Source organism: Aeromonas sp. 601039 (assembly GCF_049174415.1).
Taxonomy (GTDB): domain Bacteria; phylum Pseudomonadota; class Gammaproteobacteria; order Enterobacterales; family Aeromonadaceae; genus Aeromonas; species Aeromonas veronii_A.
The window spans coordinates 1-115,343 of sequence record NZ_JAAKTL010000001.1; the positions used below are offsets into that span (position 1 = coordinate 1).

Annotated in this window: 102 protein-coding genes, 2 tRNA genes and 1 riboswitch (1 of these 105 running past the window's edge); of the genes, 52 read left to right on the top strand and 52 right to left on the bottom strand. The window is 58.7% G+C overall.

Annotation, left to right across the window (positions count from 1 at the left end; genetic code table 11):
- Nucleotides 1-131: 131 nt before the first annotated feature.
- Nucleotides 132-1,820: an FAD-dependent oxidoreductase gene (locus G5195_RS00005; protein ID WP_319889993.1), complete on the bottom strand. Its 1,689-nt coding sequence runs from the start codon at nucleotides 1,818-1,820 to the stop codon at nucleotides 132-134.
- A gap of 135 nt (nucleotides 1,821-1,955) precedes the next feature.
- On the opposite strand from G5195_RS00005, the gene G5195_RS00010 reads away from it, so the two are divergent.
- The 3 genes from G5195_RS00010 to G5195_RS00020 all read left to right on the top strand — a co-directional run bounded on the left by G5195_RS00010 (nucleotide 1,956) and on the right by G5195_RS00020 (nucleotide 6,484).
- On the top strand, nucleotides 1,956-4,892 hold the full coding sequence (locus G5195_RS00010; RefSeq protein ID WP_421235696.1) for an EAL domain-containing protein: 2,937 nt from the start codon (nucleotides 1,956-1,958) through the stop codon (nucleotides 4,890-4,892).
- A gap of 65 nt (nucleotides 4,893-4,957) precedes the next feature.
- Entirely contained in the window at nucleotides 4,958-5,755 is a 798-nt protein-coding gene (pflA, locus tag G5195_RS00015) for a pyruvate formate lyase 1-activating protein (protein WP_421235697.1), read from the top strand.
- Between the two features lie 87 nt (nucleotides 5,756-5,842).
- A complete protein-coding gene (locus tag G5195_RS00020) occupies nucleotides 5,843-6,484 on the top strand; it encodes an energy-coupling factor ABC transporter permease (RefSeq protein ID WP_257699128.1) in 642 nt (213 codons plus the stop codon).
- Between the two features lie 84 nt (nucleotides 6,485-6,568).
- Here the strand turns inward: G5195_RS00020 and G5195_RS00025 are convergent, their stop codons facing one another.
- Together G5195_RS00025 and ycfP are read right to left on the bottom strand one after the other, a co-directional pair.
- Nucleotides 6,569-7,861, bottom strand: a complete 1,293-nt coding sequence (locus G5195_RS00025; RefSeq protein WP_421173037.1) for an NAD(P)/FAD-dependent oxidoreductase — start codon at nucleotides 7,859-7,861, stop codon at nucleotides 6,569-6,571.
- Between the two features lie 74 nt (nucleotides 7,862-7,935).
- On the bottom strand, nucleotides 7,936-8,475 hold the full coding sequence (gene ycfP, locus G5195_RS00030; RefSeq protein ID WP_323970148.1) for an alpha/beta hydrolase YcfP: 540 nt from the start codon (nucleotides 8,473-8,475) through the stop codon (nucleotides 7,936-7,938).
- A 505-nt stretch (nucleotides 8,476-8,980) separates the two neighbouring features.
- On the opposite strand from ycfP, the gene G5195_RS00035 reads away from it, so the two are divergent.
- On the top strand, nucleotides 8,981-10,387 hold the full coding sequence (locus tag G5195_RS00035; RefSeq protein ID WP_069527695.1) for a nucleobase:cation symporter-2 family protein: 1,407 nt from the start codon (nucleotides 8,981-8,983) through the stop codon (nucleotides 10,385-10,387).
- A 63-nt stretch (nucleotides 10,388-10,450) separates the two neighbouring features.
- On the opposite strand, the gene G5195_RS00040 is transcribed toward G5195_RS00035, so the two are convergent.
- From G5195_RS00040 to G5195_RS00050, 3 genes are all read right to left on the bottom strand, one after another.
- A complete protein-coding gene (locus G5195_RS00040; protein ID WP_266133818.1) occupies nucleotides 10,451-12,247 on the bottom strand; it encodes a M3 family oligoendopeptidase in 1,797 nt (598 codons plus the stop codon).
- Nucleotides 12,248-12,370: 123 nt separating this feature from the next.
- Nucleotides 12,371-13,291 carry a DUF808 domain-containing protein gene (locus G5195_RS00045; protein ID WP_257696067.1) on the bottom strand — a complete coding sequence of 307 codons (921 nt, stop codon included), beginning with the start codon at nucleotides 13,289-13,291 and terminating at the stop codon, nucleotides 12,371-12,373.
- Between the two features lies 1 nt (nucleotide 13,292).
- Nucleotides 13,293-13,433 carry a hypothetical protein gene (locus G5195_RS00050; protein ID WP_021231002.1) on the bottom strand — a complete coding sequence of 47 codons (141 nt, stop codon included), beginning with the start codon at nucleotides 13,431-13,433 and terminating at the stop codon, nucleotides 13,293-13,295.
- Between the two features lie 251 nt (nucleotides 13,434-13,684).
- Here G5195_RS00050 and G5195_RS00055 point away from each other — a divergent pair, with 251 nt between their 5' ends.
- Nucleotides 13,685-14,287 carry a DUF924 family protein gene (locus tag G5195_RS00055; RefSeq protein ID WP_266133817.1) on the top strand — a complete coding sequence of 201 codons (603 nt, stop codon included), beginning with the start codon at nucleotides 13,685-13,687 and terminating at the stop codon, nucleotides 14,285-14,287.
- 67 nt (nucleotides 14,288-14,354) lie between these two features.
- Here the strand turns inward: G5195_RS00055 and G5195_RS00060 are convergent, their stop codons facing one another.
- The 5 genes from G5195_RS00060 to G5195_RS00080 form a co-directional block, all read right to left on the bottom strand.
- Nucleotides 14,355-15,974 carry a methyl-accepting chemotaxis protein gene (locus tag G5195_RS00060; RefSeq protein WP_421235698.1) on the bottom strand — a complete coding sequence of 540 codons (1,620 nt, stop codon included), beginning with the start codon at nucleotides 15,972-15,974 and terminating at the stop codon, nucleotides 14,355-14,357.
- A gap of 104 nt (nucleotides 15,975-16,078) precedes the next feature.
- Nucleotides 16,079-17,338, bottom strand: a complete 1,260-nt coding sequence (locus G5195_RS00065) for a dicarboxylate/amino acid:cation symporter (RefSeq protein ID WP_005334018.1) — start codon at nucleotides 17,336-17,338, stop codon at nucleotides 16,079-16,081.
- A 204-nt stretch (nucleotides 17,339-17,542) separates the two neighbouring features.
- A complete protein-coding gene (locus G5195_RS00070; protein WP_120413965.1) occupies nucleotides 17,543-17,974 on the bottom strand; it encodes a CC0125/CC1285 family lipoprotein in 432 nt (143 codons plus the stop codon).
- Between the two features lie 216 nt (nucleotides 17,975-18,190).
- Nucleotides 18,191-18,267 (bottom strand) — tRNA-Pro (locus G5195_RS00075).
- A 112-nt stretch (nucleotides 18,268-18,379) separates the two neighbouring features.
- Complete coding sequence (locus tag G5195_RS00080) at nucleotides 18,380-19,723, bottom strand: dihydroorotase (RefSeq protein WP_421221499.1); 1,344 nt, start codon at nucleotides 19,721-19,723, stop codon at nucleotides 18,380-18,382.
- An 80-nt stretch (nucleotides 19,724-19,803) separates the two neighbouring features.
- Between G5195_RS00080 and G5195_RS00085 the strand changes: the two genes are divergently transcribed.
- Nucleotides 19,804-20,679, top strand: coding sequence for a 6-pyruvoyl trahydropterin synthase family protein (locus tag G5195_RS00085; protein ID WP_421235699.1), 876 nt, complete (start codon nucleotides 19,804-19,806; stop codon nucleotides 20,677-20,679).
- Nucleotides 20,680-20,748: 69 nt separating this feature from the next.
- On the opposite strand, the gene G5195_RS00090 is transcribed toward G5195_RS00085, so the two are convergent.
- On the bottom strand, nucleotides 20,749-22,761 hold the full coding sequence (locus G5195_RS00090) for a methyl-accepting chemotaxis protein (protein ID WP_421235700.1): 2,013 nt from the start codon (nucleotides 22,759-22,761) through the stop codon (nucleotides 20,749-20,751).
- Nucleotides 22,762-23,010: 249 nt separating this feature from the next.
- Between G5195_RS00090 and hinT the strand changes: the two genes are divergently transcribed.
- From hinT to tyrA, 12 genes are all read left to right on the top strand, one after another.
- Nucleotides 23,011-23,361 carry a purine nucleoside phosphoramidase gene (gene hinT / locus G5195_RS00095; protein ID WP_167558071.1) on the top strand — a complete coding sequence of 117 codons (351 nt, stop codon included), beginning with the start codon at nucleotides 23,011-23,013 and terminating at the stop codon, nucleotides 23,359-23,361.
- Nucleotides 23,361-24,797 carry a COG3014 family protein gene (locus tag G5195_RS00100; protein WP_421235701.1) on the top strand — a complete coding sequence of 479 codons (1,437 nt, stop codon included), beginning with the start codon at nucleotides 23,361-23,363 and terminating at the stop codon, nucleotides 24,795-24,797. Before hinT ends, G5195_RS00100 begins: the two co-directional genes overlap by 1 nt.
- 83 nt (nucleotides 24,798-24,880) lie before the next feature.
- Nucleotides 24,881-25,279: a YcfL family protein gene (locus tag G5195_RS00105; RefSeq protein WP_179903610.1), complete on the top strand. Its 399-nt coding sequence runs from the start codon at nucleotides 24,881-24,883 to the stop codon at nucleotides 25,277-25,279.
- Entirely contained in the window at nucleotides 25,279-25,875 is a 597-nt protein-coding gene (lpoB, locus tag G5195_RS00110) for a penicillin-binding protein activator LpoB (RefSeq protein ID WP_005302153.1), read from the top strand. Before G5195_RS00105 ends, lpoB begins: the two co-directional genes overlap by 1 nt.
- Nucleotides 25,865-26,710 (top strand): phosphotransferase, encoded by an 846-nt coding sequence (locus G5195_RS00115; protein ID WP_421221497.1) that lies wholly within the window; start codon nucleotides 25,865-25,867, stop codon nucleotides 26,708-26,710. Before lpoB ends, G5195_RS00115 begins: the two co-directional genes overlap by 11 nt.
- Nucleotides 26,711-26,713: 3 nt before the next feature.
- A complete protein-coding gene (locus tag G5195_RS00120) occupies nucleotides 26,714-27,571 on the top strand; it encodes a DUF6279 family lipoprotein (protein WP_005353080.1) in 858 nt (285 codons plus the stop codon).
- A 95-nt stretch (nucleotides 27,572-27,666) separates the two neighbouring features.
- Complete coding sequence (locus tag G5195_RS00125; RefSeq protein WP_005334044.1) at nucleotides 27,667-28,101, top strand: hypothetical protein; 435 nt, start codon at nucleotides 27,667-27,669, stop codon at nucleotides 28,099-28,101.
- A gap of 158 nt (nucleotides 28,102-28,259) precedes the next feature.
- Nucleotides 28,260-30,062: a protein translocase subunit SecD gene (secD, locus tag G5195_RS00130; protein WP_421221496.1), complete on the top strand. Its 1,803-nt coding sequence runs from the start codon at nucleotides 28,260-28,262 to the stop codon at nucleotides 30,060-30,062.
- A gap of 150 nt (nucleotides 30,063-30,212) precedes the next feature.
- Complete coding sequence (secF, locus tag G5195_RS00135) at nucleotides 30,213-31,130, top strand: protein translocase subunit SecF (RefSeq protein ID WP_421221495.1); 918 nt, start codon at nucleotides 30,213-30,215, stop codon at nucleotides 31,128-31,130.
- A gap of 289 nt (nucleotides 31,131-31,419) precedes the next feature.
- Entirely contained in the window at nucleotides 31,420-32,736 is a 1,317-nt protein-coding gene (gene glgC, locus G5195_RS00140; RefSeq protein WP_216954048.1) for a glucose-1-phosphate adenylyltransferase, read from the top strand.
- Nucleotides 32,737-33,082: 346 nt separating this feature from the next.
- On the top strand, nucleotides 33,083-34,156 hold the full coding sequence (locus tag G5195_RS00145; RefSeq protein ID WP_021231016.1) for a 3-deoxy-7-phosphoheptulonate synthase: 1,074 nt from the start codon (nucleotides 33,083-33,085) through the stop codon (nucleotides 34,154-34,156).
- Nucleotides 34,157-34,287: 131 nt separating this feature from the next.
- Nucleotides 34,288-35,415, top strand: a complete 1,128-nt coding sequence (tyrA, locus tag G5195_RS00150) for a bifunctional chorismate mutase/prephenate dehydrogenase (protein WP_421173161.1) — start codon at nucleotides 34,288-34,290, stop codon at nucleotides 35,413-35,415.
- Between the two features lie 536 nt (nucleotides 35,416-35,951).
- Here tyrA and G5195_RS00155 read toward each other — a convergent pair.
- Nucleotides 35,952-37,001, bottom strand: coding sequence for a porin (locus G5195_RS00155; RefSeq protein WP_088869706.1), 1,050 nt, complete (start codon nucleotides 36,999-37,001; stop codon nucleotides 35,952-35,954).
- A 394-nt stretch (nucleotides 37,002-37,395) separates the two neighbouring features.
- Between G5195_RS00155 and dinG the strand changes: the two genes are divergently transcribed.
- The 3 genes from dinG (at nucleotide 37,396) to G5195_RS00170 (ending at nucleotide 41,266) form a co-directional block, all read left to right on the top strand.
- The gene (gene dinG / locus G5195_RS00160; RefSeq protein WP_421221494.1) at nucleotides 37,396-39,468 is read left to right on the top strand and encodes an ATP-dependent DNA helicase DinG; all 2,073 of its coding nucleotides are present in this window, start codon (nucleotides 37,396-37,398) and stop codon (nucleotides 39,466-39,468) included.
- 142 nt (nucleotides 39,469-39,610) lie between these two features.
- Nucleotides 39,611-40,270 (top strand): DUF2057 domain-containing protein, encoded by a 660-nt coding sequence (locus G5195_RS00165; protein ID WP_216954052.1) that lies wholly within the window; start codon nucleotides 39,611-39,613, stop codon nucleotides 40,268-40,270.
- A gap of 99 nt (nucleotides 40,271-40,369) precedes the next feature.
- Nucleotides 40,370-41,266, top strand: coding sequence for a histone deacetylase (locus tag G5195_RS00170; protein WP_227340820.1), 897 nt, complete (start codon nucleotides 40,370-40,372; stop codon nucleotides 41,264-41,266).
- Nucleotides 41,267-41,425: 159 nt separating this feature from the next.
- Here the strand turns inward: G5195_RS00170 and ylqF are convergent, their stop codons facing one another.
- Nucleotides 41,426-42,376 carry a ribosome biogenesis GTPase YlqF gene (gene ylqF, locus G5195_RS00175; RefSeq protein ID WP_005334061.1) on the bottom strand — a complete coding sequence of 317 codons (951 nt, stop codon included), beginning with the start codon at nucleotides 42,374-42,376 and terminating at the stop codon, nucleotides 41,426-41,428.
- Between the two features lie 323 nt (nucleotides 42,377-42,699).
- On the opposite strand from ylqF, the gene G5195_RS00180 reads away from it, so the two are divergent.
- The 8 genes from G5195_RS00180 to G5195_RS00215 all read left to right on the top strand — a co-directional run bounded on the left by G5195_RS00180 (nucleotide 42,700) and on the right by G5195_RS00215 (nucleotide 51,382).
- Nucleotides 42,700-44,097, top strand: a complete 1,398-nt coding sequence (locus G5195_RS00180; protein WP_005334065.1) for an alkaline phosphatase — start codon at nucleotides 42,700-42,702, stop codon at nucleotides 44,095-44,097.
- Between the two features lie 11 nt (nucleotides 44,098-44,108).
- Nucleotides 44,109-45,500, top strand: coding sequence for an alkaline phosphatase (locus G5195_RS00185; protein ID WP_127006774.1), 1,392 nt, complete (start codon nucleotides 44,109-44,111; stop codon nucleotides 45,498-45,500).
- 72 nt (nucleotides 45,501-45,572) lie between these two features.
- Complete coding sequence (locus tag G5195_RS00190; protein ID WP_107685200.1) at nucleotides 45,573-46,259, top strand: hypothetical protein; 687 nt, start codon at nucleotides 45,573-45,575, stop codon at nucleotides 46,257-46,259.
- 82 nt (nucleotides 46,260-46,341) lie between these two features.
- Complete coding sequence (locus G5195_RS00195; RefSeq protein WP_158111102.1) at nucleotides 46,342-47,079, top strand: substrate-binding periplasmic protein; 738 nt, start codon at nucleotides 46,342-46,344, stop codon at nucleotides 47,077-47,079.
- A 245-nt stretch (nucleotides 47,080-47,324) separates the two neighbouring features.
- On the top strand, nucleotides 47,325-47,720 hold the full coding sequence (gene rnk / locus G5195_RS00200; protein ID WP_005334070.1) for a nucleoside diphosphate kinase regulator: 396 nt from the start codon (nucleotides 47,325-47,327) through the stop codon (nucleotides 47,718-47,720).
- 192 nt (nucleotides 47,721-47,912) lie between these two features.
- A complete protein-coding gene (uhpA, locus tag G5195_RS00205; RefSeq protein ID WP_421221492.1) occupies nucleotides 47,913-48,503 on the top strand; it encodes a transcriptional regulator UhpA in 591 nt (196 codons plus the stop codon).
- Nucleotides 48,500-50,020 (top strand): signal transduction histidine-protein kinase/phosphatase UhpB, encoded by a 1,521-nt coding sequence (gene uhpB, locus G5195_RS00210; RefSeq protein ID WP_421235702.1) that lies wholly within the window; start codon nucleotides 48,500-48,502, stop codon nucleotides 50,018-50,020. Before uhpA ends, uhpB begins: the two co-directional genes overlap by 4 nt.
- A gap of 27 nt (nucleotides 50,021-50,047) precedes the next feature.
- Nucleotides 50,048-51,382, top strand: coding sequence for an MFS transporter (locus G5195_RS00215; RefSeq protein ID WP_421235703.1), 1,335 nt, complete (start codon nucleotides 50,048-50,050; stop codon nucleotides 51,380-51,382).
- A gap of 86 nt (nucleotides 51,383-51,468) precedes the next feature.
- On the opposite strand, the gene G5195_RS00220 is transcribed toward G5195_RS00215, so the two are convergent.
- The gene (locus G5195_RS00220; protein WP_421235704.1) at nucleotides 51,469-52,602 is read right to left on the bottom strand and encodes a GGDEF domain-containing protein; all 1,134 of its coding nucleotides are present in this window, start codon (nucleotides 52,600-52,602) and stop codon (nucleotides 51,469-51,471) included.
- Nucleotides 52,603-53,122: 520 nt separating this feature from the next.
- Here G5195_RS00220 and G5195_RS00225 point away from each other — a divergent pair.
- The 5 genes from G5195_RS00225 to G5195_RS00245 all read left to right on the top strand — a co-directional run bounded on the left by G5195_RS00225 (nucleotide 53,123) and on the right by G5195_RS00245 (nucleotide 55,921).
- Complete coding sequence (locus G5195_RS00225) at nucleotides 53,123-53,923, top strand: transporter substrate-binding domain-containing protein (protein WP_005334079.1); 801 nt, start codon at nucleotides 53,123-53,125, stop codon at nucleotides 53,921-53,923.
- Nucleotides 53,924-54,022: 99 nt separating this feature from the next.
- Complete coding sequence (locus tag G5195_RS00230; protein ID WP_019445267.1) at nucleotides 54,023-54,982, top strand: amino acid ABC transporter permease; 960 nt, start codon at nucleotides 54,023-54,025, stop codon at nucleotides 54,980-54,982.
- Nucleotides 54,966-55,088 carry a hypothetical protein gene (locus tag G5195_RS00235; RefSeq protein ID WP_265328643.1) on the top strand — a complete coding sequence of 41 codons (123 nt, stop codon included), beginning with the start codon at nucleotides 54,966-54,968 and terminating at the stop codon, nucleotides 55,086-55,088. Before G5195_RS00230 ends, G5195_RS00235 begins: the two co-directional genes overlap by 17 nt.
- Entirely contained in the window at nucleotides 55,072-55,194 is a 123-nt protein-coding gene (locus G5195_RS00240) for a hypothetical protein (RefSeq protein ID WP_421235705.1), read from the top strand. The genes G5195_RS00235 and G5195_RS00240 overlap by 17 nt, the downstream gene beginning before the upstream one ends.
- On the top strand, nucleotides 55,178-55,921 hold the full coding sequence (locus G5195_RS00245) for an amino acid ABC transporter ATP-binding protein (RefSeq protein WP_120414562.1): 744 nt from the start codon (nucleotides 55,178-55,180) through the stop codon (nucleotides 55,919-55,921). The genes G5195_RS00240 and G5195_RS00245 overlap by 17 nt, the downstream gene beginning before the upstream one ends.
- A gap of 107 nt (nucleotides 55,922-56,028) precedes the next feature.
- Here the strand turns inward: G5195_RS00245 and G5195_RS00250 are convergent, their stop codons facing one another.
- Nucleotides 56,029-56,820 (bottom strand): substrate-binding periplasmic protein, encoded by a 792-nt coding sequence (locus tag G5195_RS00250; protein ID WP_266133802.1) that lies wholly within the window; start codon nucleotides 56,818-56,820, stop codon nucleotides 56,029-56,031.
- A 168-nt stretch (nucleotides 56,821-56,988) separates the two neighbouring features.
- Here G5195_RS00250 and G5195_RS00255 point away from each other — a divergent pair, with 168 nt between their 5' ends.
- On the top strand, nucleotides 56,989-57,828 hold the full coding sequence (locus tag G5195_RS00255) for a sterol desaturase family protein (protein WP_266133801.1): 840 nt from the start codon (nucleotides 56,989-56,991) through the stop codon (nucleotides 57,826-57,828).
- Between the two features lie 109 nt (nucleotides 57,829-57,937).
- Here the strand turns inward: G5195_RS00255 and G5195_RS00260 are convergent, their stop codons facing one another.
- From G5195_RS00260 to tadA, 9 genes are all read right to left on the bottom strand, one after another.
- A complete protein-coding gene (locus G5195_RS00260) occupies nucleotides 57,938-59,353 on the bottom strand; it encodes a basic amino acid/polyamine antiporter (RefSeq protein WP_421235706.1) in 1,416 nt (471 codons plus the stop codon).
- A 9-nt stretch (nucleotides 59,354-59,362) separates the two neighbouring features.
- Nucleotides 59,363-60,265, bottom strand: coding sequence for a homocysteine S-methyltransferase family protein (locus G5195_RS00265; RefSeq protein WP_421235707.1), 903 nt, complete (start codon nucleotides 60,263-60,265; stop codon nucleotides 59,363-59,365).
- 293 nt (nucleotides 60,266-60,558) lie between these two features.
- Complete coding sequence (locus G5195_RS00270) at nucleotides 60,559-61,101, bottom strand: hypothetical protein (RefSeq protein ID WP_041202118.1); 543 nt, start codon at nucleotides 61,099-61,101, stop codon at nucleotides 60,559-60,561.
- Between the two features lie 19 nt (nucleotides 61,102-61,120).
- Entirely contained in the window at nucleotides 61,121-62,440 is a 1,320-nt protein-coding gene (locus tag G5195_RS00275) for a hemolysin family protein (protein WP_005334094.1), read from the bottom strand.
- 190 nt (nucleotides 62,441-62,630) lie between these two features.
- Nucleotides 62,631-63,341, bottom strand: a complete 711-nt coding sequence (phoU, locus tag G5195_RS00280; RefSeq protein WP_005334097.1) for a phosphate signaling complex protein PhoU — start codon at nucleotides 63,339-63,341, stop codon at nucleotides 62,631-62,633.
- Between the two features lie 108 nt (nucleotides 63,342-63,449).
- Entirely contained in the window at nucleotides 63,450-64,268 is an 819-nt protein-coding gene (gene pstB, locus G5195_RS00285) for a phosphate ABC transporter ATP-binding protein PstB (protein WP_216954080.1), read from the bottom strand.
- A gap of 110 nt (nucleotides 64,269-64,378) precedes the next feature.
- A complete protein-coding gene (pstA, locus tag G5195_RS00290) occupies nucleotides 64,379-66,028 on the bottom strand; it encodes a phosphate ABC transporter permease PstA (protein WP_042012620.1) in 1,650 nt (549 codons plus the stop codon).
- 32 nt (nucleotides 66,029-66,060) lie between these two features.
- A complete protein-coding gene (locus G5195_RS00295; RefSeq protein WP_227340827.1) occupies nucleotides 66,061-68,298 on the bottom strand; it encodes an ABC transporter permease subunit in 2,238 nt (745 codons plus the stop codon).
- Nucleotides 68,299-68,502: 204 nt separating this feature from the next.
- Complete coding sequence (gene tadA, locus G5195_RS00300) at nucleotides 68,503-69,054, bottom strand: tRNA adenosine(34) deaminase TadA (protein ID WP_266133794.1); 552 nt, start codon at nucleotides 69,052-69,054, stop codon at nucleotides 68,503-68,505.
- A 256-nt stretch (nucleotides 69,055-69,310) separates the two neighbouring features.
- Between tadA and G5195_RS00305 the strand changes: the two genes are divergently transcribed.
- The 4 genes from G5195_RS00305 to aceA all read left to right on the top strand — a co-directional run bounded on the left by G5195_RS00305 (nucleotide 69,311) and on the right by aceA (nucleotide 73,432).
- Nucleotides 69,311-69,387 (top strand) — tRNA-Pro (locus G5195_RS00305).
- 222 nt (nucleotides 69,388-69,609) lie between these two features.
- Nucleotides 69,610-69,750 (top strand): hypothetical protein, encoded by a 141-nt coding sequence (locus tag G5195_RS00310; protein ID WP_421204665.1) that lies wholly within the window; start codon nucleotides 69,610-69,612, stop codon nucleotides 69,748-69,750.
- A gap of 687 nt (nucleotides 69,751-70,437) precedes the next feature.
- Complete coding sequence (gene aceB, locus G5195_RS00315; protein ID WP_421221486.1) at nucleotides 70,438-72,045, top strand: malate synthase A; 1,608 nt, start codon at nucleotides 70,438-70,440, stop codon at nucleotides 72,043-72,045.
- Nucleotides 72,046-72,118: 73 nt separating this feature from the next.
- Nucleotides 72,119-73,432, top strand: a complete 1,314-nt coding sequence (gene aceA, locus G5195_RS00320; protein WP_005344572.1) for an isocitrate lyase — start codon at nucleotides 72,119-72,121, stop codon at nucleotides 73,430-73,432.
- A gap of 106 nt (nucleotides 73,433-73,538) precedes the next feature.
- Here the strand turns inward: aceA and hda are convergent, their stop codons facing one another.
- The 3 genes from hda to upp all read right to left on the bottom strand — a co-directional run bounded on the left by hda (nucleotide 73,539) and on the right by upp (nucleotide 76,139).
- Nucleotides 73,539-74,240, bottom strand: a complete 702-nt coding sequence (gene hda / locus G5195_RS00325) for a DnaA inactivator Hda (protein ID WP_013723920.1) — start codon at nucleotides 74,238-74,240, stop codon at nucleotides 73,539-73,541.
- A 102-nt stretch (nucleotides 74,241-74,342) separates the two neighbouring features.
- A complete protein-coding gene (locus G5195_RS00330) occupies nucleotides 74,343-75,362 on the bottom strand; it encodes a DUF2066 domain-containing protein (protein WP_058056056.1) in 1,020 nt (339 codons plus the stop codon).
- 150 nt (nucleotides 75,363-75,512) lie between these two features.
- The gene (upp, locus tag G5195_RS00335; protein WP_005334115.1) at nucleotides 75,513-76,139 is read right to left on the bottom strand and encodes a uracil phosphoribosyltransferase; all 627 of its coding nucleotides are present in this window, start codon (nucleotides 76,137-76,139) and stop codon (nucleotides 75,513-75,515) included.
- A gap of 176 nt (nucleotides 76,140-76,315) precedes the next feature.
- Between upp and purM the strand changes: the two genes are divergently transcribed.
- The gene (gene purM, locus G5195_RS00340; protein WP_021231046.1) at nucleotides 76,316-77,353 is read left to right on the top strand and encodes a phosphoribosylformylglycinamidine cyclo-ligase; all 1,038 of its coding nucleotides are present in this window, start codon (nucleotides 76,316-76,318) and stop codon (nucleotides 77,351-77,353) included.
- Nucleotides 77,350-77,988, top strand: a complete 639-nt coding sequence (gene purN, locus G5195_RS00345; RefSeq protein WP_421221485.1) for a phosphoribosylglycinamide formyltransferase — start codon at nucleotides 77,350-77,352, stop codon at nucleotides 77,986-77,988. The genes purM and purN overlap by 4 nt, the downstream gene beginning before the upstream one ends.
- A gap of 238 nt (nucleotides 77,989-78,226) precedes the next feature.
- Here purN and G5195_RS00350 read toward each other — a convergent pair whose 3' ends face one another.
- The 5 genes from G5195_RS00350 to G5195_RS00370 all read right to left on the bottom strand — a co-directional run bounded on the left by G5195_RS00350 (nucleotide 78,227) and on the right by G5195_RS00370 (nucleotide 84,259).
- The gene (locus tag G5195_RS00350; protein ID WP_216954095.1) at nucleotides 78,227-78,988 is read right to left on the bottom strand and encodes a Nif3-like dinuclear metal center hexameric protein; all 762 of its coding nucleotides are present in this window, start codon (nucleotides 78,986-78,988) and stop codon (nucleotides 78,227-78,229) included.
- A gap of 141 nt (nucleotides 78,989-79,129) precedes the next feature.
- Nucleotides 79,130-80,473 carry a sigma-54-dependent transcriptional regulator gene (locus G5195_RS00355; protein WP_108614389.1) on the bottom strand — a complete coding sequence of 448 codons (1,344 nt, stop codon included), beginning with the start codon at nucleotides 80,471-80,473 and terminating at the stop codon, nucleotides 79,130-79,132.
- A 76-nt stretch (nucleotides 80,474-80,549) separates the two neighbouring features.
- Nucleotides 80,550-81,584 carry a sensor histidine kinase gene (locus tag G5195_RS00360; protein WP_216954098.1) on the bottom strand — a complete coding sequence of 345 codons (1,035 nt, stop codon included), beginning with the start codon at nucleotides 81,582-81,584 and terminating at the stop codon, nucleotides 80,550-80,552.
- 106 nt (nucleotides 81,585-81,690) lie between these two features.
- Nucleotides 81,691-83,112: a sigma-54 dependent transcriptional regulator gene (locus G5195_RS00365; protein WP_216954401.1), complete on the bottom strand. Its 1,422-nt coding sequence runs from the start codon at nucleotides 83,110-83,112 to the stop codon at nucleotides 81,691-81,693.
- A 268-nt stretch (nucleotides 83,113-83,380) separates the two neighbouring features.
- Nucleotides 83,381-84,259 carry a DUF2726 domain-containing protein gene (locus tag G5195_RS00370; protein WP_270904533.1) on the bottom strand — a complete coding sequence of 293 codons (879 nt, stop codon included), beginning with the start codon at nucleotides 84,257-84,259 and terminating at the stop codon, nucleotides 83,381-83,383.
- Nucleotides 84,260-84,458: 199 nt separating this feature from the next.
- On the opposite strand from G5195_RS00370, the gene G5195_RS00375 reads away from it, so the two are divergent.
- The 3 genes from G5195_RS00375 to ppx all read left to right on the top strand — a co-directional run bounded on the left by G5195_RS00375 (nucleotide 84,459) and on the right by ppx (nucleotide 88,598).
- The gene (locus tag G5195_RS00375; RefSeq protein WP_005350673.1) at nucleotides 84,459-84,974 is read left to right on the top strand and encodes a glycine cleavage system protein R; all 516 of its coding nucleotides are present in this window, start codon (nucleotides 84,459-84,461) and stop codon (nucleotides 84,972-84,974) included.
- Nucleotides 84,975-85,048: 74 nt separating this feature from the next.
- On the top strand, nucleotides 85,049-87,118 hold the full coding sequence (gene ppk1 / locus G5195_RS00380; RefSeq protein ID WP_421221484.1) for a polyphosphate kinase 1: 2,070 nt from the start codon (nucleotides 85,049-85,051) through the stop codon (nucleotides 87,116-87,118).
- On the top strand, nucleotides 87,108-88,598 hold the full coding sequence (gene ppx / locus G5195_RS00385) for an exopolyphosphatase (RefSeq protein ID WP_139444045.1): 1,491 nt from the start codon (nucleotides 87,108-87,110) through the stop codon (nucleotides 88,596-88,598). Before ppk1 ends, ppx begins: the two co-directional genes overlap by 11 nt.
- A gap of 60 nt (nucleotides 88,599-88,658) precedes the next feature.
- Here the strand turns inward: ppx and mgtE are convergent, their stop codons facing one another.
- From mgtE to G5195_RS00455, 14 genes are all read right to left on the bottom strand, one after another.
- A complete protein-coding gene (mgtE, locus tag G5195_RS00390) occupies nucleotides 88,659-90,002 on the bottom strand; it encodes a magnesium transporter (RefSeq protein WP_421204981.1) in 1,344 nt (447 codons plus the stop codon).
- 120 nt (nucleotides 90,003-90,122) lie between these two features.
- Nucleotides 90,123-90,292, bottom strand: a riboswitch (M-box (ykoK) riboswitch).
- A 176-nt stretch (nucleotides 90,293-90,468) separates the two neighbouring features.
- On the bottom strand, nucleotides 90,469-91,677 hold the full coding sequence (gene flgL, locus G5195_RS00395) for a flagellar hook-associated protein FlgL (protein WP_216954104.1): 1,209 nt from the start codon (nucleotides 91,675-91,677) through the stop codon (nucleotides 90,469-90,471).
- A 4-nt stretch (nucleotides 91,678-91,681) separates the two neighbouring features.
- Complete coding sequence (locus tag G5195_RS00400) at nucleotides 91,682-93,685, bottom strand: FlgK family flagellar hook-associated protein (protein WP_216954106.1); 2,004 nt, start codon at nucleotides 93,683-93,685, stop codon at nucleotides 91,682-91,684.
- A 3-nt stretch (nucleotides 93,686-93,688) separates the two neighbouring features.
- Nucleotides 93,689-94,762 carry a flagellar assembly peptidoglycan hydrolase FlgJ gene (gene flgJ / locus G5195_RS00405; protein ID WP_421235708.1) on the bottom strand — a complete coding sequence of 358 codons (1,074 nt, stop codon included), beginning with the start codon at nucleotides 94,760-94,762 and terminating at the stop codon, nucleotides 93,689-93,691.
- A 43-nt stretch (nucleotides 94,763-94,805) separates the two neighbouring features.
- Nucleotides 94,806-95,903: a flagellar basal body P-ring protein FlgI gene (locus G5195_RS00410; RefSeq protein WP_216954108.1), complete on the bottom strand. Its 1,098-nt coding sequence runs from the start codon at nucleotides 95,901-95,903 to the stop codon at nucleotides 94,806-94,808.
- Between the two features lie 8 nt (nucleotides 95,904-95,911).
- Nucleotides 95,912-96,583 (bottom strand): flagellar basal body L-ring protein FlgH, encoded by a 672-nt coding sequence (gene flgH / locus G5195_RS00415; protein ID WP_216954403.1) that lies wholly within the window; start codon nucleotides 96,581-96,583, stop codon nucleotides 95,912-95,914.
- A 14-nt stretch (nucleotides 96,584-96,597) separates the two neighbouring features.
- A complete protein-coding gene (flgG, locus tag G5195_RS00420; RefSeq protein ID WP_216954109.1) occupies nucleotides 96,598-97,386 on the bottom strand; it encodes a flagellar basal-body rod protein FlgG in 789 nt (262 codons plus the stop codon).
- 14 nt (nucleotides 97,387-97,400) lie between these two features.
- Nucleotides 97,401-98,147 carry a flagellar basal-body rod protein FlgF gene (gene flgF / locus G5195_RS00425; protein ID WP_005344530.1) on the bottom strand — a complete coding sequence of 249 codons (747 nt, stop codon included), beginning with the start codon at nucleotides 98,145-98,147 and terminating at the stop codon, nucleotides 97,401-97,403.
- 137 nt (nucleotides 98,148-98,284) lie between these two features.
- On the bottom strand, nucleotides 98,285-99,643 hold the full coding sequence (flgE, locus tag G5195_RS00430; RefSeq protein ID WP_227340839.1) for a flagellar hook protein FlgE: 1,359 nt from the start codon (nucleotides 99,641-99,643) through the stop codon (nucleotides 98,285-98,287).
- A 10-nt stretch (nucleotides 99,644-99,653) separates the two neighbouring features.
- Nucleotides 99,654-100,394: a flagellar hook assembly protein FlgD gene (locus G5195_RS00435; protein ID WP_216954111.1), complete on the bottom strand. Its 741-nt coding sequence runs from the start codon at nucleotides 100,392-100,394 to the stop codon at nucleotides 99,654-99,656.
- Nucleotides 100,395-100,409: 15 nt separating this feature from the next.
- The gene (flgC, locus tag G5195_RS00440) at nucleotides 100,410-100,829 is read right to left on the bottom strand and encodes a flagellar basal body rod protein FlgC (protein WP_005344527.1); all 420 of its coding nucleotides are present in this window, start codon (nucleotides 100,827-100,829) and stop codon (nucleotides 100,410-100,412) included.
- The gene (flgB, locus tag G5195_RS00445) at nucleotides 100,829-101,227 is read right to left on the bottom strand and encodes a flagellar basal body rod protein FlgB (protein WP_005344526.1); all 399 of its coding nucleotides are present in this window, start codon (nucleotides 101,225-101,227) and stop codon (nucleotides 100,829-100,831) included. The genes flgC and flgB overlap by 1 nt, the downstream gene beginning before the upstream one ends.
- 261 nt (nucleotides 101,228-101,488) lie before the next feature.
- Nucleotides 101,489-102,313 carry a CheR family methyltransferase gene (locus G5195_RS00450; protein ID WP_005344525.1) on the bottom strand — a complete coding sequence of 275 codons (825 nt, stop codon included), beginning with the start codon at nucleotides 102,311-102,313 and terminating at the stop codon, nucleotides 101,489-101,491.
- A 19-nt stretch (nucleotides 102,314-102,332) separates the two neighbouring features.
- Nucleotides 102,333-103,244 (bottom strand): chemotaxis protein CheV, encoded by a 912-nt coding sequence (locus tag G5195_RS00455; RefSeq protein WP_005344523.1) that lies wholly within the window; start codon nucleotides 103,242-103,244, stop codon nucleotides 102,333-102,335.
- Nucleotides 103,245-103,388: 144 nt separating this feature from the next.
- On the opposite strand from G5195_RS00455, the gene flgA reads away from it, so the two are divergent.
- From flgA to G5195_RS00470, 3 genes are all read left to right on the top strand, one after another.
- Complete coding sequence (gene flgA / locus G5195_RS00460; RefSeq protein WP_216954405.1) at nucleotides 103,389-104,072, top strand: flagellar basal body P-ring formation chaperone FlgA; 684 nt, start codon at nucleotides 103,389-103,391, stop codon at nucleotides 104,070-104,072.
- A 91-nt stretch (nucleotides 104,073-104,163) separates the two neighbouring features.
- On the top strand, nucleotides 104,164-104,484 hold the full coding sequence (flgM, locus tag G5195_RS00465) for a flagellar biosynthesis anti-sigma factor FlgM (RefSeq protein WP_005344518.1): 321 nt from the start codon (nucleotides 104,164-104,166) through the stop codon (nucleotides 104,482-104,484).
- Nucleotides 104,481-104,897 carry a flagella synthesis protein FlgN gene (locus G5195_RS00470; protein WP_040066163.1) on the top strand — a complete coding sequence of 139 codons (417 nt, stop codon included), beginning with the start codon at nucleotides 104,481-104,483 and terminating at the stop codon, nucleotides 104,895-104,897. Before flgM ends, G5195_RS00470 begins: the two co-directional genes overlap by 4 nt.
- Nucleotides 104,898-104,933: 36 nt before the next feature.
- On the opposite strand, the gene yfcE is transcribed toward G5195_RS00470, so the two are convergent.
- Nucleotides 104,934-105,476 carry a phosphodiesterase gene (yfcE, locus tag G5195_RS00475; RefSeq protein ID WP_421221482.1) on the bottom strand — a complete coding sequence of 181 codons (543 nt, stop codon included), beginning with the start codon at nucleotides 105,474-105,476 and terminating at the stop codon, nucleotides 104,934-104,936.
- Between the two features lie 10 nt (nucleotides 105,477-105,486).
- Entirely contained in the window at nucleotides 105,487-107,124 is a 1,638-nt protein-coding gene (locus G5195_RS00480) for a peptide ABC transporter substrate-binding protein (RefSeq protein ID WP_421235709.1), read from the bottom strand.
- A gap of 157 nt (nucleotides 107,125-107,281) precedes the next feature.
- Here G5195_RS00480 and G5195_RS00485 point away from each other — a divergent pair, with 157 nt between their 5' ends.
- Nucleotides 107,282-108,181, top strand: a complete 900-nt coding sequence (locus G5195_RS00485) for a DMT family transporter (RefSeq protein WP_421235710.1) — start codon at nucleotides 107,282-107,284, stop codon at nucleotides 108,179-108,181.
- Between the two features lie 19 nt (nucleotides 108,182-108,200).
- On the opposite strand, the gene rsuA is transcribed toward G5195_RS00485, so the two are convergent.
- Nucleotides 108,201-108,893, bottom strand: a complete 693-nt coding sequence (gene rsuA, locus G5195_RS00490; protein WP_421208144.1) for a 16S rRNA pseudouridine(516) synthase RsuA — start codon at nucleotides 108,891-108,893, stop codon at nucleotides 108,201-108,203.
- Between the two features lie 168 nt (nucleotides 108,894-109,061).
- On the opposite strand from rsuA, the gene G5195_RS00495 reads away from it, so the two are divergent.
- The gene (locus G5195_RS00495) at nucleotides 109,062-110,261 is read left to right on the top strand and encodes an HD-GYP domain-containing protein (RefSeq protein WP_421235711.1); all 1,200 of its coding nucleotides are present in this window, start codon (nucleotides 109,062-109,064) and stop codon (nucleotides 110,259-110,261) included.
- 8 nt (nucleotides 110,262-110,269) lie between these two features.
- Here the strand turns inward: G5195_RS00495 and G5195_RS00500 are convergent, their stop codons facing one another.
- Both G5195_RS00500 and fsa read right to left on the bottom strand, forming a co-directional pair.
- Nucleotides 110,270-110,449, bottom strand: a complete 180-nt coding sequence (locus G5195_RS00500) for a hypothetical protein (RefSeq protein WP_421235712.1) — start codon at nucleotides 110,447-110,449, stop codon at nucleotides 110,270-110,272.
- A 125-nt stretch (nucleotides 110,450-110,574) separates the two neighbouring features.
- Nucleotides 110,575-111,228, bottom strand: a complete 654-nt coding sequence (gene fsa, locus G5195_RS00505) for a fructose-6-phosphate aldolase (protein ID WP_227340846.1) — start codon at nucleotides 111,226-111,228, stop codon at nucleotides 110,575-110,577.
- A gap of 128 nt (nucleotides 111,229-111,356) precedes the next feature.
- On the opposite strand from fsa, the gene G5195_RS00510 reads away from it, so the two are divergent.
- The 3 genes from G5195_RS00510 to G5195_RS00520 all read left to right on the top strand — a co-directional run.
- The gene (locus G5195_RS00510) at nucleotides 111,357-112,253 is read left to right on the top strand and encodes a glycyl-radical enzyme activating protein (protein ID WP_216954122.1); all 897 of its coding nucleotides are present in this window, start codon (nucleotides 111,357-111,359) and stop codon (nucleotides 112,251-112,253) included.
- 4 nt (nucleotides 112,254-112,257) lie between these two features.
- The gene (locus tag G5195_RS00515) at nucleotides 112,258-114,690 is read left to right on the top strand and encodes a formate C-acetyltransferase/glycerol dehydratase family glycyl radical enzyme (RefSeq protein ID WP_421235713.1); all 2,433 of its coding nucleotides are present in this window, start codon (nucleotides 112,258-112,260) and stop codon (nucleotides 114,688-114,690) included.
- 94 nt (nucleotides 114,691-114,784) lie between these two features.
- Nucleotides 114,785-115,343: the 5' portion of a DNA-binding transcriptional regulator YciT gene (locus G5195_RS00520; RefSeq protein ID WP_216954124.1), read on the top strand. It continues 188 nt past the right edge of the window; 559 of the gene's 747 nt are visible here — the first part of the coding sequence; it begins with the start codon at nucleotides 114,785-114,787; its stop codon lies off the right edge, out of view.

A 115,343-nucleotide genomic window follows, 5' to 3' on the forward strand; every position in this document is an offset into this window, starting at 1 on the left:
CTTGTCATTGAACACCTCAGGTCATGGTGGCGACTGTACCACCTAAAATGGTGTCCGGGATGATTAGACCACTACACCCCTCATCTTGCACGCACAAGGGAGAGGGGCAAACAGGCACAGAAATAAAACGGTTACTCGGCGGTGGCCATCTGCCAGGTTTTGAAGCCGCCGGAGAGATTCTTCACTTTAAAGCCGTGCTGACTCAGCAAGCGGCAGGCGACATGGCCGCGCAGCCCGACCTGACAGCTGATCAGCAGCTCTTTCTCTTTGGGCAACTCATGGAGGCGACCACGCAACTCGTCAAGGGGGATATGCAGCGCCCCCGGAATGCGGCCCAGCTTGTCGAGCTCCGGGCCATTGCGCACATCCACCACCAGCTGATGGGGGTTACGAGCCTGCACCTCGGCCACGTGGCAGAGCAGGGTGTCCCCCTTCAGGTGGTTGCTTGCCACAAAGCCCGCCATGTTGATCACATCCTTGGCCGACCCGAACGGCGGCGCATAGGTGAGCTCCAGATCCTGCAGGTCAAACACGGTGAGACCGGCGCGCTGGGCCACTGCCAGCACATCGATGCGCTTGTCGATGCCATCCTTGCCGATGGCCTGGGCGCCATAAATCTTGCCATCCGGGGCAAACAGCAGCTTGAGGCTGACCGGATGTGCGCCCGGGTAGTAACCGGCGTGGCTGCCCGGATGGACATAGACCTTCTCGAACGGCAATCCCAGTTGCACCAGTCGCTTCTCGTTGAGGCCAGTGCTGGCCACCGCCAGATCGAACAGCTTGCAGATGGCGGTCCCTTGCGTCTTCTTGTAGGTTTCGCTTCGGCCCAGCATATTGTCGGCGGCGATGCGCCCCTGCCGGTTGGCCGGGCCCGCCAGCGGGATCAGCACAGATTCGCCGGTGACGAAATCTATCTCTTCCACCGCATCCCCCACCGCATAGATAAAGGGATCCGAGGTGCGCATCCCGGCATCCACCTTGATGCCGCCCCGTGGGCCCAGCTCCAGCCCCGCCTTGGCGGCGAGCAGGGTTTCCGGCTTGACGCCGATGGCGAGGATCAGCAGGCCGGTATCAAGATGGGAACCGTCATTGAGGGTCAGGCGCAGGCCACCGCTTTTGGCGGTCGGTACGGCGGAGGTCTTCTCGGCAGGCAGATCCAGACTCTCGATGGCGGTGAGGCCGGTGCGCAGGCGCAGGTCGATCCCCTCTTCCCGGATACGGGCATGGAGCATGTTGGCCATCTCCTTGTCCACCGGCGCCATCACCTGATCGGCCAGCTCCAGCAGGGTGACATCCAGCTTGCGCTGATGCAGCGCCTCCATCATCTCCAGCCCGATAAAGCCGCCGCCCACCACAGTGACGTGGCGCGGCTGATCGTGATGCAGGGCCGCCAGAATGCGATCCATGTCCGGGATGTTGCGCAGGGTATAGACATGGGGGCTGTCGATACCGGGGAAGGGAGGACGGATCGGCGCCGCCCCCGGGCTCAGCAGCAGCACATCGTAATGCTCGCGCTGCTCTTCACCGGTTTGCAGGTTGCGCACCAGCAAGGTCTTGCCTGCCCTGTCTATCTCGATCACATCGTGAAAAACTCGCACATCGACGTTGAAACGGCGCTTGAAACTCTGGGGAGTCTGTAGCAGCAAGGCATCCCGGTCGGGGATATCGCCCCCGATGTGATAAGGCAGACCGCAGTTGGCGAAGCTGACAAACTCACCCCGCTCGAACATCACGATCTCTGCCTCTTCACTCAAACGACGAGCACGAGCCGCCGCCGATGCGCCCCCCGCGACACCACCGATAATCAGGATCCGTTTCATCTGCAAGACTCCTCATACATGATAATGGGCAATAAATTAGACTTTTCTAATTTAGAATTCAATGAAATTTTGTTTCACACCATTTTGCAGTATTCTTGCAACCCCGACGGTTGCTTAACAGGATGTTGTTTGTTCATGTCGTCTACCGCACTCAGTCATCTTCCTCCTGCCCTCCAGACGCCGCTCTTTTTCCGTCTGGACCTGCGCAGTCAACGGCTGGTCGCCCTGACCGACGTGATGCAAACCCCGCTCTACTGGCTCGACGAGCCGCGTGCTCCCTGGCCTGCCCAGCTGCCCGATGCCCTGCGCCTGCCCATCGAACAACTGCTGGCCAACGGCCATGGCGGCAAGATCACCGTGCGCTTTGCCAGCCAGCTCTGGCACATCGCCCTCGCTCACGAGCAGGATGGCTTCTGGCTCATCTGTCTGCAGAACCTTCGTCAGGAGCCCATCGCCGATCTGGCATTGCAGCTGCCGCGCCTCAGCCAGATGGCGAGCCAGCAACAGTATGCGCCCCTACTCGAGGCCCTTAAAGAGAGTTTGGGGGCCGATCGGCTCATCCTCTGGCACTATCAGGCCAACGGCGATCTCGGCAGCGAGCAACTCACCCCGGTGTTCACCCTGGGGGTCGAAGCGCTCTACCCCATTCGTGGTGACAGCCGCTATATCCGCGCCCTGCGTACCCGCAAAGCGTTGAGTTTCTCGGAGGCCGCCCACCAGCCGATGCTGAGCAATCACCTCTATCTGACCAGTGCCGGTGTGCGCTCACGCCTTGATGGTGCCCTGCTGGAGCAGGACAAGCTGTTCGGGGTGCTGAGTCTGGAGTATCTCGATCCCACCCCGCTTAGCGAGGAGATGTTGCAACTGGTGCGCAGCAGCGCCCAGCTGCTCGGCCACTGGCAACCGCAACCGGAAGAGCACCGCGCCGAGCTGGCCCTCCCGCCCGAACTGCACCAGCAGACCGGCATCGACTACTGCAAGACGCTGGTAAGCTGGGCCATGAGCGCCAGCGGTGCCCGGGTGGGCTGGATCGGCGAGTTCCAACCCCGCGGTCAGGATCTCTGGATCATCCCCCGCTGCGTCATCAACGAGGAGATCTGCTCCACCCTCAAGCCCATCCAGCTCGACCCCGGCCCCGCTCAGGAGCTGTTCCAGCATGGTCAGGCCATCTATGTGGAAGATCTGCCCGTGCGCTATCCCAAGGCGACCCGGCTGCTGGCCCTCAACGCCAGCGCCTACATCGGCATTCCACTCCATGGCCAGAGCGGCGCCCCCATTGGCCAGATCACCCTGCTGCTCGATACCCCCCTCGAGGAACCCGAACAGCTTCTGGATCTATTGAGCAGCCAGCACGAGCGGGCCGCCATCGAGCTCAAGCGCCTCGCCACCGACGATGCCCTGCGGCTGGCTGAGGTAGCCTTTAATACCCACGATGGGCTGATCGTGATGGATCACAACGGCATCATCCTCAAGGTCAACCACTCCTTCAGCCGGATCACCGGATTTGGCGAGGTAGAGGTGATCGGTCACTCCATTCGCAAGCTGCGCCCCACCTACTACGGGGATCATCTCAAGGAAGATGTCAGCCGCACCGTCAACGAGCAGGAGTTCTGGCTCGGGGAAGAGCGCTGCCTGCACAAGGATGGTCACCTCTTTCCGGTGCGCTTGATGGTGAACGGCGTCAAGGATGAGCAGGGGGAGCTCAGCCACTTTATCTGCAGCTTCTACGACATCACCCAGGAACAAGAGGCAGCCAGACATATCGAGCAGCTCGCCTACTACGACGATCTCTGCGGTCTGCACAACCGCCGCAGCCTCAACCATATTTTGCAGCAGACCCTGAGCGCCCCCAACGGCCAGTGGGGCGCCCTGCTGCTGGTGGATCTCGACAACTTCAAGTCGATCAACGACTCCCTCGGTCACGCCTGCGGCGATCTGCTGCTGCAGGCCGTGGTGCAGCGTTTCAGGGAGCTGCCCCAGGACAATCTGGTGCAGGCGCGCATCTCGGGGGATGAGTTTGCCCTGCTCTTTACCCAGCTCGGACAAGGCGAGGTCACCGCCAAAATTCTGGCAGAGCACTTCGCCCGCGAGCTGATGGGGCTGTTTCGCACCCCGTTCGACATCGGTGATCACAAACTGCACTGCAGCGCCTCGGTGGGGATCAGCCTCTTCTCCGGCAACGAGACGGATCATCTGGTCCTGATGCAACAGGCCGACACCGCGACCCACATGGCCAAGCGCGCCGGTCAGGGCCACTACGTCTTCTTTACCGAGGCGATGGCCCAGCACGAGAAAAATCGGCTGACCCTCACCAATGAGCTGCGCGATGCCCTGCGTCATCACGAGCTGCAGCTCCACTATCAACCGCAATACCGGGTCGACAATGGCTCGCTGTCGGGTATCGAGGCGCTGCTGCGCTGGCAGCGCAGCGACGGCACCATGGTGCCACCCGGGGAGTTTATCCCCATCGCCGAAGAGACCAGCCTGATCCTCGAAATCGGTTACTGGGTGATGAAGACCGCCTGCGCCCAATACAGCTTCTGGCTCAACCGTGGCCTGCAGATCCCCCATCTGTCGGTCAACGTCAGTGCCCGCCAGTTCCACACCCAGGGCTTCGTACAACAGGTGGAGTACATCTTGCGCGACACCGGTGTGCCCCCTTCCCGCCTGCTGCTGGAGGTGACCGAATCGGTAGTCTTGGAGAATCGGCAGGAGAGTATCGCCAGAATGCGCCAGCTCAAGGAGCTCGGCATCCTCATCTCCATCGACGACTTCGGCACAGGCTACTCGTCGCTGGCCTATCTGCGGGATCTGCCCGCCGATGAGGTAAAGCTGGACAGAAGCTTCATTCAGACCCTGGTACACAGCGAACAGGACAGAGCCATCGTCAAGGCGATACTCGATCTGGCCCAGGTCTTTCGTTTTACCGTCACCGCCGAAGGGGTGGAAGAGGAGGCGCAGCTGGCCATCCTCAAAGCGCTGGGATGCCAGCATTATCAAGGGTTTCTCACCAGTCGGCCGCTCACCGTCAAGGGGCTGGAGCAGCTGCTTGGCAGCCGGGTGCCGGACTAAAGGTGTAGGATCAATAGGGGTTTATGTAATAAAATAACGGCCTGCTCGAATCGTTGGAGTTGTTTATGTCTGTCATTAATCGGATCCCTGCCGTTGAAATCAGCCAGCCAGCCGGAGCTCACGGCACCGTTGGCCGGATCCATTCCGTCGAAACCTGCGGCACTGTCGATGGCCCGGGAATACGCTTTATCGTATTCATGCAAGGCTGCCTGATGCGCTGCAAGTACTGCCACAACCGCGATACCTGGGATACCGAAGGTGGCCGCGAAGTGACCGTACCGGAGTTGATGAGTGACATCACCAGCTATCGCCACTTCATGAATGCCTCCGGCGGTGGCGTGACAGCGTCCGGCGGTGAAGCCATGCTGCAACCGGCTTTCATTACCGAACTTTTTACCGCCTGCAAAGAGAAAGGGATCCACACCTGTCTCGACACCAACGGCTTCGTCCGTCATCTCGACGAACAGGTGGACAAGCTGCTCGACCAGACCGATCTGGTGCTGCTCGACATCAAACAGATCAATGACGAGAAACACATTCCGCTGACTCACGTCAGCAACAGATACACCCTGGAGTTTGCCCGCTATCTGGCGGCCAAAGGCAAGACCATGTGGATCCGCTACGTGGTGGTACCGACCTGGAGCGATGACGACGAGAGCGCCGAAGGGCTGGGCCAGTTCATCGCCGAGCTGGGCGAGAGCGTGGAGAAGGTGGAGCTGCTCCCCTACCATGAGCTGGGCAAACACAAGTGGGACGTGCTGGGCGATACGTACGAGCTGAGCGGGATCAAGCCCCCCAGCAAGGAGACCATGGAACGGGTCAAGGGCATCCTCGGCAAGTACCACAACAACGTCAAATATTGATGGTAAAAGCAGGCTGACTCGTCAGCCTGCTCTGCTATGGGCGGTCGGGAAGACCGCCCGGACTCTACTGCATAAATGGACTACAAGATGAGTGAAGGACAACTCGCCGCCCTCCTGATCTGGCTGGTACTGCTGGCCTTCAGCCTGCGCCGCTCCCTGTGGCAAACCCTCTATGACAACCCCCTCTATCAGCACCTGCTGCTGGGGAGTGCCATCGCGCTGGTGCCGCTCTGGTATCTAAGGGCCGGTCTGCATGAGGGGCTGGAGGTCCATTTTCTCGGGCTCACCTCCCTCACCCTGCTGCTTGGCTGGCGACTGGCGTTGCTCGCCCCCTGCCTGACCCTGCTGGTGCTCGGTTACTTCGGTGTCACCAATCTGGCCGATTTTGGCTGGCAGGCACTGGTTGGCATCGCCCTGCCGGTAGCCACCAGCTGGCTGCTGTTTCTGGCCAGCTGGGCCTGGCTGCCGCGCCATCTCTTTGTCTATATCTTCGTGGCCGCCTTTCTCGGCGGCGCCATCACCATCTCGGTCAAGGTGGCCGCCAGTGCGTTGCTGATGGGGCTGAGTGACAGCTACCCCTGGCACACCATCACGGCGGATTACCTCTCCATCTGGCCACTGCTGTTGTTCCCCGAAGCCCTGCTCAACGGCATGGCGATGACGGTGCTGGCCATCTACCGCCCTCACTGGGTCAATACCTTCTTCGACCGTACCTATCTGGGCAAGTAACGCTCTCTTTCCTGATCTGCGCCCATAAAAAAGGAGAGGCCATCGCCTCTCCTTTTGGTATTCCGAATTCTGTCAAACCTTGGCTTAGTGCAGCTTCAGGGTCGGACGCAGCACACGGTTGATGCGACCCACCAGCATGATGAGGCCGGTCTTGACATAGCCGTGCAGGGCGATCTGGTGCATCCGGTAGAGGGAGATGTAGACCAGACGGGCAATGTAGCCCTCGACCATCATGGATCCACGCATCAGGTTGCCCATCAGGCTGCCCACGGTGGAGAAGCGGCTGAGGGAGACCAGCGAACCGTGGTCGTGGTAGAGGTAGGGCTTCATCTCGCCGCCGTTCATCTTGGCCAGAATGTTCTTGAACGCCTGGCTGGCCATCTGGTGGGCAGACTGGGCGCGCGGCGGCACAAACTTGCCATCCGGCTGCGGGCAGGCAGCGCAGTCACCGATAACGAAGATGCTCTCGTCACGGGTAGTCTGCAGGGTCTCTTTCACCACCAGCTGGTTGATGCGGTTCGTCTCAAGGCCAGCGATATCCTTCATGAAGTCAGGTGCCTTGATACCGGCCGCCCACACCATCAGATCCGCTTCAATCAGCTCGCCATCCTTGGTGTGCAGACCGTCGCTGGTCGCCTCGGTGATCATGGTGGCGGTACGCACGTCCACACCCAGCTTGACCAGCTCCTGATGGGCGGCGCCGCTGATGCGCTCCGGCAGAGCCGGCAGAATGCGCGGGCCCGCTTCCACCAGGGTCACCTTCAGGCTGTCGGTGGTGAGGTTCTTGAAGCCGTAGGCGTAGAGCTGCTCGACCGCATTGTAGAGCTCGGCAGAGAGCTCGACGCCGGTTGCGCCGCCGCCGACGATGGCAATCTTCACCTTGTCGCCCGGCTTATATTCGGTGGCGAACTGCAGGAAGCGGTTCATCATGCTGTTGTGGAAACGGTGCGCCTGGGAGGGGCTATCGAGGAAAATACAGTGATCCTTGATGCCCTTGGTGTTGAAGTCGTTGGAGACAGAACCGATGGCCATCACCAGATAGTCGTAGGGCAGTTCGCGCTCGTTGACCACGATGTCGCCATTGTCGTCGTGGATCGGGGCCAGCACGATGCGTTTATCGTCACGCTTGATGTCGGTCAGGGTGCCGAGCTGGAAGTCGAAACCGTGGTTCTTGGCGTGAGACTGGTAGCTCAGGGCATCGATGCCCGCGTCCATGGAGCCGGTGGCCACTTCGTGCAGCAGGGGTTTCCACAGGTGGGTGCGGTTGCGATCGACCAGAGTGATCTTGGCCTTGTTCTTCTTGCCAAGCTTGCGACCCAGACTGGTGGCCAGCTCCAGGCCACCGGCGCCGCCGCCTACAACGACAATATTCATCATGATGATTTTCCTCGGTTCCTCAAAACGAAAGGGAGCCATTGGCTCCCTAAAACGAAATCGGTCGACGTGATGGATCAGGCTTCTTTGAAGGCCTTCATCCGCTGCAGATGATGCGAGATATTTTTGAACTTATGAGTCTCGCGCTCATCCCACACGATGTCGTAATAGTTCTTCAATTCACGTTCAGTGTCCCGATTATCGCGCACTTCATCCTGAACGGAAAGGATACACAGGCAGTTTCCTGAATTTTTCTTACGAAATTCAGTTACACACTTGGTGCCAATATCGTCATATTCTTCCGGCCGGTCGATCTTGTCCTGCATGTTCTCTTCCGGATGGAGGTTGGGGTTGAAGATCACCTGGCGAATGCCGCACAGAAAGCCGATCCGCTCGCTCCAGTAGCCACCAAGACCCACGCCGCAGATCAGCGGTTTGGGATCGGTACTCATATCGAGCTGTTTTTTCACTTCCTTGAGCAGATGGCTCATATCATGACGGGGGTGAACCGTGCTGTAGTGCACGAAACGCACATCATCATCAATAAACTGCAACTGCAGCACTTTCTCGTGATTGCCTGGGCTGGTGGCATCAAAGCCATGCAGATAGATGATCATGGATAAGACCTCAGGATCTGTGTCGGTTTTATCGAAACTACCCCAGCGGCGGCCATGCGCGCCACCAAAACATCCAACTTTCTTGCTTTGGATCACGCCCCCGCCCCCGATTGCGCCCAGCAGCCCGCGAGCGCCGTCACATGAAGACGGGCGCATTGCGAGCAACGTTATGGTGCCCGGCTATCAAAGTGAGATCGCCAGACCAATAATGATAAACCCCTTACCAATCTGAGATGCCCTCACCTCCTTCCCCTGCCAGCAGCCGGACACTTATCTGGCCGGTATGTGACTCATTTCGCAAAAACAAGGCGTTATCGCCAAACGTTTTCTCTCGTGAGTGGCGTTGTGCATGTTTTGTGCACTGCCCCGTGCTGCACCGGATCCCTCTCACTACTGCCGAGGGATCTGGCTCCTCTGTCAATACACGAGATCAATGACCGGGAAAGCTGCGGCTTTCACTATCTTGCCTGCAGCAGTTGCGCGGGCTTCAAGGAGTGATCTGTTCATGAACGAGACCAATCCCCCCTCCCCCCGACCGGGTGCGCGCAAGCGCCCGGTGGATGAAGTGGAGCGCATGCTCCCCATGGGCCAACTCTTTACCCTCGGCCTGCAACATGTGCTGGTGATGTACGCCGGCGCCGTGGCGGTGCCGCTGGTGATTGGCGGCAGTCTGGGGCTGCCCAAGGATCAAATCTCCTACCTTATCAGTTCGGATCTCTTCTGCTGCGGCATCGTCACCCTGCTGCAATGTGTCGGGATTGGCCGCTTTGCCGGGATCCGGCTGCCGGTCATCATGTCGGTCACCTTTGCCGCCGTGATGCCGATGCTGGCCATCGGAGCCAACCCGGATCTGGGGCTGACGGGCATCTTCGGCGCCACCATTGCAGCCGGTATCATCTCGACCCTGCTGGTGCCGCTGATAGGTAGGTTGATGCCGCTCTTCCCCACCGTAGTGACCGGAGTGGTTATCACCTCCATCGGGATCAGCATTATGCAGGTGGGGATCGACTGGATGGCGGGGGGCAAGGGTAATCCGGAATATGGCAGCCTGCGCTATATCGGCACCAGCTTCCTGGTGCTCGTCTTTATCCTGTTGGTGACCCGCTTCACCAAGGGCTTTTTCAGCAATATCTCGGTGCTGCTCGGGATCATCTTCGGTTTCGTGGTGGCCATCGCCATGGGCGAAGTGAGCCTCGATGGCCTCGGCGAGGCAGCCTGGTTTGCCCCCATAGTGCCCTTCGCCTTCGGCTGGCCCACCTTCGATCCCATCTCCATCGCCACCCTGACGGTGATCATGCTCATCACCTTTATCGAATCCATGGGGATGTTTCTGGCCCTTGGCGACATCGTCGGCCATCCGGCCAGGCGCGGTGATATCGTGCGCGGGCTGCGGGTGGATGGCATCGGCACCATTATTGGTGGGATATTCAACAGCTTCCCCCACACCTCCTTCTCCCAGAATATCGGTCTGGTGAGCGTGACCGGAGTATCGAGTCGCTGGGTCTGTGTGATGTCGGGGGGGATACTGCTCGCCTTTGGCCTCATCCCCAAGATGTCGGTGCTAGTCGCCTCCATCCCGCCCTTCGTACTGGGGGGCGCCGGTATCGTCATGTTCGGTATGGTGCTGGCAACCGGGATCCGCATCCTGGCGCGCACCGATTACAACAGCAACCGCCACAACCTCTATATCGTCGCCATCAGTCTCGGAATTGGCATGATCCCGACGGTCTCCGGGAATTTTTTCCAGCAGCTTCCGGCGCAGCTACAACCGCTTTTTCATAGCGGTATCCTGCTGGCCACCATCAGTTCGGTGCTGCTCAACCTCTTCTTCAACGGCTATCAGCCGGATCTGACTCACCAGACCCGCCCCCTGTTCGTTGGCCCCATCAAACCGCAACAAAAGCAGGCATAACAAACAGGCCTCCGGACAGCGAGACTGTCCGGAGGCCTGTTGTTCATATCACCGCAGACCCAATCAGGCAGGCAACTGCGCGAAGCGCTCAACCGCATGCGCTACCTGTGCCAGACTCCCCTGCCAGAAGGCGGCCTCACGGATATCCTGCCCCAAATGCTTGGCTACCAGATCTTCGGCGCTCATCCGGCCGGTATCGCGCAACAAGGCGCGATAGGCTTCGGCAATGCCCTCTTCCCCCGCCGCCTTGCGGCTCATCAACTGCTGATAGACCCCGAGGCTGAACAGATAACCGAACAGATAGGGATAGTTGTAAAAGCCCAGCCCGGCGATGGAGAAGTGCGCCTTGGCCGCCCAGAACATGGGGTGATAGCGGGTCAGGCTCCCCTCATACCAGCGTCCCCACGCCTCGTCGGTCAACGCTTTGAGTCGCTCTGCGGATACATAACCCTGCGCCCGCTCGGCCACCAAGGCCTGCTCGAAATCGAAGCGAGCCGGGATATTGACCAGGAAGGTGGCCGCACCGTCGGCTTCGGCCCAGGCGATCGCCAACTGCTCTTCGGGACTTTCTGCCTGCTCGAACAGGGCGCTGCGCACCAGAGTCTCGGCAAAGATGGAGGCCGTTTCGGCCAGCGTCATGGGATAGCTGCGCTGGCTCATCGGCAGATCGCGAATGACCCAGTTGTGCCAAGCGTGGCCCAGCTCATGGGCCAGAGTGATGACGTTATCCATGGTGCCGGCATAGGTGACGAAGACCCGCGGTTCGACCGGTTCTGCAAACTTGGTGCAGTAGGCGCCGGTGCGGCGATTTGGCGTGGGCGCCGCATCAATCCACCCCTTCTCGGCCATCATGCGGGCAAACGCCCCCATCTCGGGATCGAAACGGCTAAAGGCATCGGCAATCAACTCGATCGCCTCATCAAAAGGAATGTCGCGGCTGCTGGAAGCAGGCGGCGGCGCAAAGAGATCCTCCGGCCCCAGATCGTCGAGACCAAGGCGCTCGGCCATCAGCTCTAGGGCGCGCTGGCCCAACCCACGGGCTCGCCAGGTTTCGCTCATCAGGGCATCGAGGGTGGCACGCTCGATATGGCTCTGGTGGCAGGAGAGATCCAGCGCATCGAGCAACCGGGTGTTGCCACGCTGGCGGGCCAGCTCCAGCCGCCAGCCGTTGAGGGCATTGAGGATGGCGGCCACCGTCTCCTGCTCTCCCTCCCAGCCAGCACTGATGGCATCAAAGGCTTCTAAACGCAGCGCACGTATCGGGCTGGAGAGCAGATTGCTCGCCTCGGCCAGCCCCATCTCGCGGCCATCAATGGTCAAGCGGATCTTGCCCACCAGATCGTTATAGAGGTTGCCCCAGGCGTGCAGACCATCGGTGCCCAGACCAATCACCAGCTGCTCCGCCGCCACCGGCAAGCGCTGATCCTGCAAACGACGCTCATGGCCCAAGCGGTACGCCTCCTCGCCGAGCAGCGGATCACTCATCAGCGCGGCAAATTCAACTTCCGGCAGCGCCAGCATCAGATCTTCCACCGGCGCCAGGGTCTTGAACAGATCGGCGTTAAGGGCGCGGGCACGGGACGCCAGCTGTTTGGCCTGCGGATCCCGCGCATCCTGACTGCCGCGGCACGCGGCCAGAATGGCGACGTTCCAGCCGATATGGCGAATATCGCGGGCGCGCAGCCGCACTTCCCGCAAGAAATCCTGCAGCGCAGCGTCATAGTCGCGCACCCCGTCCAGGCCTGCCATATAGCTGGCCAGCTCTTCCAGCGCGTGGCGGGCGGCGCGCATGTCCGCTTCCAGCTCGGGGCTGTCGAGGCCCGGGTAGATATGGTCGTTATTCCACTGTTGTTGATACATAACTTCTCGCAAAGACCTTTATCGGGAGGCGCAGCAGACCTGCGGGCAGCAAGTCAGAGACCGGGCAACCCGAAGGCCAAAAAATGAAGAGAGGAAAAAAGAGACAATGGCCCGCAAGCTCGCTTATCCCTTGGCCGGGGCAAGACGGCTCACCAGCGTCATCACGGCAACCAGCAGCAGACCCGCCACCACACCGGCCACGGCGTTGAGCAGCGTCGGCGTCACCGCCGCCAGTACGGCCCCCACTGTGGGCAGGGTGGCGACAACAGCGGCTGTACCTTCAATCAGGTGATGGGCAAAAGGCCAGCCATGCACCAGAATGCCACCGCCCACCATAAACATGGCGATGGTGCCGACCAGTGCCAGCAGGTGCATCAGACGAGGAGCCGTCACCAGCAGTCCCTGCCCCACCGCGCGGCGCAGGGCGCTGCCATCGTGCTTTTGCAGCAGATGCAGACCGATGTCATCGAGCTTGACGATCAGCCCCACCAACCCGTAGACCCCGATGGTCATCAGCAGGGCGATGCCCGCCACTACCGAGAGCTGCAGCGCGAGGCTTGCTCCCTGTACCGTGCCAAGGGCGATGACGATGATCTCGGCAGAGAGAATAAAATCGGTGCGGATCGCTCCCTTTACCTTCTGCTGCTCGAAGGCCACCAGATCATCAGGAATGGGCGCTGTATGTGCCTCACCCTCGCTCACTTCATGAGGCAGGAACTTGTGGGCCAGCTTCTCGGCCCCCTCAAAGCAGAGGTAAGCACCTCCCAGCATCAAGAGTGGCGTGATAAGCCAGGGCACCAGCGCACTGATGGCGATGGCGGCGGGCACCAGAATCAGCTTGTTGCGAAATGAGCCCTTGGCCACCGCCCACACCACCGGCAGCTCCCGCTCGGCACGCACTCCGGAAACCTGCTCCGCGTTGAGGGCCAGATCGTCCCCCAGCACCCCGGCAGTCTTCTTCGCCGCCATCTTGGTCATCAGCGCCACGTCATCAAGCACGCTGGCGATATCATCGAGCAGGGCCAACAAACTGGTTCCAGCCATATCAAAGATCCCTTATATCAGTGAGAAACGTCTTCCCGAAAAATGTCTCGCGCTTGTTCACCACGACCTTGGTCATCAGCGCCACGTCATCAAGCACGCTGGCGATATCGTCGAGCAGGGCCAACAAACTGGTTCCGGCCATATCAGAGATTCCTTATATCAGTGAGAACAACCCCGGGAGAGAGGTGTACGTCCCGATAACCACCGGGGTCAAGAGGGCCACCTCATGGCGATGGCAGGCCATCATCGGCCGAGCCAAGAATCCGGCGCTCGCCATCGGGGGGTTACGTCTTTCGGGCAAAAGATGGCACAGTGTAACGAGAAGCTGCCGTTTCGGCAGCACCCCTGAGCCATTTGTTCCTGGTTCCCTCTGAATCACATCAAGGAGTTCCCATGCCACCCTGGCAACCTCTGATCGATTTCTGGTTTGGCGACGAAGCCGATGACGTCCTGCGGGCCACACGGCAAGCCCCGCTCTGGTGGGGAAAAAGCAGCGAAACGGATGCCCTGCTGGCCAGCCGCTTTGGCGAGCTGGCAGAGGCCGCAGCCAAGGGCAGTCTCGCCCACTGGGCCGATCTCCCCAGCGGTCGGCTGGCGCTGATCCTGCTGCTCGACCAGTTGCCCCGCAATATCCATCGCGGCACGCCTGCAGCCTTTGCCCGGGATCCGCTGGCACGGGATCTCTGCCTGAAAGGGCTGTCCATCGGGGCGGACAAATCCCTCTCACCACTGGAGCGGGTCTTCTTCTATCTGCCGCTGGAGCATGCCGAATCCCGGGAGCAGCAGGCCAGAAGTGTGGCGCTGTTCGAGGCACTGGCTGCCGAGCAAGCTGGCACACCGGCGCAGGCGACCTTTGCCGGATTTGCCGACTTTGCCCGCCGCCATCAGGTGATCATCGAACGCTTTGGCCGCTTCCCCCACCGCAACGACATTCTGGGTCGCACCAGCACACCGGAAGAGGCGACATTTTTGCAGCAACCGGGCTCGGGCTTCTAAGCAGGCCATATAAAAAATCCCCGCCAGCTAGCTGGCGGGGATAGCAGATGGATAACAACTCTCGGCGTTACTGAATGCGATAGCGGGATATCTGCTGGTGGATGCTCTCGGTGGTGACATTGAGCTCCTCGGCGGCGGCTGAGGTCTCTTCCGCTGTGCTGCTGGTCTGCTGCACGACCTGAGCAATCTGCTCCACCTGATGAGCGATCGACTCGGCGGCAGAGCTCTGCTCGCGGATGGCATTGGTGATCTCGCCCACCTGCTCCATCACCCGGTGCGACGCACTGCGGATCTCGGCAATAATGGCGCCACTCTCGGTAGCCATGTTGACCCCCTGGCTCACCTTCTCCTCCACCAGATGCATGCGGGAGACCGTATTGTTCGACTCCTGCTGAATCGCCTCTACGGTGGCGGAGATCTCCTGGGTGGATTGGGCTGTGCGCTCAGCCAGTTTGCGCACCTCATCCGCCACCACCGCAAAGCCACGGCCGGACTCCCCGGCCCTCGCCGCTTCAATGGCCGCGTTCAAGGCCAGCAAGTTGGTCTGCCCCGCCACATCACGGATCACGTTTACCACACCGCCAATGCGCGAAATGCCCTCACCCAGCGCAATGACCTCGGCCGAGGCCTGCCGAATGGAGTCGGCGATCTCGTTGATGGCATGAACGGTGCGCTCGATGGTCCGGCCTCCCTCGGTCGCAAGTTGCCCCGACTCATTGGTGATACGGCTCGTCTCCTGAGTACGCTGGGAGATATCTGTGATGCTGACCGTCATCTCTTCCACACCAGCGGCGATCAGACTGGTGGCATCATTGGCCTGATTAGCCGAGCTGGCCAGGTGCTGCGCTGCCTGAGAGAGGGATTCGGCAGTGCTCTTGATCTGCAAGCTGCCGACGGAAAATTCGGTAAATGTCTGTTGCAGCGTATCGAGCAGCCGGTTGACCGCATTGAGGGTCAGGCCAATCTCATCCTGCTGTTTCACATCAGCTCTCAGGGTAAAGTTGAGGTCGCGCTGGATCCGGGTCAGGGTATCCATGGCGGTGCGAAGGGGATTGGCCACCTGATTGAACAACCAGACAAACAGCCCCATCGTCAGTACGGTGGCACCACCGGCGATAAACAATAGGGTTTGCAGGCTGCTGTCGTAGTTCTCCTGGCCCTGCTTCTTGAGCGCCAGTCCCAAATCCATATTGAAGTTGACGTGAAGCTCGATTGCCTTGGCAAACTGCTGGAACACTCTGGTGGCTTCTCCCGCCAGCATGTCTCGCGCTTCATCGTTCTTGTTTTGTCTGGAGAGCTGCAGAACCTTGTCTATCTCCTGATAATATTGCGCGACAATACGTTGATCATCGTCGGTCAGGCGCCGATCTTCATCATTGGAGAGCATCTCAGCTTTGTATTTGTCGAGCAGTGAAGTGATCTGTCCCTGTATCTCGGTGATACCCGTTTCGATCTGCTGCATCTTGCCGGTGTCGGTATTGAGCACATGTGTCTGCACCAGCGAGTGCAATTCATAGAAATCGGCCTGCACTTGCTTAATCAGCGAAATACTGGGCACCGTATTGTCCGTCACATAGCCTAAATCCCGGTTGGCCGAATCGAGGCGGTTGATACTGAACCAACTGAGAAAAATGAGCGTCAGCATCACCAGCAGCGCGATCAGTTGCAGTCGACGAGCAATATTCATAACCGTACACTCCAGATGAAAACTATCTAGCAGTGTAGACGAGCCATAAACAACAACGGCCCGCATTGGCGGGCCGTTGTTGTTTATTTTTCATGGCGTTGTGATCAGGCTTTGGCTGGCTCACTCTCGCCCAGCGCGACGGTTTCACCCAGACTGTCTTCGGTCTTGGCCACCACGCTGGCGGCGATGGCGTTGCCCAGCACGTTGGTGGCAGAGCGGCCCATGTCGAGGAAGTGATCGATCCCCAGCAGCAGCAGGATGCCCGCTTCCGGAATATGGAATTGGTTCAGGGTGGCGGCAATCACCACCAGAGAGGCGCGCGGTACCCCGGCCATCCCCTTGGAGGTGACCATCAGCAGCAGCAGCATGGTGATCTGCTGGGCCATGGAGAGCTCGATTCCATACGCCTGGGCAATGAACATCACCGCGAAGGTGCAGTACATCATGGAGCCGTCGAGGTTGAAGGAGTAACCCATCGGCAGCACGAAGCTGGCAATGCGCTTGTCACAACCGAACTTCTCCAGACGATCCAGGGTCTTCGGATAGGCGGCTTCAGAGCTGGCGGTCGAGAAGGCGAGCAGGATGGGTTCGCGGATCATCGCCAGCAGCTTGATGACACGACCACGCAGGAAGACGCTGCCCATGGCGATCAGCAGCAGCCAGAGGCAGGCCAGCGCGATGTAGAACTGGGCCATAAAGCTGCCGTAGGTAACCAGAATACCCAGCCCCTCTTTGGCCACCATGGCGGCGATGGCGCCAAATACCGCGAACGGCGCAAAGTTCATCACGTAACCGGTCACTTTTAGCATGATCTCGGCAGCGCTGGCCATCAGCACCACCACCGGCTTGGCCAGATCGCCGAGCGCAGCGGCGGCCAGACCGAAGAAGAGTGAGAAGACCACGATCTGCAGGATCTCGTTGGTGGCCATTGCCTCTACCACGCTTTTGGGGATGGCGTGGGTCACGAAATCTTTCAGGGTAATGGCACCGGCAGCAATGCCCGAGCTGGCGGTGTCATTGGGCAGGGAGAGCGAAAGCCCCACACCCGGCTGCATCAGGGTCACCATCACCAGACCCAGGCTCAGGGACATCAGGGAGGCCAGCATAAACCAGCCGAGGGTCTTGGCACCGATACGCCCCACGGTGCGGGTGTCGCCCATCTTGGCGATACCGACCACCAGGGTGGTGAAGACCAGGGGAGCGATGATCATCTTGATCAGTCGCAGGAAGATATCGGTCAGGATCGTGATGTTATTGGCAAAATCCGCAGCCTGATCTGCGGCAAACATGCGATAGCCCTGGCCGGTGAGGATGCCAAACATCATGGAGATGAGGATGGCGACCGTCAGTTTATTCATTTTCATGGGGGAGTCCCGGTTTTGATTGGTGCAAGCCGTAAACGGTGGCATGGGAGCCACAACAGTCCGTTTTTGTGATCCGAGCCGTTGATTCCTGGCGGCTGGTATGCTGGGAGAATGCCTAAAAGCAGGGGGTAAATCTAGAGGCTTTCTCCAGAATTTTATCCTGCCATTAGGTGTATGTGATATAGATCTTGCAAACCACCAATATTAATCACTGTTTATTTTGATTTCAGCGAGATATTTCGCATTCAGAGTTCGCTCATCGAGTGCCCGTGGCAACAGGCGAAAAGTGAGCAGCGCCGAGATGGTATGCTGCACCTGCATCTGGGCCATAAAGAGATCCGGCTCATCCTCGTCAAAGCCGAAGATCGGCCGTGATGGGGTCACCCTGACGGCATCGCGGTTAATGGTCAGCTCATCGACCTTGAGCCAGGAGTAACCCTCTGCCAGTGCCAGCTCCCCTGCCCGCTTGAGCACATATTTGCGGGCGGTCTCCCTGTCCACCAGATCGTTGCCGACAAACTCCAGCTGCCACTTGTCCGGGCCAAGCCGGGTCTGGGAAAAACCGGTCTGGCCGTTCCAGAATGACTTTTCACTCTGGTAAGGGGTGGCGCAGCCCACCAGCAGCAGGGTGAGCATCAGCAGACAACAGGGTTTAGATACGGATGCAGACACGAGAGGCCTCGCCAGGCAAATGAGCAACAGAGTTGTTACTACACCATAAAGCGCGGTGACTGCACAATCTGCTCACGCCAGCAGCGACCAGCGTGCATCACCACAGGCTTCACGCCTGTGCGGCGAATCGCAGGCAAAAGAAAAGGCCTTGTCGTTTGACAAGGCCTTTACCGGGGAATTTGGTCGGTGTGAGAGGATTCGAACCTCCGACCCTCTACACCCCATGCAGATGCGCTACCTGGCTGCGCTACACACCGACGGAGTCAGCTCGGCTGACGGGGGCAGAGTTTATGGAGATGACCCCGCCCTGTCAACAGGGAAACGCCGCCAATTCCTCGGCCACGGTGCGTTCGCCTGCTTTGCGAACAATCAGCGGTTAAAGGTCAGCCGCTTGCCCAGGATCTGGTCAGTCACCTGCCCGTTTTGCCAGGCGATCTGGCCATTCACCAGCGTCATCTCCACCGTGCTGTGGAAGCGGTAGCCGTTGAAGGGCGACCAGCCACAGTGGTAGAGGATGTTGTCATCGTTGACCACATAGGGCTTGCCCAGATCCAGCAGCACCAGATCGGCGAAGTAGCCCTCGCGGATATAACCGCGATCCTGCACCTGGAAGCGCTCGGCCACCGCATGGGAGGTCTTCTTGACGATAGTCTCCAGGGTAAACACGCCGTTGTGGTAGAGCTCCAGCAGCGCCTGCAAAGAGTGCTGCACCAGCGGTACGCCAGACGGCGCCTTGAAGTAGCTGTTCTGCTTCTCTTCCCAGGTGTGGGGCGCGTGGTCGGTGGCGATGATGTCGAGCACGTCGTTGCGTACCGCATCCAGCAGTGCCTGCTGGTCGGCGGCACTCTTCACCGCAGGGTTGCACTTGATCAGGCTGCCCTGGGTCTCGTAATCGGCATCATTGAAGAAGAGGTGGTGCACACACACCTCGGCGGTGATGTTCTTGTCCTTCAGCTCGCTCAGGTCGTGGCTGGCGGTAAAGAGCGACAGCTCCTTGGCCGAGGTCAGATGCAGCACGTGCAGCTTGGCACCGTATTTTTTCGCCAGCGCCACCGCCATGCTGGAGGATTTGTAGCACGCCTCGTCACTGCGAATGCGGCCGTGCTCGCCCATCGGCACACTCTCGCCCCACTTGGCCCGCGCCGCCTCTTCCGCCTTGGCGATGGTCGGTGTGTCTTCGCAGTGGGTGACGATCATCACCGGACTTTCGCGGAAGATGGCCGCCAGGGTCTCCTGATTGTCCACCAGCATGTTGCCGGTCGAGGAGCCCATAAACACCTTGACCCCGCAGGACTGCTTGGGGTCGAGACGCTTGATCTCTTCAAGGTTGTCGTTGGTGGCGCCGAGATAGAAGCTGTAGTTGGCGACGGAGGAGTTGGCGGCGATCTGGTATTTGGCTTCGAGGGCGTCGAGGGTGGTGGTCTGGGGATTGACGTTGGGCATTTCCATGAAACTGGTGGTGCCACCGGCGACGGCAGCGCGGGATTCGCTGGCGATAGTCCCCTTGTGGGTCAATCCCGGCTCCCGGAAGTGGACCTGATCATCGATCATTCCGGGGATGAGATGGCGACCTGCGGCATCGATAACCAGCGCATCGGGCGCCTCGATATCCGGGGCGATGCGGGCAATCCGTTCCCCCTCGATCAACACATCGGAGGCATAGATGCGGCCTTCGTTGACCAGGGTGGCATTCTTGATAAGCAGTTTGTTCATGGGGGGTTCCAGTTCCTTTGCCGATAATCGCGGGTCATAATAGCGCAAAACTGCCCTTTCTCTGTAGCAAGGCCTGACTGATGAAGTTATTTGTAAGAGATTTGACCGTGATCGACTCCAGCTACCTGTGCGAACGCCGCGGCATGGTGGGCGAGAGCTGGCTGGTAGATGTCGAAATGAGCGGTGAGCTCAACGAAATGAGCATGCTGCTGGACTTTGGCCGGGTAAAGAAGCTGATCAAGTCGATCATCGATGAAGAGGTGGACCACAAGCTGCTGGTGCCGACCGAGTGCCCGCTGATCCACGTCGAGACACTGGATGGTGACGAAAGCACAGTGGATCTGCTGCGCCCGGGTCGCTCCATCCATCTGCGCTGCCCATCCCAGGGCTTTGCCTTTATCCCTGCCCCGCAAGTTGATAAAGAGTCGGTGACCCGCTACCTGCTGGCGGTACTGGCCAAACGGCTGCCGGGCAATATCAAGGATCTCTCCCTGACTCTGCGTCAGGAGGCGATCACCGGTGCCTTCTACCACTACAGCCATGGCCTGAAAAAGCACGATGGCAACTGCCAGCGCATCGCCCACGGCCACCGCTCTCCCATCGAGATCCACGTCGATGGCGAGCGTGACCAGGAGCTTGAGCTCAACTGGGCCGAGCGCTGGGGCGATATCTACCTTGGCACCGAGGAGGACAAGGTGGCGCTGACCGAGCTCGCTTTGAGCCCTCGCGCCAATGCCCAGCTTGGCGAGCATCACACCGGCTTCAAATATGTGGCGCCGCAAGGGCTGTTCCAGCTGGCCATCCCCACCGCCGAGGTGGAGATGATCGACACTGACACCACAGTCGAGCTGCTGGCCTGCTACATCGCCCGCGAAGTGAAGAAGATGGTGGGCGACAAGTTCGTCAAGATTGTCGCCTATGAAGGGGTCGGCAAGGGCGCCATCGCCTACACGTAATTCCTACGTTGACTACCGCAATAACAAGGCCCCGCATCTGCGGGGCCTTGTTATTTCAACTCTCGACCATCAGGCGCTGAGGTGGAAGCGCTTGACCAGGCTCTCCTGCTGCTCGGCAAGGGAGTCCAGCTGCTGGCTGGTCTCGGCTACCCGCTCAATCCCCTGATAGTTGAGATCCGAGATATCGGAGATGCGGTTGAGGTTGGTGGCGATATCGGCGCTGGTGGCCTGCTGCTGCTCGGCGGCAGAGGCGATCTGGCTCGACATGTCGCTGATCAGCACCACAATCCCCTGCACCTCCTCCATGGCGTTGTTGGCGTGGGAGCTCTGTTCGACGCAACTGTCCATCTCGCGGGAGCACTCCTGCATCACGGTTACCGCCTTGGCGACCCCCTGCTGCAGGTTCTCGATCATGGTCTGGATCTCGCTTGTGGACTGGGCGGTGCGGCCCGCCAGACTGCGCACCTCATCCGCCACCACCGCAAATCCGCGCCCCTGCTCGCCGGCCCGCGCCGCCTCAATGGCCGCGTTGAGAGCCAACAGGTTGGTCTGCTCGGCAATGCCGCGAATGACATCGAGGATATTGCCGATCTGGCTGCTCATGGCGCTCACATCACCAATCACCTTGCCGGTCTGTTGCAGCTTGCCCGCCAGCTGATGGGTGGTGGTGATATTGCCCGCCATCACCTTTCGCCCCATCTCGGAGGCCTTCTCCACATCCATCACTCGCTCCAGAGTCTGGTTGGCGGCCTGCGCCACTTCCCGCACCGATGCCTCCATCTGGGTCATGGCGGCGGCGACCGAGGCGGTCTCCTGCCGCTGTTTCTCCAGATCCGCCCGCACCGATTCGGTGGTGCGACGGTTGCCGTGGGCGGCATCGTTAAGCTGGGCCGATGCTTGTGAAAGCTGCGCCAGTACCTCCCCCATCTGGGCGATCAGCAGGTTGATCTGGCTGCCCAGCTGACCAAATTCATTCTTGCTCTGAAAACCGATGCGCTGGGTCATGTCGCCCTGGGTTACTTCGGTCAGCACCCGCAGCAACTCCCTGAGCGGACGGCGAATGGCCTTGCCCAGGGTATAAGCCACCAGCATGGCAATCATGATGGCGACTACGATGCTGGCTCCCTGAGTCAGGGTGCTCTGGCTCTGTGCGGCTTTAGCATGCTGAATGCTCTGGTTCATCAGTTGCTGGCTCTGAGAGGTGACCCGCTCAAGCCGATCCTGAATTGCCACGATGAGCGCACTCGCCTGCTTGCTCTTCTCCCGCATCTGCTCCTGCTGTTGCATCAGCGCCAGATACTGGGCCAGGACACCTTCATTACCGGTCGTATCGCGCACGAAACCGTGGACGTAGTGACCCATGTTGTTGTCGAAATCCTTGAGCTCACCCTGCAGTTCCTTGATGGTGCTGTTGAACCCCTCCATCTGCATCCTGTTGCGCTTGAGCGCGGCTTCAATGGGGGCCGGAATGCTCTGATTGAGGGCATCCATGGTGGAGAGTTCGATAGCGGAAAGCTTGGTGGTCAGGGTCTCGGAGAGCATCTTGATGAAGCTATCGTCGATGGTGATCATCATGTCCCCCAGACTCTTCTTGAACTGGGGCAAGCTGACCTGAAACTGCCCCTTGGCCAGATTGACCTTGTGCAATCGGGTGAGCAGCGCCTCGTGTTCGCCCGGCAGGGTATCGGTCAGTTGCAGGTAGCTGTCGACCTGCTGGCTCAGAGTGCCCATCTCCCCTTGCAGTTCGGGGTGGTGGGCGACCTGCTGGCGCAAGACGTCGAGGCTCTTGCCCACCGCGGCCGTGGCCTGTTTCAGTTCGGCCACTTCGGCAGGCAGCTGTTTGGGGTCCTGCTCGGTGAGCACATCCCCCAGCCATTTGTTGGCACTGAGCAGGGTGATCTGGGTCTGGCTGCTGGCGATCACCAGCGGCATCGACTGCCGGGTCACCTGTTCCAGCGCTCCCCCCAGGGTATTCTGACTACGAAATGTGAGTAGTGAACTGGCCACCATCACGGCCACCAGGATCGCGAAGCCAAGGTAGACTCGCTGCAAGATGGAGAGATCCGACATTGTTTGTTTCATTATTGTCCCGCTGTATATGCAAAAGTCCCTTGCCTGAGTACCCCGTCCTTTTGATACCCTGCAGACCCCTGAACAGGCGCTGCAGATGACGTCCCTCTGGCTATCGGTATTCTTAACAATAACTGAAGGGAATGGGACATCAGCTGTGTCAAATCTCGGCTTGTGTCACACTTGACGCGCTGCTCGCCTTCTTTCGGGAGCCGCTTGGGATGCAAGTTCAATTTTCTTTTTCATATAAGGGAGTTAGCCATGGCGCAAGAAACCATTTTCAGCAAAATCATCCGTAAAGAGATCCCTGCCGACATCCTTTATCAAGACGATCTGGTCACCGCATTCCGGGATATCCAGCCCAAGGCCAAGACCCATATCCTGATCATCCCGAATGTGCTGATCCCCACCGTCAATGACGTGGAAGCCGAACATGAACTGGCCCTTGGCCGGATGTTCACCGTGGCCCGCAAGCTGGCAAGCGATGCGGGTATCGCCGAAGATGGCTACCGCCTCATCATGAACTGCAACCGCCACGGTGGGCAGGAGGTCTACCACATCCACATGCATCTGGTCGGCGGCGAGCCGTTGGGACCGCTGCTCAGCCTGTAATGAATCGCAACGCCTCAACCTGCCGCAGCGCCCTGTTGCTCTGCGGCGCCCTGCTGTTGCTGGGGGGCTGCGCCTCCCGCTGGCAAGACATGTTCGTCTCCTACTCCGATCAGATGGTGCCGCTGCGCAACCAGCTGCTGCTGGGCCATGCCGCCGAAGCGCTGCCCGAGGTGCGTGACTCCACCCTTGGGGATGACACCTTTGTGCTGGATCGGCTCGAACAGGGGCGCATTGCCTGGCTGGCGGGTCAGGATGCGGGCAGCAAGCAGGCGTTCACCACCGCCGACAGCCGCCTTCAATGGGAAGACAATCAAGCCGAATACCGGCTGAGCCACGGTCTGGATCAGGTGGGCAGTCTGCTCACCAACGACCAGTCGATGGCCTATCGTACTCCCGATTACGAACGCACCATGCTGCACCACTATCTGGCCCTCAACTACCTGCAACGGGGAGATGCCGATGGCGCCCTGGTGGAGGTACGCCGAGCCAATCAGGTGCAGGAGCAGGCCCTGAAACGGCGAGCCGATGAGGTACGCAAGGCGAAGGATGAGAGCGAAGAGGCCGAAGCAGAAGGCGAGATGCGCCAGCTGATGTCGCGCGGCGCACCGGATCTCGACCGGTTGATCGGCAAGGTCAAAAACGGTTTTCAGAACGCCTACACCTTCTATTTTTCCGCCGTGCTCTATGAGGCGGCCGGGGATCTCAACGATGCCTGGGTCGACTATCAGCGCGGCTACCAGATAGCGCCGGAAAACCGCAGCCTGCAAGATGCCTTGCTGCGTCTGGCGCGGTTGCGTGGCTCACCGGACGAGATCCGCGAGACCGAGAAAAAGATAGGCCGCAAAGCACCGCCGCTTGCAATAGATCAAGGCCAACTGGTGGTGCTGTTTGAAGATGGTTTGATCCCGGCACGGCGCGAACTGTTCCTGCCGCTCCCCATCTCCACCTCCCGCGGCGATTTTCGCACCTTTACCGTCGCCATCCCCTATTACGATAATCGGGCCAGCGACACCGGCCCGCTGACGGTGGAAGTCGGCAAGCGGGTCGAGCAGACCAGCGAGCTGGTCAGGCTGGAAGCGCTGGCCGCCAAAGATCTGCTGGAGCGGCTGCCCGGCATGCTGACCCGCCAGGCGCTGCGACTGGTGGCCAAGGAGCAGATGCGCCGCACCGCCGCCAAAGAGGGGGGCGATGTGGGCAATATTCTGGTGGGGATCTTCAACACCCTCTCCGAGCGGGCCGATACCCGCAGCTGGCTGACGCTGCCAGCGCAGGCATCGAGCTGGCAGGGGATGGTGCCGGCAGGTGACATCAACCTCACCCTGAGCGCAGGGGCGGCGCAGCGGCAATTGCCGCTCACCATCCACAAGGGACGCACCACCCTGGTCTGGGTACAGCGCCTCGGCGCCGGTCTGACTACCCGGGTGATGCCGCTCTGAGCAGATGGCGAAGTGAGATGAGCAAGACAATTAACCGGGCAGGCTCACACGCGGCCCCACTCACCCCGATTAAGGAGAGCAAGATGAAAGCATACGGGTTGGCCCTCGGGCTCGCGCTGCTGCTGACCGGCTGCGCCACCAACACCTCAGGCGTGGCGCTCTATGGCCCGGCGGGCGGTGCTCCCACGCTGGAGCAGCATCAAAACGTCAACGTCACCCTGACCGAGCTGAGCCGCCGCCAACAAAATGGCCTGCTGCAGGTCAATGTGGCCGCCGCCAGCACCCAGCGCAGCGATAACAAGCTGCAATATATTTTCTATTGGTATGATGAGGCCGGTCAGGAGGTCGCCAGCGATGGCCGCGGCTGGACCCCCATCAAGCTGCATGGCTATCAGACCCGCACCCTCTCGGCCCTAGCGCCCAGCCCGGCGGCGCAGGGTTACCGGATTTACGTACGCGAAGTGATTGAGGAATCCTACTGATGAAAATGAATCATGCCCTGCTGATCCTGACCGGCGCGCTGCTGCTGGGCGGCTGCTCCAGCACTACCGTCAGCTATGGTGATCCCACTGAAACCGAAACCGTCACCGTCGATTACGGCTCAAGCGATCTGCAGGCCATCGCCGACAAGATGGCGGACTCCATGCTCGCCTCCCCTGCCACCAGCGAGATCACCGCAGGCGGTCGTCCGGTGATGTTTATGGACTCTATCCGCAACAAGACCTCCGAGCATATCGATACCGAAGCCATCACCGATACCATCCGCACCAAGTTGCTGCGGGCCGGCAAGTTCCGCTTCGTCGACATGAGCAAGGTGGCCGCCGTCAAGCAGCAGCTCGAATACCAGCAGAGCAGCGGCATGGTAGACCCGGCCTCCATGGTACGCCTGGGTAAGCAGACCGGTGCCCGCTACATGGTCTATGGCAACCTCGCCAGCATCGTCAAGGACAATGGCAAAGTGAAGGATGTCTACTACCAGATGACCATGAACCTGATGGATCTGCAAAACGGCGAACTGCTGTGGGCTGACCAGAAAGAGATCCGCAAGCAGGCGAAGAAGTCCACCTTTGGCTGGTAACCTGCTCCCGGTGACGGACAACTGTGATCCGCTGCTGACCAGCCTGCCCGCCCCTTGGCGGGAGGGGCAGCTAGAACCACTCGGGTTAGGTCTGACCAACTGCAACTATCGACTGCGCCTCCCCTCGGGGCGCAGTTACTTTTTGCGTCAGGGCCACTCCGACCCGGTGCGCCTTGGCATCGACCGTCCCACCGAGTGGCAGCTTTATCAGGGGGCGATGGCCGAAGGGTTGGCGCTGCCCTGCCACTATGGCGATCCCGCCAGCGGTCTGATGCTGCTCGAATGGTGCGATGAGCCAAACTGGGTACACGCGGCGCCACCAGAAGCCGATCAGCCCCGCCTGCTGGCGGAGGTGCTGCGCAAGCTCCATCGCTTGCCGCTACCTGCGGTGGTGATGGCGGTGCGAGCCCACGCGGCGGGCTATCGCGCCCGACTGGCCCGCATTCCCTCCTGGCTGCCCGCCCTGGAGCGGGGCTTGCTCGCCAGCAGTGAGCCAAATGATTGCTGGCGCCCTTGCCACCATGATCTCAATCCGGCTAACTTGTTGGGAAGCAAACCCTGGGTCATCGACTGGGAGTATGGCGCGGCAGGTCACCCCGGCTTTGAGCTCGCCAGCATCCAGCGCACCCATGAGTGGCCCGCCGAGCGGCGCGACGAGCTTGAAGCGCACTATCTGCAGGCCCTGCCGCGCCACCAGTGGCCTGATTTTCAGAGCGAGGCATTTTTACCCTGGGTCGACTATATCGGCCTGCTCTGGGCCCTGCTGATGGCAGAGCAACAGCCCTCACTCGACTATGACACCCTGATCGCCATCAACCGGCAACGACTGGAGTAACAGATGATAAACAAGGTGCGCTGGCACAAGCCGAAAACCTGGGGTCTGCTGCTGATCGGCCTGCTGCTGACCGGCTGCTCCACTCGGGTGATCTACTACTGGCTCGATACCGCCATCATCTGGCAACTGGATGACTACTTTGCCCTCTCCTACTCCCAAAAGGATCTGCTCAGCCGCGAAGTGAAGGGGCTTATGGCCTGGCATCGCCAGCACGAGCTGCCGCGCTACGCCAAGGATCTCGACGCGCTGGCCAAGGCGGTGGCCAGCCCCATGACGCCGGAGCAGATCTCGACCAACCTAGATGCGGTGCAGCAGAGCCTGACCCGCACGCTGGAAAATACTATCCCCCGCGCGGTCAGGCTGGCGCGCACCCTGACCGACGAGCAGGTGGCCCGCTTTATGACCGATCGGGTCAAACGCCAACAGGAGCGGCAAAAGGACTTTGCCACTGAGCCCAAAGAGCAGATGCTGGCAGAGTTTCGCGACAAGATGAACAAGCGGCTCGAGTTCTGGATTGGCGAGGTGAAACCGGCACAGGCGCCACTGGTGGCCCAGTGGGCCGAATGGCAATACGAGCTGATGCCCCCCTGGCTCGAGTTTCAGGAGTCCTGGACCCAGGAGCTGGACAGGCTGATGAAGCAGCGCCAGAGTCCCGACTTTACCCGCGAGCTGACTGACCTGCTGGCCGAGGGGGATGGGCTGATGGATGGCCGCTTTACCGGCTATACCGAGCAGTCGCGCCAGCGTACCGTCAACTGGCTGAGCGCCATGAGCCAGTCGCTGGATATTTCCCAGCGGGCCCATCTCTACTCCCTGCTCAAGGGTTATGCCCGCGACTTCAAGCAGATGAGCGGCAGCTGACGAGCGGCTTCGAATGGTGCCATTCGCCCGGGGCAACCTTGTTCAAACCGTGCGCGTGTGGTAGTTTGCCCTTCCTATTTATCGGGAATTAACTTTTGCGCCTTATCGACAAAGTAAAACTGGTGCTGGTAACTCTGGTTATCGCCCTCACCCTGCTTTGTTCCATCGCCCGAATGGAAGGCCCGCTGCTACCCGCATCTCCCCAGAGTGAACAGCAGCAGACTCAGGTGTTCAATCAGCTTAGCGACAGCGATGATGGCATCATCAAGTTTGTCGGCAGCCATCAGAATCACCTGCTGCGTCTCGAACAATCCCTGCGCAGTGACAACCAGCCCAAGAGTGTGGTCTACGAGCTGATCCAGAGCTGGTCGGCCCAGGCCATCCTGCTGTTGCTGCTCGGCTGGCTGATGCTGGCCCCCGAGCTCTATCACAAACAGAGTTTTCGCGATCGCTTTGGCGCGATCCACCGGCGCCATCTACAGCGCCAACATCTGCAATACCGCTTCACCCAGAGCTATCTGAGCGCCTGACCCCGGAGGGGCTGGCACATCCACTGTTTGCTCATCTCCTCTTCCTGACGGATCCGGCAACTGCCTGATCCGCATTTGATGCATCCCATTTTTTGCGCCTTGCCGAGCCTTGTTGCTATCGGCCCGGGCACCATTCTCCTGACAGAGGCTTGTTTGCCATGAGAAAGAGCAATCGCACCGTTCTCAACCGCATGAGCAAGTGGCAGTACGCACTGCTGCTGTTGATGCTGTTGACCTTTACCTTTTACTCCCTGCCCACCTTTTTTGGTGAGCAGCCCTCCCTCGGCCTGCACGGACAGCAGCGCCTGACCACCCAGCAACAGATGTTGCTGAGCGACAAGCACCTGACCCCGATCAAGGTCATTGAGCAACCTGAGCGGGTCGAGCTGGTCTTTGCCAGCCAGGGCGAGCAGCAGCGCGCAAAGCAGTTGCTGGAGCAGCAAGGGGTCGACAGTGCCGCCCTCACCCTGGAGTTTCACTCCAACGCGCCGACCTGGCTCACCCGCCTCGGCGCCGATCCCATCAAGCTGGGACTGGACCTGCGTGGCGGCTCCCAGCTGCTTATCGGGGTGGACGTGGACTTTGTCATCGACAATCAGACCAAGAATCTGGTGGATACCCTGCGCACCCGCTTCCGTGAAGCCAATCTGCGCGGCGCCAGCGTCACGCGCAGCGCACAGGGCGCGGTAGCCGTCACCCTGCCGGAGGTCGCCGAACAGGAGAGCTGGCTCGCCATCATCAAGGAGAGTGCCGGTACCCGACAGGATCAGTGGAAGCTGACCCGCTCCGGCAATGATCTGAAACTGGTGCTGAGCGATGCTGAGCGCACCCTGCTGGTCAACAACGCCGTGACCCAGAACCTGTCGATCCTGAAAAAACGGATCAACGAACTCGGCATCGTCGAGGCCTCGGTGGTTCGTCAGGGGCAGGATGGTATCCGTATCGAACTGCCCGGGGTGCACAACCCCAAGCAGGCGAAAGAGGTGATCGGGGCCACCGCCTCGCTGGCCTTCTACGAGGCCAAAGCCGATAGCCATTTCTATATCGCCGATCGCAACGGTCAGGCCGTCGGCATGGCACGCAAGCCGGTGCTGACCGGCGAGCACATCGTCGATGCCCGCGCCAATATGGGCGAGATGGGTCAACCCCAGGTCAACATCGTGCTCGACACCCTGGGTGGCAGCAAGATGAACCAGTTCAGCCGCCAGCATGTGGGCAAGCCGATGGCGACCGTCTTCACCGAGTACAAGACCAACGCCCAGGGCAAACTGCGCGCCCAGAGCGAGGTGATCAACGTCGCCACCATCCAGACCGCCCTTGGCAACCAGTTCCGCATCACCGGTATTGGCAGTCTGCCGGAAGCGCAAGAGCTGGCCATGCTGCTGCGTGCCGGCGCCCTCACCGCCCCTCTCAAGATCCTGGAAGAACGCAGTATTGGCCCGACGCTGGGGATGCAGAATATCGAGGCGGGCTTCACCGCACTGGCCTTCGGTATGGCAGGCATGATGCTGTTTATGATGGCCTGGTACCGCAAATTCGGCTGGGTTGCCATCACGGCGCTGGTCGCCAACCTGTTGATGCAGGTCGGCATGCTGGCAGTGCTGCCGGGCGCCGTGCTGACCCTGCCGGGGATCGCCGGTCTGGTGCTGACGGTGGGCATGGCGGTGGATACCCATGTGCTGATCTTCGAGCGGATCAGGGACCGTCTGCGAGAAGGGGGCTCATTGGCCAACGCCATCGACTTTGGCTATCGCTCGGCCTTCCACACCATTTTCGATGCCAACATCACCACCCTCATCTGCGCCGTGGTGCTCTACTCCATCGGCTCCGGGCCGCTGCAGGGCTTCTCCATCACCCTCATTCTGGGTCTGCTCTCCAGCATGATCACCGGGATCTGGGGAACGCGCGCCATCATCAATCCCCTGTGGGGACGCAGCAACGAGCGCACGCTGAAGGTGTAACGGGACAGCAATCCCTCTGATGAGCGGCTTTGGCTGCGCCATCGGCCATGGATATGGCCGGAGCGGCCAAAGCAGAACACTATTTCCCGGCGTGTCGCGACACGTCGTGATGGGCCAACAGCCTGATGCTGGCTGGCCAAGGAGAGAATTATGTTGAGAATGATCGTTGCCATGGGGCTGACCCGTTGGCGTTATATCGGCCTGTGGGCTTCCATCCTGCTGACCGTGGCCAGCGTCGCCATCTTGCTGGTGAACGGCCTGACACTGGGGCTCGATTTTACCGGCGGGATCCTGCTGGAGTTTCATATCCAGACCCTGAAAGAGGCCCATGAGCTCAATGCCATGCTGGTCTCCCCGCTGGCGGGAGCCGTTGAGCTGAGCTCGGCCGGTATTCCCGGCGAGTGGCTGATCAAACTGCCCCCCCACGAACTGCCCTGGCCCGCGGCGGATCTCGCCACCATGCTGACCCAACAGCTGGGGATGCCGGTCGAGTTGCTGCGCACCACCATCGTCGGCCCTCAGGTGGGTGCCGAGCTGTTCCAGCAGGGTATGCTGGCCGTGCTGGTCGCTTCGCTGGCGATGTCGGCCTATCTGGCGTTTCGCTTCGAGTGGCGTCAGGCCATCGGCATCCTGCTCTCGGTGGTCCATGACGCCATCGTAGCGCTGGGGCTGCTGTCACTCTTTCAGATCGAATTCGATCTGAACATCATCGCCGGTTTGATGGCGGTGATCGGCTACTCCCTCAACGACAGCATCGTTATCTCGGACAGGTTGCGGGATCTGCTGAGCTCGCGTACCCAGATGGGCATCCACGAATGCTCCGATGTGGCCATCAAGGCAACCTTCAGTCGCACCATGATCACCTCGGGCACCACCCTGTTTACCGTGGGCGCGCTGCTGCTGTTTGGCGGTGACGCTCTCTACGGCTTCTCCTTCACCCTGTTTGCCGGGATCCTGGTAGGCACCGTCTCCTCTATTACCGTTGCCTCGACCGTGCAGGAGCTGCTGGGCCTCACCCCGCAGGCCTATCAGAAAAAGAGCGAGGAGCCAGTGGCCAACGCAGCCTGACCCTTGCTATCCAGAGTCGGCTAATCGAGCCTCTACCAACTATGCCCTTGCCAACCATTGGCAGGGGCTTTTTCTACCCTCCCCCGCCAATCCCCGTCGCTCCTGTTACTGGCCAAGTCGCCTCAATTGACAACTGACCATATTGAAAGCAATGACGGATCAATCCGTCATTTTTAATAACAAAAAGGTCATTTTATTACGTCAAAAACCCTGAAATGTGACTGAAAGCACTTTCTTGAGGGTTCAAAGGAGGCAACATTGTAGTGATTTATCTACAAAGGGATATGAGATGTTGTTACAACCTGCCAATACAGCAAAAGCCAGACAGTTGCTGAACGAGACCATGGCTCTGGTACTCGCAGGAGGGCGGGGTAGTCGCCTCAAACAGTTAACCGACAACCGTGCCAAGCCTGCCGTCCATTTCGGCGGCAAATTCCGCATTATCGATTTCGTGCTCTCCAACTGCATCAACTCCGGCATTCGTCGGGTCGGTGTCGTGACCCAGTACAAATCCCACAGCCTGTTGCGCCATCTCCAGTCCGGCTGGTCTTTCCTGCGCTACCAGATGAACGAATTTATCGATCTGCTCCCTGCCCAGCAGCGAGTGGATGAGGTGAACTGGTATCGAGGTACCGCCGATGCGGTCTACCAGAATCTGGATATCATCCGCGATCACGCCCCCAAATATGTGGTGGTGCTGGCAGGCGATCACATCTACAAGATGGATTACGCCGCCATGCTGCTCGACCACGTCAATATGGGTGCCAAGGTGACTGTAGCCTGCATCGAGGTGCCACGCAGTGAAGCAAGCGCCTTCGGGGTAATGGCTGTGGATGATGATCGCAAGATCAACGCCTTCGTCGAAAAGCCCGCCAACCCGCCAGCCATGCCGGGCAAGGCCGACACCGCGCTGGCCTCCATGGGCGTCTATATTTTTGATGCCGAATATCTCTACCAACTGCTGGAAGAGGACATTGCCAACGCACAGTCCCATCACGATTTCGGCATGGACGTGATCCCCCGCGTGGTGAAAGAGGGTACTGCATTCGCTCACCCGTTTGGCATGTCCTGTGTCGGTTGCTGTCCGGATCGCCGTCCCTACTGGCGCGACGTGGGCACCGTGGACTCCTTCTGGGAAGCCAACATGGATCTCGCCTCCGTCACGCCGGAGCTGGATATCTACGATCAGGAGTGGCCCATCTGGACCAGCCAGAACATGACCCCTCCCGCCAAGTTCGTGCAGGACAGAAACGGTCAGCACGGCATGACCATCAACTCGATGTTTTCGGGCGGCACCATCGTCAGCGGCTCCTTCATCCTGAGCTCGGTGCTCTTCACCAATGTACGAGTCGACTCCTTCTGCACTCTGGATCAAGCCGTGATCTTCCCGGGTGTGGAGATCGGTGCCGGCTGCCGGCTGCGTCGGGTAGTGATCGACAAGGGGTGCAAGCTGCCGGAAGGGATGGTGATCGGTGAGAACGCCGATGAAGATGCCCGCCGCTTCCACCGATCCGAACAGGGGATCGTACTGGTCACCAAGCCCATGCTGGATGCACTGGCAAAAACGGCGCGCAAGCAGGCTGTAGAGCAGGCCGTACCGGCATAACTCTCCGACCAGCACTGTTATCGCGACAAAAAACGGGAGCCCTTGCAGGCTCCCGTTTTTTATAGCCACTTGCCCCCCGCCATTTGACCTCCCCTTTTTAGGCTGTAAATATATAATTACAGCAGTAGCTTTTCATGGACAAATTTGGCAGTTAATCCAAACCTTTGGCGATGAGCAGTACTTTCATATTGCCAAAAGGCTATTAAATTCCATATTCACACTTGAAAGTTGGCATTTACTTGGTATTGTGATGGCCATTCGTAACGAAAGCGGTACTTTCGTAAACTTAAAATTACAGCTGGTAGTATCAAAACCAGTGTGCTGACTCTGACGAGGCGAAGAGGCTATGCAACGAGATCCCCTGAACAATATACATATCCAGTCCGAACAAGTGATGATCACGCCTGCCCAGCTCAAGGAGAAGTTACCCATCTCCGACAAGGCGCTGGCATTCGTGCAAGGGGCCCGCAATACCATCGCCGATATCATTCACCGCCGCGATCACCGGCTGCTGGTGATCTGTGGTCCCTGCTCCATCCACGACATGGACGCCGCCAAAGAGTACGCAACCAGACTCAAAGCGCTGCATGATGCCTATCAGGACTCTCTCTACATTGTCATGCGGGTCTACTTTGAAAAGCCGCGCACCACGGTCGGCTGGAAAGGCTTTATCAACGACCCCAATCTGGATGGCACCTTCGATGTGGAACTGGGGCTGCACCGTGCCCGCGAGCTGCTCTGCTGGCTGGCGGAGCTGGAGTTGCCGCTGGCCACAGAAGCGCTCGACCCCATCAGCCCGCAATACCTGGCCGAGCTCTTCTCCTGGTCAGCCATCGGCGCCCGCACCACCGAATCCCAGACCCACAGGGAGATGGCGTCCGGCCTCTCCATGCCGGTCGGCTTCAAGAACGGCACCGACGGCAACTTGGGGACTGCCATTAATGCGTTGCAGGCGGCCTCCTCCCCTCACGCCTTTATGGGGATCAACCAGCAGGGCCAGGTTGCGCTGCTGCAGACCCAGGGCAACCCGGATGGCCACGTGATCCTGCGCGGCGGCAAACATCCCAACTATGACTCGGTCAACGTGTCGCTGGCGGAAGAGGCGCTGGAGAAAGCGGGCCTGCTGCCGAGCCTGGTGGTGGATTGCAGCCACGGCAACTCCAGCAAAGATCACCGGCTGCAGCCCAAGGTGGCCGACAACGTCATCCACCAGATCCAGGAGGGCAACCGCTCCATCATCGGGGTGATGCTCGAATCCAACCTGTTTGAGGGAAACCAGTCCAGCGAGCAGCCCAAGGAGCAGATGCGCTACGGGGTCTCCATCACCGATGCCTGCATCGACTGGGACACCACCGCTACCCTGCTGGCCCGCTGCCACAACCAGCTGGCTGACCCCCTCAAGGGCAGAACTGCACGGTAAGCCGTGGTATCTTGTCGTAACCTATTGAACAATCGAGGTATTACTAGTGGTGGCATCAAACCGCTCATGCCGTGATACCTTGTTGCATCTTGATTTTCAGGGCGCCGCTGCGGCGCCAGCAGGGACTGGATATGGCTGAAGAGTTGAATGTACTCAGGGACAAGATAGATGCGGTGGACAAGCAGCTGATCGATCTGCTGGCCGCCCGTCTGGCCCTGGTGGGAGAAGTGGGTGAGGTAAAGAGCCGCCACGGCCTGCCCATCTATGCACCGGATCGGGAAGCGAGCATGCTGGCCCGCCGCCGCGCCGAGGCTGAGCAGTTGGGGGTGCCCGGCGATCTCATCGAAGACGTGCTGCGCCGGGTAATGCGTGAATCTTATGCCAGCGAGAAAGATACCGGCTTCAAATGCATAAAGCCGGATCTTGGCAAGGTGGTCATCATCGGTGGTCAGGGCCAGCTTGGCCGCTTGTTCGGCCATATGTTCAGCCTCTCAGGCTATCGAGTCGAGACGCTGGAACAAGCCGACTGGCCGCGCGCTGACGAGATCCTCGCCGGAGCCGGTCTGGTGATGGTGGCGGTGCCCATCGATATCACCTGCCAGATCATTGAGCGGCTCGGCAACCTGCCCGCAGATTGCCTGCTGGTTGATGTCACCAGCGTGAAAGCGGCGCCGCTCGAACATATGCTGGCGGTACATCAGGGGCCGGTACTGGGACTGCACCCCATGTTCGGGCCAGATGTGGCGAGCCTTGCCAAGCAGGTGATCGTCTGCTGCCAGGGTCGTGACCCCGCCGCCAGCCAATGGCTGCTGGATCAGATGACCATCTGGGGCGCCCGCTTGCAACAGGTGGAAGCCAAGGCCCACGATGAGGCGATGACCCTCATTCAGGCACTGCGTCACTTCGCCACCTTTGCCTATGGCTGGCACCTCTCCCGGGAGCAGGCCAATCTGGATCGCCTGCTGAGTTTGAGCTCCCCCATCTACCGGCTGGAGCTCGCCATGGTGGGGCGGCTGTTCGCTCAGGATCCCCACCTCTATGCCGACATCATTTTGTCGTCACCGCAGAATCTGGCGATGATCCGTCGCTACTACCAAAACTTCGGCGAAGCGCTGGGGCTGCTGGAGCGAGGAGACAGGGACGGTTTCATCAACGCATTCTCGCAAGTTTCCGGTTTCTTCGGCGAGCATGCCGACCAGTTCCTGCGTGAAAGCCGCATGCTGCTCGCCCAGGCCAACGACCGCCGCCAACACGGCTGATCTCATATCGCCAGAATGGGAAGATGCCTGGGCATCTTCCCATTTTATTTGTTACCGATTTAAACACTGACGTCAGTCACGCTCGGCCCTACGTCGAGCCCCCACAGCTGACTGGCCTCAATACCCTCCCCTGGCGCTGCCTCACATCCAGCAAGTATGCCCCCTCAATATCCACGCAATCCGCGCAAATAGCACCGCCCCTTGCAAGGGCTACCAGACTCTAACGGTCAAACCAAACTGCTGCGAGCAAGGCTGTACGACGCAAAGGAGAACGGTGTACTCCCCATCAAAGAGATAAACAGGAAGCAGGAAGCAGGAAGCAGGAAGCAGGAAGCAGGAAGCAGGAAGCAGGAAGCAGGAAGCAGGAGAGATTAACCGAGACAAATGGTTTGCCAAAGATCACTTAACACAGCAATTCGGCGATTTATCATGGCGCCAATCCGCTGTCGCCAAAAAAGAAAATGGCCGAGAAATTATCTCGGCCATTTGTAGCCTGGTCAAAGACTCAAGCCTGGATATTACTCTTGTTCAACTTATTAGAAGTTGTACTGCAGAGCAACAGTCCACTCGTCGTCATGCTTCTCGATACCCTGGATCTTGTACTCGGTGTAAGCTTTCAGCTTCGGAGTGAAAGCGTACTGAACACCCAGCAGGGTCTCGTCAACCAGATCCTTGTAAGTAGAACCGGCAGCTTGAGCGTTGGCCTTGCCTTCTTTGAAGTTGTAACCAGCCAGGAAGGTCCAAGCATCTACGTTGTAAGAAGCAGCCAGCTCGTAACCACGCCCGTCATCTTTCAGACCCAGGCTCTTGTTCTTCACTTCGCCTTCAGTGTAAACACCGGCAAAATAGAAGCCATTGATAGCGTAGTGCGCGCCAATAGCCCACTCGTCTTTCTTACCAGTCTGACCGTTAACTTTGTTTTGCAGGTCGGAGTAGGCATAACCGGCGTTGAAGCCCAGGCCGAAGTCAAAATCGTAACCGGCGGCAACGGCATAAGCTTTCTTACGCTTAACGTCGGAACCAAAGATGGCATCTTCTTTGACCTTCTGACCAACGTCAGTGATCTTGACCGCTACGTCGTCATTGGTTTGGTAGGAAACTTTACCTTTGAAACCACCGAAGGTGTTGGAGTAGATAACCTGGCCTTCCTGACGACCGTCATAGAAGTTACCCGCATCGCCCCACTCGTTGAAAATATCGGTCGGCTCGAGTACGTCGTAGAAAGCAGTGTCGGTCTGACCGAAGATGATTTTACCGTACTGGGTGCCGTCAAAGCCTGCATAGATATGACGAGCATCGAACTTGCTAGACTTACCGTCACTGCCCTTGTCGGAGTTTTCAGCAGCAACTTGCCACTCGGTCTTGGCGATACCGGACCAGGTGTTGTTCAGAGCAACTTTACCGGACCAGCCCAGACGGGAAGAACCAATCAGCTCGCCATCGGTATCATCGTGCTCACCGTAGTAGTTAGCCTGTACACGGCCGTATACGTCGAAAGTGGTACCGTCTTTGTCATAGATCACCGCGGCGTTAGCGGCGGATGCAAACAGAGCCGGAATGGCAATAGCCAGAATTGTCTTTTTCATAGTTTCCAATGCCTACTGTAATTAAACACTAAGTTGTTGTTATTCCCTGTGTTAGCGATGTTCTTTGCATCACTATGCCGCCGAGACTAGCACCGGATTTTTTGAACCGCAATGAAAAAACTTGGAACTTTTTACGGAAACCATAGTCATGGAGGCAAAAATGTGAGCCAAGTCTCACCTGACGGCAAGGTAAAAGGAAAACGTTTACAATGAATCCTGCTGATTATTTGGACTCAAATAGTCTATTTTGCATGCAAATGACGCTAACTACCTGATAAACAACCAAAGTGGTCTGATCAGCGTAAAACTCCGTGATAATGGCTGTTGCCTCGACCTCACCGAGGGGTTGCGGGTATCCTTGTCCTTCGATTAACCCCTAACTGGCCTTCTCTTCATGCTCTCTACTCGCCTCAAAGCAACCATTCGTCAAACCTATCGCCAGATTTCGGATGGATTACCCGGTTTTGTGCCGCGCAAAGAGCAGAACTTTCTGGTGGCCGAGATAGCCAAAACCCTGACCGGCGAGTACGACAAACAACGCCGTATTCTGGTTGCCGAAGCGGGTACCGGTATCGGCAAATCCCTCTCCTATGCGCAGGGCGCCATTCCGGTGGCGCGACTCACCCAGAAGAAGCTGGTGATCTCCACCGCCACAGTGGCCCTGCAAGAGCAGCTGATCCACAAAGACCTTCCTTTTTACCACCGCCACAGCGAGCTGCCGTTTCGCTTTATGCTGGTCAAGGGGCGGCAGCGCTACTGCTGCGAGCATCTGCTGGAACAGGCAGCCAGTGGCGCCGAGATGGCCAACTTCGAGCTCGACTTTGGCAATCTGAGCAAAACCAAACCATCTGACAGCGACAAAGCTCGCTACCAGGCCCTGTGGCAGGCCTACACCAATGGCAAGTGGGACGGGGATCGGGACAACTGGCCGGAGCCCATTCCCGACACTTGCTGGGATCGCATCGCCGCAGACCGCCACACCTGCAACAAGGCGCTAAGCCATCACCAGCACTGCCCCTTTCATCGCGCCCGCAACGACATGGAGAGCGCCGATGTGCTGGTCGTCAACCATGCACTCCTGCTCTCCGATCTCACCATGGGCGGCGGCATCATTCTGCCGCCCCCTGATGAGTGCATCTATGTGCTGGATGAGGCCCATCACCTGCCCACCATCGCCCGGGATCACGGCGCGGCATCGGCCAGCGTCAAAGGCTCGCGCCGCTGGCTGGAGAAGCTGGTACAAAGTGCAGGCAAGCTGGCGCGGACGCTTAATAAGGAAAGCCTGCTCGACCCCCAACTCAAACTGCAGGATGCGCTGGCCTCCATCCAGCCCGACCTGAAGGCGGTCGAGCAGTGGCTCAGCGCCAACGATCGGCTGTTTGGCAGTGAACCTCACTACCGCTTCGCCGAAGGGGTATTGCCGGATCCCCTGCCCATGCTGGCGGAGAATCTCAAGGAGTCGAGCAAGAAGGCGCTGCGGGCGCTGGATCGGATGCAGGGGGCCATAGGTGAAGCGCTGAAAGATGGCGAGATCCGCCGCAAGGAGGCCGAACCCCTGCTGGCCGAGAGCGGTTTTCATCTGCAACGGCTGGAGAGTTTCTGCGCCCTGTGGGAGATGCTGGGGCGCCATGTGCCGACCGGCAAAACCCCGCTCGCCCGCTGGATAGCCAAGAGCGATGACGGCGATATCTGGCTGCACGCTTCACCGATTGAGGTGGGCTATCTGCTGGAGGAGTGGCTCTGGTCGAAATGTTTGGGGGCCGTGCTAGTCTCCGCGACTCTCACCGCCCTCTCTTCCTTTAGCTATTTTCGCCATCAGGTGGGGCTCAAGGAGCACGACGGTACCCGCTATCTGCGCCTGCGCTCCCCCTTTGACTACCAGAAAGCCGAGCTCTATCTGCCCAAGATGGAGCACGAACCCAACTCACCAGCCTTTACCAATGAACTCATCAGCGTGCTGCCACGTATTCTGGCGGGCAAGGAGGCGAGTCTGGTGCTCTTCTCCTCCTACCGCCAGATGAATGAGGTGGCCGTTGGCTTGCGAGCCAAGGGACTGTCACTGCTGGTGCAGGGGGAAGCCTCCCGCAATGCCCTGCTCACCCTGCACAAGCAGAAATGCGATGGCGGTCAAGCCAGCATCCTGTTTGGTACCGGCAGCTTCTCGGAGGGGCTGGATCTGCCGGGTCACTACCTCACCAATCTGGTGATCACCAAACTCCCCTTTGCGGTGCCCAACTCACCGGTCGAGGAGGCTACCGCCGAGTGGGTGGAGCAGCGAGGAGGCAACCCCTTTCTGCAACTGACGGTGCCGGAGGCATCGCGCAAACTGATCCAGGCCTGTGGCCGCCTCATCCGCAAAGAGGCCGATCGGGGACGGGTCACCATTCTGGACCGGCGTCTACTGACCAAACGTTATGGCAAGGGGTTACTTGATGCCCTCCCCCCGTTTACACGGCGGTTCGAATAAATAAGCATGCCGTTATTGATAAATGAACTGACAACTGCACGAACATACACCTCCAGAAAGAGCCATTGCCGCAGTAGACCAAACCTGTAAAAATGAGCCCCTGTTTTCAGTGGGCAATCGCCTGACTGTTCAAGGAGATGAAATGAAACTGACTGTTCTGGTACCGGCGCTGGCTGGTCTGTTGTGGGCCGGTAGCGCCTTGGCTGATGCCAAACTGGAAGTATCCACCCCTTACATCGTGCAGTTGATTGATGGCCAATCCATCAACCCCCAGCTGCTCGACAAAACCAGCACCTTCCCCCTCTCTGCCGGCAAGCACCAGTTGGTCGTCGCCTTTGAAGGCAACTACTCCAGCCGTAACGAAATCAAGCTGGTCACCGCCGAGCCGCTGGTGCTGAACTTCACTGCAGCCGACAATCAGCAGCTGGTGCTGGACTATAAAAAGCCCCGCAATGAAGCAGAAGCCAAACAGTTCCTGAAAGATCAGAAAGTGGCGCTGAAAGACAAGGTCACAGGACAGCAAGTGAGCAGTGAACAGTTCGTAATGCCGAAAGTAGAGGGCTTCCAGCTGACCCGTGACTATCAGCAAGAGCTGATCAACATGGGCAAAGCTTTCAACCAGCCCAAAACCGTTGCCGTCTCCTCTGCTGCCGTGATGGCTGCCGCCAGCGCACCGGCCCAAGCCGCGCCCAGCAAGGCGCAAAGCAATCCGGAAGCCCTGACCCAACTGCAAAACTGGTACAACAAGGCCGATGCGGAAACCCGCAAAGCCTTCCAGATCTGGGTTATCCAGCAGCAGTAATCCGGAAACATCATCCTGACCCGTCGGGAATGACAAGGGGAGCTTGGCTCCCCTTTTTCATATCCAGGTTCATCTCTGCATCGATGGAACAATGCCCTGATGTCACTGCATATTTTCTATCACCCCCTCTACTCCTCCCTGGCCCTGCCCGAACGCCATCGCTTCCCGCTGGCCAAGTATCAGGGGCTGTTTGAGCGCTTGCAGGTGCAGGGTTACCCCCTTGGCGAAGCGCCGTCGGCCACCCGGGAGCAAATCTGTCGCATTCACGATGCTGATTATGTCGCGGCGGCCCTGAGCGGCCAGCTGGAAGATCGCGCCATCCGCAAGATCGGTTTTCCCTGGTCACCCATTCTGATAGAGCGCACCTTGCGCTCGGTGGGTGCCACCGTTGCCGCCAGCCGCCATGCTCTTGAGCAGGGATGCGGCTTGCAGATCTCCGGCGGCTATCACCACGCCCATCGCGATCACGGCAGCGGTTTTTGCCTGTTCAACGATCTGGTGATTGCGGCGCAGGCTTGCCTCGACGAGGGGCGCTGCGAACAGGTGCTGATCGTCGATCTCGATGTGCATCAAGGAGATGGCAGTGCAGCCCTGTGCGCCGGACGGCGCGATATCATCACCCTATCCCTTCATGGGGAGCACAACTTTCCCCATCACAAAGCCGCCTCTCACCTCGACTTTCCGCTGCCAAGCGGCATGACGGACGATGCCTATCTCACCACACTGCAACAGGCACTCTCGCTGGCACTGCGGCTCTATTCGCCGGATCTCATCCTCTATCAGGCGGGCGTCGATGTGCATCATGCCGACGAGCTTGGTTATCTCTCCTTGAGCGATGCAGGGGTTCGCCTGCGCGATGCCATGGTATTTGGCTGTGCAATCAAGCATGGGTTGCCCATCGCGGCGGTGCCCGGTGGCGGCTATCGCCGCGACTGGCGACAGCTGATCCCGCTTCATATGTCGCTGTTTGAGACGGCGCGCCATCGTTTTGGCTGATGGCATGGCTTTATATGGCGCGGACACGCCATCAGAGTGGGAGGAGATTTCTCTAGATAAAACAGAAGAGGCGACCCCTGGGGTCGCCTCTTCGTGTTCCGTCATCTCGGTCACACAAGCTCGCTCGTTGTCAGGCAAGCTCGGGACATCTGAGGATAATTATTTCTGACGCTTGCGGGCGTACTTGCGACGGGCGCGGGCCTGACGCTCCTCTTCCCGCTCGGCCTTCTCTTTGGCTTTTTGCTCGGCTTCTGCCGCGGCTTCGACAATCTCGACGCTCACCATCTCCGGCGTCTCCAGCGAGATGCGGCCAAGCAAGCCGGAGCGGAACTCGTTGATCAGGATCTCGGACGCCTTGTGCAGGTCGGCCAGCCCCCCTTTGCGCATAAACGCCCGCTGGCGGGCGATCATCTCCAGCAGCTCGATCTCGGTCTCGGGCAACTCGTCAATCTGGTAGCGCGCCTTGATCCGCTCCGGATAGGCCTTGATGAAGTAGTCAGCGGCGAACATGGCGATATCGGCATAGTCGAACACCGTGTCCTTGATGGCCGCTGTGATGGCCAGACGATAACCGCAGGAGGGCGGATTGAGCTTGGGCCAGAGGAAACCCGGGGTATCGGTCAGGATGACGTTGTTATCCAGCTTGATCCGCTGCTGGGACTTGGTCACCCCCGCCTCGTTGCCAGTACGGGCGATGATGCGCCCCGCCAGGGTATTGATCAGGGTGGACTTGCCCACGTTGGGGATCCCCATGATCATCGCCCGCACGCCGCGCAGCTCAAAATTGCGCTCCGGCAGCATCTCGTGGCAGAGAGTCAGCAGTTGCTTGATCTTCTCCGGCTCTTGTTGCGTCAGCGGCAGCGCCTTGATCCCCTTCTCTTTTTCCATGTGCGCCACCCACAGATCGGTGATCGCCGGATCGGCCAGGTCCGCCTTGTTCAGCACCTTGATCACAGGGGTATCACCACGCAGCTCGGGCACCAGCGGGTTTTCGCTGGAGAAGGGGATGCGGGCATCGAGCATCTCGATGATCACATCGACCTGGGGCATGACCTCGGCAATCTCTTTGCGGGCCTTGTGCATGTGACCGGGGAACCAGTTGATGGACATATCCGTTACTCTCTGTGGGGGCTGCGGGCGGGCGCATGGAACAACAGGCGCTCTGCCGCGGGCATCGAACGAAGGGGGCGCATTTTACCTGCTGCGGGCCTCTTTTGACAGGTCATTCTAACCATCACCTCATCAAATCAGCAAACCGCCGAGGCGGAGCGACCTTGCCGGAAGCGACCGGACCAACTGGCTCAATTGACAGATAACACATTGATATAGTGTAACATTTTCATCACTTTTTCACACAACCGTCACCGATAGTCAGTAAAAGTGTCATCTGCCCCCTCTAGGCTGCGCTCAGGTTTTACAAGGAGCGAACCCCAATGAGAAAAATGGCAGGACTTGCAGTGATGATCGGCGCCGCCCTGGCTGCCGGCTGCAAATCAGACAATGACACGGTGGCGACCAAGCCCGCAGCCCAACCCACCAACGTCATCTTCTTCCTCGGTGACGGCATGGGCCTCAACACCCTGACGGCAGCCCGCATCTACGGTGTCGGCGAAGAGGGTGATCTCACCATCGATACCCTGCCAGAAACGGCCTTTATCAAGACCTTCTCCCACGATGCCCAGGTCACTGACTCGGCCCCCTCCATGGCGGCCTACATGACCGGGGTCAAGAGCAACAACGGCGTCATCAGCATGGACGGCGACGCCACCTATGAGAGCGACTGCAGCAAGAGCGCCGGCAAGCCGGTGACTACCCTGCTAGAGCTGGCCAAAGCCGATGGCCGCGGTACCGGCGTGGTAACCAGTACCCGGGTGACCCACGCCACCCCGGCGGCTACCTATGCCCATATCTGCAACCGGGATCTGGAGGCAGATATCGCCGTCCAGCTGGTACCGGGCGGCAAAGGCTACAACAGCGCCCTCAAGGAGGGGCTGGATGTGGTGCTCGGTGGCGGCAGCAGTTTCTTCCTGCCCAAAGCCGACAAGGGCAAGCGGGAGGATGGCCGCAACCTCATCAGCGAAATGCAGGCCAAGGGCTACCAGTTTGCCAGCAATCTGGATGAGCTGAACAAGGCCGATGCGGGCAAGCCGCTGCTGGGTCTGTTTGGTTCCAGCCACATGAAATATGACCTGGACCGCCCTGCCAGCGAGCCGTCACTGGCCCAGATGACCCTGGCCGCCATCAAGCAGCTCAAGGGCAAAGAGAAGGGTTACTTCCTGATGGTGGAAGGGGGCCGCATCGACCACGCCCTGCACGACACCAACGCCAAGCGGGCGCTGCAGGACACCATCGCCTTCGACAACGCCATCAAAGCCGCCATCGACGAGGTGAAAAAGAGCGACCCCGAGCTGAAAAACACCCTGATCGTGGTCACCGCCGATCACGACCACACGCTCGTGCTCAACGGCTATGCCAAGCGCACCGGCAAGACCACCGCCGACAACCCCGGCGTACTCGGGCTGGTGAAGAACTACGAGACTGGCGAGCCAAGCAAGGATAGCGAGGGCATGCCCTACACCATCATAGGTTTTGGCAACGGCTACAACCGGGTGGATGGCCCGCGCAGCAGCGTCGCCCCACTCGACGATGCCACCGTCTCCGCCAATGACTACCACCAGGAAGTGGTGGTCAAGGTAGGCGAGATCGGCAACGAGACCCACGGCGGCACAGATGTCTTCCTCGGCGCCATCGGCAAGGGGGCTGACAGCTTCCATGGCTCACTCGATAACACCGCCGTGTTCGGCAAGATCAAGGCTGCGGCCAAGCTGTAAGGAGCACTTTCATGAGCAAACAGATGAACACATCCATCAAGCACACGCTGGTCTGCGCAGCCCTGTTCAGTGCGCTGGGCGCAACCTCCCAGGCACAGGCCGCTGATGCCAAAAACGTCATTCTCTTTATCGGTGATGGCATGGGGCCCACCGTGCTCACCGCCACCCGCCTGTTCAAGGTGGGAGAAGAGGGCAATCTGGAGATGATGAAACTGCCGCGCAGTGCCCGCATCAAGACCTTCTCCAACGATGCCCAGACCACCGACTCGGCCCCCTCCATGGCGGCCTACACCACCGGGGTCAAGATGAACAACGAGGTGATCGCCATGAGCAGCGACACCAAAGCCGTCGCCCCCGGCAAAGACGTCAATGGCAACAAAACCGTCAACAATTGCAGCAGCGATAACGGCAAGCCGGTGCCCACCATCCTGGAGCTGGCCAAGGCGGCAGGCAAATCGGTCGGGGCCGTCACCACTACCGAGCTGACCCACGCGACCCCGGCGGCCACCTACGCCCACATCTGCCATCGGGATGCCGCTTATGACATCGCCGCACAGGCCGTTCCTGGGGGCGCTGGCTATAACAGTGCCCTCAAGGATGGGGTCGATGTGCTGATGGGGGGTGGTGCCAACCACTGGACCCCCTACAGCGCCAGCAACAAGGGCGGTCGCAATGACAACCGCGACCTGACCGCCGAGATGAAGGCGCAGGGATACAGCTATGTCACTACCCAAAGTGAACTGGCCAAGGTCACCAGTGGTAAGGTGCTCGGTCTGTTCAGCAGCAAATCCCACCTCGACTACGAGCTGGATCGGGTCGCCAAGGGGGCAGCCAATACCCAGCCGTCCCTCTCCGAAATGACCGCCAAAGCCATCGACCTGCTGAGCAAGAACAGTCAGGGTTACTTCCTGATGGTAGAAGGCGGCCGGATCGATCATGCCCTGCACGGCACCAACGCCAAGCGCTCGCTCACCGACGCGGTGGCACTGGATGAGGCGGTCAAGACGGCGCTGGGTAAAGTGGATCTCAACAATACCCTGATCGTGGTCACCGCCGACCATGACCACACCATGACCATTAACGGCTACTCCGCCAAGGGCAATCCGGTGCTGGATCTGGTGAAAAATGGCGATGGCTCGACCCAGAACGACGTGGATGGCAAGCCCTTCACCACCCTGGTGTTCGGTAACGGCCCCAACCGCCCCGATGTGCGTCCCGTCCTCACCAGCGATCAGGTGATGGCCAATGACTATCTGCAGGAGACCGGCGTCAAACTGACATCGGAAACCCACGGCGGCGGCGATGTGATGCTGTTTGCCGATGGCGCCGGCAGCAACCGCTTCAAAGGCACGCTGGATAACACCAAGGTGTTTGGCAAACTGCGGGAGGCGCTCGGCCTGTAAGCAGCAGGGGCCCGGGTGCATCTGAGCAATCGACTCAGCGGCCCGGGCCCCGGCTCTTTCGAGCGACAGATGATGATGCGACTTTTGCTTTCGTTATGGCTGCTTGGCAGCACCCTCGCCTTCCCCCTGCATGCTGACGACACGCCCCCGGATCTCGCCGCCCGGATCAGCTATCACGACCGGAACACCGGCAGCGATGGCATCGCCAGAGAGAGTGTCTGGCAAGAGAAGTGGCTGCGGGTGGGCAATCAGGTGTGGAGCCAGCGGCTCATTCCCCTCCCCCTTGCCCGTGCCTATCACGCCACTCACGATGCCACCCCCGGCCACAAGCACTTTACCCACCAGATGGCAGCCCGCTGGGTCAGTCGCAGTGATGAAGGTGAGTTGCAACTGCGTTATGCCGACAGCTGGCACAACCAGCTGGTTGAGGTGCCGGTGGAAGAGTATGGCCAGGTGGCCTTCAAACCCGACTGGCCACGGATCCGCCATCTCGTCAACCCGGCGCTGATCGAGGGGATGACCCCGCTGGATGAGGCCGCCCCCGAGCAGGCCCGCTGGTATGAGAAGCGCGAAGGGCAGCAACGAACCCGCATTCTCTGGTCGAGTCAGTGGCAGCTCCCGCTGGTGGTCGAATCGGCCAGTCTCGACGGCTATCGCAGCTACCGGATGGAGGTGACCTTGCGCAAGCTGCCTGCTCAGCTCCCCTGGCAGCAACTCGCTGATTACGAAGTGCGCGATCTGCGCGATTTCTTCGACTGAGATCCCAACCCCTCAGCGAGCCCAACGACAACGCAGGCAGGAATGTTACACTCTGCATATTCGACTCTGGCTCACGACCTTGATGCGCGCTCTCTGCCTGCCCTTTTTTGCACTGCTGTTGTTGCTGGTACACACCGGTGCCCAGGCTATTGTGCTGGTGGCGGCCGAGCTGCCCCCTTACGTCATTCGCTCCTCTCACGGCAAACCAAGCGGTGTCGCCATCGAGATCATGGAAGAGGCCGCGCGACGCCTTAAAGAACCGCTCACCATCGAGTTGATGCCGCTGGCCCGAGCCCTCACCCAAACCGCCCATCGCAAGGATGTACTGCTGATACCGCCAGTACGCAGCTCTCAACGGGAGCATCTCTACTACTGGGTTTCCCCCATCCTTGATGAAGAGTTCCTCATTGTCAGCAATCGCCACAAGCATCCCACCCCGCTCATGATAAACGCGCTTCCTTCACTCAAGGTGGGCACCTTGCGTCACTCCTTCGGCCAGTATCTGCTCAAGCAGAGGCTGAATCTCGCCAGCCAAACCGTCGCCACCGAAGACCTCAATGCCCTCAAACTGCAACGAGGACGCATCGATGCCTGGGTCGCAGCCTGGAACGTCATCCTCTACAACCAGCAGACGGGCGGATTTTCCATTGATGAGATAGTAAAAGGCGAATCCTTGATGCGTACCCAGTTATTTATCGCGGCCAGCAAGGATTTTCCCTTCACCGAAGGGCGTCGCTGGCAAGCCGTGATTGACGAGATGCGCCATGATGGCACACTGGCGCGGATCATCCGTCAGTACAACTATCAGGTTCCTGAGTAGTCACTCAATCACGGTTGCCAAGGCCGGCCAGAATGGTTATGGTAGCCCCATGAAAATACTCGCTATTTCCTCGCATTTGCTCACACCCTGCTGAGCCCCCGCCTCGCTCCTTCGGCCGCGAGTCGCTTGGGGGCATGGCATTTTCAATCGATTGAACCTGTTGAATCCATTTTTGTAACACTTTGCGTGATGGCCAACCTGCACCCGCCGGTATGGGCCTATCCGCTATTGATAAGGAATATCTTATGAAACAACCTCATCTGGTTATCTCCAGCCTTGATCTGGACCGTATCGAACAACTGCTCGGCAACCACCCGCAGCATCTCGCCCTGCAAGAGGAGCTGGACCGCGCCGAGATCCGCGAACCGGCCGACATGCCGCCGGACGTGGTCACCATGAACAGCAAGGTACGCTTCAAGATGCAGAGCAGCGGCAACGAGTTCTGCCTCACCCTGGTCTACCCGCGCGATGCCAAGGGCGACGAGAGCAACATCTCGGTACTGGCGCCGGTGGGCAGCGCCCTGCTCGGTCTGAAAGTGGGCGACAGCATCGCCTGGCCGGGCCCGGCCGGTCGCACCATCGAGGTCGAAATTCTGGAAGTGGTCTATCAGCCGGAGCGCGCCGGCGAGCTGCACCGCTGAGTCCCACGGGCTGGTCATCCCCTGTTGATCAGCCCGCTTGCTCGCCCTTGCCAGCTGATCCCGGTCAAGCTTTGTTCACCTTGCTCCCCGGTTTTTAGCCCCTTTTCCTGCTGCTGCTTGAGCCTGACTCGAGGGGCAGGTATCTTGTTGGCCGCGTCATGGTCATGACGCACCGAATTTCAGGCTGACATCATGATAAAAATTGCCCTTATCGACGATCACCAGATCGTCCGATCCGGTTTTGCCCAACTGCTCAATCTGGAGCCCGACCTGCAGGTGGTCGCCGAATTCGGCTCCGCCAGCGATGCCCTTGCCGGCCTGCCCGGCAGCGGGGCGCGCGTCTGCGTCTGCGACATCTCGATGCCCGACCAATCGGGGCTGGATCTGCTCAAGCAGCTCCCCTCCGGTCTGGCCGTGGTGATGCTCTCGGTGCACGACAGCCCGGCCCTCATCGAGCAGGCACTGCAAAGCGGCGCCAAGGGATTTCTCTCCAAACGCTGCAGTCCGGACGAGCTGATCGCCGCGGTGCGTACCGCCGCCCAGGGGGGGTGTTATCTGACGCCGGACATCGCCCAGAAACTGGCCAGCAGCAGCCGGGATCCCCTCACCAATCGGGAGCGGGAGATTGCCCAGTTGCTGGCACAGGGGCTGGAGGTGAAGGCCATTGCCGAGCAGCTTGGCCTCTCCCCCAAGACGGTTCACGTCCATCGCGCCAACCTGATGGACAAGCTCAAGGTCAGCAACAACGTCGAGCTGGCCCACCGCATGCTGGATAGCTGGTGATCTCCCGTTTTGCCAGCTATGTCGCCATCGCGCTGGCGGCCTGCTTCATCTTTGCCGCCGGCTGGTTTTGCCTGTGGAGCATCAGCCTGCATCTGGCGGGCGGCCCGGCACTGGCGGTGCTGCTGTTCCCCTTCGGCCTGCGTCTCGGCCTGCTGTTGCAAAGTCCCGGTCGCTACTGGCTGCCGCTGCTGCTCTGTGAAGGGGGGCTGCTCTACTGGATCAATCTGGAGGTTGGGCTGCCCCACTGGCAGTGGTTGCTGACCGGCAGCCTGCTCACCCTGCTCCCCCTGCTGATTGCCCGCCGCCAGCCGGTGCGCAACGACTGGCAGCAACTGCTGTTGCTGCTCGCCACCGTCTCGGTGGCAGCCCTGCTGCAATCCCTGCTCTGGCATCTGGCGGGAGAAGATGGCCTCTCGGCCCTGCTGCTCACCCTCACCGGCGGGCTGACGCTGACCTCCACCTGCATGCTGATCTGGCACTACCTTACCCGCGCCACCTGGGTGCCGCTGGGGCCTGCGTTGGTGGATCAGCCGGTGGAGTGGCGCTTTCGCCATCTGGTCTGGTATCTGCTGCTGTTCGTGCTGAGCCTATGGCTTCAGCTGGGACTGCCCAACTCGCTGGTGCGATTTACCCCGTTTTGTCTGGCCATCCCCATCATCGCCATGGCGTGGCGCTACGGCTGGCAGGGGGCGCTGCTCGCCACCCTGATGAACACCATCGCCCTGCTGGCGAGCCAGGCCTGGCACGATCACCCCCTCGATCTGCTGCTCTCCCTGCTGGCCCAGAGTCTCACCGGCCTGCTGCTGGGCGCCGGGATCCAGCGCCAGCGCGAGCTCAATCAGGCGCTGACCCGCCAGCTTGCCCACAATCGCCAACTCACCGAGCGGCTGCTGGAGACCGAGGAGAGCATCCGCAAGGAGGTGGCGCGCGAGCTGCACGACGACATCGGCCAGACCATCACAGCCATTCGTACCCAGGCCGGTATTGTTCGCCGCCTCGCCCCCGACAATGCGGGTGTGGGCCAGAGCAGCGCCCTGATCGATACCCTCTCCCTTGGCATCTACGACGCGGTGCGCGGTCTGCTCGGTCGCCTGCGCCCGCGCCAGCTCGACGACATGACCCTGGAGCAAGCGGTACGGGCACTGCTCAGAGAGCTGGAGCTGGAGCGCCACGGCATCGTCACCCGGCTGGAGTGGCAGCTGGCGGACAGCGATCTCTCTGATGCCCAGCGGGTCACCCTGTTTCGGGTCTGTCAGGAGGGGCTCAACAACGTGGTCAAGCATGCCAACGCCCACTCGGTGACAATCCGGACGCGGCACGGTGAAGAACAGCTGCAGCTGGTGCTGGAGGATGATGGTCGCGGCTTGCCGCAAAGCCGCGCGGCGCAGGGCTATGGTCTGCTCGGTATTCGCGAGCGGGTGCAGGCGCTGGGAGGCACCTTGCAGCTCTCCTGCATCCACGGCACCCAGTTGACGGTCAATCTCCCCTGCCGCAAGCGGGAGGAGAGCCATGAGTAACCTCGCCCTTCATCAGGGAGGAGCCCCATGCTGAGCTTTATGAGAAGCGCACCGGCGCAACCGCCGATCCGCGAGCAGGCCGAGATCGACGCCACCTATCGTCACTGGCGGCTGCATCTGCTGCTGACCATGTATCTGGGCTATGCGGTCTTCTACTTCACCCGCAAGAGTTTCAACTTCGCCATGCCGGACATGCTGGCGAGCGACATGCTGGACAAGTCAGACATCGGCATGCTCTGGACCCTGTTCTACATCACCTACGGCTGCTCCAAGTTCTTCTCCGGCATCATCAGCGACCGCGCCAACCCGCGCTACTTCATGGGGATCGGGCTGATGGCCACCGGCGTCATCAATATCCTGTTCGGCCTCTCGTCCGCTCTCTGGATGTTTGCCGCCCTCTGGGTGGCCAACGCCTTCTTTCAGGGCTGGGGCTGGCCACCCTGCTCCAAACTGCTCACCAGCTGGTATTCGCGCAGCGAGCGGGGCGTCTGGTGGTCGGCCTGGAACACAGCCCACAACGCCGGCGGGGCGCTCATCCCCCTTATCGTCAGCACCCTGGCCCTGCAGCATGGCTGGCGCTACGGCATGATAGTGCCCGGCCTTATCGCCATTGCAGCCGGTCTGCTGCTCTGCTGGCGGCTGCGGGATACCCCGGCGGCCATGGGATTGCCAACGGTGGGCGAGTGGCGCAAGGATGCCATGGAGCTGGCCCAGCAGACTCAGGATGCGGGCCTCTCCCATCGCCAGATCCTGCGCAAATATGTGCTGGGCAACCCCTATATCTGGCTGCTCGCCTGCTGCTACGTGTTGGTCTATGTGGTGCGCACCGCCATCAATGACTGGGGCAACCTCTACATGACCGAGCAGCGCGGCTTCAATCTGATGAGCGCCAACTCGGCCATCTCCATGTTCGAGGTGGGGGGCTTTATCGGCGCTTTGGTGGCGGGTTGGGGATCGGACAAGCTGTTCAACGGCAACCGTGGCCCGATGAACCTGATCTTTGCGGTGGGGATCCTGCTGGCGGTGGGATCGCTCTGGCTGATGCCCTTCTTCAGCTATGTGATGCAGGCGGCCTGCTTCTTTACCATCGGCTTCTTCGTGTTTGGCCCCCAGATGCTGATCGGCATGGCAGCGGCGGAGTGCTCCCACAAAAACTCGGCGGGGGCCGCCACCGGCTTTGTCGGCCTGTTTGCCTACATGGGGGCGGCGCTGTCAGGCTATCCGCTGGCCAAGGTGATGGAGATCTGGCACTGGAACGGCTTCTTCGTGGTGATCTCGGTGGCGGCAGGTATCTCGGCCCTGCTGCTGCTCCCCTTCCTCAAGGCGCAGGCACCGAGACCCCCTCAAGCGAATGCAGATTAGCGGGTGGCAGCTAACGAGCTATATCCGGCAAGCAGACAGGGCGCGGATCACCGCGCCCTGATTTTATTCCTGAACCTATTCCTGCATCAGGCCGCCTGACAGACCCGGTTCTTTCCTTCCCGCTTGGCCCGATAGAGAGCGTCATCCGCACGGCTGAACAGGCTGTCAAAGTGCCACTCCCCCTGCCAGTAAGCAATACCCATGCTGACGGTGATATGAATCCCCTCCACCTCGCTGGCCGCAAGCTGAACCCGCAGTGACTGGCAACGGGCGATGGCCTCGTCTGCGGCGACATGGCGAAACAGCAGCACAAACTCCTCACCCCCAAAGCGGCCCGCCAATACCCCCTCCAGCTCGCGCAGTGCCAACCCGACCCGCTCCAGCACCCGATCACCCACCTCATGACCATGCCGATCGTTGATCTGCTTGAAGTCATCCAGATCGAGCACCACCAACGCCCCCTGTTGTGCAGGGCGTCCCCGGGCCAGACGCTCCATAAAACCACGGCGATTGAACAAGCCGGTCAGCGGGTCATGACTGGCCTGATAGCGCAGCTCCAGCGCCCGGTGCTGGTTGCAGAGCAGCAGCACCCCGAAGGTAAGCATGGAGCTACCCACCAGCATGGAGACATAGGGCAACACGTTGAACAACTGACGCTGGAACGGGCTTTCGATCACCTCGCCCCACACGGTAAACATCCGCATCAATGTCATGGCAATCAGCACCAGATTGAGGCCAATCAGCACCCAGACCGCCACCTGATAATCGGGTCGGCCGTGACGCCAGAGCTGCCAGATGATGAGCGTACTGAGCATGAGGAAGGTGGCGCTGCTGATCATCACCCGCACAGCAATCCGGCCATCGATGGCGACCGACCAGGTCATGATGGCGGCAAACAGCAGGATGAATCCCCAGCAGGCAGGCCAGCCTGGCGATTGCCGGAAGAAACAGCGCTGGGCAACCAGCAGCAGCGACACATGAAAAATCAGGAAGACATTGCCCACCCAGGAGCCATAGGGGGTGGGGGTCAGCAGCAAGCTGGCAAATCCAGCCTGACCCAGCATGGCAAACAGACTGGACCACCACCAGACCCCGACACCGGGAATATCGTTGTGGGTAACACGAATGATGGTAAGAGTCAGGAAACCGAGACAATAGCCACACAAGGCCATGATCATCAAGGTAAAAATATCCAGCTTAAGCAGTAGTGAGGCGTCCATACCAAAGCCATGCAGAGAGGGTAACTGAGTATATGAGAAGCGTTTGCCAAGACCCAGTGGGACTTGATGGTTTTCATAATAAAGCCCGTTCGTTTGCTGACAAACAGCGCAATGAGCGTGATATCCCACCAATGCGTATTCGTATCAGCCCCATAAAAAGCCTCTTACGGAGCCCGATAGCACAATAAGAGCCGCAAGCGGCGCCCTGGCTTTGTAACAAAATGTCTTGGGGATAATTTGGGCTTGAACCCACTCAATTAGATAGATATGTTGTTTTCGTGTGATTTTATGAATGAAGCCATGAGCAATAAATGTCTCTAACCTGTTGAGTCTTCTGACACAATCTGTTTTTGGTACATTTTTCACTCAACCACTATTCATAGCATCTCATATGGGGCTTTTGTCCCGCTCAAGACATTCATCCTGTCTTGCCTGTTGCCGGATGCAGCAGTCTCTTGTGCCACGGAGTCGCACGGGATCAGGTTCAAGGCCGAACACACCACCGACAGAGACGTCACTTATGATCAAAAAACTGATTCTTTCTACCCTGCTGTTTTGCGGGATCGCCACGGCGGCCCCGACACCTGCCCCCACGTCCACCCTGGATGCCGTGCTCGAACGCGGCGTGCTGCGAGTCGGCTTCGACGCCGGCTATCAACCCTTCGAGATGACCAACAAGCAGGGCCAATACATCGGCTTTGATGTGGATCTCGCCAAGATGGTCGCCAAAGAGATGGGCGTGAAGGTCGAGTTCGTCAACACCGCCTGGGATGGCATCATTCCGGCACTCCTGACCAACAAGTTCGACGTCATCATGGGCGGCATGACCGTCACTCCCCAGCGCAACCTGCGGGTCAACTTTGCCGATCCTTACATCGTGGTCGGCCAGACCATAGTCCTGCGCAAAGAGAAGGCGGGCGAAATCAAATCCTTCACCGACCTCAACGACCCGAAATACAAGATCGCGGTCAAGCTCGGCACCACCGGCGAGCAGGCAGTCAAGCGCCTGATCCCCAAAGCCACCCTGCTGCAGTTTGAAACCCAGGATGACGCCAAGCTGGAAGTGATCAACGGCAAGGTCGATGCGTTCGTCTATGACCTGCCCTACAACGCTATTTTCGCCTCCCAGAATCAGGGCGCCGTGGTGCACCTCGACAAGCCGTTCACCTTCGAGCCGCTGGCTTGGGCCATCCGCAAAGGGGATCAGGACACCCTCAACTGGTTCAACAACTACCTGCGCCAGATCAAGGGCGATGGCAGCTACGACCGTCTCTACAAGAAGTGGTTCGAATCCAACGCCTGGCTGAATCAGCTCAAATAACCTCCGGGGGGCGGCACATGCCGCCCCTGCACCACGCAGCTCCCCACACAATAACGAGAAGAGGTTGTGACTGTGCACACACCCAAACCGACAAGACAGATGGAAAAACAACCCAATCAGCTGCTCTGGCATGGGGTTTTCCTGCTGATGCTGCTGGTTGCCGTATTCGGCATCTACAAGGCTGTCCAGTCAGTGGATTACACCTGGCGCTGGGAACGCATTCCCCAATACATCGCCTATCAGGCGGAGCAGAAGAATCTCGCCGAATTTGACGGCACCGTGATGGCGGGCACCAGCGAGGCCGAGAAGGGCAAGCTGTTCCTGCAAGACGATCTCGACCCCAATGTGCGGCAAGCCATTGCCAGTACCGGCGTACAAGTCGCCGAAGGGGATACCGTTTTTCGTGGCGATACCCTCGACACCCAACTGAGCTGGACTGCAGGCCCCATTGCCTGGGGCGTCTGGGTCACCGTCAAACTCTCGCTGGTGGCGGGCATCTTCGCCATCCTGCTCGGAACCCTGGCCGGGCTGGCGCGTCTCTCCCCCAATCCGGCCCTGCGCAATCTGGCGGTCACCTACGTTGAGCTCATCCGCGGCACGCCGCTGCTGGTGCAGATCTTCATCGTCTACTTCTTTATCGGCACCGTGCTGAACCTCGACCGCTTCACCGCCGGGGTCGCCGCGCTGGCGGTCTTTACCGGTGCCTATGTGGCGGAGATCGTCCGCGCCGGTATCAGCTCCATCCACAAGGGGCAGATGGAGGCGGGTCGCAGCCTGGGTATGACCTCGGCCCAGACCATGCGCTATGTCATCCTGCCGCAGGCGTTCAAGCGGGTACTGCCACCGCTGGCAGGCCAATTCATCAACCTGATCAAGGACTCCTCGCTGGTCTCGGTCATCTCCATCACCGATCTGACCAAGGCCGGTCGCGAGGTAGTCAGCTCCACCTTCAGTCCGTTCGAGGTATGGTTTACCGTCGCCTTGCTCTATCTGGTGCTGACCGGCACCCTCTCTTTCTTGGTACGCCGTCTCGAGGTGAAATATGCACGCAGCAACTGATCCCATCATCAAGGTGCCACAGGCATCGAGAAGTGCAGCCATCACCGCCCCCCTCTTCGCCTTCCCGGTTCGTTTTCTGGAGGTGAAATATGCACGCAGTAACTGATCCCATCATCAAGGTGCAACGGGCGTCGAGAAGTGCAGCCATCATCGGCACCCCCTTCGCCTTCCCGGTTCGTTTTCTGGAGGCGAAATATGCGCGCAGCAACTGATCCCATCATCAAAGCGACCGGTGTCGAGAAGTTTTACGGCAGCGAAGTGCATGCCCTGAAAAATGTCAGCACCCAGGTCGCCGAAGGGGAAGTGGTGGTGATCGTCGGCCCCAGTGGCTCGGGCAAGTCCACCTTCCTGCGCACCCTCAACCAGCTGGAGACCATCAACGACGGCAACATAGTAGTCGACGGCATCAGCCTGACCGAGCCGGGCGATGTCAACAAGCTGCGGGAAGAGGTGGGCATGGTGTTCCAGTCCTTCAACCTCTTTCCCCACCTGACGGTGCTGGATAATATCTGCCTCGCTCCGCAGAAGGTGCGTGGCCTGTCGCGCCGTGAGGCCGAAGACAGAGCCAAGGCGCTGCTGCTGAAAGTGGGGCTGTCGGTGAAAGCAGCCAGCTATCCCTCCCAACTCTCCGGTGGTCAGCAACAGCGGGTAGCCATTGCCCGGGCGCTCGCCATGCAGCCGCGCATCATGCTGTTTGACGAGCCCACCAGTGCGCTGGACCCCGAAATGGTGGGGGAAGTGCTGGATGTGATGAAGGGGCTGGCCCGCGAAGGGATGACCATGGTGGTGGTGACACACGAGATGGGCTTTGCCCGCGAGGTAGCGGATCGGGTGCTCTTTATGGAGAGTGGCGAACTGCTGGTGGATGAAAAACCGGCCGATTTCTTCGACAATCCTCCCTCCCCACGCCTGCGCCAGTTCCTGAGTCAGGTGCTGTAGCCAACATGCTCTGCTGGATAAATGAAGAGGGACCGCAAGGTCCCTCTTCTTGTGTGTCACGCTGAGCAGGCTTAACCCAGCTGAACCCGAGTGCCCATCTCATCGGCTCAGCGCGGGGACTTTCCCAAATAGCGCTCCACGATCACTTTCACCCCGTCACGTTTTTTGAGCTGATAGAGCTCCTTGTCAAACTGGTCGATAAAGGCCTGTTTGTAGGGGTACTCCCCCTTGCGGCTGTAGCCGAGAAACCCCTGCTCCTTGCTGAGCACCGGCCCCTGTTTGAGCAAGGACATATCGGCCACCGCCAGCTGATCGGCCTTTATCATGTTGAGCAACTCATAGAGCAGGGAGAGGCGATCATTGATGGTGCAATCGACCCGGCCGCGGACAATCTTGAGCAAGTTCTCCCGATTGCTTTTCACCTCCTCCACGTCGATCTGCTTCTCTTTTACCGCCTGCCAAAAGGCATCACCGCCGACGGCAAAACCGGCGTTCATGCCAAAGCGTAAACCATGATAGTCGAGCGGAAACCTGGCCTGCGGAGTATTGACCGCAACACTGGCGCCGCACATCACCACCAGCTCTTCATCCAGCATCGGCTGGGAGTAGGGCCACATCCAGGGGCGACTGTCGGGCTGGTAGTAAGGCGGAAAGATGGCGAAGGCGCTGCCCTGCTCCACCATGCTCAGACCGCGCCGCCACGGCATCGGCTTGAGCACCACCTCATAGTCAGGCATGGCAGAGGTCACCTCGCGGATAATATCGGCATAGATCCCCCTGACCTCCTCCCCCTCCTGCCAGGAGTAGGGGGGATAGTTGGCATCGGCCAAAATTTCAACACGGGTTTTGGCCTGGGCCATCATGCACAACCCCAGCAACAAGCAACACCAGACGCGCATAAGCCAGCACCTCCTGAAAAAGCCTGCATCAAGCATAGCCATCCGCCGCACCTTCCTCTGCTGCCGCGCCATATTTCATGCCATCTCTTCGTTGGCAGAAAAATGTTAATGAAATATTAAAGCCATCCTTTATGCTGGAGAGCAATTGCTCTGAATGGATGGCCGCATATGGATGTGCAACTGCTTTTGCTCTACCTCTCCCCGGTTTTTCTGGCCTTTATCGGCTGGGAGATGCTCTACCTGCGCAAACATGGCGCGGCCCTTCCAACCGCCACCTACCAGTGGCGGGATCTGTTCGCCAACGCCGCCCTGGCCCTGATGCACCAAGGGGGCGATGCGCTGGCGGCCATCGCCATTGCTTATCTGTATGACACCCTATGGGGCTGGCGGCTGTTCGATATCGAGCTGAATCTCTGGAGTGTGCTACTGCTGTTTCTGTTGCAGGATCTCTGTTACTGGCTGTTCCACTTCACCAGCCACCATGTGCGCTGGCTGTGGGCTTCCCACGTGGTACATCACAGCTCGGAGCGGCTCAACCTCTCCACCGCCTTTCGCCAGAGCCTGATGTATCCCATCTCCGGCATGTGGCTGTTCTGGATCCCGATGATTGTCATCGGCTTCCCGCCCGAGGCGGTGGTCGCCACTGTGCTGCTGAGTCTGGGCTTCCAGTTCTTCGTCCACACCCAGGTAGTGGGCAAACTCGGCTGGCTGGAGTGGATCTTCAACACCCCCTCCCACCACAGGGTGCATCACGCCAGCAACGCCAAGTACATAGACCGCAACTTTGCCGGGGTGCTGATCATCTGGGATCGGCTGTTCGGCACCTTTGTGGAAGAAGACCCGGCCGAGCCGTGCCGCTTCGGCATCACCAAGCCGATCCACAGCTTCAATCCCCTCACCCTCACCTTCCACGAGTGGCGCGACATGCTGCGCGACGCCCGTGGCCTGCCTTGGCGACAAAAACTCGCGGTGCTGTTTGGCAAACCGGCCGGACCTGCCAGCCGCTAAGCCTTCTCCCCAGGTCACAACTCCCGGATAGCAAGCCCCTGATAACCAGTCCCTGATAACAAGAGAGCGCCACAGTGGCGCTCTCTTATGGTCAGTCACATCTTCGATGTCAGAGATGGGCGAACGACCAGACGGCGGGGATCAGGCTCAGCAAGGTCACTCCGGCCAACAGCCGTTCGCGACCACTCAGGCAAAGATCTGCGCCCAGCTGACGGCGGCTGTAGAGAAACAGCAGCAGACCCGGCCCGTAGAGCAACAACGACAGCAGCAGATACTCCACCCCGGCAGCATAGAGCAGCCAGAAACCGTAACAACTCGATACCAGCGCTACCGCCCGCATCAGACCGCGGCCCTGCCCGCCCTCACCCTTCTTGCTGAACGAGAGCTTGAGCAAGAACAGGCCGATCAGCAGGTAAGGCACCAAAATCATCGAGGTCGAGATAAGCAGCAGGCTGGTGTAGCCCTTGCCGAGCAGCCATACCAGCAGCAGGCAAGTCTGCACCGTCAGGCTGGTGAGCCAGAGCGAGGCGATAGGCGTCCCATTGCGGTTCTGGCGCCGGAAGATGGCGGGAAACGCGCCGTGGCGTGCCGCGCTGAACGGCACCTCGGCCGAGAAGAGGGTCCAGCTCACGTAGGAGGCAAGCACCGAGACGATCAGGCCGACGCTGATGAGCAGCTTGCCCCATGAGCCGGTCATCTGGGCCATCAGCCCTGCCATGGAGGGGTTGGGCAGCGCCGCCAGCTCGGGTCGGCTCAATATTCCGAGCGCCAGCACCGAGATAAGCACATAGAGCAGCAACGCCAATACCACGCCAAGCACAGTGGCCGTGCCCACATCTCGCCGGTTTCTGGCGCGGGCCGACAGCACCGCTGCCCCCTCGATACCGGTGAAGACCCAGAGAGTGATCAGCATGGTGTTGCGCACCTGCTCGGAGACCGGCACCGCCAGGGTGCTGCCCTGCTGATCCGCCGCGAAGGTGACCGGATCGAACCAGTAGCAGGCGAACAGGATAAACAGCAGCAGCGGCAGGCTCTTGGCCAGGGTCGCCACCAGATTGAACAGCGCCGCCTGCTGCACGCCGCGGGCCACCAGCAGGTGCACCGCCCAGAGGATGCAGGACTCGCCGACAAACGCTGCCAGCGTGTTGCCCTCACCAAACCAGACCTGCTCCGGCGTATCGACGAAGCTGCCCAGCGCCGCAAAGGCAATGACCAGATAACCCACCACGCCGATGGTGGCGCAGAGCCAGTACCCCCAGGCGGAGAAGAAGCCCACCAGATCGCCAAAACCGGCGCGGGCGTAGCTGTAGATGCCGCCGTCGAGATCCGGTCTGAGTCGCGACAGATAGAGAAAACTCATGGCGAGCGCCAGGATGCCCACACCCGTCACGCCCCAGCCGATCAGCACGGCGCGCGCCCCCGCCACCTCGGCCATGTTCTGGGGCAGGCTGAAAATCCCCGCCCCCACCATGGAGCTGAATACCAGCGCGGTGAGGGACCAGAGCCCGATCTTGCTCTCTTTCATGGAAGCTCCTTAGCGCAACCGGCTGCTCAGCGCCTGAATATGCTCGGGGCCGATACCGCAGCAACCGCCGATCAAGTTCGCCCCGGCCCCGCGCCAGCGCTCGGCCCAGCCGAGATAATCCAGCGGCCCCAGATCGGCGCGGATCTCGTCCAGTCCGTCGTTGGCGGTGGCCTCTTTGGGCTGCGGCGGGAAGGCGTTGGCATAGGCACCGAGGCGAATGTCAGCGCGGCCCAGCGCCTGCAATCGGGCGCTGGCCACCTCGAGCGCCCCCTCAATCACCTCGGGCTGACAGCAGTTGAACAGGATGGCATCGGCTCCGGCCGCCACCAGCGCGCTAACCGCATCAGCCACCTGTTCGCCGGAGCGCAGTCGCGGCTCGTTGCCCGGCGCCTCATCTTCCAGTGTGAAGGAGACCCAGAACGGCTTGCCGTCATCAGGCAGCAGCGCTTTCAGGGCCAGTGGCTCGGCAATCAGGCTCATGGTCTCGGCCAGCCAGATATCCACATAAGGGGATAGCGCCCGGATAAGCGGCGTGGCCAGCTCGTTCACCCTGTCCGCCTTGAACAGGTCGGCACGGTAGGAGCCAAAGAGCGGTGGCAGAGAACCCGCCACCTGCACGGCGCCCTTCTGCTCGTCAGCCACTTCGCGGGCCAGCTGACCAGCCAGCGCTGCCAACCCCTCCCCGTCGGCAAAGAAACGCTCATCGCCGATATGAAACGGCACCAGCGCATAGCTGTTGGTGGTGATGACCCTGGCCCCGCTCGCCACATAGGCCTGATGCACGTCACGCACCGTCTCTGGCGCCTCCATCAAGGCCAGCGCCGACCACTCGGGTTGACGAAACGGTGCCCCCCGCCGTGCCAACTCGCGCCCCATGCCCCCATCCAGCACCCACAATTCCCTGGTTTCCATCTGTCGTGTCTCTTTGTTATGTGCGTTGTTTATTTGCGTATTTATCTGTTTGTTTTGTTGATCTGCGGTTTCACGCTGAATCGCTGCAGATCGTCCTGCTTCATCCTGGGAAGCCCTTCCATTATGCAGCCATAAAAACATATAGATGTTTAGATGGCCAAAGCAAGATAAAGCAAAGTGCCACGGGCGGCAATCAGTATCAGCAGAAATCAGCGTGCAAACGGCGAGGCAAACGCAGAAATGCAAGAGGCCACCCGAAGGTGGCCTCATCACAATCTTGATCCGCTGGCGACTTAACGCCCGGCCAGCACTCGCTTAATCTGTTTGACCCAGTCGGAGACCCGGCCCTGCTGCGGCAAACCGCGCCAGATCTGCTCCCATTGAGCAGGGCTGAGCGGACGACCGAGGCGACGCTGTACGCCTGCATATAGGTAGTCATGGGCCGTGGTGGCCGCATGCTCGGAGGTGAGGAATTTGGAGACCGGATCGGTCAACCGCACATCCCGCATGCCGAGCAGCGGATAGTCGTTGTGCACCGCCGCCAGCATGGTCTCGCGCATGGCAGACTCGATATAGCCACGGGCAAACAGGGCGGTCACCGACTCCAGCGATCCCTGATCCGGGCCGTGATACTGCTCGTCAAAGACCGGGCTCGGCTCGGCCATGCCACTTTGTACCACCGCATCGGGATCCGGCTGCGGGACGACCACGGCAGGCTTGGGGGTTACCGGCTTGGCTGCCACAGTGGCTTTGCGCGGCGCACTCTGACTACAGGCACCCAGTGCCAGGGCGAGCGCGACACAGGCCAGCGCACGGGAATGAGACTGCATCTTCATGACTCTTATGTCGCTCCTTTTACGATTCCTGAGCTGGCTTCTCGGCCACAGCCGGTTCGACCCGGGTAACCAGCAGCTGATCAATCTTGTAACTGTCGATATCGACCACTTCGAACTTGTAACCGGCGTATTTGACCGAGTCAGTACGCTTGGGGATCTTGCGCAGCATGTACATGATAAAGCCGGCGATGGTCTCGTAGTTCTGGTTCTCGGGGAACTCTTCGATATCGAAGGCGCGCATCACGTCGGAGATGGGGGTGACCCCGTCCACCAGCCAGGAGTTCTCGTCGCGCTGGACGATCTGCTCTTCCACCACGTGGGTCGCCCACTCGCCCATGACGGTGCTCATCAGGTCGTTCATGGTGACGATCCCCACCACCAGCGCGTACTCGTTCATCACCACGGCAAAGTCGCCACGATGATTCTTGAAGTACTCCATCGCCTCATAGAGGTTCAGGGTATCGGGGATGATGATGACGTTCTGCACCAGGTTGCCACCGATCAGGTCGATGCTCTGGCCGCCGATAACGCGGATCAGCAGCTCTTTGGCATCGACAAAGCCCTTGATGCTGTCGAGGTTGTGGTCACAGACCAGAAACTTGTTGTGGGGATGTTCGGCGATCTTGGCCTTGATGCTCTCTTCACTCTCTTGCAGGGTGAAGTAGATGAGGCTCTCGCGGGCCGTCATGGCAGAGGTGACACCAAGGGACTGCAACTCGAACACGTTCTCGATGAGCTGATGCTCCTCGCGCTGGATAACCCCCGCCTCGGCACCGGCATCCATCACCGCATAGATATCGTCGGAGGTGATCTCGTCGTTACGCACCGTGGAGACGCGCATCAGACGGAACAGGGAGTTCGCCAATCCGTTGAAGACCCACACCAGTGGCATCAACACGGTGACGAAGAAGAGCATGGGACGCACCACCACCACGGCAATCTGCTCGGGCATGGTCATGGCCAGACGCTTGGGCATCAGATCAGCGATCAGGATAAACATGCCGGTGACGAACACGAAGGAGGCACCGGAGCTGATCTCGCCAAGCCAGGGCCCTTGGTAGAACTGGGAGACAATCCCCTTGATGGCGGGGTTGAGGGCAGACTCACCCAGGATACCGCCCAGAATGGCGACGGTATTGAGGCCAATCTGCACCACGGTGAAAAAGTTGCCCGGCTGGGCCTGCAGGGCCAGCACCTTTTCGGCCTGGCGATTACCTTCATCCGCCATCACCTGCAATTTGATTTTGCGAGACGCGGCGAGAGAGATCTCGGAGAGGGAGAAGAACACACTGCCGCCAACCAGCAGCATTAAAAAGAACAAACTATCGGCAAAACTCATGATTAACCTATTGCTACACCCGCCTTAGCACAAGACGGCAAACTGGGCCCGGGAGACCGGACCGTGAGCCCATCCGGGACTCACACAGGGGGAGTATTCTATCAGAAAACAGCCAGTTGGGGGCTTTATCTTACTCCGACCAGTTATGCAACAAAAAAGGCGCTTCACGCGCCTTTTTATTCACTTCCGGTTAGCCCTTGCCCAGCAGGGTGCCCAGATCGTCCGCCTTGGTGTGGCGCACATCCTTGCCTTTCACGTAGTAGACGATGTACTCGCAGATGTGCTGGCAGCGATCGCCGACCCGCTCGATGGCTCGCGCCGCCCACAGGACGTTGAGAACCTGGGGGATAGTGCGGGGATCTTCCATCATGTAGGTCATCAGCTCGCGGATGATGGACTCGTACTCGCGGTCTACCTTGTCATCTTCCTTGTAGACCGCCAACGCCGCATCCAGATCCATGCGGGCGAAAGCGTCGAGCACATCGTGCAGCATCTTGATGGTGCGACGGCCCATGTTCTCCAGCGACACCAGCGGCGGCTGCGGCTTGTTGGCGTTGTCGGTCAGCATGCGTGCGATCTTGTCGGCCACGTCGCCAATACGCTCCAGATCAGTGATGGTCTTGATGATGGCCATCACCAGTCGCAGGTCGGAGGCAGTCGGCTGACGCTTGGCGATGATGCGGGTGCACTCCTCGTCGATCGCCACTTCCATCGCGTTGACCTTGTGGTCGTTGGCCACGATCTTGCGCGCCGCATCGAGATCCTGATCGTGGATCGCCGCAATGGCGTCGGTGAGCTGCTGCTCCACCAGACCGCCCATCACCAGCACCTGGTTGCGCACGCTCTCTAGCTCGGCATTAAACTGACCGGAGATGTGTTTATTGAGGTTCATATTGTCCATACAAATAATCCTTGATTGCTCCGATTATGCCTTAGCCGTTGAACTGACCGGTAATCTGTTTATTGCTGCTCATCATGTTCATATCCATAACCCTGGCTCAACCACGCCTTAGCCATAGCGACCAGTGATGTAATCCTCGGTCTTCTTCTTGGCCGGTGTAGTGAAGATGGTGTTGGTATCCGAGTACTCGATAAGCTCGCCCATATACATGAAGGCGGTCTGATCCGACACCCGCGCAGCCTGTTGCATGTTGTGGGTCACAATCACCACGGTGAACTGGCTCTTGAGCTCGTTGATCAACTCCTCGATGGTGAGGGTGGAGATGGGGTCGAGCGCCGATGTCGGTTCATCGAGCAGCAACACTTCCGGCTCGATGGCGATGGCGCGGGCGATCACCAGACGCTGCTGCTGACCCCCGGAGAGACCGAAAGCGTTGTCGTGCAGACGATCCTTCACTTCGTCCCACAGGGCCGCACCGCGCAGGGAGCGCTCGGCGGCCTCATCCAGAGTGCGGCGATCGTTGATCCCCTGCAGGCGCAGACCATAGACCACGTTCTCGTAAATAGACTTGGGGAACGGGTTCGGGCGCTGGAACACCATGCCCACCTGACGGCGCAGGGCGGAGACATCCACGCTCTTGTCATAGATGTTGTGGCCGTGCAGCAGGATCTCCCCGTCGATGCGGCAGATCTCCACCAGATCGTTCATCCGGTTGATGCAGCGCAGCAGGGTCGATTTGCCACAGCCTGACGGGCCGATAAAGGCGGTCACCTGCCCTTTGGGGATCTTCATGTTGACGTTGAACAACGCCTGCTTGCTGCCGTAGTACAGGTTGAGATCCTTCACCTCCAGCGCGGTCTGCTCCGGGCTCAGGTTAAGCAGGTCCAGCGCGGTGTGCTGGGTAGACGTGGTCGTTACGTTGATCATCTGTTACCTCAAAATCTGTCGGTGGCGGCGGGCAATCTCATCGCCCGCGGCCGGAACGCTTGGCTGGCAGGGAACCCTGTCCCCTGCCCGTCTCTGTGGTGGCTGGCCTATCAATGTTCCAGCGACCGGAATTTCTCGCGCAAGTGGTTACGAATACCGATAGCGGTCAGGTTCAGACCCACGATCACCGTCACCAGCAGGAAGGAGGTGGCATAGACCAGCGGGCGGGCCGCCTCGACGTTGGGGCTCTGGAAGCCGACGTCATAGATGTGGAAGCCCAGGTGCATGAACTTGCGCTCCACATGCAGATACGGGAAGTTGCCATCCATCGGCAGGGTCGGTGCCAGTTTCACCACCCCCACCAGCATCAGTGGCGCCACTTCACCGGCTGCACGGGCAATAGCCAGAATAAGGCCGGTCATGATGGCCGGGCTCGCCATCGGCAGCACGATGCGCCACAGGGTCTCGGCCTGGGTGGCGCCCAGTGCCAACGAGCCCTGACGGATGGTGCTCGGGATCCGCGCCAGCCCCTCTTCGGTGGAGACGATCACCACCGGCAGGGTCAGGATGGCCAGGGTCAGCGCCGACCAGATCACGCCAGGTGAACCAAAGGTCGGGCTCGGCAGCGCTTCCGGGTAGAACAGCTGATCCAGCGAGCCACCGAGCGTGTAGACGAAGAAGCCCAGACCAAACACGCCGTAGACGATGGAGGGCACGCCCGCCAGATTGATCACCGCGATGCGGATGATCTTGGTCAGGCTGTTCTTGCCTGCGTACTCGTGCAGGTAGACCGCCGCCACCACGCCGAGCGGGGTCACGATGATCGCCATCAGGAACACCATGAAGACGGTGCCGAAGATGGCCGGGAAGACGCCGCCCTCGGTGTTCGCCTCACGGGGATCGTCGGATACAAACTTGCCGATCTGGTGGAACCAGTGACCCACCTTGGCCAGCAGGCTCATGTCGTTGGGCCATACCACATCCAGTACCCTGGACATGGGCATGGTCACCAGCTCGCCACGCATATCCTTGACGGTGATGCTGTCCCGGTCAGCCTGACTGCGCAGTGAGAAGAGCTCTTTTTCCAGCACCTGATAACGATCGTTAAGGGCCTGACGTTCACGCTCCAGCTGAGCTTTCAGCTGATCGGTCAGCTTCTCTTCCAGCTCGGCCTTGCGCTCTTTCAGGCGCAGCCGCTCCAGCTGATAGTTGATGCTGCCGATGTCCCCTTTTTGCAGATCGTTGGCCTGTTCGGAGAGGGCATTGGCTCTCGCCAGCACCCGCTGCAGGGCAGGATGCAGATCCGAAGTCAGCTCGCGGCCATCCTCTTTTACCCCGACGATATAACCGTAGAAGTTACCGTTGGTGGCACGCTCAACCATGGCCAGCTCGGCTGGCTGGCTCTGGGACTTGATGTCCGTCTCCAATACCCAGCGAAAATCGAGGTCGACGAACTCACGGTTGCCGGTCTTGACCAGATAGCGGGTCAGCAGCTCGCGCTCTTCCCCCTCCAGCGGCAGACCTGCGGCGCGCAGTCGCTCCACCGGCACCAGCTCGCGATCGTTGATCTCGCCGATCAGCACGCTCTTGTTGCCGCTGGCGTCCTCCAGCTGCCACTCATAGATGGGGTGCGGCCAGAAGTAGACCAGACCACGCCATCCGATCAGCAGCAGCAGACCCAGTACCGCCACCAGACTCAGGCTGACGGCTCCGCCGGTCATCCAGATCCAGGGGGCCCCTGATTTAAACCACTTACCCATTGTCGATTCCTTGTCCATTACAGAGCCGCCCCTTACATCGAGCTGTATTTTTCACGCAACCGCTGACGGACAAACTCGGCCAGGGTGTTGAACATAAAGGTGAACACAAACAGGACGAAGGCCGCGAGGAACAGTACCCGATAGTGGGAGCTGCCCACTTCCGACTCCGGCATTTCCACCGCAATGTTGGCGGCCAGAGTACGCAGCCCCTGGAACATGGAGAAGTCCATGATGGGGGTGTTGCCGGTAGCCATCAGTACGATCATGGTTTCGCCCACGGCACGGCCAAGGCCCATCATCACCGCCGAGAAGATGCCCGGGCTGGCAGTGAGGATCACCACCCGGCTCAGGGTCTGCCACGGGGTAGCCCCCAACGCCAGCGAGCCCTGGGTCAGGTGCTTGGGCACCGAGAAGACCGCATCTTCGGCGATGGAGAAGATGGTGGGGATGACCGCAAAGCCCATGGCGATACCGACCACCAGCGAATTGCGCTGGTCAAACTTGATACCCATTTCGTGGGTCAGCCAGATGCGCGAATCACCGTGCATAAAGGCATTCTCGATGAGCGGGCTCAGGGCGAAGGCCCCCCAGCCAATCAGCAGCAGCACTGGAATAAGCAGGATGGCGTGCCATCCCTCCGGCAGCCAGGACTTGCCACGCTCCGGCAGGTAGTTCCAGACCAGTGCGGTCAACAGCATCCCCATCGGCAGCAGGATCAACAGCAGGATCACCCCGGGCAGCGCCCCCTCTATGATGGGCGCCAGCCACAGACCCGCCAGGAAGCCCAGGATAACGGTCGGCAACGCCGCCATGATCTCCACCGTCGGTTTGACGTATTTGCGCAGCCCCGCCGACATGAAGTAGGCGGTATAGATAGCACCGGCGACACCGAGCGGCACCGCAAACACCATGGCGTAGAAAGAGGCTTTCAGCGTACCGAATACCAGTGGCACCAGGCTCAGCTTGGCTTCAAAGTCGTTGCTGGCGGAGGTGGATTGCCACACATACTGGGGCTCCGGATACCCTTCATACCATACCTTCTGCCACAGGGCCGACCAGGTCACCTCGGGGTGATCATTCTCCACCGAGAAAAGCTTGAAGGTCTCCCCTTGCTGCATCAGCAACAGGTTGTGACGGGGGGAGATGGCCAGGGCAGAGAGTTCACCCCCTTCCACCGTCTCGGTCAGCAGCTTGGTCTCGCCAGTGGCGTGGAAGAAGCTGATGATGCCGTCCTTGTCGGCACTGATGAAGGCTTTGCGATAGTGCTCGGGGGTCAGAAGATCCACCGCGCCATCGCCCTTGAAGTCACGGATCTGAGTGAACTGGCGTTTGCCATCTTTTGCCACTTCAAACCACTGGGAGATGATGCCGTTGTCGTTGCCCACCAGCAGGGAGGAGGCACCGGAGAGCAGCTCGACCCGGGTCACGTTGGCATCTGGCGCATTGATCTCCAGCACGTTGCGCACGGATATATTGCTCAGGTCATGAATGTCATAGACAGAGAGACGATTGCCTTCCCGCACAAAGAGGATCCGCAGATTGGGGGTCAAAAGCATCTGATCCACATGGCGCGGCAGGGACGGAATGGTGTAGTTCTCACTGCTCCACTCAATCTCGCCGGAGAGGAAGTTCTCCTCACCGCTCATCACCATCAGTACGCCACGACCATCTTCGGTCACGGCGGCGGTCGCCATCTTGTCCTTGGTGGCCTCAAACACCATGGCACTGAGCGCTTTGCCCTGCGGATCGACCACTACCGGCTCCTCGCCAAAGGGATATTGCAGACTGGGTTCGATCACCCGCACATCGTTGGGATAGGAGACCTTGAACGCAGGCTGGACGACCTGCGCCTTGCCATCGGCGAAACCGTAGGCGATCAGCTTCTGACCAGGGGACGGTGGCGCCACCGCAGTGACATCACCGGTGACCTCAGCATGACCAAGGGATTGCCCGACCTTGATCTTGTCATCTCCCTGCACCGCGAAGAAGTTGACCAGTCCTTTATCGCTGAAGCGATAGCCGATCTCGTTCTGCTCTTCCACGCCGAGCCAGGCGGTCTTCCCTGCTGCAGGCAGAGTAAATGAGGCAGTTGGCTCCATGGAGGCGCCATTGAAGATGGGTTTCACCACATAGAGCAGATAAAAGAAGATAAGCAGCAGCGCCACCAGTACCAGGGCTCCGCCTGTGGTGACGCCATATTTGGCCAATTTATCCTTGATCCGGCGTTTTCTACTGCCCGCCATGACCAGGTTTAACGATTCCGATGACATGCAAGACCTCAATGTAAGCTAGGCTTGGCGGCATTATATGGCGGTTGCATGACAGTTTTGTTACATCGAGAGCGCTTTAACCGAGGTTGCTAGTGGAAAAATGGGCGGGGGTCCTTTCGAGGGAAAGTGAACACAATATATTGTTTATAAAGAGATATTTGTGAGAATAATCAGCAAGGGCAGCCTGTGCTGCCCCCAAATGATTCAGGAAAGGGCATCGTTTGATTGTTGCAGCGCCAGTTTGGCCGCCTTTTTCTCGGCGCGGCGACGCTTGAAGAAGGCCGACAACTGGGCCGAGCAGGCATCGGCCAGCACACCGCCGGTCAGCTCGACACTGTGGTTGTGGCGCGGGTCCTGCAAGATCTCGAACACAGACCCCGCAGCACCGGTCTTGAGATCACGTGCGCCGTAAACCACCCGCTTGACCCGGCTATGGATCAGCGCACCGGCACACATGCAGCAGGGCTCCAGCGTCACATAAAGTGTGGTGTCGAGCAGGCGGTAGTTCGCCAGCTGCTGGCCCGCTGCCCGAATTGCCATCACCTCGGCATGGGCACAGGCATCGTGTTCGCTGATGGAGCGGTTCCACCCCTCGCCCACCACCTGACCATCCAGCACCAGAACGGCACCGACCGGGATCTCGCCAATCCCTTCGGCCCGGGCGGCCAATGCCATGGCATGGCGCATCCACTGTTCATCCTGCGCGGTCTGACTCGGAGCCTGACCCAGTGTTTCTGGGACCTCTGATGGCTTCACGCCCATCCCCTCTTTATATTGTTCAATTGTGCCGTTTGCATTCCCGCGACCCTACACCAGTCAGATAATTCCATAGATAGCAGGCATGATAGCTCGCGGAGACAGGGCGGCGATTATGCCAAATCTGCACGTCAGACCCAAGCCGGATCCCGACTGAGCAATAAAGAAGCAATCGGCATCTCTATGATAAAAAAGGAGTTGCACCCGTTTGGCCATGCTATTAGACTTCCTCCCCGTCAGCCGAGTCTGACTCCGTCGGTGTGTAGCGCAGCCAGGTAGCGCATCTGCATGGGGTGTAGAGGGTCGGAGGTTCGAATCCTCTCACACCGACCATTTTCCCCGAGAATAGCCCAGTCAAACGACTGGGCTATTTTTTTGCTTCCGATTTATCCTCCTGACGCCCCCGCCGATCAAGCACAAAAATCACTCAGAACCACTTGAATCTTTTTGCCGAACTCATTAAGATGCGCAACTTTCCGCCGGTAGACAACACAGGGAGGTGGAAACACGAGTGAAGGGATCACTGTCCGGCTTGCGTGCAACACAGGACCAGGCATGAACCAGAACACCGATTTCGCACCCGCCATTACACTTTATTCCGTTCCTCATGACACCCCTTGCCACACCGAAAGCGAAGACGAACAGGTCATCCAGCTGGATGTGATCGATCTGGCCGAACCGGATGATGACTATTGAGCCCGGCCAGATGGCCGCTCAATCACCAGCACATCGCCTGTTCAACGCACTCAGTTTCAGGCCCTTGGCGAGAAATCTGCAAAAAACGACAAACTGCTAATTCTATCAAGGATGGCAGTATTATTGACTAATGTGTCTCACCCTTCCCTCTCCGGCATTCCCCCCGACAACTGATACAAACCTACGTTATTGCGCTTCACTTTCCATCGCTGCAACCTCTGGTGCCAACAGAGCCTGCATCACCACACCAAGTTTAAAACGCACGTTCACCAATCAGGTCTAGCATTAGCAAAACATTCATTACCACATTCAAACGCGCTTTATACGGCTGTTTTGGCAAAGCCTGGAGTTAGGTCGGGATTTGTTTTTGCATTTGTAATTTTATTACGTAACAAGTTACAAAATGAGGGTCAGGGTAACGGCCCAAATTAGCCGTTGTCCGATGGGAAAAAGCAGGAGCATAACCATCTGCGTAGAGCTTTTACACCAACCCAATAAAACAATAAAAAACATCAACTTAACCATATCCAAAAAACAGGTGTTTAAAAAAACTGTTGACGTACTCAACAATATTTCGCACCTTATCAATCGTGTTACCCCGTTGTTGCGGGAACGTTTCAGGAACAGGGATTCGACTTTAGTCGTAGTTAGTAAGTTCAAAATGTAATTCTCAAAGGAGTGAACCTTATGTCGGCACCGGCTCAGACCCACTGCAGCGCCCGCCTTCGCATCCAGGGCGAGATGCTACCCGAATACGCGCAAATTCTGACGCCGGACGCGGTGGCTCTGGTCTCCGAACTGGTGGAACGTTTTGCTCCCCAAAGAGGGGAATTGCTGAAACAACGTGTGGCACGCCAGGCCCGTATCGATGGCGGCGAGCTGCCGGCCTTCCTGCCGGAAACCGCCCACATCCGTGAAGGTGACTGGACCATTCGCGGCATTCCCGCCGACCTGCAAGACCGCCGTGTGGAGATCACCGGCCCGGTCGAGCGCAAGATGGTGATCAACGCCCTCAACGCCAACGTCAAGGTGTTCATGGCGGACTTCGAGGACTCACTGGCTCCCGCCTGGAATAAGGTGATCGAGGGCCAAATCAACCTGCGCGATGCGGTCAACGGCACCATCTCTTACACCAGCCCGGAAGGAAAGGCTTATACCCTGACTCCCAATCCGGCCGTCCTCATCTGCCGGGTACGCGGTCTCCACCTGCCGGAAAAACATGTCACCTTCGATGGCGAGCCCATCCCCGGTGGCCTGTTCGATTTTGCTCTCTACTTCCTGCACAACTATCAGGCGCTGCTGGCCAAAGGATCGGGCCCCTACTTCTACGTGCCCAAGTTGCAGAGCCATCTGGAAGGGCGCTGGTGGAGCGAGGTGTTCGCCTGGACCGAGGACAAGTTCGGCCTGCCCCGCGGCACCATCAAGGCCACCGTGCTGATTGAAACCCTGCCGGCCGTGTTCGAGATGGATGAGCTGCTCTATCAGATGAAAGATCACATCGTCGCCCTCAACTGCGGCCGCTGGGACTACATCTTCAGCTATATCAAAACCTTGAAGAACCATCCGGATCGGGTACTGCCTGATCGTCAGGTGGTGACCATGGACAAGCCGTTCCTCTCCGCCTACTCGCGGCTGCTGATCAAGACCTGTCACAAGCGCGGTGCGCTGGCGATGGGTGGCATGGCCGCCTTTATTCCGGCCAAGGACGCGGCCGTTAACGAGCAGGTCTTCGCCAAGGTCAAGGCCGACAAGGAGCGCGAAGCCAACAACGGCCACGACGGTACCTGGGTCGCCCACCCTGGCCTAGCTGATACCGCCATGGCGGTGTTCAACGCCACCATTGCGGCTGGTGCCAAGAACCAGATCGGCGTGCTGCGCGAGCAGGATGCCCCCATCACCGCCACCGACCTGCTGGCCCCCTGTGAGGGCGAGCGCACCGAGGCGGGGATGCGCACCAATATCCGGGTTGCCCTGCAATATCTGGAGGCCTGGATCAACGGCAATGGTTGCGTGCCCATCTACGGTCTGATGGAAGATGCCGCCACCGCCGAGATCTCCCGCACCTCCATCTGGCAGTGGATCCGCCACGGCAAGAGCCTGTCGAACGGCAAGGTGGTGACTAAGGAGCTGTTCCGCCAGATGCTGGCCGAGGAGCTGGAGGTGGTCAAAGCCGAGGTGGGCACCACGCGCTGGCAGACAGGACGCTTTGCCGAGGCAGGCGAACTGATGGAAGAGATCACCTGCGCCGATACCCTGATCGATTTTCTGACGCTGCCCGGTTACGAGCGGCTCTGAATCACGGGCCCCCAGCGGGGCTCGCCAATAACAAGTCAATGGAAACGTGAAATCAATGAAAGAGGGAACTGATATGGCACTGACCCGTGAGCAACAGATCCAGGCTATCGAGAAAGACTGGGCGGAAAACCCCCGCTGGAAAGGGATCAAACGCGGCTACAGCGCCGAAGATGTGGTGAACCTGCGCGGCAGCTTGCAGCCGGTGCACACCCTGGCCCAGCGTGGAGCCGACAAGCTGTGGGGTCTGATCCACGGCGACGCCAAGAAAGGCTACGTCAACTGCCTCGGCGCCCTGACCGGTGGTCAGGCAGTGCAGCAGGCCAAGGCGGGGATCGAGGCGATCTACCTCTCCGGCTGGCAGGTGGCGGCGGACAACAACTTGTCCTCCACCATGTATCCGGATCAGTCCCTCTACCCGGCCAACTCGGTACCGTCCGTGGTGGAGCGCATCAACAACTCCTTCGCCCGTGCCGACCAGATCCAGTGGGCCAACAAGGTAGGACCTCAGGATGAGGGCTTTATCGACTACTTCCTGCCGATCGTGGCTGATGCGGAAGCCGGTTTCGGCGGTGTGCTGAACGCCTTCGAACTGATGAAGGGGATGATTGAAGCGGGCGCCGCTGGCGTGCACTTCGAAGATCAGCTCGCTTCGGTCAAGAAGTGCGGTCATATGGGTGGCAAAGTGCTGGTACCGACTCAGGAAGCGGTGCAGAAGCTGGTTGCTGCCCGTCTGGCAGCCGATGTGTGCGGCACCACCACCCTGGTGATCGCCCGTACCGACGCCAACGCCGCTGACCTGTTGACCACCGACGCCGACCCGTACGATGCAGACTTCCTGACTGGTGAGCGCACTGCTGAAGGATTCTACAAGGTGCGTGCCGGTATCGATCAGGCCATCGCTCGCGGTCTGGCTTACGCCCCCTACGCCGACATGGTGTGGTGTGAAACCGCCAAGCCGGATCTGGACGAAGCGCGTAAATTTGCCGAAGCAATCAAGGCCAAGTTCCCGGATCGCATCCTGGCCTACAACTGCTCCCCGAGCTTCAACTGGAAGAAAAATCTGGACGATGCCACCATCGCCCGCTTCCAGCAGGAGCTCTCCGACATGGGCTACAAGTATCAGTTCATCACCCTCGCGGGTATCCACAACATGTGGTTCCACATGTACGAACTGGCCTACCAGTACGCCCGTGGCGAAGGGATGAAGCACTACGTCGAGATGGTGCAGGAGCCGGAATTTGCTGCCGCCAGCCGTGGCTACACCTTCGTGGCCCACCAGCAGGAGGTCGGTACCGGTTACTTCGACAAGGTGACTACCGTGATTCAGGGTGGCCAATCCTCGGTGACCGCACTGACCGGCTCTACCGAAGAAGATCAGTTCCACTGATAGACAGAGCCCCCTTGAGATAGCAAAACCCCGGCCTGATGTCGGGGTTTCTTTTTATCTGCCATTCAAACGAAAGTCAGGCCACAACCGCACACCGCAGAGAGGATCAGAGCTCGAGGATCTCTTTGACAAAGGGAATGGTGAGCTTGCGCTTGGCGCGAAATGAGGCGTTGTCGAGCTGATTGAGAGTGGTGAGCAGGGTTCGCATATCGCGGGAGAGTCGGTTGAGCAGGAAGCGGCCCACATCGATGGGCAATTTGAAGCCCCGCAGCTCGGCACGCAGCTGCAGGGCACTGAGCTTGCCTTCGTCATCCAGTTCTTCGAGATGGAAACTCACCCCCCAGTCAAGGCGCGAGGCGAGATCCGGCAGTTGCAGCCCCAGTTTGCGCGGTGCGCTGCAACCGGTGACCACCAACGTCCCCTCGCCCTTCTCCTGCCAGCGGTTGTAGAAATCGAATAGCGCCCGCTCCCACACGGCATTGCCGGCGATGGCCTCAAGGCTGTCGAGACAGACCAGCGGCAAGCTTTCGAGGGCATCGAGCATGCTGGGATCGAGCTGTTCAAATTGATCAAGGGAGAGATAGGCCGCCGCCGCATCGCGGGCGTTGACCTCGGCACAGGTGGCGTGGAGCAGATGAGAGCGTCCGGATCCCTTGGCTCCCCAGAAATAGAGGAAAGGCGATCCCTGACCGATGGCCGCATTCTTGAGGGCGGTGATCAGATGAGCATTGTTGCCGGGATAAAAACTGACGAAGGTTTCATCATCCGGTAGTTGTACGGCTAAAGACAGTTGGGCCGGTTGCTTCACTCGTTGGGCTTTGACTGTGACATTTGTGGCTAAGTGTATCATCGCAAAGGCAGATAGAGAACCGCCCGGCCAAGCCGGGCGGTCTACAAAAGCCTTATAAAATCAGGGCTGCGACCATTGGTAACGCAAACCGCTGCCATTATCGTCAACCTTGCGCAAACGACTCTCAAGTTGCAGCGCCCGCACCAGTTCGGCCTGATCCCCTTGCAGGGTAAAGTTGAAGGTGACCTGGTCCCCCTCCAGCTTGCCGATCGCCACCTTGCTGACGTTGGCCATCCCCTGCAGCATCTTCTGCACGGCGATCATGCTGTCCACTTCGGAGAGGCCATCTACCACCAGGGTCTGGCTGGTTGCCGGACCCGAGATACGGGCACCGTAGTTTTTCACCAGCCAGGCCGCTAGGGTATCAGCAAACCCTTGCGCCACTTCGGCCTGAGTGCCGGTGCTATTGCCACGGGTCAGCTCGGCCACTTCACCGGCCGCCTTGGGGCCGTAGAGTCCCCAATCGATGCTCCACTTGTCACCTTCTGGTGTCAGCTTGCCCAGCACCACCATCTCGGCGCCATAGCGCTGGCTTGCCTGCAAAATCGGGTCGGCAAAGCGTCCCCAGACGTCGGTGGCACTGACCGCCATGTTGTCATCGAGATCCATCAGCGGAATGCTGATGGGCAGCCCCAGCGTCTGGGCCTGCTCGCGCAAGGCTTGCGCCCAACCATCGCTGGATTGATCCGCCAGCAAGCGACGCTCACCCTGATCCACCACCAGCCAGATGGCCATTTGGGGACGCGCCGGGCCAAGCAGGGCAAACTGGCTCTCGGAGACCAAGCTGTTGACCTTGTCACTCTTGAACTCGGCTTTCAGATACTTAACGGAGTCCTGATCCTGATAGCCATAGCTTTTGACATAGTCGCCCGGGGCCGCCAGCGCCTTGACCACCACAGGTTGGGTGAGGATGTCGCGTTTGCCGGTGACCTTGATCAGCACCTGACCCAGTGCCTGCCCTTGAGCGGCCACCATGTCGCCACTGGTCGGGGCCTTGCCCTGATAGAGGTCGGTCACCTGAGCGGCCGAAGCCATGAATGACAAGCCGCAGCAGAGGGCGGTCACAACACGTTTGAACATGAACAGAGTCTCGAAATGGGAGAGTGTGCTTATGGTAGCGGCAAGGCGCATCCTGCGGCAAGGCTGGCACAAGCGGCCACAAACAGCAGAGCCGGCGATGCGCCGGCTCCGATCACCCCTTCCACATGGGAAGCAGGTCAAGGCATAAACTTATTTGGTACCGAAGATCTTGTCGCCTGCATCGCCCAGACCCGGCACGATGTAGCCTTTCTCGTTCAGCCCCTGGTCGACAGAAGCACAGTAGAGCTCTACGTCAGGGTGAGCGGCTTCCAGCGCCTTGATCCCTTCCGGCGCGGCAACCAGTACCAGCACCTTGATGGATTGGCAGCCTTTCTTCTTCAGCAGATCGATGGTGGCGATCATGGAGCCGCCGGTGGCCAGCATCGGGTCAATGACCAGCGCCAGACGCTCTTCGATATTGCTGACGATCTTCTCGAAATAGGGAACCGGTTGCAGGGTCTCTTCATCGCGGTAGATACCGACCACGCTGACGCGGGCGCTCGGCATGTGCTCCAGCACACCATCCATCATGCCAAGGCCGGCACGCAGGATAGGTACGACGGTTACCTTCTTGCCTTTGATCTGGTCAACTTCTACTGGCCCATTCCAGCCATCGATGATAACCTTCTCGGTTTCGAAGTCAGAGGTCGCTTCATAGGTCAACAAACTGCCCACTTCTTTGGCCAGTTCACGGAAACGCTTGGTGCTGATATCGCCTTCACGCATCAGACCGATCTTGTGTTTGACCAGGGGGTGTTTGACTTCAACGACTTTCATTATTATCTCCTCTAACCTGCCGCAAAAAAATCGCGGAATCATACAACAAAAGCCACCACTTGTAGAGCATTTCCGCGCAAAAACGCGCAAACGATTTCCTTTCTGGTTTTTCACCGCCACTGTTAGAATACGCCCCGAATTTTACCCTCCACTTCTTTACATGACGGGGAATACTCGTGACTGACAAAACCTCACTGAGCTACAAGGATGCTGGCGTAGATATCGATGCCGGCAATGCACTGGTTGAACGTATCAAGGGCGTGTCAAAGCGCACTCGTCGTCCTGAAGTCCTTGGTGGTCTTGGCGGCTTTGGGGCCTTGTGTCAAATCCCTGCGGGCTACAAGGAGCCGGTACTGGTCTCCGGTACCGATGGTGTGGGCACCAAGCTGCGGCTGGCCATCGACCTGAAGAAGCACGACACCGTGGGCATCGATTTGGTGGCCATGTGCGTTAATGATCTGATCGTACAGGGCGCCGAGCCGCTGTTCTTCCTCGACTACTATGCGACCGGCAAGCTGGACGTGGACACCGCGGCCGCGGTGGTCACCGGGATCGGTGCCGGTTGCGAGCAGTCAGGCTGTGCCCTGGTGGGCGGCGAGACTGCCGAGATGCCGGGTATGTATGAAGGGGAAGACTACGACATCGCCGGTTTCTGCGTCGGTGTGGTGGAGAAGAGCGAAATCATCGACGGCAGCAAGGTCGGTGAAGGGGATGCCCTGATCGCGCTGGCCGCCAGCGGCCCTCACTCCAACGGCTTCTCCCTGATCCGTAAAATTCTGGAAGTCTCCAAAGCAGACGTGCATCAGCCGCTGGGGGACACCACCCTGGCCAACGCCCTGCTGGAGCCGACCCGCATCTATGTGAAACCTGTGCTCAAGCTCATCAAGGAGTGCGAGATCCACGCCCTCTCCCACATCACCGGCGGTGGCTTCTGGGAGAATATCCCCCGCGTATTGCCTGCCAACACTCAAGCGGTGATCGACGAGCAGAGCTGGCAGTGGCCGGCGGTGTTCAGCTGGCTGCAGCAAGCTGGCAACGTCACCCGTCACGAGATGTATCGCACCTTCAACTGCGGTGTCGGCATGATCATCGCCCTGCCCGCCAACCAGCTGGAGAAGGCGCTGACCCTACTCAAGGCAGAAGGCGAGAACGCATGGCACATCGGTCATATCGCCAAGGCAGCAGACGGTGAGGAGCAGGTCGTCATCAAATGATGCGGATCCTCGTCCTAATCTCCGGCAGCGGCAGCAACCTGCAGGCGATCCTCGACCACTGCGCAAGCGGCAAGATTGCCGGTGAAGTGGTCGGCGTCATAAGCAACAAGGCAGATGCCTATGGTCTGGTTCGCGCCAAAGATGCGGGGGTGGCGACCTCCATTCTGGCCCAGCAGCAGTTTGCCAGCCGGGAGGAGTATGACGCCGCCATGCTGGCGCTGATGGCAGACTATCAGCCGGATCTGGTGGTACTGGCCGGCTTTATGCGGATATTGAGCGGCGATCTGGTGCGCCATTTCGCCGGCAGAATGATCAATATCCACCCCTCCCTGCTGCCCAAGTATCAGGGCTTGCACACTCACCAGCGCGCCATAGATGCCGGTGACAGTGAACACGGCGCCAGCGTCCACTTTGTCACCGAAGAGCTGGACGGGGGCCCGGTGATCCTGCAGGCCCACGTGCCCATCTTTGAAGGGGACACGGCGGAGGAGGTAGCGGCACGGGTACAGGCGCAGGAACACAGCATCTATCCGCTGGTGGTACGCTGGTTCTGCGAAGGCAGGCTGCAGATGGTGGATGGCGCCGTACAACTGGATGGCGCCCTGCTGGGCCCCGCGGGTTACGCCTGCGAGTAAGCAGACGTCTTGTCGAAATGTGAAAAAGGAGGCCGATGGCCTCCTTTTTATTTCCTGAATTTTCCCACCACAGGCACAGGCTTAACCTGTTCACGACCTGCAGCGAGAAACCGTCAACAAGGTTACAAGCTGCCCAGGAACCGGAGCGTATGGACATACCTGAGCACTTTTTGCTGTATACATAAGCGAGCAGCACATGAGCCTTGATCACGGTTTCGTAGCCAGATCGTGGACAGGTTTAGACCGGATTGTCGATATCAATAAAGGTCACATCCAGCCCGTGCACGGTCGCCAGCCACTCCCCCAGCGCCTTGACGCCGTAACGCTCGGTGGCGTGATGGCCCGCGGCGTAGAAGTGCATCCCCATCTCGCGAGCGGTGTGAATGGTCTGCTCGGAGGCTTCACCGGAGATAAAGGCATCGATGCCCTGCTCCGCCGCCAGATTGATGTAGCTCTGACCACCACCGGTGCACCAGGCCACGGAACGGATAAGCTCGGGGCCGCTGTCGCCACAATAGAGTGGTTCGCGGCCAAGGCGTTCGGCAATCAGTTTGGCAAAGTCGGCGCCACTCATCGGCTCTTCCAGCTTGCCCACCATGGCGACACTCTTGCTGTTCCACGGCTCCAGACCGCGGCGTACCTTGATGTCGAGCAGCTTGGCTAGCTGGGCGTTGTTACCCACCTCGGGATGGACATCCAGCGGCAAATGGTAGGCAAACAGGTTGATATCGTGGGTCAGCAGGGTCTTGAGCCGACGCTGCTTCATGCCGGTGATCTGGGCCGGTTCACCGCTCCAGAAGTAACCGTGATGGACCAGGATGGCATCGGCTTCGGCAGCCACCGCCGCGTCGATAAGCGCCTGACTGGCGGTGACACCGGTCACTACCTTGCGAATACGTTCGCGCCCCTCCACTTGCAAGCCGTTGGGGCAGTAATCCTTGATAGAGTGCGGTTCGAGCAGATGGTTCAGTACGGTTTCGAGTTTTCGATGAGAGATCATAGGGGTCCCTTATTAAGGCTCGGTCCCCTGCTTTACCAATAAAAACAGGGCCCAGGCTCAAAGCGCCAAGGGCCCCATGATAATCGAGCCGGGCCGTCAAGACCATGACAGCCCCCACACAGTGCGGCTTCCCTACATGCCTCAGGCTGGCAGGTCGATCCCCGCCTCCCGCATCTGGGCCAGCTTGTAGCGCAGAGTGCGCGGGCTGATGCCGAGTCGGTCGGCCACCGCCTTGCGGCTGCCGTTACAATCTTGCAGGGTGTCGAGGATGATCTGGTGCTCCTGCTGCTTGAGCTCGCTGCCGAGGCGATCGCCGCCATAGCTGCGCTCCACGCTGACAAACTCCATCTCCTGCTCGTCCAGCTCCTCCAGAATGAGGTGGTCACAATCAATGATCCCGTCGGGGCTGAGGATGAGGGCGCGCTGTACCACGTTATCCAGCTCCCGCACATTGCCGGGCCAGGGGTGGGCCAGCAACCGCTCCCGCGAGGCATCTGTCAACTGTGGTGTCGGCAGCCCCTGCTGACTGGCATGAAGTGCCAGCAGGTGCTCCGCCAGCGGCAGAATGTCGCCGGGCCGCTCACAGAGGGCAGACCAGCGCAGCGGAAAGACGTTGAGGCGATAGTAGAGATCTTCGCGGAACAGACCATCCTGCACCGCTTTTTTCAAATCCCGGTTGCTGGTAGCGATGACCCGCACATCCAGCGGGATCATCTTGCGACTGCCGAGCCGCTCCACCTCTTTCTCCTGCAACACCCGCAGCAATTTGGCTTGCAGCCCCTGATCCATCTCGGTGATCTCGTCAAGCAGCAGGGTGCCCCCCTGCGCCTGCTCGAACTTGCCCGGGCACCCCTGTACCGCACCGGTGAAAGCCCCCTTCTCGTAGCCAAACAGGGTCGCCTCCAGCATGTTTTCCGGAATGGCGGCGCAGTTGATGGCGACGAAAGGCTGCTCGGCGCGGCTGGAGTTGTCGTGAATGTAACGGGCCAGCACCTCTTTACCCGTCCCGCTCGGGCCGGTCACCATCACGGTCGCTTCGCTTCTGGCCACCCGGGTCGCCAGCTGGAACAGCTCGGCAGTTTTGGGATCCCCGTAGACCACGGCACGTTTTTCCACCTTCTGAGCAGGCACATAGCGGCTGACCTGATTGAGCAGCACCTCCGGCGAAAAGGGCTTGGCCAGATAGTCGATGGCCCCTTCGCGCATGGCGCGCACCGCGCCGTCGATATTGGCGTAGGCGGTCATCAGCAACACAGGTATCTGCGGATATTGCTGGCGGATGGTAGCCAGCAGGGTGAGGCCGTCCATTCCCCCCATCTGGATATCGGAGATCACCATGTCAAACGGCTGACGGGAGAGGGCCAGCAGAGCACGCTCGCCGCTGTCCGCTTCGCGGCACTCATAACCGCCGAGCAAAAGGGTATCCACCAGCGCTTCGCGCAGGCCATTGTCATCTTCTACAACCAGGATCCGGGCCTGAGTCATGCTACACCTCCCACGACAGCCAACCTGGCCGCATTGATATGGCTCCCTCTCGGCAGGCACAGCTCCTTAACAAGGCTCATGCTGCACCTCCAAGTTGCACCTGCTGCTGATGCAGGGGGAACGACAGAGTAAAACAGGTGCCTTCACCGGGAACCGAGGCCACACCGACCTCCCCCTGATGGGCACGCACGACGGATTGCACCACCGCCAGCCCGAGGCCAGTGCCTTGGGAGCGGGTGGTAAAGAAGGGTTCGAATACCTGACCAAGCAGGTGAGAAGGGATCCCCTTGCCATTGTCGATGACACGCATCTCCACCCGGACACCACTGCGCACCGCGCTGACCAAGAGTGACGTGGCCCCCGCCTGCTGGGCATTGGCGATCAGGTTGTTGATGGCGCCCGCCAGTGCGCTGCTGTTGGCCAGCAGGCAGAGATCGGGCTCCGGCGCCTCTATGTGCAGTTCGCAGCCCTGTTGCTGACAGAAAGCCTCGGCACCAGCCTGCACTTCAGCCAGCAAGCCCTGTACCGAGATGGGGGTGACCACCTGATTGTCGCCATTCCGGGCAAACAGCAGGATGTCGTTGATCTGCTTCTCCAGATCTTGGAGGCGGGCCATCAGCTTTTGCTGAAACTGGCTGCGGGACTCCGGCTTGAGGGTACGGTTGGCCAGGTTGGCGGCATAGAGCATGGCGGCGGAGAGCGGAGTGCGGATCTGGTGGGCGAGCGAAGCCGCCATATTGCCCAGCGCCGACAGCCGCTTCATGTGGTTGATGCGATCCTGAAGCTTGCGGGTTTCAGTGAGGTCATTGATAAAGACCAGCTGGCCGCTCTGATCCGGCAGCGGCTGGGTAGAAAGCTGGACCCGTCGTCCATCGCGCAGGGAGATCTCGTGGCCATCATCCTCACGTGGTTCAAAACAGCGGGCAATGATGCGGCGCCAGAGCTCTCCTTCCAACGGCTCCCCCAGCAGGGAGATGGCTGCCGGATTCGCGCGGGTGACCACCCCAGCCCCGTCAAGCAGCAACACCCCGGTGGGGAGCGCCTTGAAGATGGCATAGAGCTGGCTCACTTCGTGGGACTGGAGTGGCATGTCCTGCTGCTGGATCGTCATAAACCTGACCTCAAACTGGCTATTTGGTCAGGTCATTCAATTTCCATGCCACTAAAATATGTTAATTAAAACAATAGATTGCATGTTAACGTCAAGGCTTTGACCCTTAAACGTCCTTGCTCATCCCGTACTTTTTCATCTTCTCTACCAGGGTGGTACGGCGCATGCCGAGCAGATCGGCGGCGCGGGCCACCACCCCGTCCTGCGACTCCAGCGCCTGGCGGATCAGCTCCACTTCAAGGTCGGCCAGCATCTCCTTGAGATTGACCCCCTCCTCCGGCAGTTGCATGGTGCGGGCAGAGGCGAGGGGGTGATCCAGCTCCGGCGGCTCCTGGAACACCGCCGCCAGCGCATCCCGCTCATCCATCTCGGTCAGCCGCTCATCCCGCGGCTCGCTCGGCAACAGACGATAACGACTCGGCAGATCCGCCACATCGACGATCTGTTGCGGGTAGAGGATAAGCAGCCGCTCCAGCAGGTTGGAAAGCTCGCGCACATTGCCCGGCCAGGGGTACTGCATCAGCGACTCCAGCGCCCGCTGGGTCAGACGGATCACACTGTGGTGCTGCTCCGCGTGACGGTTGAGCAACTCCTGCAGCAGCAGCGGAATGTCATCGATGCGATCCCGCAGTGGCGGGGTCTCAATGGGGAAGACGTTGAGGCGGTAGTAGAGATCTTCACGAAAACCCTGACTGCGGATCAATGCCTCCAGATCCCGATGGGTCGCCGCAATGATGCGCACATCGGCCTGAATGGGCTTGCCGCCACCGACCCTGTCGAACAGCCGCTCCTGCAATACCCGCAGCAGTTTGACCTGCATCGGCATCGGCATGTCGCCAATCTCGTCGAGGAACAGAGTGCCCCCCTGCGCCAGCTCGAAACGACCGCGACGAGCTGCGATGGCGCCGGTAAAGGCTCCCTTCTCGTGACCGAACAGTTCGCTCTCAAGCAACTCGGCAGGAATGGCACCACAGTTGATAGGCACAAAGGGGCCACTACTGCGGGCCGAGAGTTCGTGAATGGCACGGGCCACCACTTCTTTGCCGGTTCCCGATTCACCAAGGATCAGCACGTTGGCATCGGTCTCGGCCACCTGGCTGATGAGGCGGCGAACCTCCTGGATCCCCTTCCCTTTGCCCACCAGCAAACGCAGCAACGTCTGCCCCTTGTCGTGGGTCTGTTGACGGGGATGGAGAGAGACAAAAGCCTGACAGAAGTGCAGGTGACGAGTCAGCGACTCATAGGTAAAGGGGGCCTGGGCAACACCGATAAAGTTGCTGTTGGGCAGTTCCGCCTCAACCAGCGAGATAAAGGGGGTACGAGGGAAAGCGGCAAGTAACTCGGGCAAGGTGCGACCTGCCAGTTCACCCACCAGCACCCCTTGCAGTGGGCCAGAAGATTCGATGGCGACATCCAGGTCCCCTTCTGCGACATCCTGCCACAGGATCCCCATAAACGTGAGCACGGTTCCCAACTGCTGGCGCCGCTGCGCATCGGCATCAACAATCAACACGCCCATCTCCACCATATCCATCCCTCGCGATATCCTGAACTAACTTATTGTTTTATTTAGTAATAAAACAGCTACTGACTGTCTTTTTGCAGGCACACAAAGTGCCAAAAAACCGACACATTGTCAAAAATTGTCGTATTCAGGCTAAGTGTATCGATAGAAACGGGAGATTAGATAAATTTTGCCGAGGAATTTTCTGCATTGGCGCCGCTAGCAAACGCCGCCAATGGCGGAAAGAAAACTGCCCTCGTCAGAGGGCAGCATGCAATACGGTCAGATGAACTCAGTGGCTGTGGTGGTGATGCGGCGCCGCATAACGACACGCGGGAAAACGACTACAGGCCAGGAAGAGTCGACCGGCGTGGGGGCCTTTTTTCGCCTCCCGCTCCACCAGCGGCGCATCGCAGCGGGGGCAATGCTGCACCTCGAGCTCCTCGTCCTCCTCTACATCGGCGAACAGTCCATCGACCAGCTCACCCTCACTCTGTGGTGTCTCCACCATCCCCTTGGCCCGGATGGCAGGTTCGTGGAGCGACGAGGGCGAGACAGCCTCGGCATGGGCAGTGCGGCCACGCATCCCGGCACCGACATCCACGCCGTCCAGCAGCAGAGGGTTGAACGTCGGCTCGCGGCGCGCCCCGTGCGGCAGATCGTCAATCAAGGGTTCGCTGGTTTTGAGCAGCAGCGGCAAGATCTGTTCGCGCAGCTCTTCCACCAGATAGCTGGCACTTGCCGGGATCTGCAGCAACGGCAGACCGGCACTGTCACAGGCGGTTTTCAGAAAGAGATCCCGCGCCTTGCGCTTCTGATGGCGGTGGGAGCTGTCATCGAGTTCGATGGCACAGATAAAGGAGAGATCAGAAGGGTGGCAAAGCAGATAGTCGAAATGCTTGGCGCTGATCTTGTTGAAGTACTGCTGCCATTTGCTTTTGCCGATCCCGGCCTGCGGCGTCAGCACATCGGCCACCCGCACCTTGGCAAAGACCCGGGCCTTGTCACCCACCGCCAGATCCAGCACCCCGAGGAAGGATCGCTCGGCGGGACTGAACAGGGTCTCCTGCACATCATAGGGCAGGCGCTTTTGCTGTCTGCCTCTGCTCCAGAAGATCGCCAGCACAAGCAGCGCCAGCAACAACAATCCCGATAGGACAAGGGTATTCATGAGAGCACGATCCAGTTCACGACACGAAAGGGGAATTACTTTACCACAGCCGCCACGGAGCAAGGCAGCAGACCCGTGTATAGAAAGTGAAAAGTCCCGTCTTTTTATCTATTTGTCAGCAGGCGGGGGTTCATATGACCAGTTCCAGCAGGCACAATAGGGATAGAGCAAGAAATCCCATTTCAAGGAGAAGAGCAGGATGCAAAAGCAATTGGTGGTCACCGTGATCGGTGCAGACAAACCCGGGATCGTCGAGAGTCTGGCAGCTGTCATCAGCCGCGAACAGGGCAACTGGCTGGGCAGCGCCATGAGCGAACTGGCGGGCCAGTTTGCCGGTATCCTCCATGTCTCTGTCCCCGATGAGCACTATCGCAGCCTGTGCGAAGCACTGGCCCTGCTACCGGGTCTGACCATCAGCTTTGCCGAAGGGACACCGACCACCGAGCCAGCCCATCAAGTCATGATGACAGTGACCGGCAACGACCGCCCCGGTATCGTCCACGAAGTTGCCAGCATCCTGCGCCAGCTCGAGATCAACGTGGCCGATCTCACCACTGGCTGTGAACCGGCGCCCCACTCCGGCGCCCCTCTCTTCTATGCCCATGCGCTGGTTGCACTGCCCGACGGGCTCGCGATGGATACGCTTATCACCGCGCTGGAATCCCTCTCCGACGATCTGGTGGTCGACATCGACGAAGCGTTCAGCGAGCAGTAACAATACTGTCATTTATTTGTCATATATTAACGCCATAACTGCCGCGCAGACGCGACCTGAAACAGAGGCACAAGATGAGCACCGACAAGCAGTATGAAGAGAAAGAGCTGAGCTGGCTCTCATTCAATGAACGGGTGTTGCAAGAGGCAATGGACAAGACGGTGCCCCTCATCGAGCGGGTTCGTTTTCTGGGGATCTTCTCCTCCAACCAGGATGAGTTCTTCAAGGTACGGGTATCGGACGTCAAGCGTCGCATCCTCATCAATGAAGTACATGGTGGCGACGATGAAGCGAAAGTGCTGCTGCGCGCCATCCAGCAAAAAGTGATGGCGCTCGGTGAGGCGTTCGACAACACCTACAAGGAGCTGTTGATTGCGCTGGCTCGCCACAACATCTTCCTGGTCAACGAGAACCAGCTCTCCGATGCCATTCAGAAGTGGCTGCGGGTCTTCTTCAAGGAGAAGGTGCTGCGTCACATCATCCCGATCCTGCTCAACAAAGAGGTCAATCCGGTCAAATTCCTCAAGGATGAGTACACCTATCTGGCCATCGAGATGAAGAAGAACGGTCAGGTGATCCAGTACGCCCTGGTGGAAGTGCCGACCGACGACCTGCCCCGCTTCTTCCAGCTGCCGCCGGAAGGGACCCGCCGCAAGAAGCAGATCATCATTCTGGATAACGTCATCCGCTTCTGCCTCGACGAGATCTTCAAGGGCTTCTTCGACTACGACGAGATTGCCGCCTATGCGGTGAAGCTGACCCGGGATGCCGAATATGATCTCTCCGACCAGCTGGACTTGAGCCTGGTGGACAAGATGAGTGATGGCTTGAAGCAGCGCCTCACCGCCATGCCGGTGCGCTTCGTCTACGAGCGGGAGATGCCCGCTGCCATGATTAGCTTCCTCAAGCTCAAGCTGCAGATCAGCTCCTACGACGCCATCATGCCGGGCGGGCGCTATCACAACTTCAAGGATTTCATCGGCTTCCCCAACGTGGGCCGTGACTATCTGGAAAACCCCAAGCTGCCGGCGCTGGATTGCCGCGATTTTGACGGCTTCGTCAACGCCTTCGATGCGATTACCAAGCAGGATATCCTGCTCTACTACCCGTATCACAAGTTCCACCACTTCACCGAGTTGGTACGCCAGGCGGCGTTCGATCCGGCGGTGAGCGCCATTCGCATCAATATCTACCGGGTCGCCAAGAAGTCGCGGATCATCCACTCCCTCATCGATGCCGCCAACAACGGCAAGAAGGTGACCGTGGTGGTCGAGTTGCGCGCCCGTTTCGACGAAGCGGCCAACATAGACTGGGCCAATATTCTCACCGATGCCGGGGTCAAGGTGGTGTTCGGGGTGCCAAGCCTCAAGATCCACTCCAAGCTCTGCCTCATCACCCGCCACGAAAATGGCGAGGCGGTGCGCTACGCCCATATCGGCACCGGGAACTTCAACGAGAAGACCGCCAAGATCTATACCGACTTCTCGCTGCTGACCCGCAATCCGGATATCAACGCCGAAGTGGAAGGGGTATTTGAATACATCGAGTACCCCTATAAGCGTTACAAATTCAACCACCTGCTGGTCTCCCCCATCAACAGCCGCCGTCAGCTCTATCGCCTCATCGACAACGAGCTCTCCAACGCCAAGGCGGGCCAGCCGAGCGGCATCATCCTCAAGATCAACAATCTGGTGGACAAGGATCTCATCAACCGCCTCTATGCCGCCGGGCAGGCGGGAGTACCGATCCAGATGATCATCCGTGGCATGTGCGCCCTGCGTCCGGGCGTACCGGGCCTCAGTGACAACATCAAGGTGATCAGCATCATCGACCGCTTCCTCGAGCACCCGCGGGTGATGGTGTTCCACAACAAGGGCAACCCCCAGCTCTATATCTCCAGCGCTGACTGGATGAGCCGCAATATCGACGGCCGTATTGAGGTGGGCACCCCCATTTATGATGAGCGGCTCAAGCAGCGCATCATGGACATTCTCGAACTACAACTGAGTGATACCTGCAAGGCGCGGGTCATTGATGCCGACCAGCAGAACGAATATGTGAAGCGGGGCAACCGCCGCAAGATCCGCTCTCAGGTGGCGATTTACGACTATCTCAAACGTATCGAGTCAAACAATGGACAATAGTCTCTATGCCGCCGTGGATCTCGGCTCCAACAGTTTTCATATGGTGATCGCCCATCTGAGCGAAGGGCGTTTTCGCATCGTCGATCGCATCAAGGAGCGAGTGCGGCTGGCGGAAGGGATGGATGAGCAAAAACGCATGAGCCCGGAGGCGATGGAACGCGGTCTCGCCTGCCTGTCGCTGTTTGCCGAGCGGCTCACCAACATCAAACCGGATCAGATCCGCATCGCCGGTACCTACACATTGCGCCGTGCCAGCAACGCCCGCGAATTTGTGAGTGAAGCAGCCAAGGTGCTCAACCATCCCATCGAGATCATCAGCGGGCAGGAAGAAGCACGCCTCATCTATCAGGGTGTCGCCCATACCCAGCATATCGAGGGTCAGGTACTGGTGATCGATATCGGCGGCGGCAGCACCGAACTCATCATCGGTGAAGGGTTTGAACACAAGGCCCTCACCAGTCGCAAGATGGGCTGCGTCAGCTTTACCCAAAGCTTCTTCGCCAGCGGCAAGCTGAGCGACAAACACTTCACCAATGCCGTGCTAGAGGCGCAGCACCAACTCGCCCCCATCGTCAACCAGTACCGCAAGCTGGGCTGGCAGAGCTGCCTTGGCAGCTCAGGCTCCATTCGTACCGTGCGCGACGTGCTGCAGGGGGAAGGGCTGACTGACGGCAGCATTACGCTGGAGGGGCTGGAGCGGCTCAAGGCGCTGATGATTGAGCGCAAGCGAGTCGATAACCTCAAACTGGTCGGGCTTACCGAGGAGCGTCAGGAGGTGTTTGCCGCTGCGGTCGCCATCCTGCTCGGGCTGTTTACCTCGCTGCCCATAGAGCGGCTCGACTACTCCGATGGTGCGCTGCGCGAAGGGTTGCTTTATGAATTCGAGGAACGCTTGCAGCACCACGATATTCGCGAGCGTACCGCGCAGGCGCTCGGCACCCACTACCGGATGGACCGCAAACAAGCAGCCCGGGTTGAGCAGAGCGTACTGACCCTGTTTGATGCCCTGCAAGAGCCCTGGCAGATGGAGATTGAGCCCTATCGCGCCATCCTCGGCTGGGCAGCGCGGCTGCACGAAATCGGCCTTGCCATCAACTACAGCGGCATTCATCGCCACTCAGCCTATATCCTGCAACACACCGACCTGCCTGGCTTCAACCAGGACGATCAGGCGCTGCTGGCTGCGCTGGTACGCTTTCAGCGCAAGGGGCTCAAGCTCTCCGAGCTGCCGCCCCTACCCAACCACGACATGCAGACGGTGCTGCGCTGCATCCGCATCCTGCGCCTCGCAGTCGCCGCTCACCACAAGCGTCAGGACAACCTGCTGCCTGAGTGGAAAGTCGCAGTGCAAGGGGATCAGCTGGTCGTGACCCTGCCGATCGACTGGTGCGAGGAGAACCGTCTCCTGATGCAGAATCTGGAGAAGGAACACCGCTACTGTCAGGAGCAGGGCTGGCCACTGCTGTTCCAGCTCGGCTAAACCGGAAAGATAAATGCAAAAGGCAGCCCACTGGCTGCCTTTTGCATCTCAATCTCCCTGTTACTGCAACTCGGGCAACAACCACTTGGCCATCTCGAAGTAGATGATAAGGCCGGTACCATCCACCAGCGTCGCGATGAATGGCGCAGAGACCACCGCCGGATCGATGCGGAAACGACGCAGCACCATGGGAATAATGGACGCGACCGTGGCACTCCAGAGCACGATAGCGATGATGGTAAAGGTCACCACCATGCCAATCTGGGGACCGACGCCAAGACTCCATGCCCGCACCCAGGCCGCCATGGCAATGGCACCCGAGATGAGCAGACCGGTGGAGAGCTCCTTTTTCAGCACTGTGCCGAGATTGCGCAGACTCACCTCCCCGACCGCCATGGCTCGTACTATGGTGGTGGTGATCTGGGTGCCGCTGTTACCGCCAGTACCGATCAGGAGTGGAATGAAGAAGGCCAGCGCGATAGCCGCTTCCAGCTGCTCCTCAAATGCCCGCAACACTGTGCCGGTGTAAGCTTCCGCCACAAACAGGATAAGCAGCCAGCCCACCCGTTTGCGCCACAGCTGCCAGGGCGTCGCCTGCAAGTAAGGGGTATCGAGCGGTGATGAGCCACCCTGCATCTCGGCATCCTCGGTGGATTCAAGCTCCAGAATGTCGGCGGCATCATCGACGTGGAAAATACCGACCAGTCTCCCCTGATCCTCGACCGGCAATACCGACAGGTCGCGGTCGATCAGCAGGCGCGCCGCCAGCTCCTGATCAGCCCGAGCGTTGATCCGCACCGTCTCCCGGTCCATCAGGTTAGCGACACTGGCCTCGGGGTCAGCAATCAGCAAGCTCTTGAGCGAGATACTCCCCTGTAGACGGCCATCCACGTTGACCACATAGATGTGGCGGAACAGCTGGGCATTGTCCCAGGCATCGTGGATCAGCTGCTTGGCCTTGCCGACGGAATCCTGTTCGCTCACTGCCAGATACTCGTGGCGCATATTGGCCCCGACGGACTCAGGCGGCCAATCCAGCAGTGAGTAGTAGATGGCCTGCGCCTGGGTCGGGAAGCGAGCCAGCAACATGGTGCGATCCTGACGACTCAGTTTGCGCAGGATAGCCACCATTTCGCGACGGGGAATAGCCTCCTGCAACACGCTGACGATGCTGCCATGCAGCCGCAACAAAAGGCGACCGGCACTCTCTGCGGAGAGAGAAGCGATCAGTTCTGCCCCTTCTGACGCAGGCAAGGTGTCAAAGATGCAGTTGAGCTCTTCCGGACGCAGGGTCAGCAGCTGATCGGCGCGCTGAACCGGATCCAGATTGTGTTCCAGCCAGCCTTGCAGGCTGGCGAGATCGAGCAGTTGATGACGGTTGAGAATGGTGTGTGTTTTCTTCATCACAAAGAACCTCATGTGATTTCAGGCAAGCCTGAGCGCGAGCGGAGACCGTTCGCTGTCTGAAAGAAAACAGCAATTTGATTGACGAGTAATAGGCAGGAAATGACGCCGTTCGGCGTGTCATCATCCCCACGTACCAGCTTTAGCACTGCATAACGTATCCGGCATGCCGGAAGCCACTTGGGTTTACACCTTAATCCGATGAAAACTGTCCTGATCTTGGGCGTCTCTGGACGTCGTGAGATCAGTGGCCTGTGTTTATACAGGAGCCTCGCCTAACGAGATGCTGCAAATAATATGCACAACCCTCTGTTGTGCGGGCGGCATGATTATCCAATCCCGCAGGGAGGTCAACCCCGCCTCAACCAGGAAACAGGGTATGGCAACAGCTTGTTACAATTGTCGGAACATATCAGGGGAACTCTGCCGGGGATGCATAGCAAAAAGGCCCCATAGGGGCCTTTTCTTAGCGAATATAGTCAAATAGCGTCAGACGACTTATTTTGCTGAACGAGAGCTGCGAGGCACTCAATGCCGCATCCTCTTTTGACAGGGCTGAAATTACCTCATAGAGATCGGCTTCCGACACCTTGGCTCTCGCCTCGGCATTGAGGGTGCTCAACCCCTCGTTGGAACCCATCACCTGCTCCAGACTGTTCATCCGGCCACCCAGTTCACCCAGCCCATGATCAATGTTCAAACGGGCATTTTTCATATGAACGGTGGCATCGGCCACTTTTTGCTCAAAACTCTCGGCTGAAATATTGGGATCACGCAGAGCCGTAATGAAGTCTGACATCCCGTTCAACACGTTGTCATTCTTGGGAGGATTGAGAGCAAACTGCTGTGCTGCACCACCTGCAGGCTGATCCAGTGTCAGTTCGAGACCATTGAACGGTATTTTGGTACCGGGAGTGTAATTACCTGTCTGCAGGGTATTGCCACCCGCATCCTTGATATCATAGGTATCGGGCGGGCCAATTGTGGTGGAGACTGTGTAGGTGTTGCTGGGCAGTGCCGGGTCGTAACTGGATTTATAGAAATTATCAAAATCCCCCTGATCCCCGACCCCTACCTTGATATTCGCACTGGTGGCACTGGCGGTTCTTCTGGTTGCTACGATTTCAAACAGATCCTGTCCGGAGTCATTGGCAGCAATTTGCACTGTGGGCGATACCTGAATATTTCGCTGGCCAGGATCTCCCTGATAAATGTATTTACCGTTGGCATCTTTCACATAGGGCTGGGTCTTGCTCTGATTGCCCCCGAAAATAAATTCACCCGATGAGTTCTTGCTGTTCATCAGGTCAAACATTTGCTGCTGCAACCCTTCCAGTTCACTGGCAATGGCCTTTCGGTCATCCAGGCTAATGGCACCATTATTGGATTTCTGGATCAGGGTCTGGGCACTGAGCATCGCAGTATTGAGAGAGTCCAATACCGTCTCTTCATGCCCCAGACTGTTCTGCAGCAAACTGCCATTCACCCCGTACTGTTTAAACAGTTCAATCTCTTTGGTCAGCGCCATCTTCTGGCTCATGCCTGCCGGATCCTCACCGGCGCTCTGAAACTTGTTGCCGGTTTGCAGCTGCTGATAGGCCTTGTCCAGTCGCTCGTTGGTATTGGTGAGGGAGTAAAGATTCCGATCGTAGATCATGTTTGTAGTGATGCGCATGACGTTACCTCACGGACGAAAGCAGTGTATCGAAGATGGTTTTGGCCGTACTGACCACCTGCGCGGATGCCGCGTAAGATTGCTGGAAACGGATCAGATTGGCCGCTTCCTCCTCCAGATTGACCCCGGAGACGCTCTCGTAGATCCCGGTACTCTGGATCAGCTTGGATTCATTAGCCTTGAGCAGGGTTTTTGCCTGACTGGTATTGTTACCCACTTCCATCACCAACCCGGAGTAAGCCTGGTTAAATGTCATCTTGTCGTTGGTGGTACCACCATTGGTGCTTTTGCGTACCAGATCCTTGTTCTGCAACTCAGCCATTGCCAGACCATTGCTGTTATCAGCAAAACCATTGGTGTTGTAACTAAGCTGGAAGCTGTCGGTTTGTTCTACCGTGCCGGTAATGCTGAACTCGTAGCCCGGGCTCTGTTTCGGGTTGCTGTAGACCGCAGGCCCACCCGGAAAGGGGTTTACTATCGAGGCCATCAAATTCTGCCCTTTGCTGGCTGCCGGCGCGACACCGATCAAGGTAGTGCCATCACCGGCATACACCTCATAATTGCCGTTATTGCCGATCTTGACGATCTGGGGAGCGGCGGGATCCAGGCTGTTGGTACCAAAACCGGAACCCGTTCCGGTATTGAAGATGCCATCGAGCTTGATGTCTGCACTGCCGATGTTGTTGGTAGTCTTCTGTACTTTGAGAGGTGCAGCCAAGGCCAGGTCTTCCGGCCGGTTGATCTGCTGAGCCAGCCCGGCGGCAGCCCCCTTGGTTGGTTGCAGCAGCAGCTTGTCTCCTGCCGCTGGCGTACCGGTGAGATCGATCGAGATCCCGTGGCCAGCCAGTTCAAACGTTGCTGGCGGCGTGGTGCCCGTCGCCACAGAGGTGCGATTACCAGATTTGTCCAGCGAGAACACTTCATATCCGGTCGCACTGCTAAAGCGCACTTCATAGTCGAAGGGGGTTACAGAGCTTCCTTTGCCAGGTACAAAGCTGACATTCGCTCCGACCGACCCTGTGTTGTCGCCATAAGGCAATCCCTTGCTGGTTGGCAGGGTGAAAATATCGCTGCCCAACTCGTTGTCCAGATCCATCCCGAGACGGTTTTGCTGGTTCATGGCATCCGCCATCGCAACGGCCAGCTGGCCCAGTTCACGCTTGGTCGGCTCCAGGTCGGTACGCGCCTTGAACAGCCCTCCCATGGCCCCCCCGAAGGTATCGTGATCGATGAGAGCCTGATTGTCGCCAAGAGTCAGCTGCAACTCCTGATCACGGGAATCGGGATCGCCCGCCACCACCTTGAACTGGGCAACGCCCCCATCCAGGATCAGCGAATGACCAGTGCTCATATTGACCAATACGCTGCCGTTAGCCTGGGTTACGGTACGGATATCCATCTTCTCGGAGAGCTGCCTGATCGCCTCGTCACGCTGATCAAACAGCATCAGGTTCTCTTCGGGAGACCCCTGAGTACGGATGATCGCCTGGTTGAGATCATTGATGCTGGTGAGCAGACTGTTGACCTGCTTGGTCTCATCTTCAATACGGGTGTTGAGGGTATCGCTCTGCTTGTCGAGCTGGGCCGAGAGTGTGTGAAAGCGGTTCACCATACCGCTCAGCTCCGTCATCACTACCTTGCGGCCACCGATCTCGGCGGGTGATTCATTTGCCGAATGAAAGGACTTGAAATAAGAGGTGATGGTCTCCCCTACGCTATTGCTGCTGTCTCCCAGCAGGCGATCCACGCCGGCCAACTGCTCGTAATGAGTCAGGGATGCGTAAAAGGCAGAGGTATCGCGACGCACTTCTCCCTGCATATAGCTGTTGATTACCCGCTCGGTCCTGATGTCACCGGTGCCAAGACCGATGGCATTGGTAAACACCAGCGTACGCTCACGCACATAGCCCTGGCTATTGACGTTTACGATATTGTTACTGGTGCTCTGCAGCAGGCGCTGCTGTGCCAGCACGCCCGATGTACCAATTCCAAGCAGATCGCTTGCCATATGTTACAGCTCCATCTCGTTGTATCGGGCAATGGCATCACTGCGCAATACCTGTTTCAGTTTTCTGGCATAGTGCGGGTCGGTGGCATAACCCGCCTGTTGCAGCGCCTCGAAGTAGCGATCCGGACTGTCCACTCTGGCCAGGGCCCCCTTGTAGCGGGAACCGGAGGTGAGAAAGTCCACATAGTCATTGAAGCTCTCTTCAAACGAGCCATAGGAACGAAACGCCGCTTTCTGGCGGGACGCCACTCCCTCTTCATATTCCAGGGTGCTGACTACCGCCTTGGGCCCTTCCCAGCGAGGATCGGCCTTGATGCCAAACAGGTTATGGGTCATCTGCCCTTCACCATCCTTGATCACCCGTTTGCCCCAGCCGCTCTCCAATGCCGCCTGAGCGACCAGTACCGCCGGGCTTAACCCCAACTTGTCGGCCGCTTTCTTGGCCAGCGGCATCAGGCGATTAACGAACTCTTCCGGCGTATCGAACCCTTTGCCCCCACTACTGGCGGCACTGCCCTCTTCGCTGGCCATGCGTCCCATGGGCGGAATGCTGCGGTGCGGTCGACGGGGCATAGTGAGTGCGTGGCTCTCCTTGACCCCCTCGGTCATCTCTTTTTCAGCAAAATCTTTGCCAACTTTTGATGCCGAGATCAAATCAGTGGCAGCCGTCTTGGGTGGCTCGTAGGGTTTATAGACCCGTTCCGTCCGTTGCGGCATCTTGAGCACCCGGCCATCCTGATGGACAAATGTCGCCGGTGAGAGCTGCCTGGCCACCATGTCAGCCAATCCAAGCCCCCCCTTGCTGGACATGTCTGCCACTCGCTGTTCATCCAGCATCCCTTCATAGAACTGGGTATAGCTGCTGTTCATAGGGTTGTCCTGAGTCAACACCCCGTTGGCCTGACGCATGCTCTGAAACAACATCTGGGTAAAGATTGACTCGAACTGGCGCGCAGCCCCCTGCAGTGCCTCGGCCTGTCCCTCTTTGCTATGGCTCATCTGGCGCAGACGGTCCAGGTTCTTGATATCCTGCACCACCCCGAGATTCATGCCGCTGTTGGTGTCAAACTCCGCCATTTTGCTTACCTCATTGCCACCCGTGGCAATCACTTGCCGCCAGTTACAATATGACCAGTTGCCCCTCGATGGCACCTGCCTGCTGCAGCGCCTCAAGGATAGCCATCAAATCACCGGGGGCGACCCCGACCTGATTGACCGCACGGACCAGATCGTCCAGAGTCGCACCGGTATCAAACTTGAACATCCGCCCGGGCTCCTGCTGGACATTGATGGTCGAGTTGTTGGTGACCGTGGTCTCGCCCCCTGCCAGCGGGTTGGGTTGAGAGACCTGCTGGTTTTCGGCTATGGTCACCGTCAGGCCTCCGTGGCTGATGGCCGCCGGTTTGAGCTTCACCTGACTGCCGATAACTATGGTGCCGGTGCGGGAGTTGACGATGATCTTGGCCGCCTCGTTGGCCGGATCCACCTCCAGGTTCTCGATAGTCGCCAGATAGGAGACCCGTTGACCCGGATCTCGTGGGGCATAAACCTTGACCGAAGTGGCATCGAGTGCCTGCGCAGTATTGGGCCCCACCAGATCGTTGACCACATCGGCCAACCGACGCGCGGTGGTAAAATCGGGGCGATTGAGATTGAAGGTGATGGTGTCACCCTGGCTGAAGGCATTGGGCACCTCTCGCTCTACAGTGGCACCATTGGCAATGCGGCCGACGGTCGGAGTATTGACCACCACCTTGGAGCCATCAGCCCCCTCGGCACCCAACCCGCCGACCACCAGGCTGCCCTGCGCGACTGCATAGACCCGCCCATCCAGCCCTTTCAGGAAACTCTGCAGCAGCGTACCACCGCGCAGGCTCTTGGCCTCACCGATGGCAGAAACAGTGACGTCTATGGTCTGGCCCGGCTTGGCAAACGGCGGCAAATCCGCATGGATTGCCACCGGCGCCACATCCTTGATCTTGGGTTTGATGTTGTCCGGTACCTTGATACCAAAGTTGTTGAGCATGGTGCGGAAGGTCTGTTCGGTAAAGGCGTTGTTCTTCTCGCCGGTACCGGGTAGACCCACGACCAGACCGTAGCCAATCAACTGGTTGCTACGCACCCCCTCTACCGAGCTGATGTCCTTTATCCGGGCGGCATTAGCCATCCCCAAAGGCAGCAGACAGCAGAGCAGAGTAACCAAACGGAGTGACTTCATAACATCTCCTAGAGCGGCCACCAGGGACCATTGAAAAAGCTGGTAAGCCATCCCTGTTCCTGGGTATTGGCAAGATCGCCGGTACCACCATAGTAGATACGGGCATTCGCCACTTTCTGGGATGACACGCTGTTATCCGAGGTGACATCCTCCGGTCTAATCAGACCTGTGATACGGATATACTCATTGCCATTGTTGAGCATGATCCACTTCTCGCCCCGTACCAGCAGATTGCCATTGGGCAGTACCTTGGCCACACTGACCGAAATATTGCCCTGCAGGCTGTTGCTCTGATCCGCCTTGGCCTGCCCCTTGAAGGCACTGTTTTGAGCGATGGATGCGGAGAGATCATAGGGGCTGGCAGTGACAGGCACGCCCCCCAGCGTCACCGGATCCAGATTGAACTTGTTATCCTTGCCACTCTGGGTATTTGCCTTCTTCGAGGCGGAAGTGGACTCAGCCAGCTCGATGGTGATGATGTCACCCACCTTGTGCGCCTTGATATCCGAATAGATGCCATTAACCTGATCCGGCTGAAAAATAGCACCCGTCGGTCTCACCGAGACTGGCTCCGACTCCCCGTATACGGGGGAAAACTCGGGGTCATCAGGCCTGGGTGTATTGGGAGTACTGCTACACCCCCCCAACACCAGCAACCCCAGCATCCATACGCTTTTCATCATGGCTCTCCCCATTAGGTCCGCTGGATCAGGAAGGACATCATGCCATCCACCGCAGAGAGGACTTTAGAGTTCATCTCGTAGACCCGCTGAGCCTGGATCAGATTCACCAGCTCTTCGGTGACGTTAACGTTGGAGCTTTCCAGCATCCCTTGCTTCAAGACCCCCATGCCATCCGCCCCGGCAGTTCCCTGAATGGCTGCACCGCTGGACTGGGTTTCCAGAAACATGTTCTCACCCATCGGCTGCAGACCACTGGCATTGACAAAGTCTGACAGGGTGATCTGTCCGACCACTTGAGAAGCACCATCTCCCTTCAACTGTACCGAGACCTGACCATCAGTGCCGACAGTGACACTCTGGGCATTTTCCGGGATCTGGATTTCTGGCTGCAGGGGATAACCGTTACCCGGCGTCACTATGGTGCCTTCACTGTTAAGGGTGAATTGCCCATTACGGGTATAGGCCAGGCTGCCGTCGGGCAATTGAATTTCAAAGTAGCCACGGCCACTGATCATCAGATCCAGCGAATTATCCGTAGTCTGTACGTTGCCCTGACTGTGGTTTTTCTGGGTAGCCACCACCTTGGCGCCCGCGCCAAGCATTAAGCCGGAGGGCAACTCGGTATCCGCCGACGAACGGCCGCCGGGCTGATTGATGTTTTGATAGAGCAGATCCTCGAAAATGGCCCGCGATTTCTTGAAACCAACGGTGCTGGCGTTCGCCAGGTTGTTCGAGGTGACCGAAATATTGGTCTGCTGAGCATCCAACCCGGTCTTGCTGATCCAGAGTGCAGGATTCATAGGTAACTCCTTGATTAGCTGATACGCAGCAACTGGGTTTGGGCCTCGTCATTCTCTTCGGCCGTTTTCATCATCTTGACCTGGGTTTCAAACTGTCGTTGTAACCGGATCAGGTTGGTCATCTCATCCACCACATTGACATTGCTCCCCTCCAGGGAGCCGGCGATCAGGCCAACGTTGGCAGAGGCAGGCTCATTCTGGCCATCTTTGCGCCGAAAAAGCCCATCCTGGCCCTTCTCTACCGCATCGGCGGCCGGGTTAACCAGTTTGATCCGCTGAAAATCTTCCGACAAATTCGCGGCGGCCCCTTCAGGACGGCCACTGATGGTGCCATCCCGGTTAATCTCCAGCTTCTCCATCGGCATTGGCAGCACGATGGGTTGACCACCGTCATCCACGACGTTCAAGCCGGTAGAGGTCTGCAGGTTGCCAGTCGCATTGACCTGCAGATTTCCCATACGGGTATAGGCCTCCCCCCCCTTCGGATCTTGCACCGCAATCCAGCCGGGACCATCCACCGCCACGTCAAGATCCCTCCCCGTGGTCATCAACATGCCATGCTGCAGGTTTTGGCCGGGACGTTCCGTCATGGCAAATACCCGACTGGGCAGCCCCTCACCAAAGGCCTGCATGCTGCGGGCCTGCTCGAAATCGGATTTAAAGCCGGTGGTATTGGCATTGGCGAGGTTATTACCGCGAACAGCCAGGCTGTTCATGTTCTCTTTGGCCCCGGACATGGCGATATAAAGCAGGTGATCCATGGGATTCTCCGTCAAACAGATGACTCTGACAGCAGAACTGCAATTTGGATGCCAACAGAAGGGGAATGCCACGCCATTCGACAGTAGAGAACGATAAAAAAACGGGGCACCCAAGGTGCCCCGTCGCCTGAGAGGAATTAACGGATCTGCAAGATGGTCTGCTGCAGCGAACTGTTGACCTCCAGAGATCGGGAGTTCGCCTGGAAGTTACGCTGGGCAGTGATCAGATCAACCAGTTCGGAGGTCAAATCTACGTTGGATTGCTCCAGCGCCGACGATTTGATGGTACCGAAGGTGCCTGAATTGGGCGTTCCCGGCAAAGCATCGCCGGAGAGCAGGGATTGCCGCCAGGAAGTATCACCCACCTGGGTCAGCCCTTGCGAGTTGGCAAATTTGGCCATGGCCACCATGGCTACCTTGATGGTGGTGGCATTGCTGTAGGTTGCAGAGACAATCCCATCCGGCGTGATCTCGACCTTGGTCAAACGGCCGACAGTGGAACCATCCTGTGACAACTTGTTGACTTCAAACGGTGAGGCATATTGGGTCACAGTGCCGAAAGTGATATCTACCTGCTGGGTAGGATCCGCACCATTGGTAATAATCCCCGCTCCTGCTGCACCCAACTGCTCCGTTTGGATGTTTGCCGGTGTGGTCGGAGTAATCATTTTACCATCGGCACCAAAGGTAATTCGGGCACCGGCAGGTGCAGGATTCAACCCTGTGGCCATTGTTGGCGTCACCCCTCCGACGATATCGACCGGCTTGTCACCTTGATAGAGATACATGCGCCAAGCTGTCGGGCTGGCTGGCTTGGTCAGGTCTGTTGGATCTGCCTCTTTGACAAAATACTGGGTGATAGTGTGAGGTTCACCGAGCGAGTCATAAATCACCACTGAGGTGGATGAGGAGTAGGTTTTGGAATCCTTAGGGTCAAAGGTGGAGGCATCCCCCGCACCATTACCTGCAGGCAGGGGCGATGCGGTGGAAGGCAAGTTGAAACTTGCATCAATCTTGCTGGTTTTGATCGGCTCACCCGCCCGATCAGGGATCTGGATCGGCTTGGTCGCATTGATACTGACCGCCTTGGGTGTGCCATCGGCATTGATCTCGTAGCCTTGCAGATAGTGGCCCTGATTGTTGACCATATAGCTGTTTTCATTGAGCTTGAATGCACCGGCACGGGTGTAAGTCCGATCCAGGTTGGTCAAACCATCAGAGGTGACAAAGAAGCCGTTCCCCTGAATGGCCAAATCCAGCGCGTTATTGGTAAATTGCAGCGCCCCCTGATGGAACTGCTGGGCAACAGCACCGGTCGCCACACCGTTACCGACCTGAGTCTTGGCATTGACAAAGATGGAGTTGGCGTAGACATCCGCAAACTCGGCACGGGACTCTTTAAAGCCCATTGTATTGACGTTCGCAATGTTGTTAGCGGTGACGTTCAAGTCTTTTTGTGCCGCGTTGACACCGCTCAAGGCATTGTTAAATGACATATCCAGCTCCTTAGATCGATGCTGTCGACGTGGTTTTTGACGGAGTAGCCGTCTGGTTTGGATTGGTGCCTGATATTTGCAGGACGGAACTCAGCAGGGTGCTACCCAGTCCCTTCAAATTAAGCATTGTGGGGTTTGTTGCATTCCCCAGGGCAACGCTATCGACCTTGCCATAAGCGTATGTGGGAATAGTTTCTGCCTTGCCATCCACACTACCACTGGCCTTGATCACGTATTTGCCTGGCTTGACCCGGTTGCCCGCCTTGTCAGTGCCATCCCAGGCGATCTCCACATTGCCCTTCTGTTCTCCTTCCAGGCTAAATTCCTTGATGACCTGACCCGCCTCGTCTTCAACGATAATCTTGACACCCGCGTATTGATTGGTCGTGCCAACCTGAACGACACCGGAGACAGGGCCCTCCTTGTCCAGATAGCCCACATTGCTAGGCAAGAGTACATTCTGGCCAACCAGAGAAGATGCTTGCAGAGCCTGGCTGGAGATCATCTGCTCATTGAGCTTGCCCATCTGGGTAGACAGACTGCTGATCCCCTCCGAGGTAGACATGGAAGCCATCTGGGAGAGCATCTGGGCATTGTCCACCGGCTTGAAGGGATCCTGATATGACAGTTGCATGGTCAGCAGTTTCATAAACGAAGCCTGATCCAGCTCTTTCTTCGGCGTCGTTGTGGTGCCAGTGGTCTGGGTCGTGGTACGGCCAATGCCGTTCACACTGTTTGTGGTGTCGACCATGTTGCATCCCTCCTATCAGGATTTGCCAAGCTGGAGCGTCTGCTGCAGCATCTTCTTGGCCGAATCTGCAACCTGTACATTGGTCTGGTAGCTGCGCGAGGCATTGATCATGTCAGCCATCTCTTCAACCATGTTGACGTTCGGTTTGAAGATAAAGCCATCCTTGTCCGCCATAGGGTGGTTAGGGTTGTACTCCTTGAGCAGTGGAGCCTTGCTCTCGACAATCCCCTTCACCTCAACGCCGACCGATCCCTGCTTATCTGACATGGCCTGATCGAGCTGAGCGGCAAAAATTGGCCGCCTTGCGTGGTAAGTGTTTTCCACGCTGGAGCTTACGCTGTCCGCGTTGGCCATATTGCTGGCAACCGTATTGAGGCGCACGGACTGCGCACTCATGGCCGAGCCGGCAATATCAAAGACCTTGAACAAACTCATCACTGCTCTCCTTTCAGGGCTTTAAGCAGGCCACTGATCTTGCGATTCATAAATTCCAGGGAGGTTTGGTACTCCAGACTGTTGCGCAAGAACTCGCTCCGCTCCTGCTGCACATCCACCGTGTTGCCATCACCCGTATCAGGCTGCAACGGATTGCGGTATTGAACAGTACCGGGGGCATCCATATTCAAGGCAAAGTGCTTTTCACTGGTTGTTACCAGGCCAAAACCCTGTTTATGCTGGGCATCCTGCAATGCCTGTGCAAAGTTGATATCCCTTGCTTTAAAACCTGGCGTGTCCGCATTGGCAATATTGCTGGACAACACCTCGGCACGCTTGGCGCGAACACCCAGCGTGTATTGATGGATACCAAATGCCTTGTCGAATGAAAAAGCCATAGCACACCTCCTGCTTGGTATATTTTGCTTGCAAGAGATGTGCCAGACGATTTTCAAAATGTTGCCAGATTGTCGAGCCTAGCTATGAAAGCCTTTAGACGGAGTCCAAGGATCTGCTGCGCGATAGATAGGAACATGGTGCAATGCCATCACGAATGGAGCTATAAGAATGGAGCCATGAAGAGAGAAGGAGGCACTGTGCCTCCTTCTCTTATAACAATGTCACCAATCACAACTCATTGAATACCATGGGCTGCAACGTTATTTGACCTTGTAAACAATTCCGGGATTGCACCGAATCATCTCGAATCGGTCAGTCAAACCCGCCAGCGATTCCGACGCTCCCAGCATCAGGTATCCACCAGGATTGAGGCTGGATGCAAACTGGTTGAGGATTTTTGACTTCACTTCCGGTGCAAAGTAGATAAGCACGTTACGGCAAAAAATGATGTCAAATTTACCGAGCAGACTATAACTCTCCAGCAGATTGAGCGGCCGGAAGGTGGTCAATTTTCTGACTCGCTCTACCACCCGCATTTTGTTGTCACCATAGGGCTCAAAAAACATCTTCTTGCGCTCTGGCGACAATCCGCGTGCCAAAGCCAGACTGTCATATACCCCTTCCTTGCACTGATTCAGCATGGTAGTCGATATGTCTGTCCCGACAATCTGCACTCCACCGGGCAAGGTACCCGGCTTCTTCATCTGCTGCTCCAGCGCCGTCATGGCGATAGAATATGGCTCCTGTCCCGAAGATGAGGCAGCAGACCAAATCTTGACAGGGCGACCACTTTTGCCCAATTCAGGAAAAATCTTGTCGGTCAGCAGCTGGAACGGATATGTATCACGAAACCAGAGGGTCTCGTTAGTGGTCATCGCATCAACAACCGCCATTTTCAGGTCACGCTCTCGTACACTCATTGCACGGGTGACCAGTTCAGACAGACTCTCGATGCCAAACTGTGCCATCAAAGGTGAAAGACGGCTCTTCACCAGATACTGTTTGTTATCACCCAGCACGATCCCGCTCTGAACCGCAAGAAAGTTGCTGAACTGTTTGTATAAGTCATCCGAAAGTGTCTTCATGCAGCTGTTCTTCTTTAAATTAGAGTGCGTTTTGTACGGCTTTGGCCAATTCATCAGGCTGGAACTTGGCAATAAAGTTGTTTGCACCAACTTTTTGCACCATAGCCTGGTTAAATACACCACTGAGCGAGGTATGCAGAATAACATGCAAATCTTTGAGATTGGGATTATTCCGGATCTCGGCAGTGAATGTATAGCCATCCATCTCGGGCATTTCGATATCGGAAATCACCAGCGCAATCTGATCCTTGATAGGGCCATTTTTGGTCATCTCCAGCAGCATGTTCAATGCTTCGCGGCCATCTTTTGCCAGCACGCATTCAACTCCGATCGCCTCCAGCGCACGCTGTACCTGTTTGCGCGCAACCGAAGAGTCGTCAGCAACCAATACGGGACGTCCCAAGGTCGGATGCTCGACACTGGCCTCCACCAGCTCCTGGCTGACCTCAGTAGAAACCGGAGATATTTCGTTGAGAATACGTTCAACGTCGAGGATCTCGACCAACTCGCCATCAACCTCGGTAACCGCCGTCATATAGTTGATGCGACCAGCCCCCTTGGGGGGAGGAAGGATAGATTCCCAGTTCATATTGATGATGCGCTCGACCGAGTGCACCAAAAAACCCTGAATGGAGCGGTTGTACTCGGAGATGATAATGAAGCACTTGCTCAAATCTTCAATGGGGCGCTTGCCCATTGCCATGCTGAGATCGATGACCGAGATAGTCTGGCCACGAATATGAGCCACTCCGCGAATACAGGAGTTCAACTTGGGCATCACGGTCAAGGGGGGGCACTGCAACACTTCACGCACTTTGAATACGTTGATGCCAAATCTTTGACGTCCATTGAGACGAAACAACAACAATTCCAGCCGGTTTTGCCCCACTAGCTGGGTACGTTGGTTGACCGAGTCCAGGATACTGGCCATAAACACTCCCTAAAAACGCTTGGCATTAATCATGCATGCGTGATGGATTGCGTCAGACTATCGATGTGACAACAAACAGATTCTGAAGCAATCATAGTTAAATATGGTGATATGCGTGAACAACTTATCGACCGACGAGCGAAAATGATTAACCGACTTTTACTCATCAGCCTCTTTTTTGGCAGCATATCCTCGAGCCATGCCTCGGATGTCACAACCTATCTGAGAGAGCAAGCACAAGAGTTCGTTTATGGTCAACTCGATCTGCCGCTGGATGCCAGAGCAGAGGTCACTGCCGCGACCCTTGATGAGAGACTCCCGCTAACCCGTTGCGATGATCTGTTGACCATCAGCTTGCCAGCAAAAATGGAAATTCGTCGTAATACAACTGTTTACATGAAGTGTGAGGAAGAAAAACCCTGGGATGTCTACTTGCCGGTAAGGGTCAGTATTCAAAAACCCTTTGTTACTGTCACCGACCCCATTGCCAAAGGGGATCTGCTGAATGAAAGCAAGCTGGTAGTGGCGTTTCAGGATCAAACCCTGATCCGTGGTGACTATCTGACCAACCCGGCCCCTCTGATTGGGGTACGCAGCAAGCGGGAGATCAAACCGGGACAGCCCATCCGCTTGAGCCAGGTTTGCGTGATATGTAAAGGGGATCAGGTCACCCTGACTGCCGAAAACAGCAACTTCCAGATCAAAACCATGGCCCGAGCCTTGCAAGATGGCAGTTTCGGAGAGATCATCAAACTCGTCAATATTCGCTCCGGCAAAACGGTGGAAGGTAAAGTCACAGCAGTCGGTGCCGCATCGGTCACTTTTTAAATCCGGATCCTTGACAACTTTTTTCTAAAGTTTTGAGCTGCCGCCCCGATAAACAGGTAAGCAAACCTTAAAGCAGACGAAGGTAACTAAAATGGCCATCAACAATATCAACAACTTGGCGAATAATCGGTTGCAAAATACCGCTAATAGCCAAGGGACAGGCAGCAAGTCAGTCACCTCATCGCCCGAAAACAAAGCGACCACTGTCAAGCTGGACTCCGTCTCCTTGACCAGTGAGGCGCAACAATTGCAAAAAATGCAACAGAACCTCAATACCGCCTCAACCGGCAACGAGAGCAAGGTTGAACGACTGAAAAAAGCCGTCGCGAGTGGCGAATATCAGGTTAACAGCGACGCTGTAGCCAAGAAGATGTTCAGTTTCGAGGCCAATCTGGACAAAGTTCTGGGATGATGGACTTACCTTCGTTACTGCACACCCAAGATGATTACCTCAGCCAGATGCAAGGCATTCTGGAAGAGGAGTTCAGCTTGCTCGAGCAGCATCAGGCACTGGCCCTGCCTGCACTGACCGAGCGCAAACAGCAGTTGCTTGCTGCGATAGAAACTCTGGACAAGACACTGGCAGAGATGCCGGAACTGGCACTGCAGCTAGCAGCCTATCCCGACGAGATGGCGCAGCTTCGTGCAAAACTGGATGCCTGCCAGGCACAAAATGATATCAACGGTCGCTTGCTTGAATTGAGCATCGTCTCCAACCGTCGTCTGGCAACCTTTCTGAGTCAGTTGCGTGATCGCAACAGCCTGACCTATGACGCCAAAGGCAATACTCGCTCTGGCACCCGCTCCTACGGTATCAAGGCCTGACATCTCTTATCAGGCCTTGCATTTTTGCTCTCCGTTTTAAAGCGCAAGGCGCAACAACTCCCGCCCATCCTCACACGCGTTGACGCGCAGTACCCCATCCTCATAGCTTCCATAACTGGCTGGCAGCTCGCCGCGCGGGAAACAGATTGACCCCGGGTTCATCAATATCCGTTCCCCCTGCCACTCCAGCACAGGTACATGGGTGTGGCCGCTCAGGAACAGACTACCCGGCGGTAGCTGTACCTCGTCCGGGCGATAAAGATGACCGTGGCTGACAAACCAGCGCCGCTCATCGATCAGCAACTGGTTGTAGGGGGCGGTGATGGGAAAGCGCAACAGCATCTGATCCACTTCGGAATCGCAATTGCCCCGCACCGCGATGATCTGTGGCGCAAGCTCGTTGAGCCTGTCAGCCACTGCCGCCGGGTTATACCCTTCCGGCAGAGGATTACGCGGGCCATGGTTGAGCAGATCGCCGAGCAGCAGATAGTGATCCGGCTGCCAGGAGTCAAGTCGGGTCAATACTCGCTCCAGCGCAATGATGCTGCCGTGGATGTCGGAAATGATGGCAAGTTTCATGAAATGCTCCTCACTGCGGGCTGAAATAGAGATCCTTGGTGGCAATCGTCCCTTTCAAATTCTGGCAGGGCAGTCCCCGCAGGGTGGGGTCAACCAGTCTCATCTGATTGTAATGATACACGGGGAGGATCGGCGCCTCTTCAAGCAGCAACTGTTCGGCATGCCGGTACAATTCAACCCGACTCGCACTGTCCAGCGTATTGGCAGCCTGCTCCAGCAGCAGATCAAAATCGGGATTGCAGTAGCCGCTCTCGTTGCGCAGATCCTGACAACGGAAGCTGCCCAATATGGCTGACGGCTCCACGTAATCGCCAAACAGGAAACTTCTGGCCACCTGGAAATCACCGCTATCCTTGGCCACCTGATAGGCGCCCCACTCCAGACTGTTGAGGGTGACCTGTACCCCCAGCTTCTGCCACATGGCAGCAATGGCCATTGCCATCTGCTTGTGGGTGTCGGCACTGTTGTAGGTAATGCTCAGCTTGAGTGGATTAGCGCTGTTATACCCGGCCGCTGACAGCAGTGCAGCCGCTTTGGCCTGACGGGTCGGCATATCTTCAAGCGCGACAGGCAATACCACCCGGGGGTAACCTGGCATCTCCGGCAACAGCGACCATGCCGCCTGTTCACCCTGCCCGCTCACCGATTCAATGAGCTGCAGTCGATCAACCGCCATGGAGAGCGCCTGACGCACCCGCACATCCTGCAGTTCCGGGCGTTTCAAATTGAATGCATAGAGATAGGTACCAAACAGCGGCAAGCCCCAGAGCCGCTCCGGGGATCCGCGCTTCATCTTCTGGTAATAGCCGAGGGAGACCTTGTTGGTCAGCTGGATTTCACCGGCCTCATAACGCAACCGCTCCGCATGTTGCGAGGTGATAGGCAGGTAGGTGACTCGCCCGATGCGAGTGTGGCGATCGTCCCAGTAGTGGATATTGCGTTCGGCTTCGAGTCTCTCGTTAGGCACCCAACTAGCCAAACGATACGCCCCATTGCTCACCAGCTTGCCGGGCTCGGTCCACTGTTTGCCAAACTGGGCTATCACCTGCCGATTGACCGGTACAAAGGGACGCTGACTTATTAGCTGCAAAAAATAAGGAACCGGCCGCTCCAGGGTGACTTTCAGGATCTGATCGCTTTGCGCCTCAATGCCAAGATTGTCGAGCTCCAGTGCGCCGGCATAGATGGATTGCGCATTGTTGATCCCCATGGCCAACAGCAATCCGGCAGAAGGGGAGTTGATGGCCGGATCGAGCAGACGGCGCCAGGCATAGACGAAATCAGCGGCCACCAGCGGCTCGCCATTGGACCACTTCAGTTGGGGGCGCAGGAAAAATCGCCACTCCAGCCCATCTTCACTGACCTCCCAGCGCTGAGCCTGAGCCGGGACGATATGCCCCTGGCCATCCTCACTGACCAGCCCTTCAAAAAGATCGACCAACACGGCTTCCCCCGGAAAACCGGAGCGCACCAGTGCCGGGTCAAGGGATTCCGGTTCGGCACCATTGCCTTTGACCAACATCTGCCGGTCGGCCACAGGAGGCTGCTGTACAACGGCTGTTGCATGAGCCTGTGGAACGGCCAGCGCGGCAAGCAATAGGGGGGGGAGCCAGCGTCGCGCCAGCGTGGGGAAGAAACCAGACCTCATGACAAAACCTCGAATAAAACCACTGCAGGAGGGGGAAGGCCGACGGCTCGCCTTATGAATGCCTGATGCCGCGCTTGTTATCCCCGAAAACGCCCCGTATTGTATCGGGCTTGCCCGGGAGATGGAGTCTTTCGGGAGATTTTTTTCAGGAGTTTTTATGGGTTATGAGTGGCTGGCCCTCGCCTCGGCCAGTTTATGGGCAATTGCAGCGCTGATTTCGGTCAAACCGGCCCGTCATCTCGGCGCATTTGCCTACAGCCGCTGGCGCATGTTTCTGGTCAGCCTGATGCTCGGCAGCATCAGCCTGCTCAGCGGCGGCTGGCAAACCCTCACCGCCGGCACACTTCCACTGCTCGCCCTCTCCGGACTTATCGGCATTTTTATTGGTGATACGGCGCTCTATGCCTGCATGAACAGGATGGGCCCAAGACGCAGCGGCCTGCTCTTCTCCTGTCATGCCCTCTTCTCAGCCATGCTGGGGCTCTGGTTGTTTAATGAGACACTGACCGGATGGCGCTTGCTGGGTGCCTTGCTGGTTTTTGTCGGCGTGATGCTGGCGATCCTGTTTGGCAGGCGCAGCAACAATAACGAGTGGGAGCAGATCCGTGGCGGCCTGGGAATAGGCATCACGCTGGGTCTCACCGCTGCGCTTTGCCAGAGTCTCGGTGTGATCATCGCCAAACCTGTGATGATGAGCGGCAATGTCGATGCCGTCAGCGCGTCCGGGGTCAGAATGGCCACCGCGTTGCTGGCACACTGCAGCTTGCGACTGGCAGGAATGCCTATCGCACGTCCGTTAAACCCTATCAACCGTAGGGTCCTAGCTATGATCATCGCTAATGGCTTCCTGGCGATGACGCTAGGCATGACGCTGATCCTGATTGCGTTACGGCAGGGCGAGGTTGGCATGGTGGCCATTCTCTCCTCCACCACGCCGGTACTGCTGCTGCCACTGTTGTGGTGGCACTCGGGGGAGCGGCCATCCATTGCCGCCTGGGTGGGGGCACTGATTGCCACCCTGGGTACGGCATTGGTGCTGGGTTTCAGTACTCACTGACACCCGGCAACAAGCTTGATCAGAACAGGGCGATCTCGTCAACGGTCAGCTCACGGTATTCACCGAGAGCAAGCGTCTCATCCAGCGTCAGGCCGCCAATCCGCTCGCGATGCAAGCCAACGACCTTGTTACCGATGGAGGCAAACATCCGCTTGACCTGATGGTACTTGCCTTCGTGAATTGTCAGCCTGGCCTCGCACTCACCGAGAATTTCCAGCTGGGCTGGACGGGTTTTATCGGTCTCATTGCGCAGGTAGACCCCTTCGGCGAACAACTCGATTGCATCCGGGCTCACCGGGTCGGCCAGCCAGACGTGATAGGTTTTGGCACATTCGCGACGCGGCGAGGTGATGCGATGGGACCATTGACCATCGTCGGTCACCAACACCAGTCCGGTGGTATCGAGGTCAAGGCGCCCCACCACGTGCAGCTTGCCCATCGCCGGCTCATCCATCAGGAAGAAAACGGTCGGGTGATCCGGATCCTCGTTGGAGCAGACATACCCTTCCGGTTTGTGCAGCATGAAATAACGGTTGCGCTGCTCCAGCGTCAGCAGCACGCCGTCAAACTCGATCTGGCTCTGCTCATTGATATGAAAGGCAGGCTGCTTGACCACAATGCCATCCACCATGACCTCACCCTGACGGATCAGTTTGCCTGCCAGCGAGCGGGTCAAATCGGAACAATCGCACAGAAATTTATCAAGCCGCATTCACAACCTCGGAGTCCAACAAGTAAAGGGGCGTCATTATATCGGGCGGGGGCGACAACGCCACTGTTAAGGGGTTGCCAATTATGACGAACTGGTCATCCGATGTTACACTTCTCGGGTGCAATCCATCCGCACGATACTCATAATAATAAGAGTCAGGAAGCCCTCATGAAGTCTCAAGCATCCTACCCCGTCATTCCCGTCAACCAGCTGAAACCCGGCATGTATGTCATTGCTATCGCCAGCCAGACAGGTGGGATGGAGATTGCCCGGATGGGCATGGTGACCAGTGTGGCGCAAATTGCCAATCTGGTGCGTCAGGGGGTGCTCACGGTACGCATCGATCTGGCCCGCAGCAAGCTGGGCAGTACCGAGAGTGACGCCATCACCTCCCCTGACCTCAATGCCAACAGTGCTCAGGCAGGACGCCGGGTCGGGGCCAACGGCGAAGGGCAGGAGCTGAAGATCCGCCGCCTCTATCAGGAGGCGCGCGAGCTGCAAGGCAAGTTCATTCGTCAGCTCAAGGCGGGTGAACCCATCAACATCACCCCGCTCGCCGAAGTCGCCGAGGAGATGGTGGACACCATGTTCACCCATGGCGATGCCATGCTCTGCCTGGCCCGTATTCGTGCCAAGGATGCCTATCTGATGGAGCACTCCATGAACGTGGCCATCCTGCTGGCCAACTTCGGCCGCTATCTGGGACTGGAGCGCAGCGTGCTCAAGGAGTTGACTCTGGGAGGGCTGTTGCACGACGTGGGCAAGATCATGACGCCGGACGAGGTGCTCAACAAACCGGGCAAGCTGACCGATGAGGAGTTTGCCATCATGCGCCAGCATGTGGTGCATAGCTACGACATTCTCCGCAATACCCCCGGCATCACCCCAACCATGCTGGAAGTAGCCGCCAACCACCACGAGCGGCTCGATGGTACTGGCTACCCACTAAGGCTCAAAGGGGATGAACTCTCCCTCTATACCCGCATGAGCGGTATTGTCGATGTCTATGACGCAGTAACTGCCGACAGAGTCTACAAGGCTGGCATGCAACCCACCCAGGCCTTTCGCATTCTGCTAAAGGGAGTCAACCAGCACTTCGATGCCGAACTGGTCACCAAGTTCATCAAGTGCATGGGGGTCTATCCGGTGGGAACGCTGGTACAGCTTTCAAACCAGCGGTTGGCCATCGTGATGCAGCGCAACGAGCAGCAGCCGCTCAAGCCGGTGGTCAAGGTGATCTATCACGCTTCCCAGCGCCACTACCTCGATGTGCAGTGGCTGGATCTGGCCAGATCGAGTGTGAAGGAGAGCATCGAGTGCACGGTCGACCCCAAAGAGTTTGGCATCAACCTCACCAACTTCTTCTAACTCTGTCCTCACGACTGGCGCTGGGTATCGAGCCAGTGCCGGATCAGAAACTCCTCATCCAGCGGCGAGAGATCGAAACGCTGGCTGGCCTCTTCGATGGCGGCGATATCGTACTGGTGGTGCTCACTGAGCCAGCGCACCGCACGTCGCAGATCTTCACCATGGGGGAGCAGCAGATGGTCGCTCATGGGATACCTCCGGTAGATCGCAAGGCAGCCAGCGCATCTGACTGCCTATTACAAGTCTAGTCGGTCAATCCCAATCCCCTCCTGCGTCTCCTCACCCTCCCCCATCTGTCACTGCAATCAGGCAATCAGCGACCGAAAGCGCGCTGCCAATCCTGATCGAACTTCACCAGCGCCGCATCCACCGCTGGCACGTTCATCAGCTGCTCCGCCACATCGAGCGGCAGAGTGATGGACTGGCAACCCGCCAGCAGGCAGTCGAGCGCCTGGCGCGGGGTACGGAACGATGCCGCCAGCACCTTGCTGTTCGGCGCGTGCAGCGCAAGCAGCTGTTGCAGCTCCTGCACGGTGGCGATGCCGTCCCCCCCCTGGGCATCCAGCCGGTTGACGTAGGGCGCCACGTACTCTGCCCCCGCCACCGCCGCCAGCCAACCCTGCAGCGGGGTATAGACAGCGGTGCCCAAAGTCGGCACACCGTTGGCGGTCAGGCTCTTGATGGCCGCCAGCCCCTCTGCGCATACCGGGATTTTGATCACCAGATCCGGGTCCAGCTCACGCAGGGCGAACGCCTCGCGCACCATCTCGGTTTCGGTTTTGGCCATCACCTGGGCAAACAGGCGCGCCTTGGGCCCCAGCACATCGCGCAAGGCGGGCAGCAGCTCACAGAGCGGCAATCCCCCGGCGGCGGTAATGGAAGGATTGGTGGTGACACCGGCCAACGGCAGGATCCGTGACCAGCGACGCACTGCCGCCACATCGGCGGTATCGAGATACAGCTCCATCTCTAACTCCTTAACGGGATGTTCAATATGTCGCCATTCTAGCGAGAAAACATCTGCAAACAGCTTGATCGAAATCAAATCAACTTTCGAATGAAAGAAAATAGAATGCAAATACAAAAGGAGGCGGTATGATTTTCGACCTGCAACGATATTCAACTCACGATGGCCCCGGCATTCGCACCCTGGTGTTTCTCAAGGGGTGCTCGCTGGCCTGTCGCTGGTGTCAAAACCCGGAAAGCCGCTCTCCCAAGCCGGACATACTACTCGACCGGCGCCAGTGCATCGAGGGATGCCAGCTCTGCAGCCAGGCTTGTCCGGCAATCTTGCGTGACAGCGAGGGCATCCAGCTCAGCCGTTCTGCCCTCAAGGCCGATGATATGGAACGGCTGCGCGGCCTCTGCCCAAGCGAAGCGCTGCAGGTGTGCGGCCGCGATGAAACCCTGGATACCCTGATGGACACCATCTTGCGGGATCGCCCCTTCTTCGAGCGCAGCGGCGGTGGCGTCACCCTCTCAGGTGGCGAACCGTTTATGCAGCCCGAATTTGCTGCCAACCTGCTGGCCCGCTGCAAGGCCGAAGGGCTGCACACCGCGGTCGAGAGCTGCCTGCATGTGCCCTGGCACCAGATTGAGCAAAGCCTTCCCTCACTGGATCTGCTGCTGGCGGACCTCAAACACGTGGATAAAGAACGTTTCTTCCACTGGACCCGCGGCAAGGTGGAGTTGCCCATCGCGAACCTCAAGCGCCTCGCCGAGCGCGGCGTGCCGATGCAGATCCGGGTGCCACTCATTCCCGGCTTCAATGCCGACCACGCATCGATCGAAGCCATCACCGACACCGCTGCCAGCCTCGGCACGGTGCAGGAGATCCACTTCCTCCCCTACCACACGCTGGGGATGGGCAAATATGCCCTGCTGGATCTGCCCTATCAGGCGCCTGAGACACCGTTTGACGACCCCGATTTACTCCACTTTGCCCATGCATACGCCCAACGTCAGGGGCTGACCCCTGTGACCAGAGGATAAGATCATGACCCAGCTCGACCTCAATACCCTGAGCCCGCGGATCCGCGCCCACAAAGAGAGCCTGATCCACATCGTTCAGCCGCCGGTCTGTACCGAGCGGGCCCGCCACTATACCGAGGCCTATCAGACTCATCTCGCCCGGCCGCTGCCGGTGCGCCGCGCCCTGGCTCTGGCCCATCACCTCAAGGAACGCACCATCTGGATCAAGCACGACGAGCTGATCGTCGGCAATCAGGCCAGTCAGGTACGGGCGGCGCCGCTCTTTCCCGAATACACGGTGAGCTGGATTGAGAAGGAGGTCGACGAGCTGGCAGATCGCCCCGGCGCCGGTTTTGCAGTCAGCGAAACCGACAAGGCGATCATACACGCCCTCACCCCCTTCTGGCGCGGCCAGACGGTGCAGGATCGCTGCTTCGGCCTCTTTACCGACGAGCAGAAAGCGCTGCTGGAGAGCGGCATCATCAAGGCCGAGGGCAACATGACCTCGGGGGATGCCCACCTCGCGGTCAACTATGAGGAGCTGCTCACGCTGGGGCTCGATGGCTTCAAGGCCAAGGTGGCCGAGCGCCGCAGTCGGCTGGATTTGGCGGATTGGGCCGATCTGCAGCGCGAGCAGTTCCTGCACGCCGTCGCCATCACCCTGGATGCGGTCAGCGCTCATATCGGGCGCTACGCCGCCCTTGCCCGTGACATGGCCGCGCAAGAGCCGCGCCCCGAGCGCCGAAACGAGCTTGAGACCATCGCGCTCAACTGCGCCCACATCGCCCACCAGCCCCCCGAGACCTTCTGGCAGGCGCTGCAGCTCTGCTACTTTATCCAGCTCATCCTGCAGATCGAATCCAACGGTCACTCGGTGTCGTTTGGCCGGATGGATCAGTACCTCTACCCCTGGTATCGCCGCGAGGTGGAATTGTCGGAATCCCTGCCTCGGACGCGCGCCATCGAGCTGCTGCAAGGGTGCTGGCTCAAGTTGCTAGAGGTGAACAAGATCCGCTCCGGCACCCACTCCAAGGCATCCGCCGGCAGCCCGCTCTATCAAAACGTCACCATCGGCGGCCAGAACTGGCGGGATGGCAGTGCCCATGACGCGGTCAACGGCCTCTCCTACGCGATTCTGGAGTCCTGCGGCCAGCTGAGATCCACCCAGCCCAACCTCTCGGTGCGCTACCATGCCGGGATGAGCGAGGATTTCCTCGACGCCTGCATTCAGGTGATCCGCTGCGGCTTTGGCATGCCCGCCTTCAACAACGACGAGGTGGTGATCCCCGAGTTCATCAAGCTCGGGGTGAGCGTGGAGGATGCCCACCACTACGCCGCCATCGGTTGCATCGAGACCGCCGTGCCCGGCAAGTGGGGCTATCGCTGCACCGGCATGAGCTTTATCAACTTCGCCCGCATCCTGCTGGCCTCCCTTGATGGCGGCCGCGATGCCACCACCGGCAAGGTATTCCTGCCCCAGCCCCAGTCGCTGCGAGACGGGAGCTTTGGCAACTTTGACGAGGTGATGGCCCGCTGGGACGAACAGGTGCGCTACTTCACCCGCAAATCCATCGAGATCGACTGCGTGGTCGACAGCGTGCTGGAGGCTCAGGCCCACGACATCCTCTGCAGCGCCCTGGTGGATGACTGCATCGAGCGCGGCAAGACCATCAAGGAGGGGGGCGCCGTCTATGACTGGGTCTCAGGTCTGCAGGTGGGGATCGCCAACCTCGGCAACAGTCTGGCTGCCCTGAAGAAACTGGTGTTCGAACAGGGGATAGTGGATCAGCAAGAGCTGGCCGAAGCACTCGAGCAAGATTTTTCAGGACTGGAGGGGGAGCAGCTGCGCCAGCGCCTCACCAATGCAGCCCCCAAATATGGCAACGATCTGGACGAGGTTGACCTGCTGCTGGTGCAGGCTTACCAGAGCTACATCGACGAGCTCAAGGGGCTGCACAACTCCCGCTTCGGCCGTGGCCCCATCGGCGGCACCTACTATGCCGGCACCTCCTCCATCTCGGCCAACGTCCCCTTCGGTGCCGCCACCATGGCCACCCCGGATGGCCGCCACGCCCGCACGCCGCTGGCGGAAGGGGCCAGCCCCTCGTCGGGTTCGGATCGTCTCGGCCCGACGGCGGTGTTCAACTCCATCGGCAAGCTGCCCACGGCGGCCATCCTCGGCGGGGTGCTGCTCAACCAGAAGCTGAGTCCGGCGAGCCTTGAGAACGAGCGGGACAAGGCCAAGCTGATGAGCCTGCTGCGCACCTTCTTCGAGGTGCACAAGGGGTGGCACGTGCAGTACAACATCGTCTCGCGGGAAACCCTGCTGGCAGCCAAGGCCAATCCGGATCAATACCGGGATCTGGTGGTACGGGTGGCGGGCTATTCAGCCTTCTTCACCGCCTTATCCCCGGATGCGCAAGATGATATCATCGCCCGCACCGAGCACAGTCTCTGACGGGGCGCTCCCCATGGCGCCTGTGACGTCATATGATTGGCAAGCCACCCTCGGGTGGCTTTCCGCTATCCACCACCTTGCATGCGAGCGCACCATGAATCCACGCCACCAACTGATCCTCACTCTGGTCCATCAGGCTCGCAAGATGAGCGTGAGTGAACTCTCCCGACACACAGGTGTGTCTGAGGTGACGGTGCGCAACGACCTCACCGCGCTGGAGAAACAGGGACTGCTCAGACGGGTACACGGCTCGGCCATGGCGCTGGAGACCGATGACCCCGATGCCCGGATGAACATCAACTACCTGCTCAAGGAGCGCCTCGCCGAGCGGGCCGCCCAGCTGGTGGAAGATGGCGAAACGGTCTTTATCGAAGGGGGCAGTGCCAACGCCATGCTGGCGCGCCATCTGGCCCTGCACAAACGGGTCACCATCATCACCATCAGCAGCTATATCGCCCATCTGCTCAAAGATACCCCGGCTCAGGTGGTGCTGCTCGGCGGGCTGTTCCAGCATCAGAGCGAGAGCGTGGTGGGGCCGCTCACGCGCCTCTGCATCGAGCAGGTGCACTTCTCCAAGGCCTTTATCGGGGTCGACGGTTTTCATCCCGAGATGGGTTTCACCGGCCGCGATATGATGCGGGCCGACGTGGTCA

Bases quoted from the DNA above. Each gene is read 5' to 3' on its own strand.
- glgC (WP_216954048.1), top strand. From the start codon at position 31,420: ATGTTGTTACAACCTGCCAATACAGCAAAAGCCAGACAGTTGCTGAAC.
- G5195_RS00330 (WP_058056056.1), bottom strand. From the start codon at position 75,362: ATGTTCAAACGTGTTGTGACCGCCCTCTGCTGCGGCTTGTCATTCATG.
- G5195_RS00275 (WP_005334094.1), bottom strand. From the start codon at position 62,440: ATGAGTTTTGCCGATAGTTTGTTCTTTTTAATGCTGCTGGTTGGCGGC.
- G5195_RS00515 (WP_421235713.1), top strand. From the start codon at position 112,258: ATGACCCAGCTCGACCTCAATACCCTGAGCCCGCGGATCCGCGCCCAC.
- G5195_RS00025 (WP_421173037.1), bottom strand. From the start codon at position 7,861: ATGATGAATATTGTCGTTGTAGGCGGCGGCGCCGGTGGCCTGGAGCTG.
- flgF (WP_005344530.1), bottom strand. From the start codon at position 98,147: ATGGATCACCTGCTTTATATCGCCATGTCCGGGGCCAAAGAGAACATG.
- rnk (WP_005334070.1), top strand. From the start codon at position 47,325: ATGAAACAACCTCATCTGGTTATCTCCAGCCTTGATCTGGACCGTATC.
- ylqF (WP_005334061.1), bottom strand. From the start codon at position 42,376: ATGTCCATCAACTGGTTCCCCGGTCACATGCACAAGGCCCGCAAAGAG.
- G5195_RS00145 (WP_021231016.1), top strand. From the start codon at position 33,083: ATGCAACGAGATCCCCTGAACAATATACATATCCAGTCCGAACAAGTG.
- G5195_RS00435 (WP_216954111.1), bottom strand. From the start codon at position 100,394: ATGGTCGACACCACAAACAGTGTGAACGGCATTGGCCGTACCACGACC.
- G5195_RS00455 (WP_005344523.1), bottom strand. From the start codon at position 103,244: ATGGCCAGTATCCTGGACTCGGTCAACCAACGTACCCAGCTAGTGGGG.
- G5195_RS00295 (WP_227340827.1), bottom strand. From the start codon at position 68,298: ATGTCATCGGAATCGTTAAACCTGGTCATGGCGGGCAGTAGAAAACGC.
- G5195_RS00225 (WP_005334079.1), top strand. From the start codon at position 53,123: ATGATCAAAAAACTGATTCTTTCTACCCTGCTGTTTTGCGGGATCGCC.
- G5195_RS00450 (WP_005344525.1), bottom strand. From the start codon at position 102,313: ATGAAGACACTTTCGGATGACTTATACAAACAGTTCAGCAACTTTCTT.
- G5195_RS00350 (WP_216954095.1), bottom strand. From the start codon at position 78,988: ATGATCTCTCATCGAAAACTCGAAACCGTACTGAACCATCTGCTCGAA.
- rsuA (WP_421208144.1), bottom strand. From the start codon at position 108,893: ATGCGGCTTGATAAATTTCTGTGCGATTGTTCCGATTTGACCCGCTCG.
- purN (WP_421221485.1), top strand. From the start codon at position 77,350: ATGATGCGGATCCTCGTCCTAATCTCCGGCAGCGGCAGCAACCTGCAG.
- G5195_RS00070 (WP_120413965.1), bottom strand. From the start codon at position 17,974: ATGCTCACCCTGCTGCTGGTGGGCTGCGCCACCCCTTACCAGAGTGAA.
- G5195_RS00105 (WP_179903610.1), top strand. From the start codon at position 24,881: ATGAAAGCATACGGGTTGGCCCTCGGGCTCGCGCTGCTGCTGACCGGC.
- ycfP (WP_323970148.1), bottom strand. From the start codon at position 8,475: ATGATCATCTATCTGCATGGCTTTGATGCCACCAGCCCAGGCAATCAC.
- G5195_RS00180 (WP_005334065.1), top strand. From the start codon at position 42,700: ATGAGAAAAATGGCAGGACTTGCAGTGATGATCGGCGCCGCCCTGGCT.
- secF (WP_421221495.1), top strand. From the start codon at position 30,213: ATGTTGAGAATGATCGTTGCCATGGGGCTGACCCGTTGGCGTTATATC.
- G5195_RS00250 (WP_266133802.1), bottom strand. From the start codon at position 56,820: ATGCGCGTCTGGTGTTGCTTGTTGCTGGGGTTGTGCATGATGGCCCAG.
- G5195_RS00005 (WP_319889993.1), bottom strand. From the start codon at position 1,820: ATGAAACGGATCCTGATTATCGGTGGTGTCGCGGGGGGCGCATCGGCG.
- flgJ (WP_421235708.1), bottom strand. From the start codon at position 94,762: ATGGCGGAGTTTGACACCAACAGCGGCATGAATCTCGGGGTGGTGCAG.
- G5195_RS00010 (WP_421235696.1), top strand. From the start codon at position 1,956: ATGTCGTCTACCGCACTCAGTCATCTTCCTCCTGCCCTCCAGACGCCG.
- mgtE (WP_421204981.1), bottom strand. From the start codon at position 90,002: ATGAAGAAAACACACACCATTCTCAACCGTCATCAACTGCTCGATCTC.
- phoU (WP_005334097.1), bottom strand. From the start codon at position 63,341: ATGGACAATATGAACCTCAATAAACACATCTCCGGTCAGTTTAATGCC.
- G5195_RS00360 (WP_216954098.1), bottom strand. From the start codon at position 81,584: ATGACGATCCAGCAGCAGGACATGCCACTCCAGTCCCACGAAGTGAGC.
- flgL (WP_216954104.1), bottom strand. From the start codon at position 91,677: ATGCGCATCACTACAAACATGATCTACGATCGGAATCTTTACTCCCTC.
- G5195_RS00040 (WP_266133818.1), bottom strand. From the start codon at position 12,247: ATGTATCAACAACAGTGGAATAACGACCATATCTACCCGGGCCTCGAC.
- G5195_RS00195 (WP_158111102.1), top strand. From the start codon at position 46,342: ATGCGCGCTCTCTGCCTGCCCTTTTTTGCACTGCTGTTGTTGCTGGTA.
- flgH (WP_216954403.1), bottom strand. From the start codon at position 96,583: ATGAAAAGCGTATGGATGCTGGGGTTGCTGGTGTTGGGGGGGTGTAGC.
- lpoB (WP_005302153.1), top strand. From the start codon at position 25,279: ATGAAAATGAATCATGCCCTGCTGATCCTGACCGGCGCGCTGCTGCTG.
- G5195_RS00220 (WP_421235704.1), bottom strand. From the start codon at position 52,602: ATGGACGCCTCACTACTGCTTAAGCTGGATATTTTTACCTTGATGATC.
- G5195_RS00485 (WP_421235710.1), top strand. From the start codon at position 107,282: ATGGGTTATGAGTGGCTGGCCCTCGCCTCGGCCAGTTTATGGGCAATT.
- G5195_RS00120 (WP_005353080.1), top strand. From the start codon at position 26,714: ATGATAAACAAGGTGCGCTGGCACAAGCCGAAAACCTGGGGTCTGCTG.
- G5195_RS00085 (WP_421235699.1), top strand. From the start codon at position 19,804: ATGAAGTTATTTGTAAGAGATTTGACCGTGATCGACTCCAGCTACCTG.
- flgG (WP_216954109.1), bottom strand. From the start codon at position 97,386: ATGAATCCTGCACTCTGGATCAGCAAGACCGGGTTGGATGCTCAGCAG.
- flgC (WP_005344527.1), bottom strand. From the start codon at position 100,829: ATGAGTTTGTTCAAGGTCTTTGATATTGCCGGCTCGGCCATGAGTGCG.
- dinG (WP_421221494.1), top strand. From the start codon at position 37,396: ATGCTCTCTACTCGCCTCAAAGCAACCATTCGTCAAACCTATCGCCAG.
- G5195_RS00480 (WP_421235709.1), bottom strand. From the start codon at position 107,124: ATGAGGTCTGGTTTCTTCCCCACGCTGGCGCGACGCTGGCTCCCCCCC.
- G5195_RS00060 (WP_421235698.1), bottom strand. From the start codon at position 15,974: ATGAATATTGCTCGTCGACTGCAACTGATCGCGCTGCTGGTGATGCTG.
- G5195_RS00255 (WP_266133801.1), top strand. From the start codon at position 56,989: ATGGATGTGCAACTGCTTTTGCTCTACCTCTCCCCGGTTTTTCTGGCC.
- ppx (WP_139444045.1), top strand. From the start codon at position 87,108: ATGGACAATAGTCTCTATGCCGCCGTGGATCTCGGCTCCAACAGTTTT.
- G5195_RS00170 (WP_227340820.1), top strand. From the start codon at position 40,370: ATGTCACTGCATATTTTCTATCACCCCCTCTACTCCTCCCTGGCCCTG.
- G5195_RS00375 (WP_005350673.1), top strand. From the start codon at position 84,459: ATGCAAAAGCAATTGGTGGTCACCGTGATCGGTGCAGACAAACCCGGG.
- G5195_RS00310 (WP_421204665.1), top strand. From the start codon at position 69,610: ATGAACCAGAACACCGATTTCGCACCCGCCATTACACTTTATTCCGTT.
- G5195_RS00370 (WP_270904533.1), bottom strand. From the start codon at position 84,259: ATGAATACCCTTGTCCTATCGGGATTGTTGTTGCTGGCGCTGCTTGTG.
- G5195_RS00510 (WP_216954122.1), top strand. From the start codon at position 111,357: ATGATTTTCGACCTGCAACGATATTCAACTCACGATGGCCCCGGCATT.
- G5195_RS00245 (WP_120414562.1), top strand. From the start codon at position 55,178: ATGCGCGCAGCAACTGATCCCATCATCAAAGCGACCGGTGTCGAGAAG.
- G5195_RS00215 (WP_421235703.1), top strand. From the start codon at position 50,048: ATGCTGAGCTTTATGAGAAGCGCACCGGCGCAACCGCCGATCCGCGAG.
- yfcE (WP_421221482.1), bottom strand. From the start codon at position 105,476: ATGAAACTTGCCATCATTTCCGACATCCACGGCAGCATCATTGCGCTG.
- G5195_RS00185 (WP_127006774.1), top strand. From the start codon at position 44,109: ATGAGCAAACAGATGAACACATCCATCAAGCACACGCTGGTCTGCGCA.
- G5195_RS00400 (WP_216954106.1), bottom strand. From the start codon at position 93,685: ATGGCAAGCGATCTGCTTGGAATTGGTACATCGGGCGTGCTGGCACAG.
- G5195_RS00365 (WP_216954401.1), bottom strand. From the start codon at position 83,112: ATGGTGGAGATGGGCGTGTTGATTGTTGATGCCGATGCGCAGCGGCGC.
- secD (WP_421221496.1), top strand. From the start codon at position 28,260: ATGAGAAAGAGCAATCGCACCGTTCTCAACCGCATGAGCAAGTGGCAG.
- G5195_RS00080 (WP_421221499.1), bottom strand. From the start codon at position 19,723: ATGAACAAACTGCTTATCAAGAATGCCACCCTGGTCAACGAAGGCCGC.
- G5195_RS00050 (WP_021231002.1), bottom strand. From the start codon at position 13,433: ATGGCCGGAACCAGTTTGTTGGCCCTGCTCGACGATATCGCCAGCGTG.
- G5195_RS00470 (WP_040066163.1), top strand. From the start codon at position 104,481: ATGATGGACTTACCTTCGTTACTGCACACCCAAGATGATTACCTCAGC.
- uhpA (WP_421221492.1), top strand. From the start codon at position 47,913: ATGATAAAAATTGCCCTTATCGACGATCACCAGATCGTCCGATCCGGT.
- G5195_RS00020 (WP_257699128.1), top strand. From the start codon at position 5,843: ATGAGTGAAGGACAACTCGCCGCCCTCCTGATCTGGCTGGTACTGCTG.
- G5195_RS00355 (WP_108614389.1), bottom strand. From the start codon at position 80,473: ATGACTCAGGCCCGGATCCTGGTTGTAGAAGATGACAATGGCCTGCGC.
- G5195_RS00165 (WP_216954052.1), top strand. From the start codon at position 39,611: ATGAAACTGACTGTTCTGGTACCGGCGCTGGCTGGTCTGTTGTGGGCC.
- pstB (WP_216954080.1), bottom strand. From the start codon at position 64,268: ATGATCAACGTAACGACCACGTCTACCCAGCACACCGCGCTGGACCTG.
- G5195_RS00235 (WP_265328643.1), top strand. From the start codon at position 54,966: ATGCACGCAGCAACTGATCCCATCATCAAGGTGCCACAGGCATCGAGA.
- aceA (WP_005344572.1), top strand. From the start codon at position 72,119: ATGGCACTGACCCGTGAGCAACAGATCCAGGCTATCGAGAAAGACTGG.
- fsa (WP_227340846.1), bottom strand. From the start codon at position 111,228: ATGGAGCTGTATCTCGATACCGCCGATGTGGCGGCAGTGCGTCGCTGG.
- aceB (WP_421221486.1), top strand. From the start codon at position 70,438: ATGTCGGCACCGGCTCAGACCCACTGCAGCGCCCGCCTTCGCATCCAG.
- G5195_RS00240 (WP_421235705.1), top strand. From the start codon at position 55,072: ATGCACGCAGTAACTGATCCCATCATCAAGGTGCAACGGGCGTCGAGA.
- G5195_RS00155 (WP_088869706.1), bottom strand. From the start codon at position 37,001: ATGAAAAAGACAATTCTGGCTATTGCCATTCCGGCTCTGTTTGCATCC.
- pstA (WP_042012620.1), bottom strand. From the start codon at position 66,028: ATGGGTAAGTGGTTTAAATCAGGGGCCCCCTGGATCTGGATGACCGGC.
- upp (WP_005334115.1), bottom strand. From the start codon at position 76,139: ATGAAAGTCGTTGAAGTCAAACACCCCCTGGTCAAACACAAGATCGGT.
- flgB (WP_005344526.1), bottom strand. From the start codon at position 101,227: ATGGCTTTTTCATTCGACAAGGCATTTGGTATCCATCAATACACGCTG.
- G5195_RS00410 (WP_216954108.1), bottom strand. From the start codon at position 95,903: ATGAAGTCACTCCGTTTGGTTACTCTGCTCTGCTGTCTGCTGCCTTTG.
- G5195_RS00045 (WP_257696067.1), bottom strand. From the start codon at position 13,291: ATGGCTGGAACCAGTTTGTTGGCCCTGCTCGATGATATCGCCAGCGTG.
- flgA (WP_216954405.1), top strand. From the start codon at position 103,389: ATGATTAACCGACTTTTACTCATCAGCCTCTTTTTTGGCAGCATATCC.
- G5195_RS00100 (WP_421235701.1), top strand. From the start codon at position 23,361: ATGAATCGCAACGCCTCAACCTGCCGCAGCGCCCTGTTGCTCTGCGGC.
- G5195_RS00190 (WP_107685200.1), top strand. From the start codon at position 45,573: ATGATGCGACTTTTGCTTTCGTTATGGCTGCTTGGCAGCACCCTCGCC.
- G5195_RS00035 (WP_069527695.1), top strand. From the start codon at position 8,981: ATGAACGAGACCAATCCCCCCTCCCCCCGACCGGGTGCGCGCAAGCGC.
- hinT (WP_167558071.1), top strand. From the start codon at position 23,011: ATGGCGCAAGAAACCATTTTCAGCAAAATCATCCGTAAAGAGATCCCT.
- G5195_RS00265 (WP_421235707.1), bottom strand. From the start codon at position 60,265: ATGGAAACCAGGGAATTGTGGGTGCTGGATGGGGGCATGGGGCGCGAG.
- ppk1 (WP_421221484.1), top strand. From the start codon at position 85,049: ATGAGCACCGACAAGCAGTATGAAGAGAAAGAGCTGAGCTGGCTCTCA.
- G5195_RS00090 (WP_421235700.1), bottom strand. From the start codon at position 22,761: ATGAAACAAACAATGTCGGATCTCTCCATCTTGCAGCGAGTCTACCTT.
- tyrA (WP_421173161.1), top strand. From the start codon at position 34,288: ATGGCTGAAGAGTTGAATGTACTCAGGGACAAGATAGATGCGGTGGAC.
- G5195_RS00270 (WP_041202118.1), bottom strand. From the start codon at position 61,101: ATGAAGATGCAGTCTCATTCCCGTGCGCTGGCCTGTGTCGCGCTCGCC.
- G5195_RS00055 (WP_266133817.1), top strand. From the start codon at position 13,685: ATGCCACCCTGGCAACCTCTGATCGATTTCTGGTTTGGCGACGAAGCC.
- G5195_RS00260 (WP_421235706.1), bottom strand. From the start codon at position 59,353: ATGAAAGAGAGCAAGATCGGGCTCTGGTCCCTCACCGCGCTGGTATTC.
- G5195_RS00065 (WP_005334018.1), bottom strand. From the start codon at position 17,338: ATGAAAATGAATAAACTGACGGTCGCCATCCTCATCTCCATGATGTTT.
- G5195_RS00230 (WP_019445267.1), top strand. From the start codon at position 54,023: ATGGAAAAACAACCCAATCAGCTGCTCTGGCATGGGGTTTTCCTGCTG.
- G5195_RS00500 (WP_421235712.1), bottom strand. From the start codon at position 110,449: ATGAGCGACCATCTGCTGCTCCCCCATGGTGAAGATCTGCGACGTGCG.
- G5195_RS00495 (WP_421235711.1), top strand. From the start codon at position 109,062: ATGAAGTCTCAAGCATCCTACCCCGTCATTCCCGTCAACCAGCTGAAA.
- flgE (WP_227340839.1), bottom strand. From the start codon at position 99,643: ATGTCATTTAACAATGCCTTGAGCGGTGTCAACGCGGCACAAAAAGAC.
- pflA (WP_421235697.1), top strand. From the start codon at position 4,958: ATGTCTGTCATTAATCGGATCCCTGCCGTTGAAATCAGCCAGCCAGCC.
- flgM (WP_005344518.1), top strand. From the start codon at position 104,164: ATGGCCATCAACAATATCAACAACTTGGCGAATAATCGGTTGCAAAAT.